Below are 111,421 nucleotides of genomic sequence, written 5' to 3' on the forward strand. Positions count from 1 at the left end.
GATGGCGACGCGCTGGCGCTGCCCGCCCGACAGCTCTTTGGGGTATCGTTCGGCGAAACGGGCGGGAAGGCCGACCATGTCCATGATCTGGGCCGTGCGGGCGCGGCGTTCGGCCTCGGTCCCGATGGCGTGGACGCGCAGCGGCATGGTCACGATGTCCGCGATGGTCTTGCGCGGGTTCAAGGACGAGAAGGGGTCCTGAAACACCGGCTGCACGCGGCGGGTGAACTCCAGCCGCCCGATGCTGCCGATGTCGCGCCCGTCCAGACGCACGCTGCCTTCGGACGGGGCCAGCAGGTTCAGCAGGATCTTGGCCAGCGTCGATTTTCCACAGCCGGATTCGCCGACGATGCCCAGCACCTCGCCCCGGTTCAGACGCAGATCCACGCCGTTCAGCGCGTGCAGCGTGGCCTTCGGCGCGAACATGCCCTGACTGACCTGAAAGCGGCGGGTCAGCCCTTGGGTTTCCAGAAGAACGCTCATGCCGCCACCTCGCGGATGCAGGCCCAGTGGTGGCTGCCATGGCCGCGCACCGGCACGGGCCGGGCGCAGACGGCTTCGGACAGCGCGCAGCGGTCGCGGAAGGCGCAGCCCTCCTGCCGCCCGATCAGGGACGGAACGACGCCGGGGATCGTGCCCAGATGCGCGCCGCGTTCGGTCTTGCCGGGCTGCGGGATGCAGTCGATCAGCGCGCAGGTATAGGGGTGGGCTGGCGCCTCGAAAATCTCGGCCGCGCTGCCTTCTTCGACCACGGCGCCGGCATACATGACCACCACCCGATCCGCGATGCGCGACACAAGGCCGAGGTCATGCGTGATGAAGATGATCGCAAGGCCCAGTTCGCGTTGCAGATCCTTCAGCAGCCGCAGGATCTGGGCCTGAATGGTCACGTCCAGCGCCGTCGTCGGCTCGTCCGCGATCAGCAGTTCCGGCTCTGTCATCAGCGCCATCGCGATCATCACCCGCTGGCGCAGGCCGCCCGAAAGCTGGTGCGGATATTGGCCAAGGCGCGATCTGGCGGACCCGATGCCGACCTTTTCCAGCATCTGCGCCGCACGGTCCACCGCCGCCGCACGGCTGCCGCCGACATGGAACAGATACGCCTCGACCATCTGGTCGCCGATGGTGAAGGCGGGGTTCAGCGCCGTCATCGGTTCCTGAAAGATCATCGCCATGCGCCGTCCGCGCAGTTTTTCGGCGACGCGCGGGCGCATCATGTCCTGCCCGTCGAAGGTCAGCCCGCTGGCCGACCGTTTCGCCACGCGCGGCAGCAAATCCATCAGCGCAAGCGAGGTCATCGACTTGCCGCAGCCGGACTCGCCCACGATGCACAGCGTCTCGCCGCGGGCGACGTCGAAGGATATGCCGCGCACGGCGTGCAGCGTGCCGATCCGGGTTTTCAAATCCACGCGAAGGTCGCGCACGGAAAGGAGGGGCGCAGTCATCAGCTTCTCTCCGGTGTGATCAGATCGCGCAGGCCGTCGCCTGCAAGGTTGATGGCGAAGACCAGCGTGGCCAGCGCCGTGCCGGGAATGGCGATCAGCCAGAAGCTGAAGAACATGTAGCTCTTGGCCTCGGAGATCATCAGCCCCCAGCTGGGCAGCGGCGGCTGCACGCCAAGGCCAAGGAAGGACAGCGCCGCCTCCATCAGAATGGCGGATGCCACCTCGATCGTGGCGATGACGATCAGCTGCGGGGCGATGTTGGGCAGCACCTCGCGCAGCAAGACCCAGGCGGTCGATGCCCCAGCCGTCCGGGCCGACGCGATATAGTCCAGCGCCCGGATCTGCTGCGTGGTGGACCGCACGACCACGGCGAAACGGTCCCATTTCAACAGGCCCAGCACCGCGATCACCACCCAGATCGAGCCGCCAAACAGCGCCACCACCGCCAGCGCCACAAGGATCACCGGCATGGCCAGCCGGACGGTGACGATGAAGGTCACGAACGTATCGACCCGCCCGCCGAAATATCCCGCCAGAAGCCCCAGCGTGGTGCCGATGACGCCCGAGATCGCAACGACCGAGAACCCGATCAGCAGCGACACCCGCGCGCCATAGATCAGCCGCGACAGGTAATCCCGCCCCAGCTGGTCGGTGCCGAGGATGTTGTCCCACGTCCCCTTCTCATACCAGACCGGGGGGACGGCGCGGCGCGTGATGTCCTGCATATAGGGGTCGTGCGGGGCCAGCAGCGGCGCGAAGATGGCGACGAACAGCATCGCCGCGATGATGGCAAGCCCGACCACCAGCGAAGGGTTACGCAGCAGCCGCGACGGTTTGGAAATGGCGATGGTCATCACGCAGCCCTCAGGCGCGGATCGAGCCACGCATTGATGATGTCCGACAGAAGCGTCAGCACGACATAGGCCAGCGAAAGCAGCAGCACGACGCCCTGAAGCACCGGGAAATCGCGATAGCTGATGCTTTGATAGGCAAGGTATCCCAGCCCATCCAGCGCGAAGATGCTTTCCACCACGACCGATCCGCCCATCAGCAGCCCAAGCTGAACGGCCACCAGACCGACCACCGGCACCAGCGCGTTGCGCAGCGCGTGCTTGAAGACGACGCGGCGGGCGGGCAGCCCCTTGGCGCGGGCGGTGCGGACGTAATCGGTGTTCAGCGCGTCGATCATCCCCGCGCGCACCAGCCGCATGAAGGGCGGCGTGATGTAGTATCCCAAGGTCAGCGCGGGCAGCACGAAGTTGCGCCAGCTGTCCGCCCCCGATGCCGGGAACATGCGAAGGTTGATCGCGAACACCATGATCAGCGCCAGCGCCAGAAAGAACGATGGCAGCGCCTGCCCCATCAGCGAGAACATCGTCACCGCGCGGTCGATGATCGACCCGGAATAGATCGCGGCCAGCACGCCCAGCGGGATCGACAGCGCCAGCGCGATGGCAAGCGACGCGGCCCCAAGGATCAGCGTGTTGCCGATCTTGCCGAAGATCAGTCCGGCCACGTCGGTGCGAAAGAAATAGGACTGGCCGAAATCGCCCCGCGCCACGTCCCACAGCCAGGACAGGTATTGCACCGGGATCGGACGATCGAGCCCATAGGTCTGCCGGATCACGGCGATGCTTTCTGGGGTCGCCCCCTCGCCCGCCAGCGCGGTCGCGATGTCGCCCGATGCGCGCAGCAGCGCGAAGGCGATGACCGAGACCGTCAGCGCGACGATCAGCGCCAGCCCCAGCCGTTTCAGGATATAGATGAGCATATTGCCTCCGTCTGCCTTGGCGGCACCGAAGGGCCACCGGGGTGCGGCATCAGTTCCAGGACATTTCCCAGAAGCGCAGGATCTCGTCGGGATGCGTCTCGAAACTCAGCCCCTCGGTCCCGGCGTAATAGATGGGCAGCGTGAACATCGGCACGGCATAGGCCTGATCGGCGATGCGGGCGAAGCCTTCCGCGTAAAGCTCCTTGCGCTTTTCGCCGTCCATGGTCACGCCCGCCTCGTCGAACAGGGCCTTCAGTTCGGGATCGCCGTTGTTGTCGTCGGGCATCCCGCCGAAATAGGTGGGCGCGGTGGCCGAGGCGTCGAACATGGAATAGGCGCCCCATGCGTTCTGCATCATGTCCACCTGATGCGCGCGCATTGCATCGCGCATCGCGGCGGGCTGCATGAATTGCAGGTTCACGCCGATCCCGACATCGGCCAGATAGTTGATGATCGCCTCGGAGATGTGCCGCTCGCGATAGGCGGCGAGCGAGACGGTCAGGCCGGACACGCCCGCCTCGGCCAGCAGCGCCTTCGCCTTTTCGGGGTCGAAGTCATAGCTGGTCACGTCCTGCGTGCAGCCGAACTGGCCGGCAAAGCAGATGGCGTCGATGACGGTGCTGCCGGTCCCCACCAGGTTTTCCGAAATCGCCTTGCGGTCGATGGCGTGGTTGATCGCCTGACGCACACGGACGTCCTTCAGCGCCTCGGGGCCGGTTTCGGTCGTGTTCATCTGCAGAAAGACGATGCGCATCGTCTCGCCGCTGACGACGCTGACGCCGGGCATCATGCCAAGCTGGTCGGCCATGTCGCGCGGCAGACCCATGACCAGATCGATCCCGCCGGACATCAGATCGGCAAGCTGCGTCTGTATGTCGGGCACGATGCGGATCGACACCGTGTCGATGCTGGCGCCCGCCTTGGGGCTGCCTTCGAAATAAGCCTCGTTGCGGGCAAGACGCAATTCGCCACCGGGGGCATAGCTGTCGATCCGGTATGGCCCGGTGCCGACCGGCAGCGCGGTCTGCGTCTGCCCCTGCGGCCCGGTGAAATAGCCCGCGGGAAAGATCGCAAGCTGCGTGGACAGGTATTCCATCGCCGCCGGGGTCGGTGCCTTCGCCTTGATGCGGACCGACAGCGGACCCGTCTTTTCGACCGAGGCGATCCAGCCCGCGATCTGCTGCGAGACGATGCCGTTGGCGGGGGTGGACACATAGGTCAGCGTTTCCACCACGTCATCGGCGTCGAGCGCGCTGCCATCGTGAAAGGTGACGCCTTCGCGCAGGGTCAGATCCAGCGTGGTGTCGTCGGCCCATGTCCATTCGGTGGCCAGCAGCGGCTGGAACGCTCCGTCCTCGCCACGCGCGACCAGCGTGTCCCAGACGTTCCGCCCGACGATCACGCCCAGACGCAGCGTGGTGAAATAAGGATTCGGGCTTTCCAGCGTCTGGTTATAGGCGAAGCGCAGCGTGTTGTCGGCTGCCTGCGCATGGGCCGCGCCGCTGCACAGCGCGGCGAATCCGGCGGATAGGAGAAGGGATCTGATCATCCGTGGCTCTCTCTGTTGTGTGTGAGCGCGCGGTTGTTCCGCGTCATTGCGATGTAATTTGATCAAAAACATCTTAATCGATTTGTGACAGCTTCACTGCCCGGATGGCAAGCGAAACTTTGAATGTCAGCCGGCGATCGGCCGGGGCTGGCCCGCATCGTCTATGCAGATCATCGTGATCGAGGCGGTGGCGATGATTTTTCGGGCATCGGTGCGATCCAGCGCCACCGCCTCCACCTCCAGCCGGAACGAGGTGCGGCCCGTCTTGCCGACGGTGGCGAAGATCGACAGGTCCTCGCCGGCGGCAAGGGGGGCATGGAAGGACAGCTCGTGGATCGCGCGGATCAGGCAGGGGCCGGCGAACAGCCGCCCCGCCCGCCCCGCCGCGTGGTCGATCTGCGTCATGATCCAGCCGCCAAGGACGAAGCCACCTGCCGCCGTGTCGCCCACGGTCGGCACCGCGATGATGTCGGGGGTCATGCCGCCTCCAGATACCGCTCCAGCCCGGCGCGGATGTCGTCCGGCCAGGGGCGCGATTTGTGATCGGTGGTCGAGGTCAGGACGATCCGCTGCCGGATGCTCCAGATCGGCTCTGCGCGCACGGTGACGACGGTTTCCAGATCAAGCGAGCTTTTGCCGATCTTGCGGACGTTGACGTTGAATTCCAGCACGTCGCCATAAACTGCGGGTTTGTAGAATTCGATGTTCATCGTGACCGTGGGCAGGCCCAGCTTCCGCTCGAACATGATCTCCTGCCACGTGATGCCGAAGGATGCGAACATCGCTTCGTTCACATCGACCAGCATCGACAGGTATGCAGGGTGATAGGCGATCCCGGTCAGGTCGCAATCGCCGAACCGCATCGGTTTGAGGATGGTGAAGGGCATTACGGCTCCTGTTTGATGATTCCGGTTTCCACCGCCACGCGGCGATATCCCGCCCCGGCGATGAACCCGCCGTCGATCAGGAAATCCTCGCCGGTGACGAATTTCGACGCGTCCGAGGCAAGATACAGCACCATCTGCGCCACCTCGTCCGGGGTGCCGCTGCGGCCCGCCGGGGTCATGCCGATCATGGGTGCCAGATGCGGCGAATCGGCGTTCAGCCCGGTCACGATCAGTCCGGGACAGATGGCGTTCACGCGGATGCCTGCGCCCGCATATTCCATCGCCGCGCTGCGCGTCAGGCCGCGAAGACCCCATTTGCTGGCGGTATAGGCCGGATCGTAATGCCCCGAAAACGCGCTGTTGGACGAGATGTTGATGATGCTGCCCCCGTTCGTCATCAGCGGCGCACAGGTGCGGATGCCAAGGAACGCGCCCGTCAGGTTCACGTCGATCACCCGCCGCCACGCATCGGGCGATGTGTCCGCGATCAGGCTGCGGTTGATGATTCCCGCGTTGTTGACCACAATGTCCAGACGACCCTCTACCCGCGCCGCAGCCTCGGCCCAGCCCGCCTCGGAGGTGACGTCCAGCTTCAGGAATTGCTGGCCAAGCTCCTCGGCCAGCGCCGCGCCTTCGTCCAGCACGTCGCAGATCAGCACGCGCGCCCCGCATTCGACCAGCAGCCGCACCTCGGCCTCGCCCTGCCCGCGCGCGCCGCCCGTGACGATGGCGGTGCGGCCCGACAGGTCGGTCATCGCCGCGCGAAGGGCCGCCGCGCTCATGCCTGCACCGTCAGCTGCGACTGTTCGCCCAACCCCGCGGCACCAAGCGTCATCCACTGCCCCGCGCGCAGAAAGACCGGCGGTTTCATCCCCAGCCCCACGCCCGGCGGCGTTCCGGTCGCGATCACGTCGCCCGGCTCCAACGTCATGAACTGCGACAGATAGCTGACGACATGCGCGACGCCGAAGATCATCGTGCGGGTGTTGCCCGTCTGGCGGCGCACGCCATCGACATCCAGCCACAAATCGATGTTCTGCGGATCGGGAATTTCGTCGCGCGTTACCAGCCAAGGGCCAAGGGGGCCGAAGGTGTCGTGGCTTTTCCCCTTGGTCCATTGCCCGCCGCGTTCCGATTGGAAGGCGCGTTCGGACACGTCGTTGGCAAGGCAGTAACCCGCGACATGGTCCAGCGCGTCGGCTTCGGACACGTATTTGGCGCGCTTGCCGATGACGATGGCCAGCTCCACCTCCCAATCGGCCTTTTCGGACCCGCGCGGGATTTCCACATCGTCGTTCGGCCCGCAGATGGCGGAAACGGCCTTGGCGAAGACGACGGGTTCGGGCGGCGGCTCTTTCCCGGTTTCCTTGGCGTGATCGGCATAGTTCAGGCCGATGCACAGGTATTTGCCCACCCGGCCGACGCAGGCGCCGATGCGTGCGCCCTCGTCCACCAGCGGCAGGGATGCGGGGTCGATCGCCGCCAGCTTCGCCAGCCCTTCGGCGGACAGGGCCGCGCCCGCGATGTCGTCCACATGCGCCGACAGATCGCGCAGGCGGCCATCGGCATCCACCACTGCGGGGCGCTCGGCCCCCTTCTCTCCGTAACGTGCAAGCTTCATGATCTTTTCCCCTTATGCGCGGCGATAGCCGATCAGCGAATCGTCCGGCACATCCTCGAAATTGACGACCAGGTTGTCCGGCGTGCGGCAGGTCAGCCAGACCAGTTCCTCGGTCGTGCTCATGTTCACCTCCACATGCGGCATCATGGGTGGCACGAACACGAAGTCGCCTTCGTAAAGATCGACGAATTCGCGATACCCCTCGCCGAAATAGATGCGCCCGTGACCCTTGAGCACATAGCCCCCCGTTTCGCATTCCGCGTGGTGGTGCGGGGGCGAACGGTGGCCGGGCTCGTTGGAAACCTTGCCGAACCAGATCTTCGTTGCGGGCGTGTTCTGCGGGCTGACGCCGCTGCGCCGCACGGCATCGCCCGACTGGGCCGTCTCGCCCCCAAGGGCGCTGCCACGGGTCACGACCGGAACTGCATGGGACATCTGATCTCTCCTCCTCATCGCCTGATGGAATAGTTCAAGCATATATGTTTTAAGCTTGCAATGATTTTGGCGATGCGCAAATCTGAAGCGGCAAATTCCCCAGATCGAGCCATGCCATGAAAATCGCAGTCTTGGGCGCCGGCCCAACGGGTCTTTATTTCGCGATCAGCATGATGCTGCGCGACAAGGCCCACGAGATCACCATCTATGAACGCAACGCGCCGGATGACACCTTCGGCTGGGGCGTCGTGCTGTCGGACGAAACGCTGGGCGCGCTGGCCACGAACGATCCGGCATCCGCCGCGACGATCCGCGAAAGCTTCGCCTATTGGGACGATATCCGCGTCGTCCGCGGGGCCGAGGAGATCACGACCTCGGGCCATGGGTTCTGCGGCATCGGGCGGATGCGCCTTCTGCTGCTGCTTCAGGCGCGCGCAAGGGAACTGGGCGTCACGATCCATTTCAAGCACAACGTGGACGACGCCGAATTCGACCGCATCCGCGCCGAGAACGATATCGTCGTCGCGGCCGACGGTCTGAACAGCCGCACCCGAACACGGTTCGAGGATGCCTTCCGCCCCGAGGTGGACATGCGCGCCAACAAGTTCGTCTGGCTGGGCACGAAACAGAAGTTCGACGACGCCTTCACCTTCATCTTCGAGCAGACCGAACACGGCTGGATCTGGGCGCATGCCTATCAGTTCGACGCGGATACGGCGACCTTCATCGCCGAATGCAGCCAGCAGACCTATGACGGCTTCGGCTTCGGCGCCATGTCGCAGCAGGAAAGCATCGCCGTGCTGGAACGGGTCTTCGCCGCGCATCTGGGCGGCCATGCGCTAATGACCAACGCGAACCACATCCGCGGTTCGGCATGGATCAACTTCCCCCGCGTCATCTGCGAGAAATGGCACCACGAGAATGTTGTCCTGCTGGGCGACGCCTCGGCCACCGCGCATTTTTCGATCGGGTCGGGCACCAAGCTGGGGCTGGAAAGCGCCATCGCGCTGGCCAACCACCTGCATGCGGGCGGCGATCTTGCGGCCTATCAGGAAGAGCGGAAGCTGGACGTGATCCGTCTGCAATCCGCCGCCCGCAATTCGACCGAATGGTTCGAGGATGTGGAGCGGTATCTTGGCCTGGACATGGTGCAGTTCAACTACTCCCTGCTGACCCGCAGCCAGCGCATCAGCCACGAGAACCTGCGCAAGCGCGACCCGAAATGGCTGGCCGAGGCCGAGGCGTGGTTCCAGCGCAGCGCCGGCGGCAACGGCGACCGCCGCCCGATGTTCGCCCCCTATGCCCTGCGCGACATGCGGCTGAAGAACCGCGTCGTCGTGTCCCCCATGGCGCAATACAAGGCGGTGGACGGCAATCCGACCGACTGGCATTTCGTCCATTACGCCGAACGCGCCAAGGGCGGCGCGGGTCTGGTCTTCACCGAAATGCTCTGCGTGTCCCCCGAGGGGCGGATCACCCCCGGCTGCCCCTGCATCGGTCCGGCGCAGGAACGCGCATGGGCGCGGCTGACCGCCTTCGTCCATACCGAGACGGACGCCAGGATCTGCGCTCAGATCGGCCATGCGGGGCGCAAGGGCGCGACGCGCGCGCCGTGGGACGGGATCGACCTGCCGATCGAGGATGGCTGGCCGCTGATCTCGGCCTCGGCGCTGCCCTATCTGCCGCAAAGCCAGACGCCACGGGCGATGGACCGCGCCGACATGGACTCGGTAAAGGCGCAGTTCGTCGCGGCAGTGCAATCGGCGGACCGCGCGGGCTTCGACATGATCGAAATGCACGCGGCGCACGGATATCTGCTCGCCTCGTTCCTGTCGCCCATCACCAACCGGCGCGATGACGCCTATGGCGGCAGTCTGGAAAACCGCCTGCGCTACCCGCTGGAGGTGTTCCACGCGATGCGCGACGCGTGGCCCGCAGGCAAGCCGATGACGGTCCGCATCTCGGCCCATGACTGGATCGAGGACGGGGTGACCCCCGAGGACGCCGTGCTGATCGCCCAAGCCTTCCACGCGGCGGGCGCGGATGCGATCAACGTGTCCTCCGGGCAGACGGACAAGGCGGAGCGCCCCGTCTATGGCCGCATGTTCCAGGCCCCGTTCAGCGATCGCATCCGCAACGGGCTAGGCGTGCCGACCATGGTGGCGGGCAATATCTATGAACCCGACCACGTGAATTCGATCCTGATGGCGGGGCGTGCGGATCTGGTGCTGCTGGCCCGCCCGCATCTGGCCGACCCCTACTGGACGCTGCACGCGGCGGTGGCCTTGGGCGATACCGAACAGGCATGGCCCGCCCCCTATGAAGGGGGCCGCCGTCAGGCGAACACGCTGGCCGAACGGGCGCGGGCATGAGGCGCGCGCTGGTCACGGGCGGCGGCAGCGGCGCGGGGGCGGTCATCGCCCGCGCGCTGGCCGATGGCGGCGTCGCGGTCACGGTCTGCGGGCGCAGGCCCATCGACGCACCGGGCATGACCTCGGCCATCTGCGACGTGACGGACGAGGCGCAGATCGCGGCGCTGTTCGCGGATCACGGGCCGTTCGACATCGTGATCGCCAATGCCGGCGCATCGGAATCCGCGCCCTTCGTCCGGACCGACAAAGCCGCGCTGGACCGGATGCTGGCCGTGAACGTGACCGGTACCTTCCTGACCTTCCGCGAGGCCGCCCGCACCATGGGCGAAGGCGGACGGATGATCGCCATCGCCTCGACCGCCGGGCTGAAGGGGTATGCCTATGTCGCGCCCTATGCGGCGGCGAAACATGCTGTCGTGGGCATGGTGAAATCCGTGGCGCTGGAGCTGGCGGGGCGCGGCATCACCGTGAACGCCGTCTGCCCCGGCTTCATGGAAACCGAGATGACCGCCGCATCCATCGCCCGCATCATGGAAAAGACCGGCCGGACCGAGGCAGAGGCCCGCGCCGCGCTGACGACCAACCCGATGGGAAAGCTGGTCGATCCGGACGATGTGGCGCAGGCGGTGCTCTGGCTCTGCGGGCCGGGATCGGGCATGGTGACGGGCCAGACCATCGCCATCTCCGGGGGGGAAACATGACCGACGCCTCGCGTCAAAGGCTGCGCCTTTGGCTGAACATGCTGAAGGCCACGCGGCATGTGGAGCTTGAGGTGCGCGAACGCCTGCGGGTCGATTTCGACACGACGCTGCCGCGCTTCGACGTGCTGGCCGTGCTGTCGCGCCACCCCGAGGGGCTGCGCCTGTCCGACCTGTCGAAAGAGCTGATGGTGTCCAACGGCAACGTGACCGTCGTGGTGGACCGGCTGGCCGAGGACGCTCTGGTCGAACGCCTGCCCGTCCCGGGCGACCGGCGCGCGTGGCAGGTGCGGCTGACCCCGGCGGGCGAGGGCGCGATCCGGGCCATGACCGACGCGCATCGCGACTGGATCGACCGGCTGTTCGGCGGGCTGGACGATGCGCAGATCGCCGCCGCCATCGACACGCTTTCGGCGATACGGAAACCCGCATGACCTTCCGCCAGACCCGCATCGTCGAATTCCAGCACTGCGACCCGGCCGGGATCGTCTTCTATCCCCGCTATTTCGAGATGGTGTCCTCGGTGATCGAGCGGTTCTTCACCGACGCGCTGGGCTTCGGGTTCGGCGCGAACATGAAGCGCGGCATCGGCGTGCCCACGGCGCGGATCGCGGTGGATTTCCACGCGCCGTCGCGGCTTGAAGACAGCCTCGACTTCGCGCTGGTGGTGACCCGCATCGGCAACAGTTCCGCCGATTACCGCCTGATCTGCACCTGCCACCAGCCACGGTTCACCGCCACGGGAACGCTGGTGCATTACGACTTCACCGCCGGGCGTTCCGCGCCCTGGCCCGACGATCTTCGCGCGGGTCTTGCCCGCCACCTTGCCACGGAGCCCGCATGACCCCCCACCAATTCCTGAACCCCGAAGGCTGGAAACCGGCCAAGGGATACGCCAACGGCATGCTTGCCGCCGAGGGCCGCGTCGTCGCGCTGGGCGGGCTGATCGGCTGGAACGAGCAGCAGGAGTTCGAACATGCCGACCTTGCGGGCCAGTTCGGGCAGACGCTGGAAAACATCGTGGCCGTGCTGGCCGAGGCGGGCGCGGGGCCGGAACATCTGGTGCGCCTGACATGGTATATCACCGACCGCGACGAATACCTGTCCAGCCTGAAGGAGATCGGCGCGCATTACCGCCGGGTCATCGGGCGTCATTTCCCCGCGATGGCGGTGGTGCAGGTCGTGTCCCTGATGGAGGCCGAAGCCAAGGTGGAGATCGAGGCGACGGCGGTTCTGCCCATGGCGAAATGAATCGCTTGATTGTTTGATCAAATGCAAGGATGCTGTTTCAATCGGCATCCGACGCGCCATCTGCCCGGCATTTGATCAAACCCCGGCACAAAGCGGCACATCGGTTGATCGGCCCTGAAATATGCGTTTGCATATTTTTAAACAAGAAACATCAACGGGAGAGATTCACGAATGCCAGCCACACTGACCCAGCTTGCCACCGCGCTTTCGTCCGGCCAGATCCGCGTCGTCGATTGCACCGCCACCTTGGGCCCGAAGACACCGCTGCTGAAGCTGCCCCCCGAAATCGCCGACGACACCCCCCCGATCGAGATCCACCAGATTTCGAAATACGGCGATCGCGGCCCGTTCTGGGCCTGGAACTGGCTGAAGCTGGGCGAACATTCCGGCACGCATTTCGACGCGCCGCACCATTGGATCACGGGCCGCGATTATCCCGACGGCGCGACCGACACGATCGACGCGCAGAACTTCGTCGCTCCCGCCAACGTCATCGACTGTTCCGCGCAGGCCGCCGAGAACCCCGATTTCCTGCTGACCGCCGAAGGCGTCAAGGCGTGGGAGGCCGAACATGGCGAGATCGGCGCGGGCGAATGGGTCTTGATGCGGACCGACTGGTGCAAACGCAACCATGACGAGGCGCTGTATCTGAACGCGGACGAGACCGGGCCGCACACCCCCGGCCCATCCGCCGACTGCGTCCGCTATCTGATGGAAAAGAAGGTGCTGGGCTGGGGCACCGAATGCATCGGCACCGATGCCGGCGCAGCCGGCGGGTTCGAGCCGCCCTTCCCCGCGCATAACCTGCTGCACGCGAACAACCGCTATGGCCTTGCCTCGCTGGTCAACCTGTCGGAACTGCCGCCCAAGGGTGCGATCCTGATCGCCGCGCCCCTGAAGATCGAAGCCGGCACCGGCAGCCCGATCCGCGCGCTGGCGCTGGTTCCCGCCTGATGCGCGACTTCGCCCCCTATCTGATGAACCGCATCATGGCCCGCTATAACGCGGGGGTCGCCGATGCCTTGGCGGCCGAGGGGGTGAGCGTGCCACAGATGCGGACCCTTGCCGTGCTGGTGCAGCAGGGTCCGCGCACGATCAACGAATTGTCGGTGCTGACAGTCATCAAGCAATCCACCCTGTCGCGCACCCTTGACGCGATGGAGGCGGCGGGCCTCGTGCGGCGCGAGCCGTGCGAGACCGACAGCCGCGTGCGCCACATCCACCTGACGGATGCCGGCCGCGCCGCCCACGACCGCGCCTGGCCCGCGATGCAGCGCGCCGAATCCGCGCTGTTCGCCGCCATCCCCGAAGATGAACGCGCGGCCTTCACCCGAACCCTGACGCGGATACTCGGCAGCATCCGCCACCACGATTTCTGACGCCAGAGGAGAGCCCCATGGCAGAACGGTCATTCAAGAAGGAAGTCGAGCAGCTGCGCATGGGCGCGGGCGGCACCTTCCGCGGCGAGGGTATCCTTGCCGTCACCAAGGCATTGCTGGAAAACGGCGTCGGCTATGTCGGCGGCTATCAGGGATCGCCGATCAGCCACCTGATGGACGTGTTCTCGGACGCGCAGGACCTGCTCGGCGAATACGGCGTCCATTTCGAAAACTCGGCATCCGAGGCGACGGCGGCGGCGATGCTGGCGGCGTCGGTGAACTATCCCATCCGCGGGGCGGTCGCGTTCAAATCGACCGTGGGCACGAACGTGGCGTCCGACGCTTTGGCGAACCTCGCCTCGGGCGGGGTGACGGGCGGCGCGCTGGTGATCCTGGGCGAGGATTACGGCGAGGGCTCGTCCATCATGCAGGAACGCAGCCATGCCTTCGCGATGAAAAGCCAGATGTGGCTCTTGGACCCGCGCCCGAACCTGACATCCATCGTTGCGGCGGTGGGGCATGGGTTCCGCCTGTCCGAGGCGTCGAACACCCCCGTGATGATGCAGATGCGGGTGAAATCCTGCCACGTCCACGGCCATTTCACCGCCGCCGACAACCAGCGCCCGCAGATGACCGTGTCCGAGGCGCTGGAGAACCCGAAACGCGATCTGGGCCGCATCGTCCTGCCCCCCGCCGTCTTCGTGCACGAGGCCGAGAAGGTCGAGAAACGCTGGCCCAATGCCGTGCGCTATGTGCTTGAAAACAACGTCAACGAATTCTTCGGCAACGACGCGTCGAAGATCGGCCTGATCGTGCAGGGCGGCACCTATAACGGCGTGATCCGCGCGCTGAACCGTCTGGGGCTGGCCGACATCTATGGCGACACGGACATCCATATCCTGTGCCTGAACGCGGTCTATCCGCTGTGCGACGGGCAGATCCTCGACTTCTGCGACGGCAAGGATGCGGTGCTGGTGGTCGAGGAAGGGCAGCCGAACTTCATCGAGCAAGCCATCGGCCACAGGCTGTATCAGGCAGGCCGCAAGACGGTGCTGATGGGCAAGGGGCCGCTGCCGATGGCGGGGGAATACACCGGCCAGAAGCTGGTGGACGGCATCGCGGCGTTTCTGCGCGACCACGCGCCGAACATGCTGCTGCCCGCCAAATCCAAGGCGAACGAGCCGGAACAGACCGAGATCCCGAACCTGGCCGAGGTTCTTCCGGGCCGCCCGCCGGGTTTCTGCACCGGCTGCCCCGAACGGCCCATCTTCGCCGCGACGAAACTGGTGCAGCAGGAGTTGGGCGAGCATCACATCGCCTCCGACATCGGCTGCCATCTGTTTTCGATCATGCCGCCCTTCGACATCGGATCGACCACGATGGGCTATGGCCTTGGCCCTGCATCCGCATCCGCGCTGCAAAACCGCGACAAGGACGGCAAGCGGTCGATCAGCTTTGTCGGCGATGGCGGGTTCTGGCATAACGGGCTGACGTCATCCATCGGCAACGCCTCGTTCAACAAGCATGACGGCGTGATCGTGATCGTGGACAACCACTATGCCGCCGCCACGGGGGGGCAGGATGTGTTGTCGTCCCGCGCCAAGAACAAGAGCCGCAAGACGAACAACCCGATCAGCGACGCCGTGCGCGGAATGGGCGTGAAATGGGTGCGCCAGATCGACCGCACCTATGACGTGACCAAAATGCGCGACACGCTGAAGGAAGCACTGACCAGCAAGGAAGAAGGGCCGAAGGTCATCGTCGCATCCTCGGAATGTATGCTGAACCGCCAGCGCCGCGAAAAGCCGCTGCTGGCCAAGGCGACCAAGGACGGCAAGCGCACCGTCAAACCCCGTTTCGGCGTGGACGAGGACATCTGCACCGGCGATCACGCCTGCATGCGGCTGTCGGGCTGCCCATCCCTGTCGGTCAAGGACACGGGCGATCCGCTGCGCGACGACCCGGTGGCGCATATCGACCAGACCTGCGTCGGCTGCGGCAACTGTGGCGAGGTGGCGGATGCCGCCGTCCTCTGCCCCAGCTTCTGGCAGGCCGAGGTCGTGTCGAACCCCACCCCCGCCGAGACGCGCCGCGCCTCTCGCGCCGCCCGGATCATGGGCTGGCTGCAAGCCCGCCGCGACGCCAAACGTCTTACATTCGCCTGAAGGCCCGCCATGAACATGCAAGCCCCCGTCATCGCCCGCCGTTCCCCCGGACCGCAGGGCGAACGCATCATCACGCTGGCCGCTCTGGCCGTCGGCGGTCAGGGCGGCGGCGTCCTGACCAACTGGATCATCGACGTGGCCGAGGCGAACGGCTATCACGCGCAGGCCACGTCCGTCGCGGGCGTCGCCCAGCGCACCGGCGCCACCGTCTATTATGTCGAGATGTGCCGCGACACGGGCCGCACCCCGGTCTTCGCGCTGTCCCCGTCCGAAGGCGATGTGGACATCATGATCGCGTCGGAACTGATGGAGGCGGGGCGCGCGGTGATGCGCGGGTTCGTGACCCCGGGCCGCACGACGCTGATCGCATCCACCCACCGCATCGCCGCCGTGTCGGAAAAGATCGCCCCCGGCGACGGGCGCGCCGATGGGGCCAAGGTGCTGGAGGCCATGGGCATCGCCGCCGATCACGTGGTCGCCTTCGACATGGAAACGCTGGCGACCAAGGCCGGGTCGGTCATCTCGGCCAGCCTGTTCGGTGCGCTGGCCGGGTCCGGCGCGCTGCCCTTCCCGCGCGACAGCTACGAGGACATCATCCGCAAATCCGGCAAGGGGGTCGAGGCGTCGCTGCGTGCCTTCGGTCTGGCCTTCGATGTGGCCAAGGGCGATGCCGAGGCGCCGAAGGTCGAAGCCGTGAAGCCCCCCGCCCGCACCCTGACCGTGCCCGATGCGCTGCGTGCGGATTGGGCGGCGCTGGAGGCCCGGCTGGCCGCCCTGCCCGAATCCGCGCGGGACATGGCGGGTCTGGGGCTGAAGAAGGTGGCCGATTATCAGGACCTTGCCTACGGCCGGCAATATCTGGACATGGTCGAACGGGCCGCGGCGCGCGATCCGGCGCTGGCGGAACCGGCGGCGAAATATGCCGCGAACGCGCTGTGCTATGACGATATCCTGCGCGTGGCCGACCTGAAGACCCGCGCCGCCCGCCTGTCCCGCGTCCGCGCCGAGGCGCGCGTGAAGGAGGGGCAGGTCCTGCACGTCACCGAATATTTCCACCCCCGGTTCGAGGAGTTCACGACCACCCTGCCCGCCCGCCTTGGCGCATGGCTTCAGCGCAGCAAACGCGCCGAGGCGTTCTATGCCCGCCATCTGGACAAGGGCCGCCGCATCCGCACCGACAGCATCGGCGGCTTCGGTCTGCTCTGGATCGTCGGTGCGCTGCGCCCGTGGCGGCGCAGCCTTCTGCGGCATCGGTCCGAGATGGCGCATGTGAACGCATGGTTCGACGCGGCGCTGGCACAGCCCGACCCCGCGCTGGCGGCCGAGGTTCTGGCGAACCGCCGGCTCATCAAGGGCTATTCCGACACCCATGCGCGGGGGCTGTCCAAGTTCGACCGGGTGATGTCGGCCCTGCCGATGCTGCAGGGGCGGCCCGACGCGGCGGACTGGATGCGCCGCCTGCGCACCGCCGCGCTGGCCGACGAAAAGGGCACGGCGCTGGACGGCGCGCTGAAGACGGTGGCCAGCTTCGCCTGAACCTTCGGGTTCAGGCCGAAGGTTCGCCCATGAACTGATGCAGCAGATCCTGCGTCGCGGTGATGTCCGCTTCGACCGCGCTGCGAAAGGCCGGGGCATCCCCCTTGCGCAGCGCGTCCAGCATCTCCTCGTGATGCAGGGTGAAGCCGCTGCGGTAATCGGTCTTCAGCAGGTCGCCCATCTGGTCCGACAGGAACCGAACATAGGGGCCGGACCGCAGCCACAGATTCTCGATCTGGCTCATCAGAACGGGGCTTTGCGCGGCGGCATAGATGTGGAAGTGGAACTGCCGGTTCGCTGCGGCCATCGCCACGGTGTCGCCGCTGATGCCGGTGTCGCGGTGCAGATCGATCAGTGATTGCAGCGTCGCAAGATCCGCCTTGGACAGGTTCGGCAGCGCCAGATCGGCCGTCGCGCATTCGATGATGACGCGGGCGCGGCTGATGTCGTCCAGCTCCTCCTGCGACAGATCGGGAACGAAGGCGGTGCCCGAGGCGGCGATCCGCAGCGCGTTTTCCGCCGCCAACCGCCGCAGCGCCTCGCGCACGGGCATGTGCGAGGTCTGGAACCGTTCGGACAGCGACGCGATGGTGAACGTCTCGCGCGCCTCGAACGCGCCGGACATCAGGGCATCGCGCAATTGTTCATAGACCTGATCCTGCACCGTCCGGCGCGAGGCGACGGGTTTCAGTTGTTTTTGCGGGGAAACGGCCATGACAGCTCCGATGGTTGCCCTCCGGCCTTAGCGCAGGGAGGCGGTTTGATCAAATACATAACTTCCGACCCTAGGGACGCAGCGCCTTGGCCGCGCCGGCAAGCGAGTGCCGCGCCTTGATCACCCGCGTCGCCACGACGGTTTCGGTCCGCGCCACGCCGGGCATCCGCGCGATCTGCTGGCGCAGCAGACGGTCCAGCGCGTTCACGTCGGCGGCAAGGATGTGCAGCAGGTAATCCCCGGTCCCCGTCGTCGCGTGGCAGCGCCAGATGGCGGCATGGGCGCGCACCGCCGCTTCGAACCGTTCCGAGGCATCGAAATGCAGCGTCACCTGCACGAAGGCCTCAATCCCGAAGCCCAGCGCGGCCGGGTCCAGCAGCGCGGCATATCCCGTCACCACGCCCGCCTCCTCCAGCGCCTTGATGCGTTTCCACACCGGCGTCTTCGACATGCCCTGCCCCTCGGCCAGATCGGCGAAGGATTGACGCGCATCCGCCTCCAGCGCCGAGAGCAGGTTCAGGTCCACATTATCCATCGTTCCCCCGAAATCCGGTATCTGTTCCATTCGTTTCCGAAAACACTGCCACCCGCAGGATGACAGAACAATGTTTTCCGCGATACGTGGAATGATCGGTCAACCAAGCACAGCGCAAGGATGACAGATGACCCGCGACGAATGGCACCGCCTGATCGAAACGCCGAAGATGCTGGACTATGGCGTCTATCTTGCCGCGGACCGCCTTCTGGACTGCCAGAAGCCGCTGGCGGACATGTGCAACGGCGACGAATTGCAGTTCCAGATCGTCCATCAGGTCGAGGAGCTTTGGATGAAGCTCATCGCCTATACGCTGGTGGATGTGCGGGATTTCATGGCCATCGGCGCGTCGCACCGCGTCGTGACGCTGATGGGCCGCGCCCACCGCCTGATGCGCCTGATGACCCAGCAGCTGGACGTGCTGGAGACGATGTCCCCCCGCGAATACCAGGAGGTGCGCAAGCAGCTTGGCAACGGGTCGGGGCAGGAATCGCCGGGGTTTCAGGTGCTGCTGCGGATGCCGCCCGACCTGTGGGAGACGTTCCGCGCCGTCTATCTGGACGGGCGCGGGCTGACGGTCGCGGACATCTATGACGCGCGTTACGATCACGGCGAAAGCTATGCCGTGGCCGAGGCGCTGATCGAATATGACGAGCTGTTCCAGAAGTTCCGCGCCATGCACGTCTATCTGATCCACCGTTCGATCGGGATGGGGTCGCGCTCGCTCAAGGGGCGGCCGGTGGCGATCCTCGAAGCCGGGGCACGCCATCGGTTCTTTCCCGAATTGTGGGATGTCCGCTGCGACATGACCGACGCGTGGGGCGCAAGCTATGGCGTGGTGCGCGCGGCCATCCACAAAGGGGCTCCCCAACCGTGAAGTTCGCCAGATCCAGCACCGAACCCGGGCGAATGCCACTTGAAATCTTTGCTTGTGTTTGATCAAACGATCAATATATTCGGAATCGTTTGCGGGCAAGAGGATATGAAATGGCCGCCCTGCCCAACAGCATCTGGACGCGCACCGCCCGCAACAGCTTCGTGGCGGGCCGGGTGCCGCCCGCGCGCGTGGATGTCGCGGTCGTGAGCGGCAGCTACATCCCCTTCCCCGAAACCGAGGAGGAGGCCGCCCTGACCGGCGATCCGCGCGTGCCGGTTCTGACCCGCTATGCCACGGCGGACGCCTATACCGCCGCCATCCGCACCGCGTCCGAGCAGCTGGTCCACGACCGCTTCCTGCTGCCCGAAGACGTCGGCGCCGCCATCGCCATGGCCGCCCGCTGGGGCCGCGTGAACCATTCCCATTCGCTTTGAACCTCAGGAACACTCCCATGAAACATCTGGCCAAACGGATCACCGGAACCTCGAAGAAATCCTTCGGTATGTATGGACGCGCCGCCGCGATGACGGGGCGCGACCTGATCCATATGGAACTGGGCCGCCCCCATGCCGACACCCCCGATCACATCAAGGAGGCGACCATCGCCGCCATCCGCGCTGGCAAGGTCCATTATTCCAACCTGCCGGGCGAATTGCATCTGCGGCAGGCGCTGAAGGAGAAGCTGGCCCGCCAGAACGCGATGGAGGTGACGACCGACCAGATCATCGTGACCAACGGGCTGACCCATGCCTCATACGCCGCGATCATGGCCTTCATCGACGATGGCGACGAGGCGATCCTGCTGGAGCCGTATTACCCCCAGCATATCGGCAAGATCGAACTGGCGGGCGGCAAGGTCGTCATGGCCCCCTTGGGCGAGGATTTCCGCATCGACCCCGCGCTGATCGCACCGAAGATCACCGCGCGCACCAAGATGATCGTGCTGATCAACCCCTGCAACCCGACGGGCCGCGTCTATAGCCGCGAGGAATTGCAGGGGCTGGCCGATCTGGCGATCAAGCACGACCTGCTGGTCATCGCGGACGAGGTGTATAAGGACATCCTGTTCGACGGCGCGAAACACATCTCCATCGCGACGCTGCCGGGGATGGCGGAACGCACGGTCAGCATGTTCGCCTTCACCAAAAGCTATGCGATGGATGGCTGGCGGATCGGATACATGACCGCGCCGGACTGGGCGATCCCGGCCCTGCTGAAGATCACCGCCAATGACGTCACGCACGTGAACACCTTCATCCAGGAAGGCGCGCTGGCGGCGATCACGGGCGATCCCGCCGTGCTGGCGGGCCTGATCGCCGAGGACCGCGAAAAGCGCGACATCGTGGTGACGCGGCTGAACCAGATGGCGGGCGTGACCTGTGCCTGGCCCGAGGGCACGATCTATGCCTTCCCGTCGATCAAGGGCACGGGGCTGGGATCGCAGATCGTGGCCGAACGGCTGCTGGATGAAACCGGCGTGGTGGTGGAGGCGGGCAGCTTCTATGGCGCGGCGGGCGAAGGGCATCTGCGCGTCTGCTTCGGATCGCTGTCCACCCCGCATATCACCGAGGCGATGGACCGGATGCAGCGTTTCTTCGGCGCGCTGTAGGCGCCGAAGACGCGACCGGACCTATCGCCGCCTGCGCGACAGGGCGGCCCCAAGGACAAGCGCCCCGGCCAGCAGCGGCAGGCTGGCCGGAAGCGGCACGGGCGCCAGTTCGATCACCCGCCCATCCGTGGGCGAGACGCCGTTCTCGGCAACGAACACATGCCCGTTCGCCCCGATGGCCAGCCCCGACGGGTTGATCAGCCCGCCATAGGCCAGCGTCCGGGTGCCATCCGCGCCGATCTGGAACAGCGATCCGGTGGCGTTCGGGCCAAGCAGGCTGTCGCTATCGAATTCCAGCGCGAACAGCGTGCCGTCATGCCAGGCGATGTCGATCAGGTTGGTGAACCCGCTGGCAAAGACATCGACCAGCCCCGCCTCGTCTATGGAAAAGACATTGGCACCGCCCACCGGGAAGGGAAACCCGGTCAACTGCCCGACCAGCAGGGTGCCGTCCGGCCCGGCGGCGGCCCCGGTCGGAACGGGCTGCCATTCGCCCTCGGGCAGCGCGGCCTTCACCGCAATGGCCCCTTCGGCGTCGATCGTCAGCACGTCGTTGCCGCCCGCATCGGTGGCGACCAGCCCGCCATCCACGGCGACAAGGCTGAACGGGTTGCTGTCGGGCTCGCCCACCGGGTTGTTCGCCAGTTCGAACCCGGCAAGGTCGGCGAAGGGCGTGGCGGTGCCGCCGGTCAGGGTCACGATCTGGCCCAGCAGCGCAGAACCCGGCGCAGCGGCCAGATCCTCGCGCAGCGCGGGGTCGGCCCCAAGGCCAATGGCGACGTGCATCGTACCGTCCACGAAGGCCACGTCATGCGCGCCGGTCGCGCCGAAGCCGCCCTCGGGGGCCAGCGAGGGAAGGTCCGCGACCTTCTCCTGCACGCCGTCCTTGTAACGGCTGACCCCGCCCGTCAGACCGAAGGACACGGTCTGCCCATCGCCCGACACGATGGAGGGGCCATCGCCGCCCGCCCCGGCTTCGGCCACGTAAAGCCAGCCATTGGGGCCGAAGGTCATGCCGCGGGGGTTTGCCAGCCCCTGCATCACCACCTTTTCGTGGTAAAGCGTCGCGGCCATCGGCGCGGTGGGAAGAAGCATGGAAAGGATCAGGGTGGGCGTCGACAGACGACGCCGGACAGCAGTCGAACTCATGAAGCACCTCACTTGTTACAGGACGGCGCGCGACAGGCGGGCCGAGCAGGAAGCTTTTGCCCGCCCCGCCATCCTGTCAAGCGGCCCGCGCGGCGAAACGGTCGAACAGGCGGTCATCCCCCATCTGCCCGCCCTTGAGCAGCACCGTCATCCGGTCGCGCGTGGGATCGTCGCTGCGCGTGGTGCAGACCGCAACGCCGTCGGCCATGCGCGAATGGAACGCCAGCCCCCAGATCCCCAGCCCCATGACCACCCGGCTGGACGTATCGCCCCCCGCCACCGCCAGACGCCCCACCGGGGCCGCGCGCAGGATGCGGTCCACCAGCGCCGCGCAATGGGCGGCGATGCCGGGCGCGGCGGCGATGGCCGCGCTGTTCAGCAGCACGTTGCCGCCCCCCCGCAGGATGTCCGCCGCGCGCCCCGCCACATCGGGCGCGTCCAGCGGGATATGGGTGTAAAGCTGCGCCGCCGCGACCTGTGCCCGCGTCTTCGCTGACAGGCTGCCCGCCAGCGCCAGCACCGGTCCGGCGATCCCTTCGGTCCGCGTGGCCTGCGGGGCGGCGGCAAAGAACGCCTCGGCCACGCTGCTTGCGCCGATGGCCAGCAAACGCCGCCCGCGCAGGAAGGCACCGATGCGGTCCAGATGATTCGGCGTCAGCACATCCACCAGCAGCGGTCCATTTGCGCGGTCCCAGTGGTCGGCGATCCGGTCGATTTCGGTCCAGGGGACCAGACCGACCCTTGCCCCCATGGCGGCGAAATGGCGCGTCAGGTCGGCTTCGGCCATCGGCGTCGCGGGGTGATGGGCCATGGTCGGGTGGCGGTCCAGCCGATGCACCTGCCCCTCGGCGGTGGCGAACAGGTTTCCGAAGGCGCAATACCGCCCCAAGGACGGCTGCCCACCGACGATCACCGCCCGCGGATCGCCCGAAAACCCCCGCAGCGCATCAAGCGCCACGGCAAGGTTGCCCATGCCCGCCCCGCTGTCGAAGGTGGAGCAGCATTTGTAATGCAGCAGCCGGGCACCCGCCTGCCGAAAGAAGGCGGCCACGGGGGCAAGCTCGGCCCGCATTGCATCGGGGGGCATGGTGCGCGCGGCCCCGGCGATGCCGATGGCCTCCAGATCCGGCACCGCGGCCAGATGCGCCGCGCCGGGCACGCCAAGGAACAGAAAGGCCCGCCGCCCGCGCTGGGCGATGCTGGCCAGCGTATCGGTCGCGCCGGTGAAATCGTCGCCATACCAGCCGTATTCCGCCGTCATCCGAAGAAATCCAGCGCCGCGGCCAAGGGGGCGCTTTTCGCCGCCTCCAGCGTCTGACCGTGCAGCACGGCGTCCCAAGCGTCGCGGATGCTGGCGACCCCTGCCGCCGGCCCGCCCGGATGCGCCATGATGCCGCCGCCGGCCATGAACAGCAGGTCGGCTCCGGCGGCGGCATGGGTTTGCGGCACCGTCCCCGCCCATTGCCCCGATGAAAACGCGGGCAGCACGCGGTCGTCGCCTTCCGCCAGCGGTGTCAGGCAGGCGCGGGCCGATGCGATGACCTCGGCATCCTCTTGCGCGAATTTGCCGCCAAGGCCGTGGACATGCATGTGATCCACCCCCGCCAGCCGCCAAAGCACCTGATACGCCCCAAACCCGATCCCAAGCGCCGGATGCCGCGAGAACGCGCCGTAGCCGTTGCGATGCCCGTGGATCGCCAGCCCCGTGTGACGGCGGAGCGTCTCCACCGCCGAAAACCCGCACCAGTTCAGGCTGACCATCGCGCAGGACCCGCCCTCGGCTTCGATCAGGTCGGCATGGCGGCGCATCGCGTCGGTCTCGTCGGTGATGTTGAAGGCGACCATCACCTGTTTGCCCGTCCGGTCGCGGTGGCGGCGCACGGCGGCCATCACGGCGCGGATGCGGGCACCGATGGGCGCGTGGTCGGGATTGGCCGCGATCTCGTCATCCTTGATGAAATCCAGCCCCGCCGCGCAAAGCCGCGCCGCCAGCGCCCCGATCTCCTCGGCGGGCAGCCCCACGTTGGGCTTGATGATCGACCCGATCAGCGGCCCCTGCCCCCCCGTCACCGCCCGCGTTCCCGCCACCCCGTGCGAGGGCAGCGGGAACCGCCGGCGGTATTCCTCGGTCACGCGGACATCCTCCAGCCGCAGGCCCGTCACCTCGCCCAGATCGAACAGGTTGCCCGCGACGGTGGCGGCCAGCGTGGCAAGATTCGCGCCGACATTCGCCTCGGGGAATCCGATCACCACCTCGGCCCGGTGCGAGGCGCCGCGATGCCCCTTGCGCGCCAGCCACGCGCTGTGCAGCGACGGCGGGCAGCCCCCCATGTCCCGCACCGACAGCACCTTTGCCCCCGCGCGTTCGCGCAGGGCGTCGGTTTCGCCCTCGACCCGGACAAAGGTGCCGCAGGACTGCTCGCCCGCCATGATCCCGGCGACCCGTTCGGGGTCCAGCGGGGTTTCGACGATGTATCGCGCCTCGATCATGGGTCAGATCCGCGACAGGTCGGGGAACGGGCGGACGGGGTCGCTGCCGTCCCATCCTTCGGAGGCTTCGCGGATCATGTCGAACATGCGCCCCTTCGGCCCCGCCACCTCGGACAGCTCGATCACCGTGCCGGGGTGGAATTCGGTGTCGAAATAGACGAAACGCCCGTTCGCCCCGACCTCGCCGCTCATGACCGATGCGAAGCCCTGCGCGGTCAGGCGGGCAAGGTCGGCGTCGTAATCCTCGGTCCAATAGGCGACGTGCTGAAGCCCGCGATGGCCCGCATCCCGGAAATCGCGATACATCGACGGCGCGTCGTTGCGGGTCTGGATCAGTTCGATCTGCAAAGGCCCGGAATTGGCCAGCGCCACCGAATTGTGGGGGCTGTGGCTTTCACCGCGATAGAGGTAATTCTCGATCGGGACGCGTTCCTTGTAGAAGAACGGCCCGACGCCCAGCACGCGGGTCCAGTGGTCCATCGCCGCTTCGATGTCGTCGACGACGTAACCCGCCTGCCGGATGGTTCCGAAGAAGGCGCTCATGTCAGCGAACCCACCACGCCTTCCAGCGCGCCCCAGGCTTCCTCGCCGAAGGTCTTCTGCCATTCGGCATAGAAGCCGACCTCGCGCAGCCGGGCGCGGAAGCTGTCGGTGTCGGTCTCGTTGAAGGCCAGCCCCGCGCCTTCCAGATTTGCCCGGACCGAGGCGTTCAGATCGCGGATGTCGGCCCGTTGCTGCAGCCCCGCCTCGTTGATGGCGCGGGATACGATCTCCTGCACATCCTCGGGCATGCCCGACCATTGGCGGCCATTGGCGACGAACCAGAACCCGTCCCAGATATGGTTGGTCAGCGCGCAGGAGGTCTGCACCTCGTTCAGCTTGGCGACCTGAATGATCGGCAGCGGGTTTTCCTGCGCGTCCACCACCTTGGTCTGCAGCGCGGTATAGACTTCGGAGAATTGCAGGCTGGCAGGCGACGCGCCCAGCCCCGAGAACATCGACACCGAAAGCGGGCTGACCGGCACGCGGATCTTCAGCCCCGCCATGGAGTCTGCGGTGGTGATGGGATCGCCGCTGGTGGTCATCTGGCGGAATCCGTTGTCCCAGATCGTCTCCAGCGTATGCAGGCGCGAATCGGCGATGGATTTGCGGACATAGGCGCCGACGGGGCCGTCCATCGCGGCCCAGACCTGATCGTAATCCTTGAACGCAAAGCCGACCGCGTTGATCGCCGCCGTCGGCACCAGCGTCGCGATGACCAAGGACGACGGCGTGAAGAAGGTCAGCGCGCCGTTCCTGACCTGCGAGAGCATGTCCGTGTCGCCGCCAAGCTGGTTGGCGGGAAAGATCAGCATCTCGGCCCGGCCATCGGTTTCGCGCGCGATGCGTTCGGCGGCTTCGGCGGCGCGGATGTTCAAAGGATGGCTCAGCGGCAGGTTGTTGCCATAGCGCAGCGTGATCTCTGCGGCATGGGCGAAACGCGGGATCGAAAAGACCAGCGGTGCGGCGGCAAGCCCGCCAAGCGCGGTGCGACGGCTCAGTTTCATCATTCCCTCCCTGAAAGAAACATCTTCCCCAATCACAAAATCCATCCTAGGCTTGATGTAGTCAAATCTTCTTTATGATGCGAAATGATGGAATCCGACACGCGCCGCCGCCCCACAGTATCCGACGTCGCCCGCGCGGCCGAAGTGTCCACGGCCACCGTGGACCGCGTGCTGAACGGGCGGGCGGGGGTGCGGTCGCTGACCACCTCGCGCGTGTTGAAGGCGGCGGCGGAGCTTGGGTATCTGGACCCGGCGGACGAGCGCACGCTGGAGGTGGGGGCCAAGGGGCAGATCTCGTTCATCCTGCCCGATGGCGGCAACCGCTATATCGCGCAGCTTGGCCGCCGGATCGTGGCGCTGACCCCGTGGTTCGAACGCCTGCGCCTGAAGCCGCGCGTGGAGTTCGTGCGCGCCTTCGACGCCGAGGCTTTGGCCAAGGCCATCACCCGCTGCGGCAGGAACGCGGATGGGATCGCCTTCATGGCCATCGAACACCCGCTGGTGCGCGAGGCCGTGGCCGACCTGACCCATCGCGGCATCCCGGTCGCGACGATGATCTCGGACGTCGCCAATGCGGGGCGGGCTGCGTATTTCGGGCTGGACAACCGGGCGGCAGGGCGGATGGCGGGCTATCTTCTGGCCCGCTTCATCCCGCAGCGCCCGGCCAAGGTGGCGATGATCGCGGGTAGCCTTGGATATCGCGCGCATGGCGAACGGGAGATGGGGTTTCTGGACATCCTGCGCGAATTGTATCCGCAGATCGAGGTCGTCGGCCTGCGCGAAGGCCATGACGACGAGGCGACGAACCAACGCCAGATGCGGGTGCTTCTGACCCAGCACCCCGATCTGGCCGGCATCTACAACATCGGCGGCGGCGCGACGGGGGTGGCGCGGGCGCTGAGGGACGCGCGGCGCGAACGCGATGTGGTCTTCGTCGGCCACGGGCTGACCGCCGACACGCGCAAGCTGCTGATGGACGGCACGATGGAGGCCGTCATCACCCAAAGCGCCGACGACACGGTGCGCCAATGCGGCACGCTGATGGCCGACCTGCTGGCGCGGCGCCCGGTGGCCGAACCGCCGCCGATGCGGATCGAGGTGGTGTTCAGGGAAAATCTGCCAGCCCCTGTGGGCTGAGCGGCGCGCGGCGGGGAGGCTGCGCGAAAGGGGGGGAGTGATGACGATGCTGAGCGAGGCGGAGGAGATACCGACGCCGGGATTGCAGGCGGGATCGGCGCTGATGCGGCCCGTGGAAGTGGCTGCGGCGGCGCTTCTGGTCACGATCATCGGGCTTTTGCTGGCGGGGGTGGTGTCGCGCTATGTGCTCGGCTCGCCCCTGATCTGGGTGGATGAGGCGTCGTCGATCTGCTTTTTGTGGCTGGCGATGCTGGGGGCCGCGATTGCGGTGGACCGGGCCGAACATCTGCGCCTGACGCTGTTCGTGAACCAGTTGCCGCCCGCGCTGGGCCGCCGCGCGCATCTGCTGGCGCTGGTGCTGGTGGGGGCGTTCCTGCTGGCGATGCTGCATCCCGCATGGGAATACATGGTCGAGGAATCCTACATCACCTCTGCCGCGCTGAACATTCCGCTCAGCTATCGCACCGCCGCCTTGCCGGTGGGCGTGGCGCTGATGCTGGTGCTGGTGGCGCGCGATGCGCTGCGATCCGCACCCTTGGCCGAAGTGGGCGCGGCGGTGGGCATCGTGGCGGCGGCGGCGCTGGCGCTGTGGCTGATCTCGCCCATGCTGCCGGGGCTTGGCTATGGCAACATCTTCATCTTCCTCGTCGTCTTCGTCGCGCTGTTTCTGGCGCTTGGCGTGCCCATCGCCTTCTGCTTCGGGCTTGGGGCGCTGACCTTCCTGACCTTCACCACATCCATGCCGACGATGGTTCTGGTCGGGCGCATGGACGAGGGGATGTCCTCGCTCGTGCTGCTGTCGGTGCCGATCTTCGTGATGCTGGGCTGCATTCTGGACGCGACGGGGATGGGACGCGCCATCGTGGAGCTGCTGGCCTCGATGCTGGGGCATGTGAAGGCGGGGATGTCCTATGTCCTGCTGGGGTCGCTGTTTCTGGTGTCGGGGATCTCGGGGTCCAAGGTGTCGGACATGGCCACCGTCGCCCCGGCCCTGTTCCCCGAGATGAAACGCCGCGGGCACAAGCCGAAGGAGATGATCGCCCTGCTGGCGACCGGGGCGGCGATGGCCGATACCGTGCCGCCGTCCATCGTGCTGATCGTGCTGGGATCGGTCGCGGGGGTGTCGATCGCGGGGCTGTTCACCTCGGGCTTCGTGATCGCGATGGTGCTTCTGCTGGTGCTGGCGGTGCTGGCCCGCTGGAAGGCGCGGCATGAGGTGATGGACGGTGTGCGCCGTGCGCCGTTGCGCGTCATCGGGCGGGCGGCGGTGATCGCGGCCCCGGCGCTGGTGCTGCCCTTTCTGATCCGGTCCGCCGTTGGGGGCGGCATCGCGACGGCGACCGAGGTGTCCACGCTGGCCGTCCTCTATGCGCTGGTGATCGGGATGGTGCTGTATGGCGGGATCAGACCCGCGCGGCTGTGGTCGATGCTGGTGGAAACGGCGGCGCTGTCGGGGGCGATCCTGATCATCCTTGGCGCCGCATCCGCGATGGCATGGGCGCTGACGCAGACCGGCTTTGCCTTCCACATGGCGCGGCTGGTGACGGATCTGCCGGGGGGCTGGGTCACCTATATGCTGGTGACGATCGCCGTCTTCGCGGTTCTGGGCTGCGTGCTGGAAGGGCTGCCCGCGATCGTGCTGATGGCACCGATCATGTTCCCCATCGCCGCCAATCTGGGCATCAACGACATCCATTATTCGATGGTGGTGGTGACCGCGATGAATGTCGGCCTGATGGCCCCGCCCATCGGCATCGGATTCTATATCGCCTGCAAGATCGGGAACGTCCCGCCGGACGAGGCGATGGGCGCGATCTGGCCCTATATCGCCGCGCTGATCGTCGGCCTTTTGCTGATCGCGTTCATCCCGGCGCTGTCCACCGCCTATCTTTGACGACCCGCCGCCCTTGGGAGGGGGCGCGGCAATGGCAACCGGAGGAGTAAGCCATGAATCCCAAAGTCTCACGTCGCAGTTTCATCGCCCTTACGGGGGCGGGGCTGGCCCTGCCGCGCATGTCATGGGCGCAAGGATCGCCGGTCGCGCTGAACGTCATCGACGCGGCGGGCAACCTTGCCCTGACACAGCCGATCTTCGACAACTTCGCCGCCGCGCATCCCGATGTCGTGTCGCGCTTCACCTTCAACAAGGCCCCTGCCCCGGAACTGCCCGGCAAGGTCCGCGCGCAGCAACGCGCGAACCGGGTGGATATCGATCTGGTCATCATCGGCCCGGACGCGCTTTCGGCGGGGCTGGCGGACGATATCTGGACCGACATCATGGCGCTGCCGGATTCGGGGCTGCCGGATCTGCAGGCGATCTATCAGGACCCGGCATGGCGGATGCAGGGGATGGGGCAAGGAAAGGGCGTGGTCGTGTCCTATTACCCCTCGGGCCCCTTGCTGGAATACATGCCGGACAAGGTGGCCAAGGTGCCGACCACGGCCGAGGAGCTTCTGGCCTATGCGCGCGAAAACCCCGGCAAGTTCATCTATGCGCGGCCCGCGAATTCGGGTCCGGGGCGCACGTTCCTGATGGGGCTGCCCTATCTTCTGGGCGATGCCGATCCCAAGGACCCGGCGAAGGGCTGGGACAAGACGTGGGCCTATTTGAAGGAGCTGCACCAGCATATCGAATACTATCCCGCGGGCACCGGCGCGCTGATGAAGGAGCTGGGCGAGGGCACGCGCGACATGACCGTGACCACCACCGGCTGGGACATCAACCCCCGCGCCCTTGGCGTCGTGCAAAAGGAAGCGATGGTGGCCAAGCTGGACGGCTTCCACTGGGTCTGCGACGCGCATTACTTCGCCATCCCCAAAGGCGTGTCCGAGGAAAAGATCGCCGCGCTGATGCAGTTCATCACTTTTGCGCTTCAGCCCGAACAGCAGGCCTATTCCTATGACGCGGGCTATTTCTATCCCGGTCCGGCGGTCAAGGACGTGCCCTTGTCGATGGCGCCGCAATCCAGCCAGGACATCATCGCCGAATTCGGACGCCCCGAATACGAGGACTGGATCGCGAACAACCCGATCGAGTTGCCGCTGGAACCTGCCGCGCTCGTGACCGCCTTCCGCCGCTGGGACGAGGAAGTGGCCGCCGGCTGACCCCCCTTATTGGAGCTGCGCATGTCCGCATCTTTTACCGAGCTTCGCCTCGACCGGATGAGCCGGTCGTTCGGGGCTTTCAACGCGCTGAACGAAATCGACCTCACGGTCGGGAAGGGCGAATTCATCGCCCTTCTCGGCCCGTCGGGCTGCGGCAAGTCCACCGCGCTCAACTGCATCGCGGGGCTTCTGGGCACCACGGGGGGCGGCATCTTCCTTGACGGGCGGCGGATCGACCAGCTCAAGCCCGAGGATCGGGGCTTCGGCATGGTGTTCCAGAACTATGCCCTGTTCCCGCATATGACGGTGCTGCAGAACGTGGGCTTCGGGCTGAAGATGCGCGGCCTGCCCAGCGCCGAAGTGACCCGCCGGGCCGAGGCCGCGCTGGCGCTGGTTCGGCTGCAAGGTCAGGGCGACAAGCTGCCCGGCCAGCTTTCGGGCGGCCAGCAGCAGCGCGTCGCCATCGCCCGCGCCATCGTGATCGAACCGCCACTGGTGCTGATGGACGAGCCGCTGTCGAACCTTGACGCCAAGCTGCGGCTGGAGATGCGGGCCGAGATCCGGCGCATCCACAACCAGTTGGGTGCGACGACGATCTATGTCACCCATGATCAGGACGAGGCGCTGTCGCTGGCCGACCGCATCGTCGTTCTGCGCGACGGGTCCATCCGGCAGGTCGGCCCGCCGCATGAATTATACGAAAGCCCGGCCTATCTGGACGTGGCCGAATTCATGGGGTTCCGCAACAAGGTCGCAGGCCGCGTCACGCGAATCGAAGGCGGCACCGCCTTCATCGCCGTGGGCGACGCGGAACTGTCCGGCCGCGCGATGGATGCGCTGGCGGTGGGCGACGCTGCGACACTGGCCGCGCGGGGCGACGATGTGGCGCTTGGCACCGATGGCCTGCCCGCGACGGTGGAGACCATTGAATATCGCGGCCGCGAGCATGTCGGCACCGCCCGGACGGACAGCGGGATGGAGATGATCTTTCACAGCCCGCGCCACCTTGCGCTTGGCAGCCGCATCGCGCTGGTGATCGACCCGGCGCGGGCGCTGGTCTTTGCCGGGGGCGCGCATGGATGACCTGACCCCCGGCCTGCGCCAGCGCCTTGCCAATCGCGGCATCGACGGCGTGACGCTGCTGATCCTGCCCGCGCTGATCTTCGTGGTGGCGGTGTTCATCTATCCGTTCCTGTATGGGCTGGTGCTGTCCTTCAACCCGCTGGAAGGCGGCGGCGCGCTGGCCAATTACGCGAAGTTCTTCTCGGACCCCTACCTTTACAAGACCATCGGCGCGACGCTGTGGCTCGCGATCCCGGTCACGCTGCTGAGCATCCTTCTGGCCGTTCCCATCGCGATGCGCGTGCGGCTGATGAAGCGGCAGCGGCTGCTGACCACGATATTGGTGCTGCCGGTGACGCTGGGCACGGTTCTGGTGGCCGAAGGGCTGCTGAACTACCTTGGCCCGCAGGGGTGGTTCAGCCGGACGCTGATGGCGGTCGGGTTCATCGACAACCCGCTGAAGCTGACCAACAACTACTGGGGCGTGCTGGTGTCGCTGGTCATCACCGTGTTCCCGTTCACGTTCCTTTTGACGCTGTCCTACATCACCGGGATCGACCCGGCGCTGGAACGGGCGGCGGCGACGCATGGCGCGAACAGCTGGCAGCGGTTCCGGTTCGTGATGCTGCCACTCTTGGTGCCGGGGCTGGTGGTGGCGGCCTGCCTGACCTTCGTGCAGGCCTTTGCGGTGTTTCCATCCGCCGTGCTGCTGGGCGCGCCATCGGGGCCGACGCGGGTGATCTCCATCGCCGCCGCGCAGGCCGCGTTCGAACAATATGACGACAGCATGGCCTCGGCCATCGCGATGATCATGGCGGCGGTGCAGCTTCTGGTGGTGGCCTCGCTGCTGGGCGTGCGGTCGCTGTTCTATCGCGGCTCGACCGCTGGCGGGAAAGGATGAGACGATGATCCGCGATACTTCTCTGCTCTCCAAGCTCTGGATCACGGCTGTCTGGGCGGTGACGGGGTTCTTCGTGCTGAACGTGCTGGCGGTGATCGCGGCGGTGGTGGTGTCGTCCTTCGGCACGCGCTGGCTTGGCACATGGCTGCCCGAGGCGCTGACGACGAAATGGTATCTGGCCGCATGGCGGGAGTTCCAGCTGGATCACGTGCTGCTGGTCACGTTCCAGATCGTCTTCACGGTGGTGCTTCTGTCGGGGCTGCTGGGCGTCACGGCGGCCTATGCCATGGCGCGGCGGGATTTTCCGGGCAAGCGGTTCGTGCTGCTGATCTTTCTGCTGCCGCTTCTGGTGCCGCCGATCACCTTCGGGATTCCGCTGGCGACGGTGCTTTACAAGGTCGGCGTGGGGGGGACCTTCTGGGGCGTGGTGCTGGCGAACCTTGTGCCGACGGTGCCCTTCGTGATCCTTGTGATGATCCCGTTCATCGAACAGATCGACCCCAAGGTCGAAGCCGCCGCGCGGGTGTTCGGCGCAGGCACGTTCAAGCTGTTCCGCTTTGTGCTGCTGCCGATGCTGATCCCCGGCATCCTTGCATCGATGCTGCTGGTGCTGGTCCGCACCGTGGCGATGTTCGAGCTGACCTTCCTGACCGCCGGCCCGACCAGCCAGACGCTGGTCGTCTCGCTGTATTATTCGGTGTTCGCGGCGGGGGTGCGGTCGGTGCAGTCGATCGACGCGATGGCGGTGATCTATATGGTCACGTCGCTGATCTGGCTCTTGATCGCGCTGCGGTTCGTGAACCCGACGCAGATCGTGGCGCGGGCGAAACACTGAAGCGCGCGGCCCCTACGCGAAAGCGTAGGAGCCGTCGGGCCGCGTCGGCACCCGCCGTTGCCAGTGGATGTAACCGTCTTCCTGCATCGCGGCCTCGTCCATCTCCACCCCCCAGCCGGGGCGGTCGGGGCGCAGCTCCAGATAGCCGTCCTTCGGCAGATAGGGATCGACGACATAGCGGGCCGAAGCCTCGGTTCGCTGCACATCCGTTCCGCCATAGCTGTAGACCTGCCCGATCGGCAGACGATATTCCAGAATGCGGAAGTTCTGCTGCGCGGCGGAGAAATGCACGTTCACCGCCGTCGCCAGAGGCCCCATCGGGTTGTGCGGCGCGATGCCGACGAAATGCGCCTCGGCCAAGGTCGCGATGCGGCGCATTTCCGAGATGCCGCCCACCACGCAGATGTCGGGCTGGATCAGGTCCGCCCCCTTGACCTGCAACAGCCGCAGGAATTCGTTGCGGTTGTAAAGCGACTCTCCGGTCGCCAGCGGACAGGCGAGGCCCTGCTTCAGATCGCCATAGATCTCGATATTCTCGGGGCGCAGCGGTTCTTCGAAGAACAGGGGATCATAGGGGGCCAGCGCGTTGCCAAGCGTGCGCGCGGCCTGCACGTCGAAGATCTGGGCATGGGCGTCGAAGGCGATCTCATAGCTGTTATCCACCGTCTCACGCAACTCGCGGAAATATTCGGCGGATGCGCGCACCACCTCGCCCCAGCGATGGGCGTGCAGGTTGACCCGCCACGGGCTGAGCTTGAAGGCCGAAAACCCCCAACCCTCGTGCAGCCGGTCCAGCTCCTCTTTCGCCGCCCCCACATCGGGCGCGGTATAGACGCCGGCATAGACCTTGATGCGGTCCCGGACCTCGCCCCCCAGCAGTTTATAGACGGGAACCCCCGCCGCCTTGGCCGCCAGATCCCACAGGCAATGATCCAGCCCCGAAATCGCCGCCAGCCCAAGCGCCCCCGGCGGAAAGCGGCATTGCTGGATCATGTAGTTCACGAGGTAATCCACCCGCGTCGGGTCCTTGCCCGCGATGAAGCCGTAAAGGTAATCCAGAAGTGGCGGCAGCGCCAAATCCGGCCCGTGGTTGTAGCATTCGCCCCAGCCCGTCAGCCCGTCATCGGTGTCCAGCGCCACGATCACGCGCGGGCGGTCCTTGTCGCGGGTCATGAACACCCGCATCCGGTCGATCTTCATAGTGCTTCCTTTTCGGTCGGACGGTATCCGAGGCTGCCCTCGCGCAGCATTCGGGTATAGGGATGGGACAGATCGCCCGAGATCATCGCCGCACGCGGCGCGACCTCGACGAAGGTGCCGTTCTGCATCACGGCGATCCGGTCGCTTAGATGCGCAACGACCGCCATGTCATGGCTGACCAGCACATAGGTCAGCCCCTGCTGCTGGCGCAGATCCTTCAGCAGGTTCAGGATTTCCGCCTGGATCGACACGTCCAGCGCCGAGGTCGGCTCGTCCAGCAGCAGCACCTTCGGCTCCAGGATCAGGGCGCGGGCGATGGCGACGCGCTGGCGCTGCCCGCCCGAAAGCTGGTGGGGATAGCGGAAGCGAAAGCGGCGCGGCAGGCCGACGCGGTCCAGCGCCTGTTCGATCCGCGCTTCGCGATCGCCGATGCCGTGGATCTCCAACGGTTCGGACAGCGCGCGCCCGATCGTGTGCCGGGGGTGGAGCGAGCCGAACGGGTCCTGAAACACCATCTGTTGCAGCCGAAGCTGCGCCAGCGTGCGCCGTTCGGGGCGCAGCGCCGACCCCGCCGCCGTGATGCTGCCCTGCCAGCGTTTTACCCGCCCCGCGATGGCCCCCAGAACGGTGGATTTCCCGCAGCCGGATTCGCCCACCAGCCCGAAACATTCGCCCGCCGCCACGGTCATATCGACGCCGCGCACGACATGGTTGGCGCCGAAGCTGACATGCAGGTCCTTGACTTCGATCATGCCCCCACCTCCCATGCCGGATCGCGCCGCAACACGGCCAGCCGGTCCTTGGGCTCGGTCAGGCTGGGCAGCGCCTCCAGCAGCCCGCGCGTATAGGGGTGCTGGGCGCGGTCCAGATCGGCGGCGGCGATCTCCTCCACCACGCGGCCCGCATACATGATCAGCACCCGGTCGCAGAAGCTGCGCACAAGGTTCAGATCGTGCGAGATGAACAGAAGGCCCATGTCGCTGTCCGTGACCAGTTCGTCCAGAATGGCCAGCACCTGCTGGCGCACCGACACGTCCAGCGCCGAGGTCGGCTCGTCCGCGATGATCAGCGCCGGTTTCGCGATCAGCATCATCGAGATCATCACCCGCTGGCCCATGCCGCCCGACACCTCGTGCGGGTAAAGGCGCATCACCCGTTCGGGATCGCGGATATGGACCTTTTCCAGCATTTCCATCGCGCGCAGGCGGGCGGCGCGGCGCGGCAGGCGTTCATGCAGGATCACGGTCTCGGCGATCTGCTCGCCCACCGTCATCACCGGGTTCAGCGAATATTTCGGGTCCTGCAGGATCATCGCGATCCGGTGGCCGCGGATGGCCCGCATCTGGCGTTCCGGCAGGGTCAAGAGGTCCTGCCCCATGAAGGCCATCCGATCCGCCGTGATGCGGGTGCGCCCCGGATGCAGGCGCATGATCGCCCGCCCGCAGGTGCTTTTGCCCGACCCGCTTTCGCCGATGATGCCGACCTTCTCGCGCCCCAGATCGAAGCTAACGCCGCTGACGGCGGGGCGGATGCGGTGCAGCGACGGAAATTCCACCGTCAGGTTCCGCACGGACAAAAGGGGTTCAGCCATGTTTCGGGTCCAGAATATCGCGCAGCCCATCGCCGAGCAGGTTGAAGGCAAGGCTGACGATCAGGATCGCGATGCCCGGCACCGCCGTCAGCCACCATGCGTCCAGCAGGTATTGCCGCCCCTGCGCCGCCATCGCGCCCCATTCCGGCATCGGCGGCTGCGCCCCAAGGCCAAGGAACCCAAGCCCCGCCGCCGTCAGGATGATCGACGCCATGTTCAGCGTCAGCCGGATGATGACCGACGGCGCGCAAAGCGGCACGATGTATCGAAACAGGATGCGCGGGGTGGAGGCGCCTTGCAGTTCCGCCGCGACCACGAAGTCGGAATGGCGGAAGGTCAGCGTTTCGGCCCGGACCAGCCGCGCCACCGGTGGCCAGATGGTCAGGGCGATGGCGATGACCGCATTCTCGATCCCCGGCCCGAGGGCGGCGGAAAAGGCCAGCGCAAGAACAAGGCTGGGAAAGGCGAGGAAGATGTCGGTGATCCGCATCAGCACCGTATCGACCCAGCCCCCCAGATACCCCGCCGTCGCCCCGATGACGAAGCCGATCGGCCCGACGATCACGGTCACGAGGATCGCGATGTAAAGCGTCGTCCGCGCCCCCCAGACAAGGCGGGAATAGACGTCGCGGCCAAGTTCATCCGTGCCGAACCAATGCGCGGCGGAAGGGGCCTGCAAGGCGCGGGAGAAATCCTGCGCGAACGGGTCATAGGTCGCGACCAAGGGCGCCAGCGCCGCGATCAGCGTCAGCAGCACGATCACCGCCAGCCCGCCGAAGGCCAGCGGGTTCGAACTGAACCGCAGCCACGACAGATAGGCCTGATGCGCGCGGGCATGGCGGGCCGAGGTGAAATCCTCGGTCAGCAGCCAGGCGCGGAGTTTCGGAACGGTGGTCATCAGCGGGTCCTCGGATCGACGAAGCGGTAAACGATGTCGGACAGCAGGTTGATCACGATGGAGATCAGCCCGATCAGCAGCACCGATCCCAGCACCGCGTTCATGTCGGCATAGAACAGCGCCGCCGTCAGGTATTGGCCAAGGCCCGGCCAGCCGAACACCGTCTCGATCAGCACGGCGCCGTCCAGAAGGCCGCAGAAGGCCAGCGTCACCACGGTCAGAAGCTGCACGCGGATGTTGCGGAAGGCGTGTTTCCAGACGATGGGGCGCTGCGCCAGCCCCTTGGCCCGCGCGGTCAGGATGTATTCCTGCCCCAGTTGCTCCAGCATGAAGCTGCGGCTCATCCGGCTCAGATACGCCATCGCGGCATATCCCAGTAGCAAAGCGGGGGCGAGGATGTGGTGGATGGCGGAAGCGAACACCTCCCATTCCCCCGCCAGCGCGGCGTCAAGGATCAGCATCCCGGTCGGCCCATCGACCAGCCCGTCGTTGTAAAGGTCGATCCGCCCGCCGCCGGGTATCCAGCCCAGCCCGGCATAGAAGATCAGGATCACCATGGTCCCAAGCCAGAAGATCGGCGTCGAATGGCCCAAAAGCCCGACGACGCGCCCTAGATGATCCACCCATGTTCCGCGCCGCACCGCCGACACGATGCCAAGCGGCACGCCCAGCACGGTGCCGATGAAGATGGCAAGGATCGCCAGTTCCAGCGTGGCCGGGAACACGCGCGCCAGATCGGACGCGACCATGTTCTTGGTCACGTTCGACTGGCCGAAATCCAGCTGCACGATGTTCTGGACGTATTGGAAGAACTGCACATACAGCGGCCGGTCCAGCCCCAGCGACTGATACACCCGGTCATAGGCCGCCTGATCGAACGTATCGCCAAGGATCGCCAGCACCGGATCGGCCGGAACCATCCGCCCGATGATGAAGGTCAGCGCCAGCAGCCCGAACAGCGTCGTCGCGATCACGCCGATCGAGGTCGCGAGCTTGCGCCCCGCCCCCGCCAGCGCCATTCCCCCCGCGCCCACCTTACGCGTCCTTGGTCACGTTGTCCCAGCGGGTCACCCATGTCGGATGGCCGACATATCCGCTGACCCGCGCGGCGACCGCCTTCACGTCGATCCGTTCGAACGAGGTGATCAGCGCGGGCGAGGCGTTCAGGTATTCCTCGTTCAGCGCGGCATAGATCTCGGATCGCGTGTCGGGATTGGTTTCCCGCGCCGCGGCCCGCACCTTTTCCTGCAAGGACTGCGGCACGTCCCAGGCCGACCGCCACGCCAAGAGCCCGCTGAGCGGTGCGCCGTCGCTGTTGTCGGAGTTGGAGGCATAGCTTTGCAGGATCGCATGCGGATCGGGCAGCCGTTCGCCGCTGCGGGCGAAATAGATGTCTGTGGTCCGTTCGCGGAACTTGCCAAGGTAATCGCCGACCAGCAGCTCCAGTTTGATCCCCGCCTGGGCGGCATTGGCCTGAAGCGACTGCGCGAATTCGAAATAGGGGGTGCCTGCGGGCAGATAGCAGTTCTTGCTGAACCCGTCCGGCAGCCCCGCCTCGGCCAGCAGCGATTTGGCCTTTTCGATGTCCAGCTTGTAGGGCGCCTGATCCAGCACCCCCGGCAGCCCGGTCGGGATGATCGTCTGCCGCATCACGCCGTAATACCGCATGATCGAATTGGCCAACCCGTCATAGTCGATCAGGTAACGGAACGCCTCGCGCACCTGCGGGCGGGACAGGATGTCATCCTTCTGGTTCAGCGCGATGTAATAGAACCCGAAGCCCGGCACCTTCTGGATGTCGATGCTGCCCGCCGCCTCGAACCCCGCAAGATCGGTCGAGGACAGGCGCGTCGCGACGTCCAGATCGCCCGCTTCCAGTTGCAGCCGCTGGACCGAGGATTCGGGCATGTGCCGCATGATGACCCGCCGCATCGCAGGCGCGCCGTTCCAGTAATCGGCATAGGCATCGGCCATCAGCACGTCGTTCGGGCGGAAATTGCGCAGCGAGAACGGCCCCGACCCCGCATCCGCCGCCTGCATGAAGGCGCGGCCCATGTCGCCGTCGCGCTCCTGCTCCAGCGCCAATGTGCGGTCCACGACCGAACAGCCCGAACTGGCCAGCGAGCCGAGGATCAGGCTTTCGTTCCAGACCTCGGGCGTTTCGATCACGACGGTCCGTTCGTCGGTGGCGCGGATCAGCGTTTCGACGTTTTCGTCGGTGAAGCCCCATTGGCGCAGGTCGATCGCGGGCGACAGGCCCAGCTTGACCAGCCGGTGCAGCGACCATGCCACGTCATCGGCCGTCAGCGGATTGCCGGAATGGAAGGAGACGCCCTCGCGGATGGTGAAGGTGAAGGTGCGGCCATCCTCGGACACGGTCCATTCGGTCGCCAGTTGCGGCTTGGGTTCGGTCAGGTTGTCGGGTTCGAAATAGACCAGCCGGTCATAGAGGTTGGCGAGGATCTCGATGGATTCGATCTGGTTCGCCTCGTGCGGATCGACGCCGCGCATCGTCGTCATGTTGGTCGCGATGACGAACTGGTCCTGCGGGGTCGCGCCCCATGCGAGTTTCGGCAAAACGGCAACCATCGGCCATGCGGCAGCGGTCGCCAGAAACTGACGTCGTAGCATCGTTGTCTCCTCCCCCAAGGACCCGGGATGCCGTTTTCCAATCGACAGCATCTGGTATGTGGTATATCAGATTTCACAACAACGCCCATCCGTCAACGAAAGATTTGTCATGGCAACCCTCGTTCCGCTTGACGCCATCGCGACGGCCAGCCTGCGCGAACATGTCCACCGGGCGCTGCGGCAGGCGATCCTTTCGGGCCAATACGCGCCGGGCACGCGGCTGAACGAACGCAGCCTTGCGCAGCAGCTTGGCGTCAGCACGACGCCCGTGAAGGAGGCGTTGCGGCAACTGGAAGCCGACGGGCTGGTGCTGACCAAACCACGCAGCGGTGTCATCGTGCGCTTCGATTACGCCTGGGCCGAGGAGATGATCCTGGCCCGCGCCGCCATCGAATCCACCATCGCCCGGCTGGCCGCCCAGCGGATCACCGATGCCGACATCCCCGCCTTGCAGCAGGTGCTGGACGAAATGCGCCGCGCGACGGCCGATGGCGGGGTCGAGGATCTGATCCGCCTGAACGAGGTGTTCCACGACCTTATCCGGTCCGTCGCGCGGGCCAATTACCTGCGCGTGCTGAACGACCGGCAGGACGTCTATGACAGCGGCGCGCGCCGGGTGATCCACATGGACCCGCGCGAGCGACAGCAGGCGTTCGACGAACATTCCGCCGTCGGCGCCGCCGTGATCGCGCGCGATCCGGCCGGGGCCGAGGCGGCGATGAAGGCCCACGTCCTGCGCGCGGGCGAAAGCTTCCTCACTCTCGTTTTTTCCAAGGAAAAGGACTGACCCGAATGGACACGATCAGGCAGGCGCTCAAAGGTATCTCCGGGGTTCCGGTCACGCCCTATGGCCCGGACGGGCAGATCGATGCGGGGCTGCTGACGCCGCTGATCCGGCGGCTGGCGGATGCGGGCATCCACAACCTGATGGCGGCGGGCAATACGGGCGAGTTCTTTTCGCTGTCGCTGGATGAAATCCGCCGCGTCCACGCCATCACCGCCGAAGCCGCCGAGGGCCGCACCCTGATCAGCGCCGCCGTGGGCCGGTCGCTGGTCGAGGCGAAGTCGCTGGCGCGCGACGCCATCGCCGCCGGATGCGGCGCGATCATGAGCCACCATCCGATGGACCCCTTCGCCAGCCCCGGCGCGCAGGTGGATTACTTTCTTGCGCTGGCCGATGCGGCGACCGTCCCGGTCATCGCCTATGTCCGCACCGACACCTTCTCGGTCGATGATTTCCGCCGTCTTGGCACGCATGAGAATGTCGCGGGGGTCAAATACGCCTCGACCAACCTGATGCTGCTGGCCGACGTGATCCGCCAGACCGAGGATCTGGACACGATCTGGGTCTGCGGTCTGGCCGAAGCCTGGGCGCCCGCCTTCTATGCCATCGGCGCGCAGGGGTTCACCTCGGGCTTCGTCAACGTCTTTCCCGAGGTTTCGCTTCAGGTGCATGCGGCGCTGGTCCGGGGCGATTACCCGGCGGCGCGCAAGCTGATCAACCGTTTCGCGGGGTTCGAGGAGCTGCGCACCCATTACCGCAACGGATCGAACGTGACCGTGGTGAAGGAGGCGCTGGCCATCCTTGGCACCGACATGGGCGCGGTGCGCCTGCCCGGCGTTCCGAAACTGTCGGATGCCGAGCGGGCGGAACTGGAATCGATCATCGCCGCGCAAAAGGCGGCGTGACGATCAGTCCTTCGTCTTCGGGGCGGATTCGGCGGCAAGGCGGGCGGCACGCAATCGCGCCGTCTTGCTGTCCCGCGCCTCGCGTTCGGCGTCCATGATCTCCTGCGCGGCGGCAGTCACTTCGTCGATGCGTTTGTGATATCCGGCCATGTGCCCTCCAGTATGTGCGGAAAGCCATACTTAGGGCGAAATCGTGGCAAGGCCCGCGATCATTCACCAGCGCGACAGAATGAAAAGCGCGACGCATATGCCGATACCGGCCAGTCCGAAGACGAAGCCGGTCGTTTCGATCAGGATCAAGAGTGGCGGAAACATGGGCCGATCCCCATAAGAACTGCCCGGTCCTGTGGGCATAGGAACAACCATACCCTGTAAAACGATTCTCGCAATCGCCGCGTTACGCTATTGCGTCGCGGCCAGCCCCGTCATGACGATCAACAGGACGCCTATGACGACCATGACCAGCAATGCCTTGTCCATGCAATCGTTTTCCAATGCTGTCCAAAGACACCAAAGCTGCAGGGCATTTTTTTGTTCCCGATTGTCTGGAGCGGCAGCGTTCGGCAGACAAGCGGCGACAGGGGGAAGCCTGCCGCCGCTGGTATCACCAAATTCGGCAATACTAGGAATGCACCGACTCGTAAATCGAAGTAACTTGTTAACAATCAACAGGTAAACAAAGAACTCGGAACGTCTTCGCGGGCAGGAAATGTCCCTTTCTCGCTTGAGGGACGGGGCAGGCAAGGCGCATCAGGCGCGAACATCTCTCATCCGCGTGAATTTCATCGCAGAGATTCGCGTGTCGGAGAAGTTGTCAAAGCGGACATGTCTTTTTGGACAGGTTCCGCCAGCCGCTGGCGCTTCGGACCCCGTGCAGGTTAAAGGCTCGAGCATGAACATCGAAATCAGACCGGCCCTGCCTTCGGACGTCACAGCGATCTTCCATGTCCGCACTGCGGTGACCGAGAATGCCCTGACGATGGCCGAATTGACCAAGATGGGGATCACCGCGCAATCGGTCACCGACATGATCGCAGCAGGGCCATGCGCCTGGGTCGCCGTGGGCGGCGACGGCGTGATCGGGTTCGCGATGATCGACGCCGTCGAAGGGGCGCTGTTCGCGGCTTTCGTGCTTCCGTCCCACGAAGGCAGGGGCATCGGCCGCCGCCTTGTTGAACTGGCCGAGCGCCAACTTTTCGAACGCCACCCGCTGTGCTGGCTGGAAACCGGCAAGGCGACGCGCGCCGCCGGTTTCTATCGCCGCCTGGGCTGGTCGAACGAGCAGGATCTGGGCAATGGTGACATCCGGCTGGAAAAGCGCCGCGCGCCCGGTCAGGGCTTGGGAAGATAGGGGATCGCACCCGCCAGATCCGTGTCGTCGATCACGCGGAAATGGCTGACCGAGCCGTCCTGCCGCGCCTTGGCGAAGGGGGCGTATTCCGGATCGTTGGCAAAGGCATGGGCGGCGGCGCGATCGGGAAACTGGATCAGCGCGATCAGCGTCTCGTCGGTGGGGGCGCCTTCCAACGTCTCGATACTGCCGCTGCGCGACAGATAGCGCCCGCCATGCCTGGCCGCGATGTCATGCACGCGGGCGGCATAGTCGGGAATCCAGGCGTCGTTCGTGACTTTCACCTCGGCGATCAGGAATGCGGTCATTCTTTCTCCCTCCCATTGAAGGCCGCCGCGGCCGCGGTCGGCCTTCACAGCTTGGCAAACGAAGGGGGCCGGTTCAATCGCCGCGTCGCCGGCGGTCAGATGAGGGTGTAGTCGTTGCGGTGCAGGAACTCCTGACACTTCACGGGGTCCTTTTGCATGAACCCGGCGATCGCCTCCAGAAAGGTCTGCCTGTCGTCCATGGTCTGTGCCAGCGTCGCGACGCGGCGCAGCAAGGGCAGCCGGTCCGGCGCAAGGATCATCGCGTGGCGCAGATGGCACAATGCCCCCGCCTTGTCCCCGATCCGAGAGAAGGTATTCGCGCGCCAGACATGCCAGTCGGGTTCGTGGAACAGGATGCCCTCGTGCGAGGTCAGCAGATCGTCCGCCCCCTCCGCCGTCTCGTTCGCCGCGCGGCACAGGTCCATGGCTTGGGTGTGGCCCGCCGCATCCAGCTTGGCCCGGATCAGCGATGCGATGACCCTGGCCTCGAATTCGCCCATGCTGACGCCCCGCAGCCCGTCCGACGGGATATCCGGCACGGCGGCGGTATCGGGGTGATCGTGGTCAAGAAAGACGTGCTGGTATCGGACACCCGCCGCCAGCGCCAGCGGGTTGAAATCGCCGAAACGGCCCAGCAGGGTCTGAAGGTTCGAAAGCTCCACCACCAGACAGTCCGCCGGGGCGAAAAGCATGTTGGCAAGCCCAGCGCCATGCAGGCTGACGATGCATTCGGCGCGCGACACCGCAAGCGCCTGCTCGCGCGCGCTTATGTCTTCGAAGAAGATCGTCCTGAACCCCAGATCGGCCAGAAGCGGCTCCAGCAACGCCTCGCCCACGATGCGGCGGACGCGCTTGGATCGGCGCTTGACGTAAAGCCGGGCGGGCGCGGGCGCTGCGTCGATGCGGCCAAGGACATGGCTGCGAAGATCGCCGACCGGGCCGTCGAAGCTGTTGCGCGGCACGGAATGGATGTCCGGCACCCTTGGCGATCCGCCACGCGGCGCAAGCGCCCGGAAATCCCGCCAGAAGTCGCGCGTGTTGAACGCGACCAGCGCCCGGTCCAGATCCAGCGGCCCCCGTGCGAAATCGACCCGATCCCGGATCTCGGGGAACCATGTGGCGATCATGTCGTGAACGAAATCGAAGATGGTGGCCGAGGGCGTGACGATCACGACCCGCCCCGACAGCCCGTGACCCCCGACCAGCGTCAGAAGCGGAAAGGTCTCCGTGACGAAATGGTAATAGTTGTGCAGGTTCCGCGCGTCGATGACGAGGGGCAGCGCGCGCCAGTCATCGCCTTCGGCCACCGGGAAATGCGCGGTCTTGTCGGCGGCGGCGGCGATACGATCGGACAGGGCGACGGCGGCCTCCTGCCCCGCCTGTTCGGGGCCGGATCTGGCATAGCGGGTGCGCACCCGCCGAGCGGCCCCGGCGCTGAGAAGATATTTCCCCATCACCGACAGGCAGTTGTCGTGAACGCCCACATCCTCTGCGACGGCCAGAACGGTGGGGAACATCGCGCCCCATGTCCAGATGCCTTGCCGGATGCCGTCGAGTTCGGCCAGAAGCCGCAACCGTTGTTCGATATCGCTGGCCAGCGCCATGCCGTGCAGCTTGATCGGGGGCGTCGATTGCGGATGCCTGTCCTGACCCGGCGCGATCGCCATCCCCCGGTCGATGCCCGGGATGAAGAAATCCTCCGCGAAAGCTTCCTTGAAGGGAGGGGGTTTCATAGACAGATCCGTGAGGCACCTCTTGCCCCACATTCCAAGAATATTAACGATCTGTATAGCCGGTTTCAGCCGGTGGCGGGCAGCGCCCCGACCGCATTCAGCACCAGGAACAGGATGGCCGAGGCGGTCGCCGTCATCGGCACGGTGATGATCCACGCCGCCACGATGGTCATGAAATGCGACCGGCGCACCAGCTTGCGGCGCGCGCGCTCCTCGGCCGCCATGAGGATGGGCTGGGCGGCGCCGTGCCGCATCCGGCGCGCCTCCACCGCCTCGCGGAAGAAGCCGACGCCGAAGACGCCGCCGATCGCGATATGGGTGGTGCTGACCGGCAGGCCCAGCCCGCTGGCGACGATCACCGTCACCGCCGTCGCCAGCACCACGCAATAGGCCCGCATCGCATTCAGCTTGGTGATCTGGCTGCCCACCGTGCGGATCAGGCGCGGGCCGAACAGCAGCAACCCGACCGAGATGCCCAGCGCGCCGATCACCATCACCCAAAGCGGCATGGCGGCGGCGATGGTGCCGCTTTCGGTGCCCGACATCGACACGATGGCCGCCAGCGGGCCGACGGCGTTCGACACGTCGTTGGCGCCATGCGCAAAGCTCATCAGCGCCGCAGACAGCACCAGTGGCAGCTGGAACAGCACCTTCAGCGATCGGTTGCGGTCCCGCAGCCCGACGGACCGGCGCGCGACAAAGGTGCGCGCCGCCGCCCATGACAGCAGGGCGCAGACCACCCCGATCAGCATCGCATTGCCCGTCGAGACGTCGAACAGATGCTTCAGGATCTTGTCCGCAAGATATGTCGTGAAGGCCCAGCACATCACCGCGATCATCACGGGCACCCAGATGCGGGCGGCGGCGATCTTGTCGTCGCGGTCGATGACCAGCCGATGCACGACCCAAAGCACCGACGCCGCCAGCGTGCCGCCCACCACGGGCGACACGATCCAGCTGAAGGCGATCAGCGACAGGCCCGCCCAGTTCACCGCGCCAAGGCCCGCAGCGGCGATGCCGGCGCCCGCCACGCCCCCCACGATGGTATGCGTGGTCGAAACCGGCGCCCCGATCCATGTGGCGAAGTTCAGCCACAGCGCCGAGGACAGCAGCGCCGCCATCATCGCGATCACGAAACTGCGCCCGTCCGCCAGGCTGCCGGGGTCCACGATGCCGGTGGCGATGGTATCGACGACGTCGCCCCCCGCGATCAGCGCGCCCGCCGCCTCGCAGATCGCGGCCAGCACCAGCGCGCCGGTCATCGTCAGCGCATTCGCCCCGACCGCCGGGCCCATGTTGTTGGACACGTCGTTCGCGCCGATATTCATGGCCAGATAGGCGGCAAGCCCCGAGGCGACGATGACGATCAGGCTGCCCGATCCGTCCGTCGCGACGGCGGCCCAGATCGCCGCAAGGGCCACGAAGACCATCGCCATCCCCACCGCGACCAGCGGTTGCGACAGGTGCGACGTCGCATATTCGACGCTCGAGATGCGGCCAAGATCGCGGTCGAGGATGTCCCACGCCGGCTCTTGCCGCCGCCTGTCGTTCGGTTCGGTCATGGTGTCGTCCGCAGAAGGAAAGGTCAGGAAGAAATGCCGATCAGGTCGGGGCCGCGCCGCAACAGGGATGCGAGTTCCGCCTCCTGCACCAGCCGCGCCGCATCGGCAAAGGAAAACCACTTGCGTTCGCGCTGGCCCGCTTCGGGAAACACGTCCTCCAGCCCCGGAACATGTATGGCATAGACATCGACCAATGTATGCACCGGCACGTCGCCCTCCAGCCGCTTGTGATAGCTGTAGCGCCCGACAAGCACGGGCTGCGAGCCGTCCCTGCGGATGCCGGCCTCCTCCCACGCCTCCTGCATCGCGGTGGCGCCGCCATCGCGGTCCGGCATCGGCCAGCCTTTCGGCAGCACCCACCGCTTGGTCTCGCGCGAGGTGATGAGCAGCACCTCGACCTCATCGCCCGCCTTGCGCCAGCACAGCGCGGCGACCTGATACTGCGACGGACGCCGCAGGATCGGTGCGATGAAATCGGTCCAAATGCGTCTCAACATATCCAATACCCTTCGATGCCGGGGAGGTAGCAGCGCAGGCCCGGATGATCGAGGGAAAATGTCATCTTGCTGTAACAAATGACCCGTGCGGCGATCACGAACCCGCGCGTTCGCCAAGGTCCGCCGCCAGCGCCCCGACCGATTGCGCGCGGATCTCCTCTCGGGTGCGGGGCAGCGCGCCGGGCAGTTCGGCCTGGATGAAGCCGATCAGCTTCTCGCGCATCTCGCAGCGCAGATCGAAGGCCCGCGGCGCGTTGCGGGCCGAGATCAGGACACGCACCTCCATCACCCTTTCGCGGAAATCGGTAACGGCAAGGTTGAAAACCTTGCGATCCCAAAGCGCCGAGGCATGCGCGATCCGCTCGGCTTCGGCGCGGATGCGGTCCACGGGGGCGGTGTGATCCAGATACAGCATCACCACGCCGATCAGCTCGGCATTCTCTCGCGTCCAGTTCTGGAACGGCTTTTCGATGAAATAGGACAGCGGGATGATCAGCCGCCGCCAGTCCCATACCCGGATCACGACATAGGTCGACGTGATCTCCTCGACATTGCCCCATTCGCCTTCGACGATCAGCGCGTCGTCGATGCGGATCGGCTGGGTGATGGCAAGCTGGATGCCGGCGAACAGGTTCTTCAGCACCGGCTGCAACGCGATGCCCGCGACGATGCCCGCCGCCCCCGCCGAAGCCAGCAGCGACACGCCGTATTGCCGCACTGCATCGAAGGTCATCAGCACCGATGCGATGGCAAGGATGACGATCAGGATCTTGGCCACGCGCATCAGGATGCGGGTCTGCGTGATGTGCTTGCGCGCCAGCAGGTTGTCTTCGGCATCCAGCTTGAAGCGCCGCATGTGGATCGTGGTCCAGATGTAAAGCGCGGTATAGGCGATCCACGCGATGCAGACGATCACCCCCACCGTCATCAACTGGCGCAGCACCGCCGCCTCGGCCGGCGTGATCGGAGAGATGGCGGAGCCGAAGCCAAGCGCGATGATGATCATCACCAGCCGCAGCGGCCTTGCGCCCCGATCCACGAGCGAGCGCCAGAACAGATCCCGCCCGGCCACCATGCGCGTCAGGATGCGGAACAGGAAACGATAGGCGATCGCCGCCACCAGCGCCGACAGCAGAAGGATGATCACCGTGGCAAGCCAGTCCGGCAGCCAGTCGGTCGCCCCAAGGGCGATGTTTCGCAATTCGGTCAGGGTCATGCCACCGATGATAGACCCGGCCCGCCCCGCGTCACCCCCGCCGCGCCCACATTCTTGCGACTGCGGCATTCGCGGGTTCTGACCCCTTTTGTCGCAACGCGGAACCCCCGGCGGCATCGCGGATTGACCTGCGAGCCCTTCGAAACCCACGGTGATCCTTGCAATACGCCCCCCTTCCCCGCTGCGAAGACGATGCGTTCGTCACCGCTTTCGACCATTACGACCCCGAAGACGAGCTTCGCCGCGAATCCCTGCTGTCGATCGGCAACGGGTTTGTGCACATGCGCGCCTCCGCCCCCGAGGAGCGGTCGGGCCCCTGCCACCGCCCCGGCCTTTACCGCGCCGGATGCTATGCCCGGCTGACCGGGCGCGTCGAAGGCCGGGACGTTGCCACGGATTCGCTGGCGAACCTGCCGAACTGGCTGGACCTGTCATTCCGTCTGGGCGAGGAGTGGCTGTCCTTCGACCGGGTGCAGATCCTGTCCTATCGTCAGGAACTGGACATGCGGGCGGCGGTCCTGACGCGGCGGGTCACCTTTCGCGACGGCTTGGGGCGGCAAAGCGAATTTCACGAGGAACGCTTCGTGTCGATGGCGACCGCGCGGCTTGGGGCGCTGCGCACCACCTTGCGCGCGATCGACTGGTCGGGGCGCGTCACGGTCCGGTCGGGCATCGATCCGGGCATCGGCAACGTGATCGCGGACGAAGGCGGCTATGATCCGCAGGCGCTGTGCAACGTGGCGGGGGGCCGCGCGCGCACGCTTGGAACCGATGTGGAAATCGCCGTCGCCGCCCGCACGACCATCACGCTGGACGGCGCGGCGGTCGAGGGAACGGAGGTCGATCTGCCGATGGGCGCGACCCTCTGCGTCGAAAAGATCGGTATCACCTGCACCTCGCGCGATCATGCCATCGGCGATCCCGGCCCGACCGCGGCAGAGGCGGCGCAGGATGCGCGCCCCTATGCCGTGCTGCGCGAGGATCACATCCGCGCCTGGGCGCAGCTTTGGGGCCGCTGCCGTCTGGAGGCCGAGGGCGCGGAACTGTCCCGCGCCCTTGCGCTGCACGGGTTCCACCTGCTGCAAACCGCGTCCCCCCATGCGGCGCTGTCAGATGCGGGCCTGCCCTCGCGCGGGTGGCAGGAGGCGTATCACGGCCACATCTTCTGGGACGACATGCTGTCGCTGTCGTTCCTGAGCCTGCACCTGCCCGACGTCGTGCGTTCGGCCCTTCTGTATCGCCATCGGCGGCTGGATGCGGCGCGGCGCCGGGCGCGGGATTTCGGGCTGGCGGGCGCGCTGTTCCCGTGGCGCAGCGGCACCGTGGGTTTCGAGGAAACGCCCGCGTTTCAGAAGAACCCGAAATCCGGCCGCTGGATGCGTGACGACACGCGGTATCAGTTCCACGTCGGATCGGCCATCGCGCATAACGTCTGGCGCTATTTCCTCGCCACCGGGGATTTCGACTTCATGGCCAGCTATGGCGCCGAGTTGATGGTCGAGATCGCGCGGATGTGGGCCTCGCTGGCGGCACCGCATCCCGAGGTCGAGGGGCGTTTCACCATCCGCGGCGTGGTCGGGCCGGATGAATTCCACACCCGCTATCCCGGCGCGGAAAAGCCGGGGCTGGATGACGAGACCTATACCAACGTCATGGCCGCCTGGGTGCTGATCCATGCCGCCAAGGCGCTGGACCGCCTGCCCGCCTGCCACCGCGATGCCGTCACCGCGCGTCTGGCCATCGGCGCGGACGAGGCGCAACGCTGGGCGCAGGTCGCCGCGCATCTGCATCTGGTCCGCGACGGCGAAGGGCGGTTCCTGCCCTTCGACCGATACGGCACCCTGCGCCCCTTCGACATGGCGGCGCATGAGCGCGACAACCCCGGCGAAAGGCTGGACTGGTTCATCGAGGCGCAGGGCGGCGACATCAACGCCCTTCAGGCGCAAAAGCAGGCGACCTTCGCCATGCTGGGCCACCTGTTCACCCCGGACGAGTTGTCGGACCTTCTGGCCGCAATGGGCCACCCTGCCCCGCCCGACATCCTGCGCCGCACGATCGAGGCCGACCTTGACCGCACCTCCCACGATTCCAGCCTGTCGGACCTGATCTATGCCGGGGCGCTGGCGCGGCTGGCGCCGGACCACGCGTGGCGCATCTTTCGCGGCGCGCTTCACCCCGACGATGCCGAAACCGGCCATTCCGGCACCGAAAAGGGCATCCACCTTGGCGCGATGGCGGCCAGCATCGACATCGTGCAGCGCATCTTCCTTGGCCTGCGTCCGGGCGAGCAGGCGCTGATCGTCGATCCCGCGCCGCAATCGCACCTTTCGCGCATCTCCGCGCATGTGCTCTTTCGTTCGAACGCGGTCGCAGTCACATTGGACCATGGGCGGATCACCATCCACGCCGATGACGGCAATCACGGCCCGGTGCCGCTGCTGGTCCGGGGCGTCGCCCATGATCTTGAACCGGGCGCGACATATGAAGGGACATGCGAATGAAGGCGCTGCTTTTCGATCTGGACGGAACGCTGACCCATACCGACCCGATCCACCTGCGCGCGCTGCAACACCTGCTGGGCGAACATGGCCGGGACATGGACGAGGCGCTGTATCGCAGCCAGATCTCGGGCCGGTCCAATGCCGAGGTGGGGCGCCATCTGTTCCCGGACCGCGACGACCATGCCGAACTTCTGTCCCGCAAGGAGGCGCTGTTCCGCGATTACGCGGTCGAGCTGGTCCCGCTGGCCGGGGTGGCGGACCTGATCGCCGCCGCCCGGCGCGCCGGGATCGGGCTGGCGTTGGTCACCAACGCGCCGCGCGCCAATGTCGATCACATGCTGGCCGCCATCGGCCTTCACGGCGCCTTCGACACCATCGTCCATGGCGACGAGATGGACCGCCCCAAGCCCGACCCCCTGCCCTATCTGACCGCGCTGGACCGCCTTGGCGCCTCCGCGTCCGAGGCGCTGGCCTTCGAGGATTCCACCCCCGGCATCCGCGCCGCCACCGCCGCCGGCATCCGCACCATCGGCATCGCAACCACGCTGAGCGATGATGAATTGCGGCAAGCGGGCGCCGAGTTTTCGATCGCCGATTTCACGGACCCGCGGCTTCCGCAGATCTGAGGGAACACCTGCCCCCCGGATCGGTTCAGCCCCCGCACCCGAAGAAGGAGAGCGGAATGGATGACGAACGGATTTGGAGCTTCGAGGAAAGCCTTTGGAAGACCTCGGAAGATCGGTATCACGAAAAGGTCGATCCCGAATGCGTCATGGCACTGAGCCATGCGCCGAACCTCGTGCGGGGGGATGACGCGGTGCGCGCCGTCAGCGGCACGCCCGATTGGGACGATGTGGAGTTTTCGGACCGCGTCGTGTCGCGCCCGCAGGAAGGCCTGATCGTCGTCGGATACCATGTGAGGGCCCGCAAGGACGACACGCGCTTTTCGGCGGCCTGCACCTCGGTCTATCGCCGCAAGGGGCACGAGGACTGGACGGTCGTGCAGCACGCGCAGGTCGCGACCTAGCCCCGCGCCACTTCGCGCGCCAGCGCAACGAAGGCCGCCATCCCCGCAGAGGGGTTGCGGCGGCCCGCGTAATACAGGCTGAATCCGGGGCGCGGCGGCGTCCAATCCTCCAGCACCCGGATCAGGCGACCGGCGGCGATGTCTGCAAGGACGCTGCCCTCGACGAAAAACCCGATCATGCCGCCCGCCAGCACCGCCAGCCGCGCCACGTCGGCCTCGTCCAGCACCAGCCTGCCCCGCACGTCAAGGTGCAGCACCTCCCCTGCCCTCTCGAACTGCCAGCGGAAGGGGGTGCCGTTGGGCAGGCGCACGCGGATACATTCATGGGCCAGCAGATCGGCCGGAACCCGCGGCATCGGGTGCGCGCGAAGATAATCCGGCGAGGCGACGACGGCATAGCGTTGCGGGCGGCCAAGGGACAGCGCGATCATGTCGCTGGGCACCAGATGCGCCGGACGGATGCCCAGATCGAACCCTTCGGCCACGATGTCGACCAACCGCTCCTCCGTCACCAGATCGACCTGCATCTCGGGGTAGCGGCGCAGGAATTCCAGCACCAGCGGGCCGATCACCTCGCACCCCGCCACGCGCGAGGCGTTGATCCGCAGCATCCCCGCGGGCGTGTCCCGCTGCGCGCGCACCACCTCCATCGCATCGTCGATATCGGCGACCGCCGGGGCGATCTGCGCCACGAAGCTGTCCCCTGCCCCGGTCAGCGAAACGCTGCGCGTCGTGCGGTGGAACAGGCGCACGCCCAGCCCCGCCTCCAGCCGCGCGATGCTGTGCGACAGCGCGGTGGTCGACATGTCCAGATCCGCCGCCGCCGCCCGGAACGAACGCCGCCGCGCAACGGCCAGCACGGCCTTCAAGTCCCTGATCGCCGCATCCCGCACTATCCCGTTCCCGTCATCATCGCATGCCGCATTGTCCCGATTATCGCGACGATAGGTTCAGACTACATTCCAAGGCATACGTCAAGGAGAGCAATCATGACCCTACCCGAACCGATCGACCGTTTCTTCCGCGCGGATTTTACCGCCTTCGATGCGGATGCCATCCTGCAGGACGAAGGCGCGACACATCGCGGCCCGTCCGAAATCCTGGCCTGGTGGCGGGAGGCCGAGGCCAGCTACCAGCACACCGTCACGCCCGAGTCGCTGGACGGCACGACCGTGACCGCCAAGGTCAGCGGCAATTTCCCCGGAAGCCCTGCCCGTATCCGTTTTGCCTTCACGTTGAAGAACGACCGCATCGCTGCGCTGGAGATCGGATGATGGGCAGCTTCATCGACCTGACAGGCAAGCGCGCGCTCGTCACCGGGGGCACGCAGGGTACTGGCGCGGCGACGGTCGCCCTGCTGCGCGATCTGGGCGCACGGGTGGTGACTGCGGCCCGCACGGCACAGACCCACCCGGATTTCGTCGCCGCCGACCTGACCACGTCCGAGGGCTGCGCGCATGTGGCAGATGCGGTGCGCGACCGGCTGGGAGGTCTGGACATCCTCGTCCACATGCTGGGCGGCTCGTCCGCGCCGGCTGGCGGGTTTGCCGCGCTGTCGGATGCGGATTGGGAACGGGAATTGAACCTGAACCTGTTCCCGGCGCTGCGTTTGGATCGGGCCTTGGTGCCGTTGATGACGGAGGGCGGCGCGGTGATCCATGTCACCTCGATCCAGCGTCTGACGCCCTTGCCCGAAGCGACGACCGCCTATGCCGCTGCCAAGGCCGCGCTGTCGGTCTACAGCAAGAGCCTGTCGAAAGAGCTTTCCCCCAAAGGCATCCGGGTCAACCGCATCGCCCCCGGCTGGATCGAAACCGAGGCGTCGATCCGCTTCGCCCATCGCATCGCCGCCGAGGCGGGCACCGATTATGAGGGCGGCAAGGCGATCATCATGCGATCGCTTGGCGGCATTCCGTTGGGGCGACCGGCGAAACCGGAGGAAATCGCGGATCTGGTCGCGTTTCTGGCATCCGACCGCGCAAGCAGCATCACCGGCGCGGAATATGTGATTGATGGCGGAACGGTTCCCACGGCATGACCGCTAATGCGCCGAGTTGACAGCTGTCAACTTGCCCAGCGCAGAAAGCATCGGGATCGCGCTGAAGCGATCCTTCTTCGCCAAGGCGCGCAGATAGGCGCCGGGGCGGGAAATCTGGTCGAACCGCTCCAGAATGCAGATCACCGTGGCGGCTGCATTCATTGCGCCCATTCTTTGCGAGGCGTGGCGCCAGGTTTCCTGCGTGATCCCCATCATTGGGCAGATCAACGCCGCCACGGCGACAAGCTGCTGCCAGGTCGTGATCGCATCGGTGCTGTAGTCGCGAACGGATGGGCATGTGGTCAGGACGGTTTGCACAGCAATCGTCTCGGCGCTTTTTTCAGAGTCAGAGAGTGGTTTGTTTGAATCCTGTATGTGCCGCTCATTCTGGTTGTCAAAGCCGCTCGAAATCTCTGTGGGCGGGGGCACGAGCGTCTGCGCCTGCGCCGACATATCCACCGTCTGGCGGTGCAATTCGCGCAGTTGGATCAGCGGAAGCTTGCGCCGCAACTGACGTTGAATCGCAAGGCAGCGTTCGGCCTCGTCCGGCAGCAGGCGGATCGCGTCGCGCAGGTGCAGGGCGATCTCCTCGCGCAGACAGCGGATCGTTTCGGCCTCTGCACGCGCTTGGGTGGCGGCGGCAGCGATTTCCGCGCGGCGCACCAGCAGGGGTCGCAGGTCGAAACCGAAGGCGCGCGCGATCTGCCCGGACGCATCCCGGCGGGCATATCGTTTGCCGTTCGGGCTGTCATGGCGCAGCAGCAGCCCCGCGGCGACCAGCGCGGCGATGTGGCGGCGCAGCGTGCTTTCCGGCATCCCATGCACACGGTCCGCGAGCGTGGTGTTCGATGGGAAGACGATGGTCGGCCCATCCGCCGACAGATAGGGCGAGGGCAGGAAGGACAGTAGCGCCTGCAGCACCATCAAATCGCGATCGCTAACATCGAAGGCGCGCCGCGCGGTGCCAAGGTCGCGCAAGATCGCCCATTTGTCCGCCGCTGCGGCAGGGCAGGGTGCTTCGGCCAGCGATTGCCGTTCCAGATGGCCAGCCGCCACCGGATGCCGCCCGAAGGGCGTCATGGAAATATGCTTCATCCGCTTTCACGAGGGTGCAAAAAATCGTGCCGTCGGACAGACGGGTGTTGACAGCTGTCAACTTAAGGCGTTACGTGCGAGTGCTTAGATCGACGAAACGGCCTCTCGGGATGTCATGTCCTGGGGGGCTTTTTCTTTTGCGGGTCCTGTCCGTGCCTCCGTTGTTGTTGTTCTTGTGTCATCCCTCGCGACTGGCCAGCCAGTTGCGGTGAATCTCGTCCATATTCGCGATCAGCCAGTCGTCGAACCCGGCAGCCTTGTCGCGTGAAAACGTCAATGTGGTGGCCCGCGCGCTGCGGCTGACATCACCCAGCGGGTGGCCATCGGCCCCGGTCAGCGACGGCTTCGGCGTGGATTTGGGCTTGGCGGTCACATGCGCCAGCACGGCGTCGAAACGGGCGTCGGAATTGGCCCCCGTCGCTGCGGCGACCAGTGACTGCACATCCATATCCTTGACGCGCGTTGCCAGCGTCAGCCAGCGGTCGCGCCCGATGCCCGGTGCCGCGCCGATGGCATCCAGCAGGGCGGGGGGGATGCCATCGGCAATGGAAAGCATACGCGAAATCAATGTCTTATCGATGTGAAGCGCGTCGCAGATCACCTTGCGTTCGAACCCGCCGTCGCGCATCTTGCGGGCGAAATTCGCTTTTTCGATGAAGGACAGATCCTTGCGGGCGGCGTTTTCCTGACCTTGGGCGATCACCAGGTCGCGGTCGTTCAGCTGCCGGACCATCGCCTTGACCGGCTGGCCCAGCAGCTTCATCGCGGCGACGCGGCGGCGGCCATAGACGATCTCGTAGCGGCCTTCGACATTCGGGGAATGGCGCAGCATCACCGGCACCTGCTGGCCGTATTCGCGCATGGAGTCCGCCAGCGCGGCGATGCCGTCCGGGTCCTCGTCCATCCGGTCGCGCAGGCCGGCGTGGTCGATCATGTCGGGCGGGACCTCGATCACCGAACGATTGCGCAGGTCGGCGATGGATTGGCTGACCGCCCCGATCGCGCCTTTCGTCGGACGCGGCGGGGCCGACGGGGCAGGGGAGGGGGGCTGTGCGCCAAGCAGGTTCTTCAGCAGGTCCTTGCGTGCCATCAGACCGCCCCTTTCCGGCCCCAGGCCGTCTGGATCAGCGCCTCGATCTCGCCATTGACGGCGTTGAGGCTTTCCATCGCGCGCTCATAGGTGGACCGGGTGAACTGCGTGCGTTCCACCTCGTAAAGCGTCTGTTTGGTGATGCCGGCGTCCGAAATCGCGGTGGATTTCAGCACCGGGTGGTTCAGCACATGTTCGCCGAACATCGACCGCATGAAGCTGACCATCTGGTTCTGCGGCCCATCGCCCGGTTCATAGCGGGTCACGACGTATCGCAGCCAGTCATAGCTCATGTTGCCGCCCGCCTCGGCCACGACACCCAGAAGGTTCGAGGTCATGAGCAGGAACTGGCACATCGACATCACGTCCAGCATCTGCGGATGCACGGTCACAAGGACGGCGGTGGCGGCGGACAGGGCGGACATGGTCAGGAATCCCAGCTGAGGCGGGCAGTCGATCACGACCACGTCGTAATCGTCCTGCACCTCGGCCAGCTTGTCGCCGACGCGGGTAAAGAAGAACTGAGCCGACCGTTCGGCCAGCGCGCGGGGGGTCTCGTGCTCGAACTCCATAAGGTCGAGGTTGCCGGGAATGATGTCCAGCCCCGGGAAATAGCTTTTGCGGATCACATCGGCCAGCGGCACCGGATCGTCATAGCGGATCGCGTCGTAAAGCGTGCCGCCGTCGATCAGGTCGAATTCGGGCTGGAACCCGTGCAGCGCCGAAAAGCTGGCCTGCGGATCGAGGTCGATCGCCAGCACGCGGTATCCGTCCAGCGCCAGCTTCTGCGCCAGATGCGCGGCGGTCGTGGTCTTGCCCGAACCGCCCTTGAAGTTGATGACGGTGATGACCTGAAGATGATCGCCCGTGCGCCGCCCCGGAATATAGGTGCCGGGCGTCTTGGTGCCCTTTTCCAGCAATTCGCGCAGCGCCTGCACATCGGCCAGGCTGTAATAGCGACGCCCCCCGGCCCGTGTTTCGGGCGAGGGGCCGCGACCATCCAGATGCAGCTTGCGCAGATAGGCATCCTTGACGCCCAGCAGGTCGGCGACCTCTCCGGACGTGAATTTCCGCAATTCCTTGCTGGCATTCGGGGGGAAAAGCTGTTCACGATGCTGTTGCAGCCGTTCGGACAGCCGCGCCGCATGCTCGCCCACCAGAACGTCGATCCGTTCCTGCCGCCTCATCTCTGCCCTCATGTCCGTGCCGTGTGTTACGCTTTGGCACGTGTTATTTGCTTATTGCCGTAAGTCTGTGGATGGTTTTCCGGATTCGGGCAAGCGGTTTTTGGGCGATGAGGGTGGTTTTGGCGGCCGGAACGGCCATTTTCGGCCTTTTGGGCGGCGAAGGGAAGGGCAGGGGGGCCTGCCCGGTCCCTCATTCGTCCTTGGGGACGCGGTTCGCGGCGTGGTCCTGGCGCTGCTGCGTCATGTTGGCCTTGCCGTCCTGCCCGCGCGCCTTGCCATCCTGAGACTTGTCGCGATTGGACAGCACGGCGCCATCCTCGACATCCTCGGGTTCGATGATGGCCATCGCCCCGCTGCCGTCGCCTTTGCCCTGATGGGTCGCGCCGAATTTCTTGTGGTTTGCATCTGCCATTTCGGGACCTCCTTCGTCCGATGAACCGAAAGCGGCCGGGCATGTTCCTGAATCGGCTCGGGCACCGGAAGGATCGGGAACAGCACAGGCGCGGCAAGGTTCAACCTGGACCTGTATCGACATGAGCGGAATTGATGGGCGCGGGGTCTGGGCTATTTCATAGTCCAGCCTCCCCGGCAGTTTGTGTAGGACGAGTGCGATGCATCGAACATGGGCAGAGGATATCATCTTTACGCATCCCGAAACCGGGCGGACGGTCGTGCTTCAGGATACCGGCGCGGCCATCGTGTTTCTTGCCGAGGACTGGGCCTGGGGATACACCCCCGAATACCGCGCCGCGACCAGCGCCTGCTATGAGGTGATGGAGCACGAGGCGGATCACGAGACGGCGCGCACGGCGGTCGCCGCCGCGCTGACCAGTGCCGGGGTCCCGGTGCGCCGTCCTCCGGGCGGGGGCGGGGCGGGGGTGGCCCACCGGGTCTGATCCGGCGCGCGCTGGTGTTGATCGACAGGCCTGCGATGCTGCAGGATGGCGCCCTGCGGAAGTTTCGGAGGAAAGACGCCATGACCACCCCCAAGGATTGGAAGACCGAAGGCATCCGCGTCGTCGCCCCGCGCGAACGCTCTGCCGCCACGCCCGAGACGCGGGGCATGAACCGTCAGGTCGCCATATCGGGGGGGCGCACCGGATCGTCGGCGCTTTGGGCCGGCACCAACCACATCCGCCCGGGCGAGGTGACGGGCGCGCATCATCACGGGCCGCTGGAAAGCGTGATCTACGTCATCTCGGGCACGGCGCTGATGCGGTGGGGCGAACGGCTGGAATTCATCACCAAGGCCGGGGCAGGGTCTTTCCTGCTGGTTCCGCCCTATATGCCGCATCAGGAGTTGAACGCGTCCGAGACCGAGGATCTGCACTGCGCGCTGGTCCGCAGCGGGACCGAGGAGGTGGTCGTGAACCTGCCCGATCTGGACGTGGCGGAAGACCCGGAATGGATCGAGTTCTGAGCGTCAGCCCCGCGCGAAGGGGTTTTCGATCTTCAGCCGCCCCTCGATCAGCAGCCCGTCCTGCATATCTTCGGACAGCAGCCGGTCGCACCCGTTGACCAGCGCCGAGGCGACGATCATCGCGTCATAGACCGAAAGCTGATAGCGTTCGGCCAGCGCCCTTCCGACGTCATGCACCGCTTCGGTCAGGTCCACGACCGTCATCCGTTCGCGCACCAGCCCCAGAAGATCGCGCAATTCGTCCCAGCCCATGCCGATCTTGCGGCGGCAGACGGTGGTGATCTCGTTCAGGACCTGCACGCTGATGATCCCGCCTTCCGCAAGGATCGCGCGGGCGGTCGCAGCCTTCGGGCCATCGTCCAGAAGATAAAGCAGGACGTTGGTATCTATCGCCGTTCTCACCTTTCGTTCGCCGCATCCCGGTCGAAACGAAAGTCCGCAGGCAGACGCCCGCGGAAGCGGTCAAGGTCGGTCAGGATCTCGTCCGTGGAGCGGGGCCGCGCGAGGGTCAGCCGCCCGCGCGCGACCTCGACCTCGATCTCGTCCCCCGCCTGAAGGCCCAGTTCGGCGACCAGCTTCGCGGGCAGCCTGACGGCCAGCGAATTTCCCCATTTGGCGACCTGCATGACTGATCCCTTTGTGATATACCCGGTGAGTAATGTATATCCAAACCCCGCCAAGGTAAAGGCTTCCGTCGGTGGCCATCGTCGGTCATGTTGATACACGGGCAAAGGCACCAGACCGCGAAGGGGCAAGACCACATGCCGGGACCGTTTCGGACCGCCGCCCTTGCGGCTGCGCTTTGCGCCGCGCCCGCCGCATCCATGGCACTGCCCCCCGAGGGCGGCGTCGATTACCAGCTTGGCGGCGGCTATCCCCCCGATCCGCGCGTGGCGATCGTGGTGCGCGACAGCACCGACGCGCCCAGTCCGGGGCATTACAACATCTGCTATGTGAACGGGTTCCAGACCCAGCCGGGCGCGCTTGACTGGTGGCTGACGCATCACCCGCAATCCGTGCTGCGCGCGGATGGAAAGCCGGTGGCGGACCCCGGCTGGCCGGATGAATACGCGCTTGATACCACGACAGCCGCTGCGCGTGCCGGGATCGTCGAGGCGGTGGGCATGGCGATCCGGCGCTGCGCCGAGGCGGGGTTCGATGCGGTGGAATTCGACAATCTGGACAGCTGGACCCGGTTCAATGGGCTGAGCCTCGATGGCAATCTTGCCCTTGCGTCGCAGCTTGTCGCGGTGGCGCATGATCTCAAACTGGCGGCGGGGCAGAAGAACGCGCCCGATCTTGCGGCGCATGGCCCCGCTGCGGGCTTCGATTTCGTCATCAGCGAGGAATGTGCCGTCTGGGATGGATGCGGCAGCTATCGCGCGCATTACGGCGATCGGCACATCGATGTCGAATATGACGACGCGCCCAAGGACGGGCTGCCCTTCGATCAGCTTTGCGCGCTGCCCGACCAGCCCCGGCGCACCGTCCTGCGCGACCGTCTGCTGCTGCGGCGCGGAGAGCCGGGATATGTGTTCAATCTGTGCCCGCCGCGCTGATGCCGCGGCGGGCGCGGCGCGGTCAGGAAATCCGCGCGATGGGGGCGCCATAGGCCAGCGTGGTGCCGGTGTCGGCAAGGCGGCTCAGACGGCCCGCCTTGGGGGCTTCGATGCGCGTTTCCATCTTCATCGCCTCCATCACCGCGATGACGTCGCCTTCGGCCACATCCGCGCCATCCTCGACCTGCCACAGCGTCAGGGTTCCGGCCACGGGGGCGGTGACGGCATCGGCATCCGCCGCGACCGGGGTAGGGGCGGCGGATTGCGGCGCGGCGGTCAGGAACCCTTGCGGCAGGCCCAGCTCGTGACGTTTGCCGTCGATCTCGATCGCCATGCGCAGCAGGGGCGCGGGGTCGGCGGCGGCGACGCGCGGGTGGGCGGCCAGTTCGGCGGACAGGGTTTCGGCGAAATCCGTCTCGATCCAGCGGGTGTGGACGCGGAAGGTGTTGATGAAATCGGCCTGTTTCAGCACCGCGCGGTGGAACGGGATGACCGAGGCGACGCCCTCGATGCGAAATTCGGCCAAGGCGCGTTTGGCGCGGGCAAGGGCTTCGGTCCGGGTCGCGCCGGTGACGATCAGCTTGGCCATCATGGAATCGAAGCTGGCCGCGACCGTGCCGCCGGTGGCAATGCCGCTGTCCATCCGCACGCCAGGGCCGGAGGGCGCATCGAACAGCGTGACCGCGCCGGGGGTGGGCAGGAAGCCGCGGGCGGGATCTTCGGCGTTGATGCGGAATTCGATCGAATGGCCGCGCGGGGCGGGGGTGCTATCGTCGGCAAGTTTTGCGCCCGCCGCCACGCGGATCATCGCGCGGACAAGGTCGATGCCGGTGGTTTCCTCGGTCACCGGATGTTCGACCTGAAGCCGGGTGTTCACCTCAAGGAACGATAGCGTGCCGTTTTCCGACAGCAGGAATTCCACCGTGCCCGCGCCGCTGTAACCGGCCTTGGCGCAGATGTCCCGTGCCGAATCCAGAATGCGCTGCGTCTGTTCGGGTTCAAGGAAGGGGGCGGGGGCTTCCTCGACCAGCTTCTGGTTGCGGCGTTGGAGCGAGCAGTCGCGGGTGCCCAGAACCTTGACCGTGCCGTGGCGGTCGGCCAGCACCTGCGCCTCGATATGGCGGGGGCGGTTCAGGAACTGTTCGACGAAACATTCGCCGCGGCCAAAGGCGGTGACAGCCTCGCGCGTGGCGGAATGGAACAGCTCCTCCACCTCCTCCAGCTTCCATGCGACCTTCATGCCGCGGCCGCCGCCGCCATGGGCGGCCTTGATGGCGATGGGCAGGCCGTGTTCGCGCGCGAAGGCCAGCGCCTGTGCGGCATCGACCGGGCCGGGCGATCCAGCAACAAGCGGCGCGCCGACGGATTCCGCGATGCGGCGGGCCTCGATCTTGTCGCCCAGCGCCTCGATCACCTGCGGGTCGGGGCCGATCCAGGCCAGCCCCGCATCCATCACTCCTTGGGCAAATTCGGCGCGTTCGGACAGGAAGCCATAGCCGGGGTGGACCGCATCCGCGCCCGCACGCGCGGCGATGGCGAGGATCTTTTCGGCGTTCAGATAGGTGTCGGCGGGCTTGTCGCCCTCCAGCGCGAAGGCCTGATCGGCGGCGCGGGCGAACAGCGCGTCACGGTCGGCATCGGCATAGATGGCGACGGATTCTATCCCCTCGTCGCGGCAGGCGCGGATGATGCGCAGCGCGATCTCGCCACGGTTGGCAATCAGGATGCGGCGGATGGGGCGCGGGTCGGGGGCGGTGGTGAACAGGGTCATTTGGCTTCCGGCGTGATGGGGGCGAAGGGCGCGGCGGCTGTGAACCGGATACGCGCGCCGGGGGGGATCTGGGCGGCGAGGTCAAGCGCCTCGGGCCGCACGGTTGCGATGACGGGATAGCCGCCGGTCAGCGGATGGTCGGCAAGAAAGAACACCGGCTGGCCGGAATGGGGGATCTGGATCGCGCCCGTCTCGGTCCCTTCGGAGGGCAGCTCGCGCGCGTCGCGGGTCAGCGCCTCGCCCTCCAGCCGCATCCCGACGCGCGACGACAGGGGCGATACGGCCCAGTCCTGCCCCAGAAACCGTTCCACCTGATCCGGCGCAAACCAGTCGGTGCGGGGGCCGAGGGTGACGGGGATTTCCACAACCTCGCCCGTCGCGGGCAGGGCAGGGGGGGCGGAGGGCGCGGGATCGACCGCATCCGCCGCCGCGCGGGCCAAGGGCAGGACCGCGCCTGCGACCAGCGGCTCCGGCCCGATATGGGCCAGCGTATCGCGCGAGGCGCTTTGCATCACCGGGGCGATGTCGAACCCGCCGCGCACGGCCAGATAGCTGCGCATCCCGCGCGCGGGCGGCGGCAGGGTCAGCACCTCGCCCGCGTCCAGCGCGAACAGGTGCGGTGTCACGGGTGTGCCGTCGATGCTGGCCTCGGTTGCGGCGCCTTCGATGGCGATGGTCACGGGTTCGTCCACCGTCAGCCGCACGGGGCCAAGCGTGATCTCCAGCACCGCCGCGCCGGGCGGGTTGCCAAGGCGGCGGTTCGCGGCGCGAAGGCTACCAAGATCCAGCGCCCCGGCGGCGGAAACGCCCTGACCGCCCTGACCAGGCCGCCCTTCGTCCTGCACGGTGATCGGAAAGGCGGTGGACAGGATTTTCAGCCCCGCGGTCGCGGGTGCCACCACTGGCGTCGCGATCCGGTCCGGCGCGGCGCGTTCGACAAAGCGCACCCGTTGCCCCGGCGCCAGAAGCGCGGGCGGGCTGCGGTTCAGATCGAACATCGGCACCTCGGTCCGCCCGATCAGCTGCCAGCCGCCCGGCGATTCCAGCGGATAGATGCCCGAGAACTTGCCCGCCAGCGCCACCGACCCCGCCGGAATGCGCGTGCGCGGCGACGACCGGCGCGGGATGTCGAAGCGCGGATCGTCGCAGGTCATATAGGCGAAACCGGGCGCGAAACCGACGAAGGCCACCTGCCACGTCGCGGCCTTGTGGGCGGCGATCACCTCGGGCGGTGACAGGCGCATCAGACTCGCCACCTCGGCCAGATCCTCGCCGTCATAGGTGACGGGAAGCTCGATCGGGGGGGCGGTGTTTTCGGAGGGCGCGGTGCCGGGCGGGGGGCGACGGTTCAGGATCGCACGGGCCAGCGCGCCATCCGCCGCCATGCCCGCATCGGTGCGGACCATCAGCGTGCGGGCGGCGGGCACGATCTCGGCCACGCCGTCGATCGGGTGGGCAAGCAGCGCGTCGAACAGCACCAGCGTTTCGGTCAGGTCCGGCAGTTCGACCAGCAGCGTGCGCGGGCCGACGGGCAGGAAGGTCAGGCTCATACGTGCCACCTGTGATCGGGGATGTCGGTTATGAACATATGCCCCGGCGCATGGGTGATCGCGAACGGCACGTTCGAGGCCATGACCGCGGCCTGAGGGGTGACGCCGCAGGCCCAGAAGACCGGAACCTCGCCCGCGCGGATTTCGACCGGATCGCCGAAGTCGGGGCGTTGCAGGTCCTTGATGCCAAGGCCGGCGGGATCGCCGATATGGACGGGCGCGCCATGAACGCCGGGATAGCGGGCGGTGATGGTCGCAGCCTCGGCCACGCGGTCCGCCGGGATCGGGCGCATCGACACGACCATCGGCCCTTGCAGGCGGCCTGCGGGGCGGCAGGGGCGGTTCGTCGCATACATCGGCACGTTCGACCCCGCCGCGATGTGCCGCACCTCGATCCCCGCTTGCTGAAGCGGCGTTTCGAAGGTGAAGGAGCAGCCGATCAGGAACGTCACCAGATCGTCCTGCCAATGGGCGGCAGCATCCGCGACCTCCTCCACCAGCTTGCCGTCACGCCAGATGCGATACAGCGGCAGGTCGGTGCGCAGGTCCGCGCCTTCCGCCAGCGCGGTGTCGAAGCGGCCCGCCTCGGTCACGTCCAGCACGGGGCAGGGTTTGGGGTTGCGCTGGGCATAGAGCAGGAAATCCCACGCCCAATCGCGGGGCAGAGAAATCATGTTGCATTGCGTGAACCCCGGCGCCACCCCGGCAGAGGGCGCGGCAAGGCCGGAGCGATAGGCGGCGCGGGCCTTGGCCGGGGTCATGCGAACCCCCGGATTTCCACCCCGCCGGCCACCAGCACCTCGCGCACGCGCTGCGCCATGGCCACCGCGCCGGGGCTGTCGCCGTGGATGCAGATGCTTTGCGCAGGCAGGCGCAGGGTCGATCCGTCGATCGCCTCGATCACCCCATCGGTGGCAAGGCGCAGCATCCGCGCGGCGACTAGCTCGGGATCGTGCAGCACCGCGCCCGGCTCCCGCCGCGAGACAAGCGTGCCTTGGGGGGTATAGGCGCGGTCGGCGAAGGCTTCCTCGACCACCGGCAGCCCTGCGGCGCGGCAGCGGTCCACGATGGGCGCCCCGGCCAGCGCCAGCATCGCCAGCGACGGGTCCACCGCCAGCATCGCCGCGATCACCGCATCGGCCTGACGCGCATCCCCGGCGATGGTGTTGTAAAGCGCGCCATGCGGTTTGACATAGGCGACGCGGGTGCCCGCCGCCTTCGCCAGCCCTTGCAGCGCGCCGATCTGATAGATGACATCGGCGGTCAGTTCCGCCGAGGTCACGTCCATGTTGCGCCGCCCGAAACCGACCTTGTCGGGATAGGAGACATGCGCACCGACCACGACACCCCGCGCCGCCGCCTGTTCCAGCGTGGCGCGGATGCCCGACGGATCGCCCGCATGAAACCCGCAGGCGACGTTGGCGCTGGAGACGATGCCAAGCATCGTCTCGTCATCGCCCATCCGCCATGCGCCGAAGCTTTCACCCAGATCGCTGTTCAGGTCGATGCGCATGATGTCCTCCTTACAAACCGATGAAGGCGAAGATGTTGCCGATGGATTTGTAGCCCATCCACCATGTCAGCGCACAGACGATGGCGCTGAGGATCAGCAGCGGACGGTTGTAGCGGTGCCCGCCCATCAGGTCCGAGCGCGCAAAGCCGATATAGGTGAAGATCGACAGGCCGATGGGCAGGATCAGCCCGTTGAAACCGCCGACGAAGACGAGGATCGCGGCCGGGGGCGTCGTCATCGCCAGATAGACGGCCAGCGACACGGCGATGAAGATGACCGTCGCGATGTCGCGCTGGCGGTCGGTCATGGGCGCGAAGACCGGCATGAAGCTGACCGAGGTATAGGCCGCCCCGATGACCGAGGTGATCGCCGCCGCCCAGAACACAAGACCAAAGATGCGGATGCCGAACTCGCCGGCCGCATGGCCGAAGGCCTGCCCGGCCGGGTTCGCGGTCTGGCTGGCAAGATCCAGCGTCACACCAGAGGCGACGACGCCAAGGATCGCAAGGAACAGAACGAAGCGCATCAGGCCTGTCACCGCGATGCCCGTCAGCGCAGCGCGAGTTACGGCGGCAAGGTGCTCCGGCCCGGTCAGGCCTTTGTCGATCAGGCGGTGCGCGCCGGAATAGGTGATGTAGCCGCCCACGGTGCCGCCGACGATGGTGGTGATGGTGGCGAAATCGATCACGTCGGGCAGGATCGTCTGGCGCAGCGCCTCGCCCACCGGCGGGTTCGACACGACGGCGACATAGATCGTCAGCGCGATCATCCCGATGCCGAGGAAGATGATGATGCGGTCCAGCAGCAGCCCCGCGCGCTTCGACAGGAAGATCCCGATCGCCATCAGCGCGGAAATCGCGCCCCCGACCTTGGGGTCGAGGCCGATCATCGCGTTGAAGCCAAGGCCCGCACCGGCGATGTTGCCGACGTTGAAGGCCAGACCACCGATGATGACAAGGACGGCCAGCAGATAGCCCGCGCCGGGGATCGCCTCGTTCGCGGTGTCGGAGGCGCGTTTGCGGGTCAGCGCGGTGATACGCCAGATGTTCAGTTGCACCACGAAATCGATCAGGATCGAGGCGAGGATGGCGAAGGCGAAGGCCGCGCCCAACTTGGCGGTGAAGGTCGCGGTCTGGGTGATGAAGCCCGGACCGATGGCCGAGGTTGCCATCAGGAAGATCGCGGCAAGGAAGGAGCCGCGCACCGAAGCGGCGGCGGCAGAGGGTATATTGCTCATCGGAACTCTCCCATCGAAGGCAATGATCGCGCCCCAATGGAACCTCCCCCGATGGCGGCGCAAGAAATGAACCTACATAAGTTTGATCATTGTTCAACAATTTTGTGCATGATGTTCAATTTCGCGCCGCGCTGCCCGATTGTCGGGCATGACTGAAACGCCCGCCCGCGCTTGCGCCCCGCCACTCGGCCGGGTTAAAGCTGTCCGCGCCGCCAGCCGTTCGATGCCAGCAGATCGTCATCACCGGCCACGGAGCATCCCCAAAGTGAAGATCCCGAACACATATCGCACCCTTGCGATCTGCGCGTTGCTTGCCCTCGCCCTTCCCGCCCATGCAGAGGAGCCAGCGCCGATGACCGCCGCCCAGATCGCGCCCGCCCTGACCCGTCAGGACATCGTCGCCGGGGCCTACGAGGTCGTCCACGCCCCGGAACTGGGGCAGATCTTCGTCGCGGCGACGCCCAGTTTCGAGCCGGGCACGCCGGGTTACATTCACGTGCTGGACGACGGCGATCTGCATCAGGTCCGCCAGATCCAGCTTCCGCGCCGCGCCTTCGGCCTTGCGCTGGATCGCACGGCGGGGCGGCTTTACGTCGGCCACACGCTGGACGGCACGCTGGGCATCATGGACGCCCGGGGCGGGCTGCCCATCGGCGCGGTCCAGCTTGGCCGCGAGGAGGCCGAGGGCGGGTTCGAGCATACCCGCATGATCGCGCTGGACGAGGAACGCGGGCGCGCCTTCGTGACCAGCCCGTCCCAGACCGGGGTGATCTGGGTCGTGGACACCAAGGCGGACACGCTGCTGCATCGCATCGACGATGCCGGTCTGTGGACCGCGGGCGCCGCCTATGACGCGAAGGCGGGGCTGTTCTATGCCAGCGGCGGCGGCGTGGACGAAATCTCGGTCATCGATGCGGAAACCGGCCGCTCGGTCCGCAGGATCGCGACGGGGGACACGACCGAAGCGGGAGGCGACAATTCGCAGCACTTCTTCGTCAACCTCGACATCGACGTCGAAGGGCAGCGCCTGTTCGCGGCGGATGCGAACAAGCAGATGCTCTATGTCTTCGACATCGAAAGCGGCAAGGTTCTGGCGCAGACGCCGACAGGGATTGGCACGCTGGACGTGGTGTTCAACGGCGCGCGGCAGGAGGTCTATGTCTCGTATCGCGGGGCGGACCGGGAAAACCCGGACGGCACGGGCGGCATCGTCGTGATCGACGCCGCCGATTACGCGGTCAAGGCACGGCTGCCGTTGCCTGCCCATCCCAACAGCCTTGCGCTTGGGCAGGATGGTCAGGTGCTTTACGCGACGGTCAAGGCCCCGCACGAGGAGACGCATCCGGAGCATGTCGCGGGCGCGCTGGACTCGGTGGTCCGCATCGATCTGGAACGCCTGCCATTGTGACATTTCTGTTGCATCCGCCCCGCTTTCGGCCGGGGCGGATGCGCCGCGCTTGAAGTGGACGCCCCGCGGGGGGTAGCACCCTCCGTGCCAGCCGACGCCAGCCCCTTCGAAATTGTGAGGCTGGCAAATGAAGAGTATCCCCCTGAGAACATATCTGCGGCGCAGCACCGCCATGGCGCTTCTGGCGATCTGCCCGGCGGGCATGGCGCTGGCGCAGGACGATACCACGGCGCTGGACCAGATCATCGTGACCGCCGCACCCGGCACCGCGACCGAAGGCACCGGAAGCTGGACGACCGAATGGATGCGGTCCGCCACGGGCCTCGTGCTGTCGCAGAAGGAAACGCCGCAATCCACCTCGGTCATCACCGATGCCCAGATGGAGGATCGCAACATCACCACCATTTCGGGCGTGATGAACGCAGCGACCGGCATCACGGTGCAGGCGTATGAATCCGACCGCATCAACTATTATTCGCGCGGGTTCCAGATCGACGCCTATCAATATGACGGCGTGCCGATCCCGCGCGACGGGGTCTGGCAATTCGGCGACAACAACCCCGACATGGCGCTGTATGACCATGTGGAGATCGTGCGCGGCGCGACCGGCCTGATGCAGGGCGCGGGCGAGCCGGGGGCGTCGATCAACTTCATCCGCAAGCGCCCGCTGGATTTCGCGCAGAACGAACTGGCGGTGTCGCTGGCGTCGCCCAAGGGCGGGCGGATCGAGCTGGACCTGTCGCGCCCGCTGAACGAGGCGGGAACCGTGCGCGGGCGGCTGATCGGCGTGCTGGACGGGCGCGACGGCACGCTGGACGGATACCACAAGGACAAGAAGATCCTGTCCGGCGCGCTGGATGTGGACCTGTCGGACAGCACGACGCTCAGCTTCGGGGTCACGCATCAGAAGACCAAGGGCGACGGCGCGACATGGGGCGGCCTGCCGCCCTTCTATGCCGATGGCGGATTGATCGACTGGGACTGGGGCGCGACCCTTGGCACCGACTGGACCAAGGTCGATACCGAACGGACCGAAGCCTATGCGTCACTGGAGCATGTGTTCCAGAACGGCTGGACCGGGCGTCTGGTCTTCACCCATGTGAAGAACGACATGGACGCGACGCTGGCGTGGATTTCCGGCGTGCCGGACCGCGCGACGGGCAACGGGATGACCGGATACGGCACCCGCTATGACGGCGGTTACAAGCAGAACAACCTGAACGCCATCCTGAACGGCGATTTCGACGCCTTCGGTCGCACGCACCAGTTCGTCTTCGGCGCGATGGCGTCGCGGGGCGAAGGAAGGTATGACGGGTACGGCAAGAACCCGCCCGATATCTTTGATGTGAATATCGGCAATTTGGATGGAAATTATCCTGCACCGGAGCTGTCCGATACGCCGACCTATGTCGACGCGAACAAACACCGTCAGTATGCGATCTATGGCACGGGTCAGTTCAACGTGACGGACAGTCTGGCCCTGCTGGCCGGGGCGCGCGTCAACTGGTGGGACGGCGAGACGAGCGCGGGCGGCCCGGCGACGGCCTCCTACAAATTCTCGGCCGAGGTGACGCCCTATGTCGGCTTCACCTATGATCTGAACCCGGTCTATACCGCCTATGGCAGCATCAGCAGCATCTACAAGCCGACGCTGTCGCAGGACATCGACCGCAACTACCTCGACCCCACCTATGGCTACAACTACGAACTGGGCGTGAAGGGCGATCCCTTCGGCGGCAACCTGTTCGTGTCGGCGGCGATCTTCCAGACCGAACAGAAGGACGTCGCCAATTACGTCGAATATATCGCCGAGGAGAACCGCTCGGTCTATGAAAGCATCGACGGCACCACCACCCGCGGGTTCGAACTGGAGGCGGCTGGCGCGATCACCGACCGCTGGGACATCTCGGCCGGATATACCTGGCGTCTGTCCAAGGATAACGCGGACAAGGAGCTTTACACCGACCAGCCGCGCCATTCGCTGAAACTGGCCACCGAATACGACCTTACCGACCGTCTGTCGCTGGGCGGCGCGATGCGCTGGCAAAGCGGCACGGACAGCATCGAGGAAAGCTTCACCGATGTGGACACGCCCAACGTCCATCAGGGCAGCCACGCGGTGTTCGATCTGTCGGCATCCTATGACGTGAACGACGACACGTCGCTGACCTTGTCGGTCAACAACCTGACCCGCAAGAAATACTATGCCACCACCGGCTTCTACGACACCGTGGTCTATGGCGAGGACCGCACGGCGGAGCTGACCCTACGCGCGAAGTTCTGACCGATCGAACGCCGGGTTCCGCGTCCGGCGTTCGCCCCCGATGTGCGATCGTCACACATGCCATGGAATCGCGGCGGTTTCCCGGCTATCAGCAGGGACGCGCAGCAGGGATGACCATGGCCACGAACGATAACTCCTCCGGTCTTGTCGAACAGATGGCGGGTGCATTGCGTCTGCGCATCATCGGCGGCGCGCTGCTGCCCGGCCAGCGGCTGCCCGAAGCCCGGCTGTCCGAGGAGCTGGGCATTTCCCGCAACACCCTGCGCGAGGTTTTCCGGCTGCTGGGCCGCGACGGACTGCTGCGCCACGAACCCAATCGGGGCGCGTTCGTGGCGACGCCCACGATGGCGACGATCCACGACATCTATCGCGTGCGGCGCATGGTCGAGATTCCGGCGCTGAAACAGGGCTGGCCGCGCCATCAGGCCGTGGCGCGGATGCGCGCCGCCGTCGAAGCCGCCGAGTTGGCGCGCGCGGATGCCGACTGGCGGACCGTCGGAAGCGCCAACATGGAGTTCCACACCGCCATCGTCGCGCTGGCCGACAGCCCGCGCCTGACCGATTTCTTCGACCGCATCGTGGCCGAGATGCGGCTGGCCTTCGGCCTTCTGGGCAGCCCCGAGGATCTGCACGAGCCCTACATCGCGCTCAACCTCGCGATATTGCAGCGGCTGGAGGAGGGCGCCCCGGCAGAGGCGGCGGATCTTCTGGACAGCTATCTGTCCACCTCCGAACGCAAGCTGATGACGGCTTTCGCGAACCTGCCCTGAGCGCCACTGGACAAGCGCCGATCGGGATCGTATAGCCGCCGTATTAGTGTTTCGCGCCCTGGCGCATTTTTATCAGGTGTTTCATGTTCCGAGCAGCTTTCGTCGCTCTTGCGGTTTTCGCTGGCGCATCCGCCGCTTCCGCCGCAACCATCCAGAATTTCGAACTTCGCCAGAACCAGTGGGCCGTGCTTGATCTGGGGCAGACCGGATCGGCCGATCTGGTGATCGATCCGATCAGCGAGGACGGCTCGTTCTCGTTCACCTATGCCTTTTCGGACAGCGGCTGCGGGGCGGGGGCGAACCAATACAACACGTGGTCCTGCATGCCCAAGGACCTTGCGACCAACACGGTGATGTCCTCGTTCAACCACAACTTCGGCGAAGGGTGGTTCGACAAGGTCAACCGCTCGTCCGTCACGGCGCCGGTCGCCATCGCCTATCTGAAGGAAGGGGCGGAGCGTCTGTTCATGTATTTCCGCGTCACCTCCGGGTCGGGCACGATCAGCCAGACCATCGCCGAACCGACGCCCCCCGCGCCGGTTCCGCTGCCTGCGGGCGCCGCGCTTCTGCCGATGGGGCTGGCGGCTCTGGCGCTGTTGAAACGCCGTCGTCGTCAGGTCTGACGCCGATCGCGGCCCGACCATCGCCCGGCGCATGGGCGATGGCGGTCTGGCCAAAGCGGGCGGGTTCGGCGATAGGGTGATCCGATCTCGTGTAAGGGGCTGCCCTTGGCCAAAGCGTTGAACAAGAAGAACCTGCTGGCGCTTGGCCCCGACCGGCTGGCCGAATTGCTGCTGGAGGTGACGAAGGGCCGCGCCGATGCGCAGCGACGTCTGCGGCTGGAGTTGAGCGCGCATAGCGGGGCGGAGGACGTCGCACGCGACATCCGCAAACGCTATGCGTCGATCCGGCTGGCCAAGGGGTATCTGTCGCGCAAGACACACCGGACCTTTGCCAAGGAAATCCGCAGCCTGATCGCACTGATCGAACAGGGGGTGGCGCCGGGCGATCCGGGCCTTGGGTTCGATCTGCTGTGGGAATTGCTGCATCTTGCGCCGGGCGTGCTCCGCCGCACCAAGGACAGCGGCGACATTCTGGCCGAGGCTTTTGCCGATGTCATGGCCGCGGTGGAGCGCATCGGGGTAAATGTGACGGTCGCGCCCGTCGCGCTTGCGGAAACCGTGTTCGAAGCCGTGCGCGAGGATGGAGGCGATACCTTTGCGGGCGCGGTGCGGGCGCTTGCCGCGCCGCTTGGGGCGGAGGGTCTTGCCCATCTGCGAAGTCTGGCGGTGGCCACGCTTGGGGCGCGGCGGGGCAAGGCGGCGCGCAGTTTTGCGGATCGGCGGGTCGCGGGGCTGCTTCGCGACATCGCCGATGTGCAGGGCGATGTCGATGGCTATGCCGCCGGTTTCACGCCCGCGCAGATGACGCAGCCCGCGATTGCCGCCGATGTCGGTGCCCGCCTGCTTGCGGCGGGCCGCGCCGAGGAGGCGCTGGCCCTGGCCGAAGCCGCGATGGATGAGGCCGATACGCCCGAGGTGGCGGGCGTCCTGATCCGCTCGCTTGAGGCGCTTGGGCGCAAGGACGCGCTGCGTGCGTTTCTGTGGGCCTGTTTCCAGCGGCGGCCCGACGCGGATCGTTTGCGCCGCTATCTCCGCCTGTTGCCGGATTTCGACGATATCGAGGCAGAGGACGAGGCACGGATTCTTGCCCAGACCCATCCCGACACCGAGGCCGCATTGCGCTTTTTCGTCCAATGGCCCGACCTTGCCGCCGCCGCGGCGTTGGTGCGCGCAAGGGCGGATCGGCTGGCCGGGACCGAGCCCGATCTGATCGCCCATGCCGAAGCGATCGAGGGCAGGGATGCGCTTGCCGGCATCCTGATCCGGCGGGCGGTCATCCTTGCGCTTTTGCGCAGCGGATCGGTCGCCGCCGACCGCAGGGCCGCCGATCATCTGGCGGCCTGCGCGGTGGCGGATGCGGCAGTTGCCGATTACGGCGATTTCCCGGATCACCTGTCCTTCATCACCGCGTTGCGGCGTCTGTTCGGGCGCCGGAAGGCGTTTTGGGACCGGGTGGCATAAGGCATGCGTTTACAATAACTTCACGGGCCTGTCGCTCGTAATGGTTAATCGAAGCTTACGTGCGGGTGATGACATGACACCCCGCACAGGATCTTCGATGAAACGCTTCGTCCTTACCGCCGCCGTGCTGGCCACGGCGATCGCCACGCCCCTTGCGGCGCAGAACCGGGTCGATGGGCAATCGCCCGATGCCCCGGCGCTGGCGGCCTATGGCGCCCACGCCGTCGGCGTCCGGCAGTTCGAATTCGTGAACAAGGACCAGATCGACGTCGCGTCCATCACGGCCCCCGGCGAACTGCCCCGCTATGACCGCCCCCTGACGGTCGAGATGTGGTATCCGGCGGTCCAAGGCGCGGTGGGCGACACCTCGTTCAAGACGCTGCTGCGCGACGGCAAGACCGAGGCGACGCTGCATGGCCGCGCCGTTCGCGATGCCGCCGCCGCTGACGTCAACTCGCCGCTGGTCGTGCTTAGCCACGGTTATCCGGGCAACCGTTTCCTGATGGCGCATCTGGCCGAAAACCTTGCGTCCAAGGGATATGTCGTCGCGGCCATCGACCATACCGATTCCACCTATGGCAAACAGACGGGGCTTGCCTCGACGCTGGTGAACCGCTCGTTCGACCAGCTTTTCGTGGTGGACGAGCTGGCGCGGCTGAACGGCGATGCGGCTTCGGGCCTGGCCGGGCGGATCGACACCGACAATACCGGCGTGATCGGGTTTTCGATGGGCGGCTACGGTGCGGTCGTGACCGCAGGCGGCGGCGTCAGCGAAGCTGCGACCGCTTTTGCTCCCCCGGTCGCCGTCCACCAGCAGGGCAGCCCCACGCATGAGGCGCTGCCCGATCCGCGCGTCAAGACAGCGGTGGCCATCGGCCCCTGGGGCATGAAAAACGGGCTTTGGGACGCCGAAGGGCTGGCCGGGATCGAGATTCCGATGCTGTTCATCGCCGGGTCCGCCGACACGACCTCGGGATACGAGAATGGCGTGCGCGCGATCTGGGAGGGCGCAACCTCGGTCGATCGTTCGCTGCTGACCTTCGACGGTGGCGGTCACAACACCGTCGCGACGATCCCCGCGCCGATCGAAAGCTATGCGGCGGGCGTGTCGGGCCATTACACGGACGCGGTCTGGGACACCGTGTTCATGAACAATGTCGGGCAGCACTTCATCACCGCATGGCTGGACATCGAATTGAAGGGCGATGCCGCGATGAAGAAATATCTGGAACTGACGCCCATCGGAAGCGAAGGGCCGTGGGCCGGCTTCGCGGATGGCACGGCGGACGGCCTGCGGTTCGAGACGATCGAGGCCCCCGCGCCGGTCCCGCTGCCCGCGTCGATCTGGCTTCTTGGTGCGGCACTGGCGGGGATGGGCGCGATCCGCCGCATCCGCGCCTGACCGCGGTTCAGCGGCACTGCGCCAGATAGCTTTGCTGCGCGGTGTTCATCAGACCGTCCAGAAGCGTCATGCCGAAAGGGCTGCCCGAAACATCGGGCACCTGCCCAAGCGGGCCGCGTTCGCGCAGCACCTTGACCAGCAGATCGGGGTGGTAATACCGAAGCATCGACCCGAACACCAAGGAAAAGCTCATCCCGTCCTGCTGGCCAAGCGCGCCGATGGTGGACACGGTCGGCACCGACAGGCCCGAGATCCGCGCCACCTCTGCCGGGTCGGCGTTCTGGTTGGCCTCCATCGCGGCGCCGATCCGTTCAATATCCCCCGCGGATCGGGTCGCCACGGCATTCTCGATCTCTTGCAGGGCGCTGCATTGCGCGGGTGAAAAGCCCATGGGCGTGCCTGCGGGCGGCAGCGTGGCGAATTGCGCCAGCGCGGGAAGGCCGAACGAACAGACGGCAAGGGAAAGAAGGCAAAGGCGCATCGGCACTCCTTGGCAGGGCTGATCGACAGATGGCATGGAAGCGCGGCGGAAGAAATCACATCCGCGTGCCCGCGTCAGTTCAGCGAACGGCCCGCCAGAATCCGGCGCGCCGTGGCGTCGGAAGTGGTCGCGATCTCCAGCAGGTCGCGCAGGGTGTCCACCCGTTCCTCGGCCAGATCGTCGTCTTCGGCCTCGGCCAGAAGGTCGGCGACGAGGCCGAGCGTCTGGGCCGCGATGTCGGCGATGCGCGCGGCGTTTTCGGCCGACAGGCTCGCATCCGCATCGGCGGTGCGGACAAGCGTGGCGATCTGCGTCACCGACGCCTCGATGTCTTCAAGGTCTTCGCGTTCTTCTGGGGTCATGTCGCTCGATGGGGTTTGGGTCTGCGGTCGGGCCAGTCTGGACATATCGGCGCGAAGTGTCACGAGCGGAACTTGCACCGCGCGCCACGGGCCGGGATCGGCGGGGCCGCGCGCATTCGGCATTGCGGCGGCCGATTCGCGATGCCGTGACAGCAGGGAAAAGCGGCCGAGGGCGCTGCCCTTCGCGGGAATGAATTTTTGCGCCGGGGCCGCAATCTGGAAGAACATTCCCTTTTGTGGTTGCATACGGCGGTATGCGGGGTCTAAGAGCGCAGAAGACGTCGGCGGGAAACCGCCAGCCTCGCCCAGCCACTGAGACCGGGATCATGCCCGGTAGGGAGCAAGATATGACCGATCTTCCCGGCTTTCCCAGCCGCCGCAGCTTTTTGAAAGCTTCCGCCGCGGGGGTCGCCATAAGCGGGTTCGCCCTTGCCGCGACCGCACAGCCGGCCCCGCCGATCCAGCTTGACCAATACCAGCCGGTCTATTTCTCGGACGTCGAATGGGCGTTCGTGCTGGCGGCGACGGCGCGGCTGATCCCGTCGGATGGCGAAGGCCCCGGCGCGATCGAAGCCGCTGTCCCGGTGTTCATCGACCGGGAATTGACCGGCGATTTCGGCACCGCTGTGGACTGGTATATGCAGGGGCCGCACAACGCCGCCGCCGACCCGCTTCTGGGCTGGCAGACGCCGCTGACCCCCGCGCAGATCTACCGCGAGGCGATCCCGGTCGTGAACGCATGGTGCGAAGAAGTCCACGGCGCGATCTTCGCCGATCTTGCGCCGGACCAGCAGGACGCCGTCCTGACCGCGATGCAGGAAGGCGAGGTCGAACTTGCCCCCGAGATCCGCGATTTCTTCAAGATCCTGCTGCAGAACACCAAGGAAGGCTATTTCGCCGACCCGATCTATGGCGGCAACGCAGGCATGGCCGCTTGGGCCTATATCGGCTTTCCCGGCGCGCGGGCGGCCTACAAGGAATGGGTCGGACGGCACAACATCGCCTATCCGCTCGGCCCCGTATCGATCAGCGGAGACCGCGCATAATGGCACGTCAGGAAGCAAAGAAGGACGTGGTCATCGTCGGCCTGGGTTGGACCGGCGCGATCATGGGAATCGAACTGGCGCAGGAAGGGCTGGAGATCGTTGCGCTGGAACGCGGGCACGATCAGGACACCGTGCCGAATTTCCAGTATCCGCAGATGATCGACGAGCTGAAATTCGGCGTCCGTCTGAAGATGATGCAGAAGCCCAGCCAGCAGACGCTGACCGTGCGCCGGAATGAATCCGAGACCGCGCTGCCCTATCGCAGCCTCGGCTCGTTCCTGCCGGGCAATGGCGTCGGCGGGGCGGGCACGCATTGGAACGGCCTCAACTGGCGTCCGCAGGCCGAGGAGATGCGCCTGCGCTCCTATGTCACGGAAAACTGGGGCGAGGGGATCATCCCCGCCGACATGACCATCGGCGATTACCCCGTCACCTATGACGAGCTGGAGCCGTTCTTTGCCCGTTTCGAACGTGTGGCCGGGATTTCCGGCACCGCGGGCAACATCAAGGGCGAACTGCGCGAGGGCGGCAACCCGTTCGAAGGCTGGCGGTCCGAGGAATATCCGATGCCCGCCATGCCCTCCACCTGGGACGGCGCGAAATTCGCCGAAGCCGCGAAGGCTGCGGGATACCATCCGTTCCCCAGCCCCGGCGGCATCGCCTCGCGCGCCTATGTCAACGAATACGGAATGCAAATGGGGCCGTGCAACCACTGCGGCTTCTGCGAACGCTACGGCTGCTTCCAGTATTCCAAATCCTCGCCGCAGACGGCGATTCTGGACCGGCTGAAGCAATATCCGAACTTCACCTATCGCACTGAATCCGAGGTGCTGCGGGTGGAGATGGCCGCGGATGGCAAGACCGCCACGGGCGTCACCTATTTCGACGAAAAGGCCGGCGAGGAAGTGTTCCAGCCCGCCGACATCGTGATCCTTGCGACCTATCAGCTGAACAACGTCCATCTGATGCTGCTGTCGGGCATCGGCCAGCCCTATGACGCGCGCACGGGCGAGGGTGTGACCGGCAAGAACTACGGCTACCAGATGAACGGTGGCGTCACGATGTTCTTCAAGGACGAACATTTCAACCCGTTCATCGGCACCGGGGCCAACGGCTTCTGCATCGACGATTTCGGGATGAACAACATCGACTATGGCGCCGAAGGCTTCATCGGCGGCGCCTATTGGCGGTCGGGCCAGACCAACGGCCAGCCGATCCGGTCGATGCCGCTGCCGTCCGGCACGCCGACATGGGGCGCTGGCTGGAAGCAGGCGGTGGGCGAATGGTATGGCCATGCCATGTCCATCGGCGCGCACGGCTCGTGCATGTCCTATGCCACGAACCACCTCGACCTCGATCCGACCTATACCGACCGGCACGGGCGGCCGCTGATGCGGATGACGTTCAACTGGAACGCCAACGACATCCGCCAGACGCAGTTCATGAAGTCGAAGATGGAGCCGCTGGCCCAGTCGATGAACCCCGACCTGATGCAGTCGTCGTTCAAGAAGGAAGGCGCGCAATACGACGTCCGCCCCTATCAGACGACGCACAACACCGGCGGGCACATCATGTCCGACACCCCGACCACGGGCGTGGTGAACCGCTATTCGCAGGCATGGGATAAGCACAACGTCTTTGCGCTGGGCGCGGGCAACTTCGTGCAGAACACGCAATACAACCCGACGGGGCTGGTCGGCGGGCTTGCCTATTGGACCGCCCATGCGATCCGCACGCAATACCTGTCCAACCCCCGCCCGCTGGTCTGAGGAGAGCGAGATGAAAACCATTCTCCGCGTGATCGGCGGCGCTGCCGTTCTTGGCGCTGCGGGCCTTGCCGCCTTCGTCTTCGTTCCCGTGCAGCGCACCGCCGCCGTGACGGACCTGCCCGCCGACTGGACCGCGCCCGAAGGGGCGGGCGAATATGTCATGTATGCGGGCGACTGCATGGCCTGCCACACCGCCGAAGGGGGGCAGCCCTTTGCCGGGGGCCGCGCGATCCATTCGCCGATGGGCACGATCTGGTCCACCAACATCACGCCCGACCCCGAAACCGGGATCGGCGGCTATTCTCTGGACGAGTTCCGGGCGGCGATGATCGACGGCATCCGGGCCGACCGCGCGCATCTCTATCCGGCGATGCCCTATGAAAACTACCGCCTGATGACCGAGGAGGACATCCGCGCGCTGTATCAGTATTTCATGGAAGACGTGCAGCCGGTGAACAACGCGGTCGAAGCGACGGCGCTGTCCTTCCCCTTCAACATGCGTTTCGGCATCCGCGCGTGGAACTGGCTGGCCCTGTCGCATGACGCGGGCCCCGCCGTTTCCGGCGACACGCCCGAGGATCGCGGCGCCTATCTGGTGGACGGCGCGGGTCACTGCGCGGCCTGCCACAGCCCGCGCACCGCGTTCATGTCGCAGGACGGCATCACCAAGGCCGACGCGAACTATCTGACCGGCGGCGAGGTGGACGGCTGGCACGCCCCCGCCCTGCGCGGACCCGGCAGCGCGCCAAAGGTCTGGGCGGTCGAAGAAATGGCGGCCTATCTTTCGACCGGCCGCAACGCCCATTCGGCGGCGAATGGCGAGATGGGGCTGGTCGTGCGCGATTCGCTCCAGCACCTGACGGACGAGGACAATCTGGCCATCGCGACCTATCTGCGCACGATGGACGGCGCGCCGGAAACCGCCAGCGTGGCCGAGGCCGCAACCACGACCGAAACGATGCTGACCGAGGCGACCGATCTGGACCTTGGCGCGCGGCTGTATCTGGACAACTGTTCGGCTTGCCACTTCGTTGACGGCAAGGGCGCGGCGGAAATCTTTCCGGAGCTGGCGAACAACTCCATCGTCACCGCACCGCAGATCGGCGGGCTTGCCAACGTGATCCTGCACGGGGCCGAACTGCCCAGCACCGAACACCGCCCGATGAAGCTGAAGATGCAGGGCTATGCCGACCGTCTGTCGGACGAGGAAGTCGCGGCGCTGGCAACCTTCCTGCGTCAGGCCTGGGGCAATGACGCGCCCCCCGTCGCGGCTGCGGACATCGCACCGTTCCGCGCACAGGCGGCGCACTAGCCACCTTTGGTCATGGGCGCAGACACAGCGCCCATGACCGCGATCCGCGTTCAGCCGCGCATGCTGGACCGCCAGACCGGAAGCGCCTCGAGGAAGCTGTCGCGTTCGGACGATGCCCCGGAGATCAGTTCGACCACCCGCGCCGCGATTTCGGGCAGTGGTTGGCGGAAGGTCGTCAGATCGTAACCGCCCCATGCCGCCTCGGCGATATCGTCGAAGCCGAGCACGCAAAGATCGCGCGGGATCTGCAGGCCGAAGTCGCGGCGCGCGGCATCCATGAAGCCGCAGGCGATCAGATCGGTGACGCAGAACACACCGTCGGGCCGCCCCTGACCGCCAAGCGTCATGCGCGCGGCGTCGCCCCCCGTGGCATAGGCGGTCGGTCCTGCCTTCACGATCCGTGCCTCCATCCCCTGTGCCTGCGCGGCTTCGACGAAGCCACGTTCGCGCGCCAGAAGGCTGGGCGTGCCGGCGGTCGATCCGATCACCGCGACTTTGCCGCAGCCGGCGCGGGCGAACATGGCGGCGGCCTCGGTCATGGCATGGCGGTAATCGATGGTCACATGCGACGGCGATGCGGCCCCGCCCGTGCCCTTGCGATTGATCAGGATGACCTGCTGGCCACTGGCGATGCAGGACCCGACCAGCGCCTCGGGCGGGCTGCCGGACATCACGACGATGCTGCTGGCGCGGTATTGCAGCGCCTGCGTCAAGGCGGCCTCGGCGCTTGCCGCCTCGGCCGAGGTGTTGATGACCAGCGTGGCGCGCCCGGCCGTCTGGATCTGGGCGGTCAATTCCGCCAGCAGCGCCGATTGGAACGGCGCGTGCAGGTCCGATCCGATCAGGCAGACGGGGCGCGATGCGGTCTGCGACAGCCCCCGCGCCAGATGGTTGACGTGATAGTTCAGCGCGCGCGCCGCCTCCATCACCTTGCGCCGCGTTTCGGCCGAGACGCTGGCACCTTCGGTGAAGGTGCGCGAGACGGCGGACCGCGATACCCCGGCCAGTTGGGCAACCTCGTCGGCGCTGGCGAATTTCCGGCTCATCGCAACCTTTCGACCTGGCGCACCGCATGGCGGGCGGCTTCCATCAGCATGGGCTTGGGCGTCTCGTGCCATTCCTCGGGGCGCAGTTCGCGCCGGTCGCGGATATGGTCGATGGCGGCCTCCAGCGTGGGATAGTCCTGCGGCATTTCCAGATGAAGGAAAAGGGCGACCAGCGTGACCGACCGCGATCGTCCGCCGCGGCAGTTCACCATGACGTTGCCGCGCGCCTTGTTGGGATAGGTCGGGCGGTCCGGCATCACCTGATCCAGCGCCGCGCGCAGGATGAAATAGGCGCCGATCATCTGGTCCAGCGGATTGCCGTTCCCGTCGATCAGCCCGATCTTGTAATAGCGGAAGGGCGCGTGGTCCGCCCCTTCGGGCACGATGTTGACGTCAAGGTTGACCGCGCAGTTCACGACCGTCGTGACGCCATGATCTGCAAGGATCGCGGGCGAGGCGAGCGCGCGGCTGTCCCCGACATAGATGTCCACGCCCCATGCTGGCAGGCGTTCGACAAGGCTGATCGGCGGGCGGGGGAAATCGAACATCAGGCGATCCTTTCCATGATCGGGGCAAGAAGCGGGTTGGAGGCGAAGACGGGACCGCCATGCCAGAGTTGCGGCGCCCGGTCCGCGCCGGTGCAGATCGTGCCGCCCGCTTCGGCAACCAGCAGCAGGCCGGCCAGCGCATCCCATGCGTTCATGTGCAGTTCGGCATAGCCATCGGTGCGCCCTTCGGCCACCCAGGCCAGCGCGAGGGCACCCGACCCGTGCCGGCGCACATTGGTGCCGGCATCCAGAAACGCGGTCTGCGCCGCCAGATAGGCTTCGCGCGGCACGCGGGTGGACCAGCCCAGTTCGACCGCCGCCTGTGCGGGCGGGTTTGGCGAAACCGAAATCGGAGCGCCATTCTTGGTCGCGCCCCGGCCCGCCCCGGCCTCGTAAAGCTCGCCGGTGGCGGGGTTCAGGATCACACCCAGCCGTGTCCTGCCCCCCGCGACGAAGGCGATCGAAACGCAGAAATGCGCGATACCCCGCGCGAAGTTGTCGGTGCCGTCGATCGGGTCCACGACCCAGAGGTTCTCGCCCTCGGTCCGCCCGGTCTCCTCGCCCAGAAACCCGTCCTGGGGCCAGTCGCGGGCGATCCGCGCGCGGATGAAGCGTTCGACTTCGGTATCGGCCTCGGTCACCGGGTCCTGCGGCCCCTTCAGCGCAAAGCCCGCCGGGCGGGTGCGGAAATGGCGCAGGGCGATCTCGCCCGCTTGCCCGACCATTTCGCGCAGAAAGGCGGCGCGGGCGGTCATCTCATCTGTCATTCTTGTTCTTGCCGGAAAGAGGAGGGGCGGGCCGCGATGGCCCACCGGATTTTCAGCGCGACAGGCTCATGGCCCAAAGGTCCTGCCAGTCCTGACGCGCGTCCCAATCGTCCATCGCCGTCGCAGCGTCATAGCCGAAGATGCGGTCCTGCACCGCGCCGACGCCCGACGGCTCGTCCGCGGGCAGGGCGTTGGCGGCGTTGGTCGAGATTTTGCCGTCCTGTGCCTGCGGGGCGATGCCTTCCCCGGTCATGATGTAATGCAGGAACAGCTTGGCCGCGTTCGGGCTGTCGGTGCCCGCCGCGATCACCGCGATGGACGGATAACCCCAGCCGACCCACGGGCCGACGGTGTCGCACAGGCCCAGCTTCATCCCGTCCGCATTGTCGCGGAACTTGGCGGTCGAGATCAGGCCGATGAACGCATCCTTCTGGTCGGGCGCGCCCACGGCATCGGCGGCGGCGGAATCGCTGTCGGTCAGCAGCGGCGCGTTGGCGGCCAGCGCCTTGACCCAGGCTTCGGTCGCGCGCTCGATCGGCTGGCCGAACTGCGCCTGATACGCGGCGGCCATCGCATCGTCGCCATGCGTCGCCATCTGGTTGAACCAGTCGGTATAGGACGGCTTGCCCAGCGGGTCCTGCATCGCGACGCGCCCCCGCCATTCCGGCAGGGTCAGCTGCCAGATGTTGGTGATCGGGCAGGTGTCGAACAGATCGGTGTTATACGCCCAGACGTTCGGCGCCATCACCACCGTCAGCGGATCTCGATAGATTTCGGGGATCTCCATGTCCGGCGCATAGGAGGTGGCATGGCCGGGCTGGATCAGTTCGGCCATGACGGCGGGGGCATCGGCGATGATCGCGACGTCGGTCTGCACGTTCCCCGCCTGCGCCTCGCGCGCGACGATTTCCAGCGTCTGGACCGCGTTCGCCTTGGTGCCGGTGGCCTTCAGCCCGTATTTCGCGGCAAAGGCTTCGGCCATGCCGACGATCTTGCCGGTGCTGTCATAGACGGTCAGCGGCGGCTCGGTGCGGGCAGCCTCGATCAGCGCGTCCTGCGCCGCGACGGGCGAGGCCAGAAGCGTCGTCAGAAGAAGGTATTTCATATCAATGTCCTGCGATGTTGATTTGCCAAAGGTCCTGCCAGTCCTGACGGCGTTCCAGATCGCTGGCGGCGCTTGCGGTGTTCCACACCATCATCTGGGGCAGGCGGTCGGTCAGGCCCGAAGGCTCGTCCGCTGGCAGGCCGATCGCGGGATCGGCGGGGATCTTGCCGTCCTTGGCCTGCAGGGCGATGCCTTCCTCGGTCAGCAGATAGTGGATGAACAGCTTGGCCGTGTTTGGGCTGGGCGTCCCCGAGGCGATCACCCCCAGCCCGGGATAGAGCCAGCCGGCGAAAGGCGCGATGCCGTCGCAGATCGCAAAGTCCAGCCCCGCGTCGCGGAATTTCGCAACCGACACCATGCCGAAGAAGGGGGCGTCCTGCGCCGCCCCGACCGCTTCGGCGACGCCGGTGGAATCGGCGACCAGCGGGGCGTTCGCGGCGAATGCCTCGACCCAGGCGGCGGTGGCGCTTTCCCCGTCGAAGGCCGTGCCGAACTGCGCGCGATAGGCGTCCGCCATCGCGGCGTCGTGGCTGGTTTCAAGCTGGTTGAACCAATCGGCATAGTTGGGCTTGTCCAGCGGGTCCATGATGGCGACGCGCCTTTGCCATTCGGGCGTCGTCAGTTCCCATACATTCGCCACGGGGCAGGCGTCATAGGCGGCCGAGTTATAGGCCCAGACATGCGGATCGGTGACGACGACAAGCGGATCGCGGGCGGCGTCCGGCAGGTCGATATCCTCGGGGGCCCAGCTTTGCACGATGCCCCTGTCCAGCAGGTCCGCGCCGATCACCGCCGCATCGGCGGCAAGCGAGACCGAGGTCTGGATGTTGCCCGCCTCATGCTCGCGGATCAGCAGGTCGGCCTGCGCCGCCTCGTTCACCTTGCGGCCCGTGACGTTCAGCCCGTATTTGGCGCTGAACGCCTCGGCCTGATCGACGATCTTGCCGGTGACGGCCAGGACGGTGGTCGGCGGCTCGCCCTTGGCGCCGTCGATCAGCGTTTGCAGGTCCTGTGCCTGCGCGGTCCCGGTCAGGGCAAGCGCGCAGACGGTGATGCCAAATCGTTTCATGTATCCCTCATGCATGGCAAAGCTGGGGCGTCCGTTGGAGACGGCTGCCGTTGATGTCGAAGTGGTGAAGGTGGTCCGGTGCGATCGACCACAGCACAGGCTGGCCCGCGCGCAGGTCGGGGCGGGTTTGGGTCGAATGCAGCAGCCGTTCGACCCCGACCGCCAGTTCCACCATCCAGCTGCCGCCCGTGGGCATGACCGACCGAACGGTGGCGGGCTGGCCGTGGCCAAGGCGGATATCCTCGGGGCGCAGGCCGATCAGGGGGGCGCCGCCAAGGCTGCGGCCCAGATCGCCCGCGCCGTCTATCATGTTGATCGGCGGGTTGCCGATGAACCGCGCAACGAAGCTGTTCGCGGGGCGGGCATAGATGTCGTCGGGGGTGCCGACCTGTTGCAGCAGCCCGTCCTTCATAACTGCGATGCGGGTGGCAAGGGTCATCGCCTCCCACTGGTCATGGGTGACGAAGACGATGGTGGTGCGGAACTCCTCGTGGATGCGGCGCAGCTCGGCCCGCATTTCAAGGCGCAGCGCGGCGTCGAGGTTCGACAGCGGCTCGTCCAGCAGCAGAACATCGGGGCGCACCGCCAGCATCCGCGCCAAGGCCACACGCTGCTGCTGCCCGCCCGAAAGCTGGCTGGGATAGCGGTCCGCGTATTTGGCGATGGACAGCTTTTCCATCACCTCGGCCACCTCGGCCCGCATCTGCGCGGCGGGGATCTTGCGCAGGCGCAGCCCGAACTCGATGTTCCGCGCCACGGTCATATGCGGCCAGAGGGCATAGCTTTGGAACACCAGCCCCAGCTTGCGCTTCTCCGGGCCGACGAACACACCCGTCGCGGGGCAATCGACCACGCGGTTCCCGATGGCGATGCGGCCCGCCGTTGCCGTCTCCAGCCCCGCCAGCATCCGCAGCATCGTCGTCTTGCCGCAGCCGGACGGGCCCAGCAGGCACATGAAATCGCCATCCTCGACCCGCAGGGTCACGCCGCCGACCGCCGCAGGGCCGCCATAGGATTTGGTGATGTCGGTCAGTTCGATTGCGGGCATGTCAGCCTCCGATCCCGTCGCCAAGGCCGGTGCGCGTCAGACGCTGCACAGCCCATGTGCCGCCCCAAGCGATCAGGGCGATGATCAGGACGACCGCATTGGCCGCCTGCGTGTAGTTGTAATCGACCAGCCGCAGCGAATAGGTCGCCAGCACGTCCGTCGCGGGCACCGCCAATATCACGAACAGGCTGACGCTCTTGATGCCCGCGACGAACGGCATCAGCACCCCGGCGACCAGCGCGCCCTTCTGGATCGGTGCCACGATGGACACCATGCGCCGCCACCAGCCCGCACCGGCGATGCGCGCGGCCTCCTCGGGCTCGCGGCCAAGCTGGGTCATCGCCGCGATGCCGGATCGCGAGGCGAAGGGCATCTGATCCGCGATCAGCGCCAGCATCAGAATCCACGGCGTGCCATACAGCGCCGGGATCGGCCCACGCTGCACCGCAAACAGCGACAGATAGGCGGCGGCAAAGGCGATCCCCGGCACCAGATAGGGCATGAACGCGATCTGCCGCAGGAACACCGACAGCGCCCGCCATTCGGTGCGCGTGACGACATAGCCGACCAGCAGCCCCAGCACTCCCGAGGCCAAAGCCGCCAGCCCCACGATCCGCAGACTGTTCCACGCCGCCGCCCAAAGGTCCGCCGACAGCAGCACCCCGTCGCGGAGCGCGATCGTGCCCAGATCGCGCCCGATCCAGTAATCCAGCGTGAAATTGCCCCAGTCCAGCCGCCCCGGCATATGCGTGATCGTGGACAGGGCCAGCACGCCCAGCGGAACCACGACGCCGACGGCAAAGAACCCGCCCGCGACGCCCGTCGCCAGATACCGCCCGCGCCCAAGGGCTCGCACCCGGTCCATCGCGCCCTTGCCGCCGATGGTCACGAAGCGGCGCGCCTCGCGCATCAGGTAAAGGTCGATGCAGATGGACATGACGCCGATCAGCATGATCGCCCCCGCCAGCACCGACGCCGCCCCGGTCTGCCGCGACGAGATCGCGCGGTAGAGAGAGGTCGAAAGCACATCGTATTGAACCGGCAGCCCAAGCACATAGGGCACCGCGAATTCGCCGATCGCATCGGCAAAGATCAGCACCGAGGCAGAGATCAGCGCAGGCCGGATCAGCGGCAGCACCACCTGCCACGCCACCGTCCCAGCCCCCGCGCCAAGGATGCGGGCGCAATCCTCAAGCTGGGCGTCCAGACGGCGCAGCGCATTCCCGACCAGCAGGATGACCATGGGGATATAGGTGATCGTCAGGATCAGAATGATCGGCACGCGACCGTAGGACAGCCAGTCGGGGGGCGAGAACCCAGCAGCCTCGGCCCAGCCGGGCTGGCCGCCGATGGTGCGGTTCTTGAACAGGGTCGTCCATGCCAGCGCAAAGGTCCAGCTTGGCAGCATGAACGGCACGATCAGCGCGGTCGAGAACCAGCGCCGCCCCCACATGTCCGTGCGGAACAGCAGCCACGCAAGAACCGAGCCGATCGTCAGCGATGCCGCCATGGCGCATACCGCCGTCACCAGCGTATTGGCCAGCGGTTGCCAGAACAGCAGTCGCGACATCGGCGACAGCAGAACCCGGTCGAGGTAGTAGAACGTCAGACCCCCGACCTCGGCCCCCGCGCGGCGTGCGTCGCCGACCTGCACGACGAACAGGTTCGCAAGGATCGACACGACGGGCGCAAGGATCAGACAGGCAAAGACGATCGCAAGACACAGCCCGATCGCATTGGTCGGATCTTGCGACAGGGTCGTCCATGCCCGGCGCAGAGGCGCCATCCGAAGGGGGGAGGAATAAGGTGTCTGCATGGCCGTCCCGTTGTGGTCCGGCGCTTGCTACGTGCGGTCTGTGACAGTCGCGCGACACTTTGCACGCATGTGCAACAAATATCGCGCGCCATTATAGGCAATCTTGCACGGCAGTGCATTCAGATGAGCGCGCGCCTCACCTTCCCCGATACCCATTCGCTGGCAATCACCGTGCCAAGGATGACAATGCAGATCATCAGCACCTGCGGCCATGCCAGCACGTTCAGGCTGGCCTGAAGCTGCATCCCGAGGCCGCCCGCGCCCACCAGCCCAAGGATCGCGCTTTCGCGGATGTTGATGTCCCAGCGGAACACGCTGATGCCAAGGAATGTCGGCAGCACCTGCGGCACGATGGCGTAGTGCAGCACCTGCGCGGGGCCGGCGCCGGTGGCGGTCACGGCCTCGATCTGCCGGACGTCGGTCTCCTCGATCGCCTCATACAGCAGTTTGCCGACGAAGCCGACCGACCGGAAGGCGATGGCGATGATCCCCGCCAGCAGCCCCGGCCCAAGGATCGACACCAGCAGCAGCGCCCAGATCAACGAGTTGATCGACCGCGACGCCACGATCAGCAAAAGCGCGGCCGGGCGCAGCACCAGCCGCGACGGCGTGGTGTTCGACGCGGCCAGAAACGCCAGCGGCACGGCCATGACGACACCCAGCAAGGTGCCAAGCGTCGCGATGTTCAGCGTGTCCCAAAGCGGCTGCCAAAGCTGCTCCATATAGCTCCACCGTGGGGGCCATGCGCGGCTGCCGATGTCGGCGGCGGCGCGGGGGGCGTCTTGGACGAACACCCACATCGTGCGTTCCGTCATCAGGCCCCAGCACCAGACGAACAGCGCGACCGTCGCGAACCAGAACCCCCACAGCGCAAGGCGGGCGCGGGGGGTGCGATGCTGCCAGTTCATTTCAGCCATCCCCGCATTCGGCTGGACGCATATTCCGATGCCATGACGATGGCGATGATGATCAGCAGGATCGCGCCCGCACTGCCATATTCATAACGCGACAACGAGGTGTCCAGCGTGCCGCCGATCCCCCCCGCGCCCACGATTCCGATCACCGCGCTTTCGCGAAAGTTGATGTCCAGCCGATACAGCGACAGCCCGATCAGGCGCGGCATCACCTGCGGCTGGACGCCATAGTTGATCAGTTGCCACCATGATGCACCCGTCGCGCGGATCGCCTCGGCCTGTTTGGCGTCGATCTCCTCGATATCGTCGGCAAGCAGCTTGCCGATGAAGCCGATGGTGGCGAAGGTCAGGGTCAGGAACCCCGCGAAGGCACCGAATCCGAACAGCGCGACGAAGAAGATCGCGACGATGATCTCCTGCAAGGATCGGCTGACGGCGATGATGCTGCGGCAGATCGCGTGCAGCCACCGCGGGGCGATGTTGCGCGCGGCCCCGATGCCGACCGGGATCGAAAGGGCGATCCCGGCAACTGTGGAGGTCAGCGTCATCGTCAGGCTTTCGACCAGCCCTTGACTGATGTCGCGCCAGCGGGTGGTGAAATCGGGCGTCAGGAATCCGGCGATGAACCGCTGGCCGCGCTCCATCCCCTCGGCCACGCGGGTCCAGTTCACATCGACGCTTTGCAGCGCCAGCGTCAGATAGACGAGCGCGCCAAGCGACAGGGCGATGCGCCAGAAGCGGGATTTGACGATCTGCGGCGGGCGGCGCCACGTGGTTGGATGGCTCATGCGGCGGCCTTGTGCATCGCCTTCCAATCCTCGGCCCCATAGATGCGGGTCAGCACATCGTCGGTCAGCGCGGAGGGCGCGCCGTCGAACACGACCCGCCCCGATTGCAGCCCGATGATGCGGTCGGTGAATTGCTGCGCCAGCACGACGTCATGGATGTTGATGATCGCGGGCAGACCGGATTCGCGGCAGATCTCGGTGATAAGCCGCATGATCTGGCGCGAGGTGCGCGGGTCGAGGCTGGCCGTCGGCTCGTCGATCAGCAGCAGCTCCGGCTCCTGCTCCAACGCGCGGGCGATGCCGACACGCTGGCGCTGGCCGCCCGACAGGGCGTCGGCGCGCTTGTCGGCATGGGCCGACAGCCCCACACGGTCCAGCAGCGCGAAGGCCCGCTGAATGTCCTGCGGCGGAAAACGACGCGTGAAACTGCGCCAGAACGGCACATAGCCAAGCCGCCCAGACAGCACGTTTTCCATCACCGTCAGCCGTTCGACCAGCGCATATTCCTGAAAGATCATGCCGATGCGGCGGCGGGCGCGGCGCAGATCGCGCGCGCCCAGACGCGTCACGTCCACATCGTTCAGCCGGACAGACCCCGATGACGGCTCCACCAGCCGGTTGACGCAGCGGATCAGCGTGGATTTGCCCGCGCCCGAAGGCCCGATCAGGCCGACGACCTGCCCCGCAGGCACGGTGAAACTTACATCCGACAGGGCCTTGTCGCCGGTCCGATAGGTCTTGGTGAGGTTCTCGACGCTCAGCATGGGTCTGTCGGGGGCGGCGCACCGCCCCCGCCTTTCGGATCAGGAACAGGTGTATTCGACGCCAAGCGCGGCATCGATCTCGCGGATGACCTTCCAGTCGTCCTTGAAGGTGATCGGCACGAAACGATCCTCGCCCTGCGCGGCGAATTCTTCTTTCAGCGCCGAGCCTTCCCAGTCGAAGCTGAAGAAGGCTTCCTTGATCTTGTCCTGCAATTCCGGCGTCAGGTTATGCGCCATGCCATAGCCGGTCGTCGGGAAGGTGTCGGATTTGAAGATCGTGACCAGCGCATCGCCGTCCACCGCATCCCGCGCGACCATCCGCTTCAGCACCGAGTTCGCAACCGCCGCCGCGTCGTAATCGGCATTCGCGACGCCAAGGATCGAATTGTCATGCGCGCCCGAGAAAGCCGGCGTGTAGTCGCGTTCCGCCGCCAGATCGAATTGCGACGTCAGCAGCGCCTGCGGTGCCTTGAACCCCGAGTTCGAGGTTTCCGACGTGAAGGCCAGCGTGCGGCCCTTGAGGTCCGCAACCTCGGCGATGCCGCTGTCCGGGTGGGTGATGATCTCCATCTCATACCCGAAGGTGCCGTCCTCGCGCGCCATCATGGCAAAGGGACGGAAGCCCGAGCAGGCGACGGCGATCGGGTTGCCGCCGGTGTTCACGCCCGCGATGTGCAGACGGCCCGCGCGCAGCGCCTCGTATTGCGCGGCGTTCGACTGGACCGGGAAGAATTCGACGTCCTTGCCCGTCACCTCGGCCAGATGGTCGAGGAACCCCTGCCAGACATCGACATAGACGGCCGGATCTTCGACCGGGGTATAGGCGAAGACCAGCGTTTCGGGATCGACCAGCTGCGCCGCATCGCTCGGGATGTCGGCGACCATGTCCCCATCGGCGTCGGTATAGCGCGCGTCGAGCGGGAAATCCTGGGCGAGGGCGGGCAGGGCGCAAAGCGCGGCAATGGAAACGGTGGCAAGAAAACGCATCGGCGGCTCCGGGATACGAGAACAGATGCGACCGCGTTAGGGGTGCCGTGTAACAATCGGATTACGGTTCCGCCCTCTGCGGCGCGCGCTGTTGTCGCATGCGGGGCGCTATTTCGGCCCCGCTGTTCTTTGCATCACGATCACCGCGGCGGCCCCAAGGGCCAGCAGGGCCAGCGCCACGCCCAGCACCGCCATGAAAGAGCTGTCGAAGGCCGCGCCCGCCGCCCCCATCAGCTGGCGGGCCGCGGTCGGCGCTGCGCTCGCGGCATGGTGCAGCGCCTCGTCTATGCCCTGCGCCGAGGGGCCGACGTCACCCGCCACCGGCGCAACATAGGACCGGGTATAGACGGCGGCGAGAATGCTGCCGAAGATCGTGACGCCCATCGTGCCGCCCAGCTCGTAGGACACCTCCTCGATCGAGGCGGCGGTGCCCGCGCTTTCCTTCGGGGCGTTGTGCAGGATCGCCGCCGAGGCCGTCGTCATCGTGATGCCCACGCCCGCCCCCACAAGCGCAAGCGCCGCGATCTGCACCGGAAGCGAATGGACGGCCATCATGTAGATGCCGACGCCCAGCGCAATGGCGATCATCCCGCCCGGCAGAAGCCGCCCGCTGCCGACCCGGCCGATGAAGCGGCCCGTGATCGGACCGGCGACGAAGGACGCAAGCGGAAGCGGCAAAAGCTGCAGCCCGGCCTCCAGCGGCGACATGCCCAGCACCAGCTGGAACCGCTGCGTCATGGCCAGCGACAGTCCCATCAACGCCGCCGCTGCGATCAGCGCGGCGATGACGGCACTGCTGAAGGCGGGGTTGGCGAAAACCTTCAGGTCCAGCATCGGATGGGCCGACCGCCGCTGCCCGCGGATGAACAGCGCGATGAAGCCCGCCCCGACCGCGGCCGCCGCAATCGCCATGGGAAGCGACGGCTCGGGCTTGGCGAACTCCTTCATCGCCAGCGTCGTCGCGACCAGACCGATCATGATCTGGACCGATCCGATCAGGCTGAACGGATGGTTGCCCTCCCCCTCGTGCCGCCCGACAACGAGGAAACCCGCAACGAAGGCCGCAAGAACGATCGGCACGTTTATCAGGAAGACCGATCCCCACCAGAAGAATTCCAAAAGGAAACCGCCAAGGATCGGGCCGAAGGCCGCACCGCCCGAGGCGACCGCCGCCCATACGCCGATGGCGAAGCTGCGTTCGTCGTCATCCTCGAACGTGTGGCGGATGATGGCAAGCGTCGCCGGCATCATCATCGCCGCCCCGATCGCCAACGCGACGCGCCCGGCGATCAGCACCTGCGGCACCGGCGCGAAAGCGGCAAGAAGCGAGGCGAGCCCGAAAACGATCAGCCCTGACAGGAACATCCGGCGCGATCCGAAACGGTCGCCCAGCGCACCCGAAGCGGGCAGAAGCCCGGCGACGGTCAGCGAATATGCGTTGACGATCCACAGCTTCTGGGACTGCGACGCCCCAAGCCCGGCGGTCAGCCGGGGCAGGGCGGTATACAGCACCGTCATGTCGATCACGATAAGAAGCAACGCGCTGGAGACCACTGCCAGCACCAGCCAACGCCTGTTCATGTCACGCCCCATTTTGCTGATTGCATTCATCACCGCTGCGATATAATTCCATACGTATGGAATGAAAAGGACGAAGATGGGGCGGCAGAAATCCATTGATCGCGATCACCTGCTGGATCTGGCCGAGGGGATCGTGCGCGAACATGGCGCATCCGCGCTGACCATCGACGCATTGGCCAAGGCGGCGGGCGTCACCAAGGGCGGTGTCCAATATACGTTCGCCAGCAAGGCCGCGCTGATCGACGCGATCTGCACGCGGTGGATGGCAAGCTATCAGGCGCTGTTCGACAAGCTGGTCGTGCCGGACCCGACGCCCGTCGATGTGATCCGCGCCCATGTCGGCGCCACGTTCCAAGATGCGCAGCCGGCCGAGACGAAGGCCGCATCGCTGATGACCGGATTGCTGCAATCGCCCGAGTTCATGGCGGCCACGCGAGAATGGTATGAGGGCCGCGCCAGCGATCTTGACCTGACCACCCCCGAAGGCCGCCGCGCCCGCCTTGCGTTCCTCGCGACGGAAGGGGCGTTCGCGCTTCGGTATCTCGGCCTGAAAGAGATCGCGCCGGATGACTGGTCGGGAATCTTCGACGACATCAAGACCTTCCTGCTTCCCAAGGAAGGGTCCTGACGTTACCGCGCGCCACGACGCTGTTCGCCGAAAGTCCTCGGCGCCCTTGGAAATGAGCGGCAACCACCGATCGCACGCCGCGGGGGCCGAGGTGCGGTCTTCAGGGCGAGACCAGCCTCAACTCCTCCATCAACGCGGGATCGAGGATGTTGATCTCCTCGGGCGGGGTGCGAAGCGCATGGGACATCAGACGCAGATCGACGCCCATCTCGGTCAGGTAGTCCATCACGCTGGCTTGCCCGCGCTGCACATCCTTCACCGCCATGAACGCCGGCAGGATCGTATTCTCGCCGAAGTAATGCTGGTGGACGCCGACGACGCCGCCCGCTGCGACGCTGCGCTCCGACCCGCCCGCCAGTATGTAGGGGCAGGCCGACAGGCAGACCGCGCCGTCCGCGACCTCGGTCGAAAAGCCCGCCGCCCGGATCGTGCGCCCGATGGCAAGTGCGTCCGACACCGACCCGCCGGAGCTGTCCAGTGTGACCAGCGTCTCTGGCGGTCGCTGCTGATCCAGCCATCCGGCAAAACGATCCGCATCGCCGGGGGCGATCTGGCCGGTGATGCGGATGGCCCCGTCCGCCGATGCGAATTCCAGCTTTTCCGGCATGGGCCGCATGGCGGGCGCACCCGGTGCTGCGGGGCGCAAGTCGGGGCGATAGGGCCGAACGCTCGGCCCCTGCGCGGGCGGGGCGAACAATCCCGGTGCGGCGTTCCCGGGTGATCCGCGCAGGTCCAGCGCGATGATCGCCGCGCTCAGCACCATCTGCGAGATGAACACGGCCCGGATCGCCCCCTGTGGGCTGGAAAGCCACGCCATCCTATTCCCCCGGACGGATCAAGGCGCGGGGGGGATCTGCGGGCGGATCGGGCTGGCGCAGCAGTTCCGCCGCCGCCAGTGCCGCGCGCAATTCGCCCACGGTCATGCGGTCGTCGGAATGCGTCTCGCCCCGTCCTGACCGGATCGCGGCCTGCACGACCATGATGATGAAGACCAGAACGGCGGGCAAAAGGTCGATGGCGATGGCCCCGGCCCAGGCGGGCACGAAATTCCCGGCATAGGCGATGACCGCATCCGCCGCCGACATCGGCTTGTAGATCGCCTCGGACGGCTGCGGTAGGGCCAGCACCTCGTTGGCCGCCGTGGTCAGGGTTTGCGCCCGCTGTTCGACCAGCGACAGCACCGAGGTGATGGTGCTGTTCTGCCCCGCCCGCATTTCGGCGGTGGACCCGTCCAGTTCCGGCAGCACGACGGCCTCGGCCAGATCCTGCGCCGCGCGGGCGACCAGCGGCGCGGGGTTCAACTGGCGAAGCTGGGTGATCAGGCCGGAAAGCTGCACCGCATCTTCGGAAAAACGCACCGTGCGATCCTCGATCCCGCCGGGCTGGACCGACAGGCTGCGCATCCGGGCAAGGATGGTGTTGCCTTGGGCGAAGGCCTGCTCGATCGGTTCGGCCACGCCCGTCATCTGGTCCTCCAGCGCCTGAAGCTCGGACCCTTTCTGCGTCAGCACGCGGAAGACCGCCCCCCGGCCGGAAAAGCCCGACAGCGTGCCGCCCGCCTCTTGCTCGGACAGATCCTCGAAGCTTTGCCGGACGCGGGCGACGTCGCGCGACAGCGATTGGCCCGCAACGGAATTGGCATGCGCCCGTTCAAGCGCGGCCTGATATTGCTGCACCGTGGTCGCCATATGCGTCTCGACCGCCGCGCCGCCCGCCAGTGCCGCCGCGTTCAGCCATGACGACATCGCCACGATGGCCACGCAGCCCAGCGCCATCGTCAGCAGAAGGCCCATGCGCGATGCTGCCGTCCGGACGGCGGGCAGCAGCCGCAGCATGTAGGACCAGAACACGAAGATCCCGACCGACACCGCGATCGAATAGGACAGCGCTGCAAAGGTCGTCCAGATCCCCGGATCATCCAGCAGAGTGCGCACGCCAAGATAGGTATAGATCCCGGACGCGGCCGCCAGCACGCCCAGCGCGCTGCTTGTGAAAGTGTCCAGCCAGTCCAGATGCCGTTCCAATTCGCGGGCGTAACGGTCGCCCGAACGATCCGCCGCCGGTAGGGTGTCGTTCATGGGCACTCCACGCAGGAAAAGGGGTAAGGTCCAGATATGGGGTTGAAACGCGCGCCGTCATCCCCCCGAACGCTCACAGTCCAGCGATGCCGAACGGCAAGACGAACCTTGACCGAAAGGGCGAGGGTGCTAGCCTTTCTGCATCCCAGCTTACGAGGCCAGGCATGACCCAGTTCATCGTCAATGGTCAGGACGTCACGCTCGATATCGACCCGGACATTCCTTTGCTTTGGGCATTGCGCGACGACCTGCATCTTACCGGAACCAAGTTCGGCTGCGGGGTCGCGCAATGCGGCGCCTGCACCGTCATGTTGAACGGGATGCCGCGAAGGTCCTGCGTAACACCCCTGTCGATGGTCGAAGGCAGCGAGGTCACGACAATCGAAGGCATGACCGGACCCGAGATCGAAGCCGTGAAGGCCGCATGGGTCGCGATCGACGTGCCGCAATGCGGCTGGTGCCAGTCGGGCCAGATCATGTCCGCCACCGCGCTTTTGCAGCAATCGGCCAGCGCGCCCACCGATGCCGAGATCGATGCGGCGATGGCCGGCAACGTCTGCCGCTGCGCCACCTATGTCCGTGTCCGCGCCGCCATCCACGACGCCGCCCGCACGCTGGAGCTTTGAGCCATGAGCAGCATGTTCGTCAAAGCCCTGCAACCTGCGCCGCTGCTTCTGCCTTCGCGGCGCATGGTGCTTGCGGGGGCGGCAGGGTTGACGCTGGCCTTCTTCATCGCGCCGCGCGGGCTGCGGGCGCAGGCACCGGCCCCCGTGATCGCGCCGAATGCGTTTCTACGGATCGGCGAGGACGATACCGTGACCGTGCTGTCGAAACATCTGGAGATGGGGCAGGGCCCGTATACCGGCCTTGCCACGCTGGTCGCCGAGGAGTTGGACGCGAGCTGGGACCAGATGCGGGCCGAAGGGGCGCCCGCGGATGACAGCCTCTATGCCAACCTCGCCTTCGGGGCGCAGGGGACGGGCGGTTCGACCGCGATGGCGAACAGCTGGACCCAGATGCGGATGGTCGGCGCAACCGCGCGGGCGATGCTGGTCGCCGCCGCCGCCGCCGAATGGGGCGTGCCGGAGGGTGAGATCGCGGTGGCCGAGGGCGTCATCTCGCACGGGGATCGCCGTTCGGGGTTCGGGGCGCTGGCGGATCGTGCCGCCACGATGCCGATGCCCGAAGCGCCGCGTTTGAAGGACCCATCCGCCTTCCGCCTGATCGGCACCGACCGGCCCAAGCTGGACACGGTGGCCAAGACCGACGGCACCGCGCAGTTCACCATGGACATCCACCGCGAGGGGATGCTGACCGTTCTGGTCGCCCGCCCGCCCGCCTTCGGCGCGACGCTGGTGTCGTTCGACGACGCGGCGGCGCTGGCCGTGCCCGGGGTGGAGATGGTGCGCCGGATCGGGGCAGGGGTCGCCGTCTATGCGCGGGGGACCTATGCCGCGCTCAAGGGCCGCCGCGCGCTGGACGTGACGTGGGATACGGCGGAGGCCGAACGTCGAAGCACGGCAGAGATCTTCGCCGACTTCAGCGCCGCTGCCCAGTCGGGCGGGCAGACGGTCGAGGAGGAAGGCGACATCGACGCAGGCTTCGCCGCCGCCACGCAGATCATCGAGGACGAGATACGCTTCCCCTATCTTGCCCATGCCCCGATGGAGCCGCTGGATGCCGTGATCGAGGTGAAGGACGGCAAGGCCGAGCTTTGGTACGGCTGCCAGTTCCCGACCTTCGACCGCCCCACCGCCGCCAAGGCGCTTGGTCTGCCCCCCGAGGATGTCCGCATCAACGTCATCCTTGCGGGCGGATCGTTCGGACGGCGCGCGCAGGGATCGGCCCATATCGCGCAGGAGATCGGCGAGATCGCGAAGGCCGCAGGCCGCGACGGTGCCTTCAAGATGCTGATGACGCGCGAAGATGACATCCACGGCGGATACTATCGCCCGCTGACCGTGCACCGTCTGCGGGCGGGCATCGACGATGCGGGCAACATCACCGCATGGACCAATTCCATCGCCAACCAGTCGATCATGACCGGCACCCCGATGGAGGCGATGATGCAGGGCGGCGTCGATCCCACGTCGTTCGAGGGGTCGAACGCGCTGCCCTATACCTTCGGATCGCGCAGGATCGGCTGGGCACAGATGCAAAGCCCGGTGCCGGTGCTGTGGTGGCGGTCGGTCGGGCATACCCACACGGCCTTTGCGGTCGAAAGCTTCCTTGATCGCGTGCTGGAGGCGGCGGGCAAGGACCCGCTGCAAGGGCGGCTCGACTTGCTGAAACCCGAAGCCACCCGCGAACGCGCCGTGCTGGAGACGGTGGGCCGAATGGCGGATTGGCAGGGGCCGCTGCGGGACGGGCGTGCCTATGGCGTCGCATGGGCCAAAAGCTTCGGCAGCTATGTCGCCCAGATCGTCGAGGTGGAGGAGCGGGACGGCCGCCCCCGCGCGACCCGCGTCTGGTGCGCCGTCGATTGCGGCATCGCGATCAACCCCAACATCATCCGCGCGCAGATGGAAGGCGGGATCGGCTATGCCCTCTCGACCGCGCTGTATTCCAAGGTTTCGCTGGGCACGGGCGGCGCGGTCGAGCAAAGCAACTTCCACGATTACCCCATGCTGCGCATCCACGAGATGCCAGCCGTCGAGGTCGAGATCATCCGATCTTCCGTCGATCCGACCGGGGTCGGAGAGCCGGGCGTGCCGCCTCTCGGCCCCGCGCTGGCGAACGCATGGCGCGCATTGACCGGGCAGGTGACGTCGGAACTGCCCTTCCCCATGCAAAGCAATGTCTGAGGGCGCGGCGATGAGGGTGATGATCCAAACGGCGGCACTGATGCTGGCGCTGCCCCTTGGCGCAGAGGAGCTTCGCGGGCCGGAGTTTTTCGAAAGCATCGCGGACCAGAACGAACGATCCGCCGCATTGTTCACCGAGATGGGCGCGGTCCTGACCCATCCGCGTTGCCTGAATTGCCACCCGGTCACCGGCGGCCCGACCCAAGGCGACGACATGCGTCCCCACTCGCCCCCGGTCATCCGTGGCGAGGCCGATTTCGGCGCGGCGGCGATGAACTGCAACACCTGCCATTCCGCCGATAACGTCGAGTTCGCCTCGGCCCCCGGCTCGATCCCCGGGCACGAGCCGTGGATGCTGGCCCCCGCGTCGATGGGCTGGCAGGGTCTGACGCTGGGCGAGATATGCGAGCAGATCAAGGACCCCGAACGCAACGGCGGCAAGACGCTGGAGGCGCTTTGGGAACATAACGCCCATGACGGTCTGGTCGGATGGGGCTGGCATCCCGGCGAAGGGCGCGAACCCGCGCCCGGCAGTCAGGAGTTGTTCGGCCAGTTGACGCGCGCCTGGATCGACACGGGAGCGATCTGCCCGGAGTGACCACATCCGTCAGACCACTGCTTGAGCGAGCGATGGTTTTATATGCACCGAATGGCGCAACCCCGCCCTTCGGTGCTGATCTTTGACGCTGGCGATTGCCAACCTGCCTAAATTTCATGCGATCACGGCCATCCTCGCATCCAATGCAGGCAAAGCGCGTCGGGTGGGGGGCGGTGGTGCGATGCGCCGTTCTCCCCGTTCTGGCTCGGACGTATCACGGCAAAGAAGCGGCACGATGGCCGCGATGCAGGGATGGGGTCATGACGATGTTCAGGAAAGTGGTGATCGGCGCGGGACTTGCGCTGTCGATGGGCGCGGCGCAGGCGCAGACCGCCCCAGAGGGGGAGCCGATCAAGATCGGCGTCCTGCATTCGCTGTCGGGCACGATGGCGATTTCGGAGACGACGCTGAAGGACACGGTCCTGATGCTGGTCGACCGGCAGAACAAGGCAGGCGGCGTTCTTGGCCGCCCGCTGGAGGCGGTGGTCGTCGATCCGGCCTCCGACTGGCCGCTGTTCGCCGAAAAAGCGCGCGAGTTGCTGACCGTGTCGGATGTGGACGTGATCTTCGGCGCGTGGACCAGCGTCAGCCGCAAATCCGTCCTGCCGGTGCTGGAGGAACTGAACGGGCTGATGTTCTATCCCGTGCAATACGAGGGCGAGGAATCGTCCAAGAACGTCTTCTATACCGGCGCGGCCCCGAACCAGCAGGCGATCCCGGCGGTGGATTACATGATGGAGGAACTGGGGGTCGAGAAATTCGCGCTTCTGGGCACCGACTACGTCTATCCGCGCACGACGAACAACATCCTTGCGTCTTACCTTGGCGACAAGGGCGTGGCGGAGGGCGACATCTTCGTCAACTACACCCCCTTCGGCCAGTCGGACTGGTCCAAGATCGTCGCCGACGTGGTGGCGCTTGGGGCTGACGGGAAACAGGTCGGCGTCATCTCCACCATCAACGGGGATGCCAATATCGGCTTCTACAAGGAACTGGCGGCGGCGGGCGTGTCGGCCGAGGATCTGCCGGTCATCGCGTTTTCCGTGGGCGAGGAGGAGTTGTCCGGCCTCGATACCGCGCACCTTGTCGGGCATCTGGCGGCGTGGAACTACTTCGAATCCGCCGACACCCCCGAAAACACCGCCTTCATCGAGGAATGGCATGCCTTCACCGGCGACGCGAACCGCGTGACGAACGACCCGATGGAAGCGACGATGATCGGCTTCACCATGTGGACGCAGGCGGTCGAAAAGGCCGGCACCACCGACGTCGATGCCGTGCGCGAGGCGATGTATGGCCAGGAAGTGCCGAACCTGACCGGCGGCACCGCGACCATGCTGCCCAACCACCACCTGACGAAGCCGGTGCTGATCGGAGAGATCAGGGCCGACGGCCAGTTCGACATCATCAGCCAGACCGAACCTGTGCCGGGCGACGCATGGACCGACTTCCTGCCGGACTCGGCGGTGCTGGAATCGGATTGGGCAGAGCTGGACTGCGGGATGTATAACATCCAGACCAAGACCTGCATCCAGCAGAAGTCGAACTACTGACGGCGGATGCGGGGAATGATGCGCTTCCTTCTGCTGGCGCTGGTGCTGGCACTGCCCGCCCACGCGCAGGATGCGGCCGCGGTGCTGGACACCTACCGCGATCAGGTGGAGCGCCCCTCGCGCACCACCATCGCGCCGGTGATCGAGGCGCTGGCGACCAGCGGCGATCCGGCGGCGGCGACCGTTCTGGCCGCATGGGCCGACCGTCGGCTGGCCGTGATGGACGATGGCACCTTCGTCATCATGGACGGCGATGCCCTGTCGGACCTTGCCGGACAGCCGGTGGAGGGGGAGGCGCAGCCGCTGCGACCGAATGCGGGGGTGCGGGGGCTGATCGCCTCGGCCCTCGTGCCGTTCCAGCTGACCGATCCCGACCCCGCAGCAAGGGGCGCGGCCCGCGACGCGATAGCCCGCAATCCCGCGCCCGAACATCTGCCCGCCATCCGCGGGGCGCTTGCCCGCGCCGCCGATCCTTCGCTTTCGCGGCTTGAACGGCTGCTGACGCTGCGCTTCGATCCCGATCCCGCCGCGCGTGTCGCCGCGATCGAGAGCTTTGGCGCGGACCAGTCCATGGACCTGCGTGCCGCGCTGAACCCGCTGCTGGCGACGACACGCGTTGCCACCCTCGGCCCGCCCGAGGGGAACGTCGCCCGCGAAATCCCCGTATCCGAACTGGGGCGCGAGGGGGCGTATGATCTGCTGGTCTCTGCGGGCCTTGCCCCCGCAAGGCTGACGCGCGACGCGGCGCAGGCGGCGCTGGTCGCCAATATCGCGGACGGGCAGGTCGCAGGCATCGCCGTTGCCAGCCTGAATACCCAAGCCGCCCGCGACGACGCCTATTCCGCGCTGGAGGCGGCAGGCACCGTTCCCCCCGCCGCAACCGAGGACGAGGTGGACGCGGCCCTCGATTCCGCCACCTTCGCCGATGTCTATGCCGAGCCGAACGCCGATGTCACCGACGCCGCCCGTGCGGCGCTGAACGGCATTGCGACGCGGGTGGGCGCGATGCAGGCGGCGGATCTGGCGCTGGATGCGCTGTCGCTGGCGTCGATCTATTTCCTTGCCGCCATCGGCCTTGCGATCACCTTCGGCGTGATGCGGGTCATCAACATGGCGCATGGCGAATTCATCATGATGGGCGCCTATACCGGTTATGCCGTGCAGCAGGTCGTGCCCGATTATACCCTGTCGCTGGTGGTCGCGCTGCCGCTGGCCTTCCTCGTGACTTTCGCCGCAGGCGTCGCGCTGGAGCGGCTGGTGATCCGGCACCTGTATAAACGCCCGCTGGAGACGCTGCTGGCGACCTTCGGCGTGTCGATCATGCTGCAACAACTGGCCAAGAACATCTTCGGCACGCAGGCCCGCCCGCTGACCGCGCCCGATTGGCTGTCGGGATCGCTGGTCATCAATGATCTCGTGCAGGTCAGCATGATCCGTGTCGCGATCTTCGTGCTCGCGCTGCTGTTCCTCGGGCTTTACCTGTTCATCATGCGCCGCACCCGGCTGGGGCTGGAGGTGCGGGCCGTGCAGCAGAATCCCACCATGGCGGCATCGATGGGCATCTCGCCCGGACGGATCAACATGCTGGCCTTCGGCCTCGGCTCCGGCATCGCCGGGATCGCGGGTGTCGCCATCGGCCTGTTCGCGCAGGTCACCTCGGAACTGGGGCAGCAATACATCGTGCAAAGCTTCATGACCGTGGTCGTGGGCGGCGTCGGGTCGATCTTCGGCACGCTGGCCGGGGCCGCGCTGATCGGGTTCCTGCAAAAGGGGATCGAGTGGTTGAACCCGTCCAACACGCTGGCGGCGCAGACCTACATGATCCTGTTCATCATCATTTTCATCCAGTTCCGGCCAAGGGGCATCATCGCCCTGAAGGGCCGCGCGGCGGGGGACTGACATGCGCCGTTCGACTGTGATCTTCATCGCCGCGCTCGCCGTCTTTGTCGCCGTGATCACGGTGATGGCGGGGGCGGGGATGATCTCCACCTCTTTCGTCAAGACGCTTGGGATGACCTTGTGCCTGTGCCTTGCCGCCGTGGCGATGGATCTGGTCTGGGGCTATGCCGGCATCCTGTCCCTTGGGCACATGGCGTTCTTTGCGCTTGGCGGTTACATGATCGGGATGTGGCTGATGTATGCCCGGACCGAGGCGATCGTGATCGAGGCGCTGTCCGGCCAGCCCCTTCCTGCCACGCCCGAGGAGATACGGCAGGGCATCGGCAACCAGATCTTCGGCGTCATCGGCACTTCGGACATTCCGTGGGTCTGGGGGTTCGCACACAGCCTGCCGCTGCAACTGCTGCTGGTGGTGCTGGTGCCGGGCGTGCTGGCAGGGCTGTTTGCGTGGCTGGCGTTCCGCAGCCGGGTGACGGGCGTGTATCTGTCGATCCTGACGCAGGCCGGAACGCTGGCACTGGCGCTGCATCTGTTCCAGAACGACAGCGGGCTGCGCGGCAATAACGGGCTGTCGGGGCTGCAGAACCTGCCGGGGGTGTCTGCCTCGCAGGATGCGACGTCGTTGTGGCTGTTCTGGGCCTCGGCGCTGGCGCTGGCCGCGGGGTATCTGCTGGCGGCCTGGGTGGTGGGCGGCAAGTTCGGGTCGGTCATCCGCGCGATCCGCGACGATGAACAGCGGGTGCGCTTCCTCGGCTATCCGGTGGAGGGGTTCAAGCTGTTCGTCTTCACCCTGACCGCCGTGATCGCCGCCATCGCGGGGGCGCTGTATTACCCGCAGGCCGGGATCATCAACCCGGCGGAAATGATGCCCATCGCCTCGATCTATCTTGCCGTCTGGGTCGCGATCGGGGGCAGGGGGCGGCTGTATGGCGCGGTGATCGGGGCGGCGGTCGTCTCGCTCCTGTCGTCGTGGTTCACCGGGGGGCGGGCGCCGTCCATCCCGCTGGGCTTCTATACCATCGACTGGGTGGATTGGTGGCAGGTGCTTCTGGGCCTTGTGTTCGTGCTGGTCACGCTGCTGGCACCCCGCGGCATCGGGGGGCTGTTCAAATGAGCGCATTGCTGGAGGTGCGCGGCATTTCCGTCAGCTTCGACGGGTTCCGCGCGATCAACAACCTGTCCTTCGCCATCGGGGCGGCGGAACTGCGGGCGGTGATCGGCCCGAACGGCGCAGGCAAGACGACGTTCATGGACATCGTGACCGGCAAGACCCGGCCCGACAGCGGCGATGTGATCTTCGGCGACCCGCCCCGGTCCCTTCTGCGGATGACCGAGGCGCAGATCGCCCGCGCAGGCGTCGGGCGCAAGTTCCAGCGCCCCACGGTGTTCGAAGATCAGACCGTCGGCGCCAACCTGATGATGGCCCTGCGCGCGCCCCGCAACCCCTTTGCCGTGCTGCGGTTTCGCGCGACGGACGGCCACCACGCCCGCGTCGTGGAACTGGCGGCCGAGGTCGGCCTTGCCGACCATCTGCACCGCATCGCGGGAGAGCTGTCGCACGGCCAGAAGCAGTGGCTGGAGATCGGGATGCTGCTGGCGCAGGAACCGCGCCTTCTGCTGGTGGACGAACCGGCGGCGGGCATGACGCTGGCGGAACGCGAACATACCACGACCCTGCTGACCCGTCTGGCGCAGACCCGCGCCGTGGTGGTGGTCGAACACGATATGGAATTCGTGCGCCGGCTGGATTGCCGCGTGACCGTCTTGCACGAAGGGGCGGTGCTGGCCGAAGGCTCGCTTGATCACGTCACCGCCGACCGGCAGGTGATCGACGTCTATCTGGGGCGCGGATGATGCTGAAAGTCGAAAACCTGACCCTGCATTACGGCGGCAGCCAGATCCTGCACGGCATCGACATGGAGGCGCGGGTGGGCGAGGTCACCTGCGTCATGGGCAATAACGGCATGGGCAAGACATCCTTGCTGAAGGCCATCGCGGGGACGCATCCGCGTTCGGGTGGCAAGGTGACGCTGGACGGCGAGGATCTGGGCGTGCTGCGCCCCGAGGCGCTGGCCCGCAAGGGCGTCGCCGTCGTTCCGCAGGGGCGGATGATCTTTCCCCTGCTGACCGTGACGGAAAACCTGCAAACGGCCTTCGCCACCCGCCCCAAACCCCATGTCATCCCCGAGGAGGTGTATGAGCTGTTCCCCGTCCTGCGCGACATGGCGAATCGGCGCGGCGGCGATCTGTCCGGCGGGCAGCAGCAGCAGCTTGCCATCGCGCGGGCGATGATCATGCGGCCGAAACTCTTGCTGCTGGACGAACCGACCGAGGGGATTCAGCCCAACATCATCCAGCAGATCGGCCGGGTCATCCGGCTGCTGCGCGACCGGGGCGACCTCGCCATCGTGCTGGTGGAACAGTATTTCGACTTCGCCTACGACCTTGCCGACCGGGTGTATATCCTCAAACGCGGCGCGGTGGATGTGGCGGGGATGCGCGACGATCTGGGGCGCGAGCGCATGAAGGCCGCGGTGTCCGTGTGACGATGCTGCTGGAACGAAGCTGCGGTGCCGCCCATGCGGCGCTTGCGTCAAAAGGCGGGCGGATGCGGCTGACGGACCTGCGCCAGCAGGGATCGGCCAAGGCGATCCTGCCGCGCGTGGACGGCGCGCCGGAGGTGGTGTTCCTGAACACCTCGGGCGGGCTGACGGGCGGCGACCGGCTGGACCTTTCGCTGGACGTCCGGGGCCGCGCGGTTGGAACGACCCAGACGGCGGAGCGGGCCTATGATGCGGGCGGCGGCATCGCGACGGTGCGGGTGACGCACCGGGTGGACGGCTGGCTGGACTGGCTGCCGCAGGAAACGATCCTTTACGACCGGGCGCGGGTGGACCGGGTCACGCGGATCGACCTTGCCCCCGGCGCGGGATGCCTGATGCTGGAGATGCTGGTCCTTGGCCGCGCCGCGATGGGAGAGCAGGTGCGCTCGCTGCACCTGTCCGACCGGCGCGAGGTGTGGCGGGACGGGCGACCCGCGCTGCTGGAATGGCTGCGGCTGGACGAGGCGGCGCTGGACGCGGGGCCTGCGGGGCTGGCGGGATCGCGGGCGATCGCGACGCTTGCAATGGTCGGACCGGGCGCCGAAGATACGCTGGCGCGGGCGCGCGCCGCGCTTGGGGATGACGGGGTGGAGGCTGCGGCCTCGGCCTTCGACGGCAAGATGGTGGTGCGGATGCGGGCCGGGGACGGCTGGCCGCTGCGACGGCAGGTGGCGCGGCTGCTGCGGGCCTTGCGCGACGCGGCCCTGCCAAGGGTCTGGCAGATATGAAGGAAGCGAGATGAACCTGAGCCCGAGGGAACGCGACAAGCTGATGGTCAGCCTTGCCGCCATGGTGGCACGCGGGCGGCTGGAACGCGGGGTGCGCCTGAACCACCCCGAGGCGATGGCCCTGATCACCGATTTCGTCGTCGAGGGCGCGCGCGACGGGCGCTCCGTCGCCGATCTGATGGAGGCGGGCGCGCATGTGATCACCGCCGACCAGTGCATGCCCGGCATCCCCGAGATGATCCACGCCATTCAGGTCGAGGCGACCTTCCCCGACGGCACCAAGCTTGTCACCGTCCACCACCCCATCCGCTGAGGCTTTCCGATGAAATACCCGACCGCCGTTCTGATCCCGCCGCCGGCGGTGTTCGCATGATCCCCGGAGAGGTCTTTCCCGCCCCCGGCACCATCGCGCTGAACGAAGGTGCCCCCGCAATCACGATCATGGTCGCGAATACCGGCGACCGCCCGGTTCAGGTCGGCTCGCATTACCATTTCGCGGAAACCAATCCTGGGCTGGAGTTCGACCGCGCCGCCGCCCGCGGCCACCGGCTGGACATCGCCGCCGGAACCGCCGTGCGGTTCGAGCCGGGGCAGCGGCGCGAGGTGCAGCTGGTCCCGCTGCTGGGCGATCGGCAGGTCTGGGGCTTCAACGGTCAGGTGATGGGGGCGCTCGATGCCGGTTGAGATTTCGCGCAGCACCTATGCCGCCATGTTCGGCCCGACCACGGGCGACCGCGTCCGACTTGGCGATACCGACCTGATCATCGAGGTTGAACGCGACCTGACCACCTATGGCGAGGAGGTCAAGTTCGGCGGCGGCAAGGTAATCCGCGACGGGATGGGCCAAAGCCAGATCACGCGCGCGGGCGGCGCGGTGGACACCGTCATCACCAATGCGCTGATCGTGGACCATTCGGGCATCTACAAGGCCGATGTCGGTCTGCGGGACGGGCTGATCCACAAGATCGGCAAGGCCGGGAACCCCGACACCCAGCCGGGCGTCGATGTCGTCATCGGCCCGGGGACCGAGGTGATCGCGGGCGAGGGCAAGATCCTGACGGCAGGCGGGATGGACAGCCACATCCACTATATCTGCCCCGAGCAGATCGACCACGCGCTGCATTCCGGCATGACGACGATGCTGGGCGGCGGGACGGGGCCGGCGCATGGCACGCTGGCGACCACGGTGACGCCGGGGCCGTGGCACATCGCGCGGATGCTGATGGCGGCGGATGCGTTCCCGATGAACCTCGCCTTCACCGGCAAAGGCAATGCCAGCCGCCCCGAGGGATTGGAGGAGCAGATCCGCGCCGGGGTCGTGGGCCTGAAGCTGCACGAGGATTGGGGCACCACCCCCGCCGCCATCGACTGCTGCCTGACCGTGGCGGACGCGATGGATGTGCAAGTGATGATCCACACCGACACGCTGAACGAATCCGGCTTTGTCGAAAACACGCTGGCCGCCATCAAGGGCCGCACGATCCACGCCTTCCACACCGAAGGGGCGGGGGGCGGCCATGCGCCCGACATCCTGAAGGTGGTGGGGTCTGCCAATATCATCCCCAGTTCCACCAACCCCACCATGCCCTACACCCGCAACACGGTGGAGGAGCATCTGGACATGCTGATGGTGTGCCATCACCTCGACCGATCCATCCCCGAGGATGTGGCCTTCGCCGAAAGCCGCATCCGGCGCGAGACGATCGCGGCGGAAGACATCCTGCACGACATGGGCGCGCTGTCGATCCTGTCATCCGACAGTCAGGCGATGGGCCGGGTGGGCGAGGTCATCACCCGCACATGGCAGACCGCGCACAAGATGAAGCTGCAACGCGGCGCCGAGGGGCCGAACGACAACGCCCGCGTGCGCCGCTTCATCGCGAAATACACGATCAACCCTGCGATCTGCCACGGGATCTCGCAGCACATCGGCAGCATCGAGGAAGGCAAACGCGCCGATCTGGTGCTGTGGTCGCCGGCCTTCTTCGGCACCAAGCCGGAAATGGTGCTGCTGGGCGGGATGATCGCGGTGGCGCAGATGGGCGATCCGAACGGGTCGATCCCGGCGATGCCCTTCTATTCGCGCCCGATGTTCGGGGCCTATGGCGGGGCGCGGACGGCGTCTTCGGTCACGTTCGTATCGGGGGCGGCGATGGAGGATGACGTGCGCGGCAAGCTGGGGCTGCAGAAGCAGACGGTTCCGGTCATCGGCACGCGCGGCATCGGCAAGGCCGACATGATCCTGAACAATGCCCGCCCCGAGATTTCGGTGAACCCCGAAACCTATGAGGTGCGTGCGGATGGCGAAATCCTGACCTGCGAGCCGCTGGCCGAGCTTCCTTTGGCGCAGCGGTATTTCCTCTACTGAAGGGTCAGCCCACCCTCGCGGCAGAGGAAGTCGATGATGGCGTCCATCCCCTCGGCCTGACGCAGCTTTGCCATGACATAGGGCCGCGCCCCGCGTGCGGTCCGGGTGTCCTGCTCCAGCAGCGCCAGATCGACGCCGACATGGGGGGCAAGGTCGGTCTTGTTCACCACCAGCAGATCGGACCGCGTGACCCCCGGACCCCGTTTGCGCGGAATGTCCTGCCCCGCCGCCGTGTCGATGACATAGATCGTCAGATCCGCCAGCTCCGGCGAAAAGGTCGCCGCGAGGTTGTCGCCCCCGGATTCGATCAGCACCAGATCCAGATCGGGGAAGCTGCGGCGCAGGTCCGCGATGGCGGCAAGGTTGATCGAGGCATCCTCGCGGATCGCGGTATGGGGGCAGCCGCCGGTTTCCACGCCGCGAATGCGTTCGGACGGCAGGACCTGCGCGCGCATCAGATAATCCGCATCCTCGCGCGTATAGATGTCGTTGGTGACGACGGCCATGGAACAGCGATCCGCCAGCGCGGCGCACAGCTTTTCGGTCAGCGTCGTCTTGCCGACGCCGACAGGGCCGCCGATGCCGATGCGAAGGGGTCCGTTGCTCATGTCTTGAATATCCTGACGTCGAGTGTTTCGTGGCGCATGGCCGCAAGGTCGCCCGCGACGGCGGCGGATGCAATGGCGTCCAGCGGGGCGATGGCCGCCCGCGCCGCCAGATCGGCGATCAGCGGGTGCAGCGCGTCCAGCACCCGTTGCCCCTGCGTCTGGCCCAGCGGCACGAAGCGCGTGGCGCAGGCGGTCAGGTTCGCGGCGAAGGCATGCAGGAACAGCGCCACCAACTGTTCGGTTTGCAGATCCAGCCCCCGCGACGCCGTGCCGACCGCCAGCGGCAACGGGCCTGCGTCCACCGGCACCCCAAGCGCGGTGACGGTGGCGGCAAAGGCCGCGCCCTGTTCCTCTGTCTCGCGCAGACGCTCGGCCGAGGGGGCGAGGGCGCGGGCGACATCGCACAGGTCCGCGCCGCCCCGCGCATGGGCCAGCAGCACCGCGTCGGACCAGCCCGCCCCGAGGCGCAGCACGTCCGCGATCCACGCCTGAGTGGTGGCCGCGTCATGCACCGCGCCGTCGGCGATCGCCTGTTCCAACCCGTGCGAATAGGCATAGCCCCCGGTCGGAAAGGCCGGGGACAGCCATTGCACCAGTTTCAGAAGGTCAGTGGGCATGGCCCATCGTCCGCCCGTGACCATAGGCCCCGCCTTCGGGCGTGAACCGTTCCATCGCCGGACGGACCGTGCCGCCAAGGCCGGTGAGCATCCCTTCCAGCACATGATCGCGGCGGATCAGCAGGCGGTCCGCTTCGATCTGGCAAGGGGTGTGGCGGTTGCCGATATGCCATGCCAGCCGCACCAGATCGCCGGTGACGACCAGCACCGGCTCCAGCGCCGCCGCCACCTCGATCACCGTGTCGCCCGCGACCAGCGCATCGCCGTGATCAAGGCTGACGGTCGCCGCCAGATCCACCAGCACCCCACGCCCCGAGGCGCAGACCAGCCGTTTGCGCCGCAGGAACCGCGCGTCATAATCCAGCACCACCTTGTCGGCTGCATCGGTCCATTCGCCCTTGCGGCGCAGTTCGGTGGCGGGAGGATAGTCGATCATCGGTCTGTTCCTGATTGGTGGCGGCAGGACAAGGGGGGTGAGTGATCTCGATAGCAGATCATCCGGGGCATCGCATGTGGCAAATGCGCGTCCATGTTCAACCGCCTTGTCGAAGCGCGTCGGCCTCCGTTTGTTCGATCCGGTCCACGATCATCCGCGCGATGGGCATGGCCGATGTCGCAGCGGGCGAGGGGGCGTTGCACACATGCAGCTGGCGCGGGCTGTCCAGAAACAGGAAATCATGCACCAGCGTTCCGTCGGCCAGCACGGCCTGCGCGCGGATGCCTGCGCCCGGCGCGCCCAGATCATCCACCGTCAGCGAGGGGCAGTACTTCCGGCACTGTTCCAGATAGCCCTTGCGGGAAAGCGAATTGCGGAACTCGGTAACGCCCGAACGCAGGTTCCTGCGCGCCATCTTCCAAAAGCCGCCGAAGGCCAGCATGGCGGCCAGATCAACAGGTGCGACGCTGCCCTTGGCATAACCCTCGCGGTGGAAACCCAGCACCGCGTTCGGCCCCACCGTCACGCGCCCGTCGATCATCCGCGTCAGGTGGATGCCAAGAAAGGGCAGGTCCGGGTCGGGGATCGGATAGATCAGATGCGTCACGATCCCCGATTTCGACGCGGGCAGCGTGTAGTATTCGCCCCGGAACGGCACGATCTGGTGCGTCGCCGCCAGCCCCGCCATGCGGGCCACGCGGTCCGATTGCAGACCCGCACAGGCGATGACGCGGTCGGCGCGGATGGTTTCTCCGAAATCGACGGTGACGCCGGTGGCATCCTCGTCGATGCGTTGCACGCGCGCCCCGCGCCGCAGGGTCGCGCCCGCTTCGGTCAAACGCTGCGCAAGCGCCGCGCATACCCGGCCATAATCGATGATCCCGGTCGATGGCACGAGGATCGCGCCCAGCCCTGCGATGTTCGGCTCGATCTGGCGCAGGCGGGTTTCCGAGACCTCCTCCATGGCGATGTCGTTCTGGACGGCGCGGGACTTCAACGCCTCCATCCGCTCCATCTCTGGCAGGGTGGTCGCGACCAGAAGCTTGCCGCAGGTCTCGAACGGGATGCCGTTCTCGCGGGCGAAACGCTTGGTCTCCTCGGCCCCTGCACGGCACAGTTTCGCCTTCAGCGATCCGGGGGCGTAGTAGATGCCCGCATGGATCACCCCGCTGTTGTGGCCGGTCTGGTGCGCGGCGAAGCGGTCCTCCTTTTCCAGCAGCAGGATGCGGGCCGCTGGGTCGCGCCGTGCAAGTTCCGCCGCCGTCGCAAGGCCGACGATGCCGCCGCCGATGATGCAGTATTGGTAATGTTCCATCAAACCCCCCTCAACGGCAGCAGGATGACCACCACCGCCGCGATGGACAAGACAGGTCCTAGCGTGCGGTCGTCGGGATGATCACGACCTCTCCGTTCTGGATCTTGCGCTGCGCGACCAGATGGTCGGCGAAATGCCGAACCTCGCCGACGCTGCCCTTCAGGATCGACACTTCCAGACAGGTATCGTGGTCGAGATGCACGTGCAGCGATGACACCGCCAGAGCGTGGTGTTCGTGATGCGCCGCCGTCAGCTTGCGCGACACCTCGCGCGAGTTGTGGTCATAGGTATAGACCATCGCGGCGACGCAGGGCGCTTCGGGTGCCGCCTCGATCCGCGCGCGCGTGAGGCCAGCGCGCGCAAGGTCGCGGATCGCCTCGGACCGGGTGGTATAGCCACGCTCGGCCATGACCCGGTCAAGATCGGCCATCAGCTCGTCATCAAGCGTCACGGTCACGCGCTGCATCTTCGGCTCCTGCCTGTCTGGTCAAAATTTGGGCAGCCCTGGTGGCAAACCCGGAATTTATGCGCTGAAACTGCCTGTTATACGTTCGGGGATCAAGGCACGGGTTGCGCGCCGACCGATCCCCTGAATATGCCGAATTGTGAATTTCCGCATACCAATCCCGAGGCTGCCATGAAAACCCTCCGCCGCTCGTTCGCGCTGCTGCTTCTGGCCACCGGGATCGCGCAGGCCGATGTTCCAAAGCTGGTGCTGGCCATCGGCGGAGAGCCGGAGACGGGGTTCGATCCGCTTCTGGGCTGGGGCGGGTATGGCAATCCCCTGTTTCAGTCCACCCTGCTGAAACGCGATGTGAAGCTTGCGACGCAGGCGGATCTGGCGACCGATTGGCAGCTGTCCGAAGATCGCAGGGTCTGGACGATCACCCTGCGCGACGGCGTGAGCTTTTCGGATGGAACGCCGCTTACGGCGCATGACGTCGCCTTCACCTTTGCCAAGGCGCGCGAAAGCGCGGGGGCGGTCGATCTGCAAGTCATGAGCGCGGTCGAGGCGGTGGATGACCGCACCGTCAGGATCACGCTCGACCGGCCATGGATCACCTTCGTCGAGGCTTTCTTCACGCTGGGCATCGTTCCTGCCCAAGGCTACGGCCCCGATTATGGTCGCAAGCCGATCGGGTCCGGGCCGTTCAAGCTGGTGTCATGGGCCGAGGGCGAACAGCTGATCGTCGCCCCGAACGAGCATTATTACGGCACGCCCTCGCCCTTCGGGCAGATCACTTTCCTTTTCACCGGCGAGGATGCCGGGCTGGCGGCGGCGCAGGCCGGTGCCGTGCAGATGGTGTCGGTTCCCGCGCAGATGGCCGATGCGGTCCCCGCCGGGTTCAGGGCGGTGCCGGTGAAGACGGTGGACAACCGCGGCCTCAGCCTGCCGTTTCAGCCCCCGCACGAGGTCGGCGGGCGCGTAATCGGCAATGCCGTGACGGCCGATCCGGCGATCCGTCAGGCGATAAACCTCGGGCTTGATCGCGATCTGGTGGTGGATGTTGCGCTGCATGGCCACGGAACCCCGGCCTATGGTCCGGCGGACGGGCTGCCGTGGTCGGGACGCGACGATACGGTCGCCTATGATCTGGAGGCTGCACAGACAGTGCTCGATCAGGCCGGATGGGCCGCCGGTTCGGACGGTATCCGCGCAAAGGATGGGCTGCGCGCGGCGTTTCCGATCCACTACCCGGCCTCGGATGCGACCCGGATGGCGCTGGCCGAAACCGCTGCCGAACTGCTGCGCCCGCTTGGGATCGACGCCACGCCCGTCGGCGGCAGTTGGGACGCGATCGGCCGGGTGATGCATTCGGAGCCGGTGGTCTTCGGCTTTGGCAGCCACTCGCCCTATCAGCTCTACAGCCTGTTCGCCGGACGGCTGGGCGGCGCCGAATATGCCAATCCCAGCCACTATGCGAACCACAAGGTCGATGCGCTTTTCGAACAGGCGCAGGGCGCCGAAAGTCTGGAGGCGTCGTTTCCCTTCTGGTCCGAAGCTGCCGCGACCTATGGGCTGAAAGGCGACAATGCCTGGGCCTGGCTCGTCAACCTCGACCATGTGTATTTCGTGAGCGACTGCCTCGACCTTGGCCA

114 protein-coding genes (1 of these 114 cut by a window edge) are annotated in these 111,421 nt (G+C 66.4%); 52 read left to right on the forward strand and 62 right to left on the reverse strand.

Translation table 11 applies throughout. The features are described from left to right. From E2K76_RS10085 to E2K76_RS10130, 10 genes are all read right to left on the reverse strand, one after another. The coding region (locus E2K76_RS10085; RefSeq protein ID WP_136684182.1) for an ATP-binding cassette domain-containing protein at positions 1–483 on the reverse strand (483 nt) is incomplete at its 3' end. Next, positions 480–1,445: an ABC transporter ATP-binding protein gene (locus E2K76_RS10090; RefSeq protein WP_136684183.1), complete on the reverse strand. Its 966-nt coding sequence runs from the start codon at positions 1,443–1,445 to the stop codon at positions 480–482. The genes E2K76_RS10090 and E2K76_RS10085, both read right to left, overlap by 4 nt. Then, positions 1,445–2,299, reverse strand: a complete 855-nt coding sequence (locus tag E2K76_RS10095; RefSeq protein WP_136684184.1) for an ABC transporter permease — start codon at positions 2,297–2,299, stop codon at positions 1,445–1,447. Before E2K76_RS10095 ends, E2K76_RS10090 begins: the two co-directional genes overlap by 1 nt. Continuing rightward, positions 2,299–3,216 (reverse strand): ABC transporter permease, encoded by a 918-nt coding sequence (locus E2K76_RS10100; RefSeq protein ID WP_136684185.1) that lies wholly within the window; start codon positions 3,214–3,216, stop codon positions 2,299–2,301. Before E2K76_RS10100 ends, E2K76_RS10095 begins: the two co-directional genes overlap by 1 nt. A 49-nt stretch (positions 3,217–3,265) precedes the next feature. After that, on the reverse strand, positions 3,266–4,765 hold the full coding sequence (locus tag E2K76_RS10105; protein WP_169053263.1) for an ABC transporter substrate-binding protein: 1,500 nt from the start codon (positions 4,763–4,765) through the stop codon (positions 3,266–3,268). Positions 4,766–4,891: 126 nt separating this feature from the next. Then, complete coding sequence (locus E2K76_RS10110) at positions 4,892–5,245, reverse strand: acyl-CoA thioesterase (protein WP_136684187.1); 354 nt, start codon at positions 5,243–5,245, stop codon at positions 4,892–4,894. Further along, positions 5,242–5,652 (reverse strand): acyl-CoA thioesterase, encoded by a 411-nt coding sequence (locus tag E2K76_RS10115; RefSeq protein WP_136684188.1) that lies wholly within the window; start codon positions 5,650–5,652, stop codon positions 5,242–5,244. The genes E2K76_RS10110 and E2K76_RS10115 overlap by 4 nt, the downstream gene beginning before the upstream one ends. Next, a complete protein-coding gene (locus E2K76_RS10120) occupies positions 5,652–6,434 on the reverse strand; it encodes an SDR family NAD(P)-dependent oxidoreductase (protein ID WP_136684189.1) in 783 nt (260 codons plus the stop codon). Before E2K76_RS10120 ends, E2K76_RS10115 begins: the two co-directional genes overlap by 1 nt. Beyond that, positions 6,431–7,273 (reverse strand): fumarylacetoacetate hydrolase family protein, encoded by an 843-nt coding sequence (locus E2K76_RS10125; protein WP_136684190.1) that lies wholly within the window; start codon positions 7,271–7,273, stop codon positions 6,431–6,433. The genes E2K76_RS10120 and E2K76_RS10125 overlap by 4 nt, the downstream gene beginning before the upstream one ends. Positions 7,274–7,285: 12 nt before the next feature. Beyond that, positions 7,286–7,708, reverse strand: a complete 423-nt coding sequence (locus E2K76_RS10130) for a cupin domain-containing protein (protein ID WP_181952897.1) — start codon at positions 7,706–7,708, stop codon at positions 7,286–7,288. A gap of 116 nt (positions 7,709–7,824) precedes the next feature. On the opposite strand from E2K76_RS10130, the gene E2K76_RS10135 reads away from it, so the two are divergent. From E2K76_RS10135 to E2K76_RS10175, 9 genes are all read left to right on the forward strand, one after another. After that, positions 7,825–10,080 carry a bifunctional salicylyl-CoA 5-hydroxylase/oxidoreductase gene (locus E2K76_RS10135; protein WP_136684192.1) on the forward strand — a complete coding sequence of 752 codons (2,256 nt, stop codon included), beginning with the start codon at positions 7,825–7,827 and terminating at the stop codon, positions 10,078–10,080. Continuing rightward, positions 10,077–10,781, forward strand: coding sequence for an SDR family NAD(P)-dependent oxidoreductase (locus E2K76_RS10140; protein WP_136684193.1), 705 nt, complete (start codon positions 10,077–10,079; stop codon positions 10,779–10,781). The genes E2K76_RS10135 and E2K76_RS10140 overlap by 4 nt, the downstream gene beginning before the upstream one ends. Beyond that, positions 10,778–11,212, forward strand: a complete 435-nt coding sequence (locus E2K76_RS10145; RefSeq protein WP_136684194.1) for a MarR family winged helix-turn-helix transcriptional regulator — start codon at positions 10,778–10,780, stop codon at positions 11,210–11,212. Before E2K76_RS10140 ends, E2K76_RS10145 begins: the two co-directional genes overlap by 4 nt. Next, positions 11,209–11,622 carry an acyl-CoA thioesterase gene (locus E2K76_RS10150; RefSeq protein WP_136684195.1) on the forward strand — a complete coding sequence of 138 codons (414 nt, stop codon included), beginning with the start codon at positions 11,209–11,211 and terminating at the stop codon, positions 11,620–11,622. The genes E2K76_RS10145 and E2K76_RS10150 overlap by 4 nt, the downstream gene beginning before the upstream one ends. After that, positions 11,619–12,029, forward strand: a complete 411-nt coding sequence (locus E2K76_RS10155) for a RidA family protein (RefSeq protein WP_136684196.1) — start codon at positions 11,619–11,621, stop codon at positions 12,027–12,029. Before E2K76_RS10150 ends, E2K76_RS10155 begins: the two co-directional genes overlap by 4 nt. A 171-nt stretch (positions 12,030–12,200) precedes the next feature. After that, entirely contained in the window at positions 12,201–12,983 is a 783-nt protein-coding gene (locus E2K76_RS10160) for a cyclase family protein (RefSeq protein WP_136684197.1), read from the forward strand. Next, positions 12,983–13,408: a MarR family winged helix-turn-helix transcriptional regulator gene (locus E2K76_RS10165; RefSeq protein ID WP_136684198.1), complete on the forward strand. Its 426-nt coding sequence runs from the start codon at positions 12,983–12,985 to the stop codon at positions 13,406–13,408. The genes E2K76_RS10160 and E2K76_RS10165 overlap by 1 nt, the downstream gene beginning before the upstream one ends. Positions 13,409–13,425: 17 nt before the next feature. Beyond that, positions 13,426–15,573 carry a thiamine pyrophosphate-dependent enzyme gene (locus E2K76_RS10170; RefSeq protein WP_136684199.1) on the forward strand — a complete coding sequence of 716 codons (2,148 nt, stop codon included), beginning with the start codon at positions 13,426–13,428 and terminating at the stop codon, positions 15,571–15,573. Positions 15,574–15,582: 9 nt separating this feature from the next. Next, entirely contained in the window at positions 15,583–17,109 is a 1,527-nt protein-coding gene (locus E2K76_RS10175; RefSeq protein WP_136684200.1) for an indolepyruvate oxidoreductase subunit beta family protein, read from the forward strand. A 10-nt stretch (positions 17,110–17,119) separates the two neighbouring features. Here the strand turns inward: E2K76_RS10175 and E2K76_RS10180 are convergent, their stop codons facing one another. Together E2K76_RS10180 and E2K76_RS10185 are read right to left on the reverse strand one after the other, a co-directional pair. Continuing rightward, a complete protein-coding gene (locus tag E2K76_RS10180; RefSeq protein ID WP_136684201.1) occupies positions 17,120–17,824 on the reverse strand; it encodes a GntR family transcriptional regulator in 705 nt (234 codons plus the stop codon). Between the two features lie 70 nt (positions 17,825–17,894). After that, entirely contained in the window at positions 17,895–18,359 is a 465-nt protein-coding gene (locus E2K76_RS10185) for an Lrp/AsnC family transcriptional regulator (RefSeq protein WP_169053264.1), read from the reverse strand. A gap of 127 nt (positions 18,360–18,486) precedes the next feature. Between E2K76_RS10185 and E2K76_RS10190 the strand changes: the two genes are divergently transcribed. The 3 genes from E2K76_RS10190 to E2K76_RS10200 all read left to right on the forward strand — a co-directional run bounded on the left by E2K76_RS10190 (position 18,487) and on the right by E2K76_RS10200 (position 20,845). Further along, entirely contained in the window at positions 18,487–19,236 is a 750-nt protein-coding gene (locus E2K76_RS10190; RefSeq protein ID WP_136684203.1) for a tryptophan 2,3-dioxygenase family protein, read from the forward strand. 110 nt (positions 19,237–19,346) lie between these two features. Continuing rightward, positions 19,347–19,670 carry an alpha/beta hydrolase domain-containing protein gene (locus E2K76_RS10195; RefSeq protein WP_136684204.1) on the forward strand — a complete coding sequence of 108 codons (324 nt, stop codon included), beginning with the start codon at positions 19,347–19,349 and terminating at the stop codon, positions 19,668–19,670. Positions 19,671–19,687: 17 nt separating this feature from the next. After that, a complete protein-coding gene (locus tag E2K76_RS10200) occupies positions 19,688–20,845 on the forward strand; it encodes a pyridoxal phosphate-dependent aminotransferase (RefSeq protein ID WP_136684205.1) in 1,158 nt (385 codons plus the stop codon). Positions 20,846–20,866: 21 nt separating this feature from the next. Here E2K76_RS10200 and E2K76_RS10205 read toward each other — a convergent pair whose 3' ends face one another. From E2K76_RS10205 to E2K76_RS10225, 5 genes are all read right to left on the reverse strand, one after another. Then, positions 20,867–21,994, reverse strand: a complete 1,128-nt coding sequence (locus E2K76_RS10205) for a ScyD/ScyE family protein (RefSeq protein WP_136684206.1) — start codon at positions 21,992–21,994, stop codon at positions 20,867–20,869. 76 nt (positions 21,995–22,070) lie between these two features. Continuing rightward, entirely contained in the window at positions 22,071–23,255 is a 1,185-nt protein-coding gene (locus tag E2K76_RS10210) for a four-carbon acid sugar kinase family protein (RefSeq protein WP_136684207.1), read from the reverse strand. Further along, a complete protein-coding gene (locus E2K76_RS10215) occupies positions 23,252–24,484 on the reverse strand; it encodes a RuBisCO large subunit C-terminal-like domain-containing protein (protein ID WP_136684208.1) in 1,233 nt (410 codons plus the stop codon). Before E2K76_RS10215 ends, E2K76_RS10210 begins: the two co-directional genes overlap by 4 nt. Before the next feature lie 3 nt (positions 24,485–24,487). Further along, the gene (locus tag E2K76_RS10220) at positions 24,488–25,027 is read right to left on the reverse strand and encodes a VOC family protein (RefSeq protein ID WP_136684209.1); all 540 of its coding nucleotides are present in this window, start codon (positions 25,025–25,027) and stop codon (positions 24,488–24,490) included. Next, positions 25,024–26,031 (reverse strand): TRAP transporter substrate-binding protein, encoded by a 1,008-nt coding sequence (locus E2K76_RS10225; RefSeq protein ID WP_220432204.1) that lies wholly within the window; start codon positions 26,029–26,031, stop codon positions 25,024–25,026. Before E2K76_RS10225 ends, E2K76_RS10220 begins: the two co-directional genes overlap by 4 nt. A gap of 84 nt (positions 26,032–26,115) precedes the next feature. Between E2K76_RS10225 and E2K76_RS10230 the strand changes: the two genes are divergently transcribed. Genes E2K76_RS10230 through E2K76_RS10255 form a run of 6 tightly spaced genes read left to right on the forward strand, consistent with a single transcriptional unit; the run spans position 26,116 to position 33,071 of the window. Then, positions 26,116–27,168, forward strand: a complete 1,053-nt coding sequence (locus E2K76_RS10230; RefSeq protein ID WP_136684211.1) for a LacI family DNA-binding transcriptional regulator — start codon at positions 26,116–26,118, stop codon at positions 27,166–27,168. A gap of 40 nt (positions 27,169–27,208) precedes the next feature. Next, a complete protein-coding gene (locus E2K76_RS10235; RefSeq protein ID WP_136684212.1) occupies positions 27,209–29,062 on the forward strand; it encodes a TRAP transporter large permease in 1,854 nt (617 codons plus the stop codon). A gap of 53 nt (positions 29,063–29,115) precedes the next feature. After that, positions 29,116–30,273, forward strand: a complete 1,158-nt coding sequence (locus tag E2K76_RS10240) for an extracellular solute-binding protein (RefSeq protein WP_136684213.1) — start codon at positions 29,116–29,118, stop codon at positions 30,271–30,273. 21 nt (positions 30,274–30,294) lie between these two features. Then, positions 30,295–31,356 (forward strand): ABC transporter ATP-binding protein, encoded by a 1,062-nt coding sequence (locus E2K76_RS10245; protein ID WP_136684214.1) that lies wholly within the window; start codon positions 30,295–30,297, stop codon positions 31,354–31,356. Next, complete coding sequence (locus E2K76_RS10250) at positions 31,349–32,236, forward strand: ABC transporter permease (protein ID WP_136684215.1); 888 nt, start codon at positions 31,349–31,351, stop codon at positions 32,234–32,236. The genes E2K76_RS10245 and E2K76_RS10250 overlap by 8 nt, the downstream gene beginning before the upstream one ends. A 4-nt stretch (positions 32,237–32,240) precedes the next feature. Further along, entirely contained in the window at positions 32,241–33,071 is an 831-nt protein-coding gene (locus E2K76_RS10255; RefSeq protein WP_136684216.1) for an ABC transporter permease, read from the forward strand. A gap of 12 nt (positions 33,072–33,083) precedes the next feature. On the opposite strand, the gene E2K76_RS10260 is transcribed toward E2K76_RS10255, so the two are convergent. The 6 genes from E2K76_RS10260 to E2K76_RS10285 are packed head-to-tail and all read right to left on the reverse strand — an operon-like array spanning position 33,084 to position 39,391. Next, positions 33,084–34,271 (reverse strand): galactarate dehydratase, encoded by a 1,188-nt coding sequence (locus E2K76_RS10260; protein WP_136684217.1) that lies wholly within the window; start codon positions 34,269–34,271, stop codon positions 33,084–33,086. Then, positions 34,268–35,023, reverse strand: coding sequence for an ABC transporter ATP-binding protein (locus E2K76_RS10265; RefSeq protein ID WP_136684218.1), 756 nt, complete (start codon positions 35,021–35,023; stop codon positions 34,268–34,270). Before E2K76_RS10265 ends, E2K76_RS10260 begins: the two co-directional genes overlap by 4 nt. Then, on the reverse strand, positions 35,020–35,862 hold the full coding sequence (locus tag E2K76_RS10270) for an ABC transporter ATP-binding protein (protein ID WP_136684219.1): 843 nt from the start codon (positions 35,860–35,862) through the stop codon (positions 35,020–35,022). The genes E2K76_RS10265 and E2K76_RS10270 overlap by 4 nt, the downstream gene beginning before the upstream one ends. After that, entirely contained in the window at positions 35,855–36,760 is a 906-nt protein-coding gene (gene nikC / locus E2K76_RS10275; protein WP_136684220.1) for a nickel transporter permease, read from the reverse strand. The genes E2K76_RS10270 and nikC overlap by 8 nt, the downstream gene beginning before the upstream one ends. Then, the gene (locus tag E2K76_RS10280) at positions 36,760–37,779 is read right to left on the reverse strand and encodes an ABC transporter permease (protein ID WP_136684363.1); all 1,020 of its coding nucleotides are present in this window, start codon (positions 37,777–37,779) and stop codon (positions 36,760–36,762) included. Before E2K76_RS10280 ends, nikC begins: the two co-directional genes overlap by 1 nt. A 16-nt stretch (positions 37,780–37,795) precedes the next feature. Beyond that, positions 37,796–39,391, reverse strand: coding sequence for an ABC transporter substrate-binding protein (locus E2K76_RS10285; protein WP_136684221.1), 1,596 nt, complete (start codon positions 39,389–39,391; stop codon positions 37,796–37,798). A 109-nt stretch (positions 39,392–39,500) separates the two neighbouring features. Here E2K76_RS10285 and E2K76_RS10290 point away from each other — a divergent pair, with 109 nt between their 5' ends. Further along, complete coding sequence (locus E2K76_RS10290) at positions 39,501–40,178, forward strand: GntR family transcriptional regulator (RefSeq protein ID WP_136684222.1); 678 nt, start codon at positions 39,501–39,503, stop codon at positions 40,176–40,178. A gap of 5 nt (positions 40,179–40,183) precedes the next feature. Further along, on the forward strand, positions 40,184–41,080 hold the full coding sequence (locus tag E2K76_RS10295; protein ID WP_136684223.1) for a dihydrodipicolinate synthase family protein: 897 nt from the start codon (positions 40,184–40,186) through the stop codon (positions 41,078–41,080). Positions 41,081–41,083: 3 nt separating this feature from the next. Here E2K76_RS10295 and E2K76_RS20325 read toward each other — a convergent pair whose 3' ends face one another. After that, positions 41,084–41,230 carry a hypothetical protein gene (locus tag E2K76_RS20325; RefSeq protein WP_169053265.1) on the reverse strand — a complete coding sequence of 49 codons (147 nt, stop codon included), beginning with the start codon at positions 41,228–41,230 and terminating at the stop codon, positions 41,084–41,086. Between the two features lie 742 nt (positions 41,231–41,972). Here E2K76_RS20325 and E2K76_RS10300 point away from each other — a divergent pair. Continuing rightward, positions 41,973–42,431: a GNAT family N-acetyltransferase gene (locus E2K76_RS10300; RefSeq protein ID WP_136684224.1), complete on the forward strand. Its 459-nt coding sequence runs from the start codon at positions 41,973–41,975 to the stop codon at positions 42,429–42,431. On the opposite strand, the gene E2K76_RS10305 is transcribed toward E2K76_RS10300, so the two are convergent. The 5 genes from E2K76_RS10305 to E2K76_RS10325 form a co-directional block, all read right to left on the reverse strand. Continuing rightward, entirely contained in the window at positions 42,413–42,739 is a 327-nt protein-coding gene (locus tag E2K76_RS10305) for a DUF1330 domain-containing protein (protein ID WP_136684225.1), read from the reverse strand. The genes E2K76_RS10300 and E2K76_RS10305 overlap by 19 nt on opposite strands. A gap of 95 nt (positions 42,740–42,834) precedes the next feature. Beyond that, complete coding sequence (locus E2K76_RS10310; protein ID WP_169053266.1) at positions 42,835–44,472, reverse strand: glycosyltransferase 61 family protein; 1,638 nt, start codon at positions 44,470–44,472, stop codon at positions 42,835–42,837. A gap of 65 nt (positions 44,473–44,537) precedes the next feature. Further along, positions 44,538–46,034: an inorganic phosphate transporter gene (locus E2K76_RS10315; RefSeq protein ID WP_136684227.1), complete on the reverse strand. Its 1,497-nt coding sequence runs from the start codon at positions 46,032–46,034 to the stop codon at positions 44,538–44,540. 23 nt (positions 46,035–46,057) lie between these two features. Continuing rightward, on the reverse strand, positions 46,058–46,531 hold the full coding sequence (locus E2K76_RS10320; protein WP_136684228.1) for an NUDIX hydrolase: 474 nt from the start codon (positions 46,529–46,531) through the stop codon (positions 46,058–46,060). Positions 46,532–46,625: 94 nt separating this feature from the next. Continuing rightward, the gene (locus E2K76_RS10325) at positions 46,626–47,816 is read right to left on the reverse strand and encodes a mechanosensitive ion channel family protein (protein ID WP_246032937.1); all 1,191 of its coding nucleotides are present in this window, start codon (positions 47,814–47,816) and stop codon (positions 46,626–46,628) included. Between the two features lie 89 nt (positions 47,817–47,905). Between E2K76_RS10325 and E2K76_RS10330 the strand changes: the two genes are divergently transcribed. From E2K76_RS10330 to E2K76_RS10340, 3 genes are read left to right on the forward strand one after another with little or no spacing between them, the layout of a single operon-like run. Continuing rightward, a complete protein-coding gene (locus E2K76_RS10330; RefSeq protein ID WP_136684229.1) occupies positions 47,906–50,248 on the forward strand; it encodes a glycosyl hydrolase family 65 protein in 2,343 nt (780 codons plus the stop codon). After that, positions 50,245–50,874, forward strand: a complete 630-nt coding sequence (locus E2K76_RS10335) for an HAD family hydrolase (protein WP_136684230.1) — start codon at positions 50,245–50,247, stop codon at positions 50,872–50,874. The genes E2K76_RS10330 and E2K76_RS10335 overlap by 4 nt, the downstream gene beginning before the upstream one ends. A gap of 56 nt (positions 50,875–50,930) precedes the next feature. Next, complete coding sequence (locus E2K76_RS10340) at positions 50,931–51,275, forward strand: DUF4440 domain-containing protein (protein ID WP_136684231.1); 345 nt, start codon at positions 50,931–50,933, stop codon at positions 51,273–51,275. Here E2K76_RS10340 and E2K76_RS10345 read toward each other — a convergent pair. Then, a complete protein-coding gene (locus tag E2K76_RS10345) occupies positions 51,272–52,144 on the reverse strand; it encodes a LysR family transcriptional regulator (RefSeq protein WP_394343934.1) in 873 nt (290 codons plus the stop codon). The genes E2K76_RS10340 and E2K76_RS10345 overlap by 4 nt on opposite strands. 120 nt (positions 52,145–52,264) lie before the next feature. Here E2K76_RS10345 and E2K76_RS10350 point away from each other — a divergent pair, with 120 nt between their 5' ends. Both E2K76_RS10350 and E2K76_RS10355 read left to right on the forward strand, forming a co-directional pair. Further along, entirely contained in the window at positions 52,265–52,549 is a 285-nt protein-coding gene (locus tag E2K76_RS10350) for a nuclear transport factor 2 family protein (protein WP_136684233.1), read from the forward strand. Further along, on the forward strand, positions 52,546–53,313 hold the full coding sequence (locus tag E2K76_RS10355) for an SDR family oxidoreductase (protein ID WP_246032938.1): 768 nt from the start codon (positions 52,546–52,548) through the stop codon (positions 53,311–53,313). Before E2K76_RS10350 ends, E2K76_RS10355 begins: the two co-directional genes overlap by 4 nt. A 3-nt stretch (positions 53,314–53,316) precedes the next feature. On the opposite strand, the gene repC is transcribed toward E2K76_RS10355, so the two are convergent. From repC to E2K76_RS10375, 4 genes are all read right to left on the reverse strand, one after another. Next, entirely contained in the window at positions 53,317–54,408 is a 1,092-nt protein-coding gene (repC, locus tag E2K76_RS10360; RefSeq protein ID WP_136684234.1) for a plasmid replication protein RepC, read from the reverse strand. Between the two features lie 178 nt (positions 54,409–54,586). Beyond that, on the reverse strand, positions 54,587–55,498 hold the full coding sequence (repB, locus tag E2K76_RS10365) for a plasmid partitioning protein RepB (protein WP_136684235.1): 912 nt from the start codon (positions 55,496–55,498) through the stop codon (positions 54,587–54,589). After that, positions 55,498–56,685 (reverse strand): plasmid partitioning protein RepA, encoded by a 1,188-nt coding sequence (gene repA, locus E2K76_RS10370; protein ID WP_136684236.1) that lies wholly within the window; start codon positions 56,683–56,685, stop codon positions 55,498–55,500. The genes repB and repA overlap by 1 nt, the downstream gene beginning before the upstream one ends. A 190-nt stretch (positions 56,686–56,875) precedes the next feature. After that, a complete protein-coding gene (locus E2K76_RS10375; RefSeq protein ID WP_136684237.1) occupies positions 56,876–57,097 on the reverse strand; it encodes a hypothetical protein in 222 nt (73 codons plus the stop codon). Between the two features lie 199 nt (positions 57,098–57,296). On the opposite strand from E2K76_RS10375, the gene E2K76_RS10380 reads away from it, so the two are divergent. After that, the gene (locus tag E2K76_RS10380) at positions 57,297–57,581 is read left to right on the forward strand and encodes a DUF982 domain-containing protein (RefSeq protein ID WP_136684238.1); all 285 of its coding nucleotides are present in this window, start codon (positions 57,297–57,299) and stop codon (positions 57,579–57,581) included. Positions 57,582–57,661: 80 nt separating this feature from the next. Continuing rightward, complete coding sequence (locus E2K76_RS10385) at positions 57,662–58,105, forward strand: cupin domain-containing protein (RefSeq protein WP_220432206.1); 444 nt, start codon at positions 57,662–57,664, stop codon at positions 58,103–58,105. 3 nt (positions 58,106–58,108) lie between these two features. On the opposite strand, the gene E2K76_RS10390 is transcribed toward E2K76_RS10385, so the two are convergent. Then, positions 58,109–58,507, reverse strand: coding sequence for a PIN domain-containing protein (locus E2K76_RS10390; protein ID WP_136684239.1), 399 nt, complete (start codon positions 58,505–58,507; stop codon positions 58,109–58,111). After that, entirely contained in the window at positions 58,504–58,731 is a 228-nt protein-coding gene (locus tag E2K76_RS10395) for an AbrB/MazE/SpoVT family DNA-binding domain-containing protein (protein ID WP_136684240.1), read from the reverse strand. Before E2K76_RS10395 ends, E2K76_RS10390 begins: the two co-directional genes overlap by 4 nt. Before the next feature lie 135 nt (positions 58,732–58,866). Here E2K76_RS10395 and E2K76_RS10400 point away from each other — a divergent pair, with 135 nt between their 5' ends. Further along, entirely contained in the window at positions 58,867–59,664 is a 798-nt protein-coding gene (locus E2K76_RS10400) for an endo alpha-1,4 polygalactosaminidase (protein WP_136684241.1), read from the forward strand. A gap of 22 nt (positions 59,665–59,686) precedes the next feature. Here E2K76_RS10400 and E2K76_RS10405 read toward each other — a convergent pair whose 3' ends face one another. The 5 genes from E2K76_RS10405 to E2K76_RS10425 are packed head-to-tail and all read right to left on the reverse strand — an operon-like array spanning position 59,687 to position 65,735. Continuing rightward, the gene (locus E2K76_RS10405) at positions 59,687–61,435 is read right to left on the reverse strand and encodes an acetyl/propionyl/methylcrotonyl-CoA carboxylase subunit alpha (protein ID WP_220432207.1); all 1,749 of its coding nucleotides are present in this window, start codon (positions 61,433–61,435) and stop codon (positions 59,687–59,689) included. After that, positions 61,432–62,985, reverse strand: coding sequence for a 5-oxoprolinase subunit B/C family protein (locus E2K76_RS10410; RefSeq protein WP_136684242.1), 1,554 nt, complete (start codon positions 62,983–62,985; stop codon positions 61,432–61,434). The genes E2K76_RS10405 and E2K76_RS10410 overlap by 4 nt, the downstream gene beginning before the upstream one ends. Beyond that, complete coding sequence (locus tag E2K76_RS10415; protein WP_136684243.1) at positions 62,982–63,746, reverse strand: putative hydro-lyase; 765 nt, start codon at positions 63,744–63,746, stop codon at positions 62,982–62,984. The genes E2K76_RS10410 and E2K76_RS10415 overlap by 4 nt, the downstream gene beginning before the upstream one ends. Further along, a complete protein-coding gene (locus tag E2K76_RS10420; protein WP_136684244.1) occupies positions 63,743–64,498 on the reverse strand; it encodes a LamB/YcsF family protein in 756 nt (251 codons plus the stop codon). The genes E2K76_RS10415 and E2K76_RS10420 overlap by 4 nt, the downstream gene beginning before the upstream one ends. A gap of 10 nt (positions 64,499–64,508) precedes the next feature. Further along, the gene (locus E2K76_RS10425; protein ID WP_136684245.1) at positions 64,509–65,735 is read right to left on the reverse strand and encodes an NRAMP family divalent metal transporter; all 1,227 of its coding nucleotides are present in this window, start codon (positions 65,733–65,735) and stop codon (positions 64,509–64,511) included. Positions 65,736–66,000: 265 nt separating this feature from the next. Here E2K76_RS10425 and E2K76_RS10430 point away from each other — a divergent pair, with 265 nt between their 5' ends. The 6 genes from E2K76_RS10430 (at position 66,001) to E2K76_RS10455 (ending at position 73,683) form a co-directional block, all read left to right on the forward strand. Further along, positions 66,001–67,143 (forward strand): YncE family protein, encoded by a 1,143-nt coding sequence (locus tag E2K76_RS10430; RefSeq protein ID WP_136684246.1) that lies wholly within the window; start codon positions 66,001–66,003, stop codon positions 67,141–67,143. 127 nt (positions 67,144–67,270) lie between these two features. After that, positions 67,271–69,427, forward strand: a complete 2,157-nt coding sequence (locus E2K76_RS10435) for a TonB-dependent siderophore receptor (protein ID WP_136684247.1) — start codon at positions 67,271–67,273, stop codon at positions 69,425–69,427. 116 nt (positions 69,428–69,543) lie between these two features. Beyond that, positions 69,544–70,197, forward strand: a complete 654-nt coding sequence (locus tag E2K76_RS10440) for a GntR family transcriptional regulator (protein WP_136684248.1) — start codon at positions 69,544–69,546, stop codon at positions 70,195–70,197. Positions 70,198–70,280: 83 nt separating this feature from the next. Further along, a complete protein-coding gene (locus E2K76_RS10445; RefSeq protein WP_136684249.1) occupies positions 70,281–70,820 on the forward strand; it encodes a hypothetical protein in 540 nt (179 codons plus the stop codon). Positions 70,821–70,925: 105 nt separating this feature from the next. Next, positions 70,926–72,281, forward strand: a complete 1,356-nt coding sequence (locus E2K76_RS10450; protein ID WP_136684250.1) for a DUF6880 family protein — start codon at positions 70,926–70,928, stop codon at positions 72,279–72,281. Between the two features lie 97 nt (positions 72,282–72,378). Then, on the forward strand, positions 72,379–73,683 hold the full coding sequence (locus E2K76_RS10455) for a poly(ethylene terephthalate) hydrolase family protein (RefSeq protein ID WP_136684251.1): 1,305 nt from the start codon (positions 72,379–72,381) through the stop codon (positions 73,681–73,683). Between the two features lie 7 nt (positions 73,684–73,690). Here E2K76_RS10455 and E2K76_RS10460 read toward each other — a convergent pair whose 3' ends face one another. Further along, positions 73,691–74,164 (reverse strand): hypothetical protein, encoded by a 474-nt coding sequence (locus tag E2K76_RS10460; RefSeq protein ID WP_136684252.1) that lies wholly within the window; start codon positions 74,162–74,164, stop codon positions 73,691–73,693. 74 nt (positions 74,165–74,238) lie between these two features. Next, positions 74,239–74,754, reverse strand: coding sequence for a hypothetical protein (locus E2K76_RS20605; RefSeq protein ID WP_220432208.1), 516 nt, complete (start codon positions 74,752–74,754; stop codon positions 74,239–74,241). A gap of 119 nt (positions 74,755–74,873) precedes the next feature. On the opposite strand from E2K76_RS20605, the gene E2K76_RS10470 reads away from it, so the two are divergent. The 3 genes from E2K76_RS10470 to E2K76_RS10480 are packed head-to-tail and all read left to right on the forward strand — an operon-like array spanning position 74,874 to position 78,653. After that, complete coding sequence (locus E2K76_RS10470) at positions 74,874–75,572, forward strand: gluconate 2-dehydrogenase subunit 3 family protein (protein WP_136684254.1); 699 nt, start codon at positions 74,874–74,876, stop codon at positions 75,570–75,572. After that, positions 75,572–77,341: a GMC family oxidoreductase gene (locus E2K76_RS10475; protein ID WP_136684255.1), complete on the forward strand. Its 1,770-nt coding sequence runs from the start codon at positions 75,572–75,574 to the stop codon at positions 77,339–77,341. Before E2K76_RS10470 ends, E2K76_RS10475 begins: the two co-directional genes overlap by 1 nt. Before the next feature lie 10 nt (positions 77,342–77,351). Then, complete coding sequence (locus tag E2K76_RS10480; protein WP_136684256.1) at positions 77,352–78,653, forward strand: cytochrome c; 1,302 nt, start codon at positions 77,352–77,354, stop codon at positions 78,651–78,653. 50 nt (positions 78,654–78,703) lie between these two features. Here the strand turns inward: E2K76_RS10480 and E2K76_RS10485 are convergent, their stop codons facing one another. The 12 genes from E2K76_RS10485 to E2K76_RS10540 form a co-directional block, all read right to left on the reverse strand. Continuing rightward, positions 78,704–79,699: a LacI family DNA-binding transcriptional regulator gene (locus E2K76_RS10485; protein ID WP_136684257.1), complete on the reverse strand. Its 996-nt coding sequence runs from the start codon at positions 79,697–79,699 to the stop codon at positions 78,704–78,706. Next, a complete protein-coding gene (locus E2K76_RS10490; RefSeq protein WP_136684258.1) occupies positions 79,696–80,247 on the reverse strand; it encodes a dual specificity protein phosphatase family protein in 552 nt (183 codons plus the stop codon). The genes E2K76_RS10485 and E2K76_RS10490 overlap by 4 nt, the downstream gene beginning before the upstream one ends. After that, on the reverse strand, positions 80,247–81,014 hold the full coding sequence (locus tag E2K76_RS10495) for an inositol monophosphatase family protein (RefSeq protein ID WP_136684259.1): 768 nt from the start codon (positions 81,012–81,014) through the stop codon (positions 80,247–80,249). Before E2K76_RS10495 ends, E2K76_RS10490 begins: the two co-directional genes overlap by 1 nt. Before the next feature lie 52 nt (positions 81,015–81,066). Next, positions 81,067–82,119, reverse strand: a complete 1,053-nt coding sequence (locus tag E2K76_RS10500) for an ABC transporter substrate-binding protein (protein ID WP_136684260.1) — start codon at positions 82,117–82,119, stop codon at positions 81,067–81,069. Position 82,120: 1 nt separating this feature from the next. Further along, positions 82,121–83,188: an ABC transporter substrate-binding protein gene (locus E2K76_RS10505; RefSeq protein WP_136684261.1), complete on the reverse strand. Its 1,068-nt coding sequence runs from the start codon at positions 83,186–83,188 to the stop codon at positions 82,121–82,123. Between the two features lie 7 nt (positions 83,189–83,195). Next, on the reverse strand, positions 83,196–84,236 hold the full coding sequence (locus E2K76_RS10510; protein WP_136684262.1) for an ABC transporter ATP-binding protein: 1,041 nt from the start codon (positions 84,234–84,236) through the stop codon (positions 83,196–83,198). A 1-nt stretch (position 84,237) separates the two neighbouring features. Next, complete coding sequence (locus E2K76_RS10515) at positions 84,238–86,052, reverse strand: ABC transporter permease (protein WP_136684263.1); 1,815 nt, start codon at positions 86,050–86,052, stop codon at positions 84,238–84,240. A gap of 119 nt (positions 86,053–86,171) precedes the next feature. After that, complete coding sequence (gene phnE, locus E2K76_RS10520; RefSeq protein WP_169053267.1) at positions 86,172–86,960, reverse strand: phosphonate ABC transporter, permease protein PhnE; 789 nt, start codon at positions 86,958–86,960, stop codon at positions 86,172–86,174. Continuing rightward, the gene (gene phnE / locus E2K76_RS10525) at positions 86,957–87,754 is read right to left on the reverse strand and encodes a phosphonate ABC transporter, permease protein PhnE (protein WP_136684265.1); all 798 of its coding nucleotides are present in this window, start codon (positions 87,752–87,754) and stop codon (positions 86,957–86,959) included. The genes phnE (E2K76_RS10520) and phnE (E2K76_RS10525) overlap by 4 nt, the downstream gene beginning before the upstream one ends. Continuing rightward, positions 87,751–88,518 carry a phosphonate ABC transporter ATP-binding protein gene (gene phnC / locus E2K76_RS10530; protein WP_136684266.1) on the reverse strand — a complete coding sequence of 256 codons (768 nt, stop codon included), beginning with the start codon at positions 88,516–88,518 and terminating at the stop codon, positions 87,751–87,753. The genes phnE (E2K76_RS10525) and phnC overlap by 4 nt, the downstream gene beginning before the upstream one ends. Before the next feature lie 39 nt (positions 88,519–88,557). Beyond that, positions 88,558–89,505, reverse strand: a complete 948-nt coding sequence (gene phnD, locus E2K76_RS10535; RefSeq protein ID WP_136684267.1) for a phosphate/phosphite/phosphonate ABC transporter substrate-binding protein — start codon at positions 89,503–89,505, stop codon at positions 88,558–88,560. Positions 89,506–89,613: 108 nt separating this feature from the next. After that, positions 89,614–91,086 carry an MFS transporter gene (locus E2K76_RS10540; RefSeq protein WP_136684268.1) on the reverse strand — a complete coding sequence of 491 codons (1,473 nt, stop codon included), beginning with the start codon at positions 91,084–91,086 and terminating at the stop codon, positions 89,614–89,616. 61 nt (positions 91,087–91,147) lie between these two features. Here E2K76_RS10540 and E2K76_RS10545 point away from each other — a divergent pair, with 61 nt between their 5' ends. Further along, a complete protein-coding gene (locus E2K76_RS10545) occupies positions 91,148–91,714 on the forward strand; it encodes a TetR/AcrR family transcriptional regulator (protein WP_220432209.1) in 567 nt (188 codons plus the stop codon). 100 nt (positions 91,715–91,814) lie between these two features. Here the strand turns inward: E2K76_RS10545 and E2K76_RS10550 are convergent, their stop codons facing one another. Both E2K76_RS10550 and E2K76_RS10555 read right to left on the reverse strand, forming a co-directional pair. Beyond that, positions 91,815–92,531 carry a COG3904 family protein gene (locus tag E2K76_RS10550; RefSeq protein WP_136684269.1) on the reverse strand — a complete coding sequence of 239 codons (717 nt, stop codon included), beginning with the start codon at positions 92,529–92,531 and terminating at the stop codon, positions 91,815–91,817. A gap of 1 nt (position 92,532) precedes the next feature. Beyond that, positions 92,533–93,792, reverse strand: coding sequence for a hypothetical protein (locus E2K76_RS10555; protein WP_136684270.1), 1,260 nt, complete (start codon positions 93,790–93,792; stop codon positions 92,533–92,535). A gap of 164 nt (positions 93,793–93,956) precedes the next feature. On the opposite strand from E2K76_RS10555, the gene E2K76_RS10560 reads away from it, so the two are divergent. From E2K76_RS10560 to ureC, 12 genes are all read left to right on the forward strand, one after another. Beyond that, complete coding sequence (locus E2K76_RS10560) at positions 93,957–94,418, forward strand: (2Fe-2S)-binding protein (RefSeq protein WP_136684271.1); 462 nt, start codon at positions 93,957–93,959, stop codon at positions 94,416–94,418. Positions 94,419–94,421: 3 nt separating this feature from the next. Continuing rightward, positions 94,422–96,596, forward strand: a complete 2,175-nt coding sequence (locus tag E2K76_RS10565; RefSeq protein WP_246032939.1) for a xanthine dehydrogenase family protein molybdopterin-binding subunit — start codon at positions 94,422–94,424, stop codon at positions 96,594–96,596. Positions 96,597–96,606: 10 nt separating this feature from the next. Beyond that, the gene (locus E2K76_RS10570; protein ID WP_136684272.1) at positions 96,607–97,194 is read left to right on the forward strand and encodes an Isoquinoline 1-oxidoreductase subunit; all 588 of its coding nucleotides are present in this window, start codon (positions 96,607–96,609) and stop codon (positions 97,192–97,194) included. A 260-nt stretch (positions 97,195–97,454) separates the two neighbouring features. Further along, positions 97,455–98,747, forward strand: coding sequence for an urea ABC transporter substrate-binding protein (gene urtA, locus E2K76_RS10575; protein ID WP_136684273.1), 1,293 nt, complete (start codon positions 97,455–97,457; stop codon positions 98,745–98,747). An 18-nt stretch (positions 98,748–98,765) separates the two neighbouring features. Further along, on the forward strand, positions 98,766–100,646 hold the full coding sequence (gene urtB / locus E2K76_RS10580) for an urea ABC transporter permease subunit UrtB (protein WP_136684370.1): 1,881 nt from the start codon (positions 98,766–98,768) through the stop codon (positions 100,644–100,646). A gap of 1 nt (position 100,647) precedes the next feature. Then, on the forward strand, positions 100,648–101,760 hold the full coding sequence (urtC, locus tag E2K76_RS10585) for an urea ABC transporter permease subunit UrtC (protein WP_136684274.1): 1,113 nt from the start codon (positions 100,648–100,650) through the stop codon (positions 101,758–101,760). Continuing rightward, positions 101,757–102,500, forward strand: coding sequence for an urea ABC transporter ATP-binding protein UrtD (urtD, locus tag E2K76_RS10590; protein WP_136684275.1), 744 nt, complete (start codon positions 101,757–101,759; stop codon positions 102,498–102,500). The genes urtC and urtD overlap by 4 nt, the downstream gene beginning before the upstream one ends. Beyond that, positions 102,497–103,192 (forward strand): urea ABC transporter ATP-binding subunit UrtE, encoded by a 696-nt coding sequence (urtE, locus tag E2K76_RS10595; RefSeq protein WP_136684276.1) that lies wholly within the window; start codon positions 102,497–102,499, stop codon positions 103,190–103,192. The genes urtD and urtE overlap by 4 nt, the downstream gene beginning before the upstream one ends. A 2-nt stretch (positions 103,193–103,194) precedes the next feature. After that, positions 103,195–103,977: an urease accessory protein UreD gene (locus tag E2K76_RS10600; RefSeq protein ID WP_136684371.1), complete on the forward strand. Its 783-nt coding sequence runs from the start codon at positions 103,195–103,197 to the stop codon at positions 103,975–103,977. 10 nt (positions 103,978–103,987) lie between these two features. Continuing rightward, a complete protein-coding gene (locus E2K76_RS10605) occupies positions 103,988–104,290 on the forward strand; it encodes an urease subunit gamma (protein WP_136684277.1) in 303 nt (100 codons plus the stop codon). A gap of 56 nt (positions 104,291–104,346) precedes the next feature. Further along, entirely contained in the window at positions 104,347–104,661 is a 315-nt protein-coding gene (locus E2K76_RS10610) for an urease subunit beta (protein ID WP_136684278.1), read from the forward strand. Then, positions 104,651–106,345, forward strand: coding sequence for an urease subunit alpha (gene ureC / locus E2K76_RS10615; RefSeq protein WP_136684279.1), 1,695 nt, complete (start codon positions 104,651–104,653; stop codon positions 106,343–106,345). Before E2K76_RS10610 ends, ureC begins: the two co-directional genes overlap by 11 nt. On the opposite strand, the gene ureG is transcribed toward ureC, so the two are convergent. The 5 genes from ureG to nikR all read right to left on the reverse strand — a co-directional run bounded on the left by ureG (position 106,339) and on the right by nikR (position 109,787). After that, positions 106,339–106,953, reverse strand: coding sequence for an urease accessory protein UreG (gene ureG, locus E2K76_RS10620; RefSeq protein ID WP_136684280.1), 615 nt, complete (start codon positions 106,951–106,953; stop codon positions 106,339–106,341). The genes ureC and ureG overlap by 7 nt on opposite strands. Then, a complete protein-coding gene (locus E2K76_RS10625) occupies positions 106,950–107,570 on the reverse strand; it encodes an urease accessory protein UreF (protein WP_136684281.1) in 621 nt (206 codons plus the stop codon). The genes ureG and E2K76_RS10625 overlap by 4 nt, the downstream gene beginning before the upstream one ends. Then, complete coding sequence (locus E2K76_RS10630; RefSeq protein WP_136684282.1) at positions 107,560–108,006, reverse strand: urease accessory protein UreE; 447 nt, start codon at positions 108,004–108,006, stop codon at positions 107,560–107,562. The genes E2K76_RS10625 and E2K76_RS10630 overlap by 11 nt, the downstream gene beginning before the upstream one ends. 97 nt (positions 108,007–108,103) lie before the next feature. Further along, complete coding sequence (gene lhgO / locus E2K76_RS10635; protein ID WP_136684283.1) at positions 108,104–109,321, reverse strand: L-2-hydroxyglutarate oxidase; 1,218 nt, start codon at positions 109,319–109,321, stop codon at positions 108,104–108,106. A 58-nt stretch (positions 109,322–109,379) separates the two neighbouring features. Beyond that, entirely contained in the window at positions 109,380–109,787 is a 408-nt protein-coding gene (gene nikR / locus E2K76_RS10640; protein WP_136684284.1) for a nickel-responsive transcriptional regulator NikR, read from the reverse strand. Positions 109,788–109,958: 171 nt separating this feature from the next. Here nikR and E2K76_RS10645 point away from each other — a divergent pair, with 171 nt between their 5' ends. Then, a protein-coding gene (locus tag E2K76_RS10645) for an ABC transporter substrate-binding protein (RefSeq protein WP_136684285.1) crosses the window boundary here: on the forward strand, positions 109,959–111,421 show its 5' portion. The gene runs 76 nt beyond the window's last position; the window shows 1,463 of its 1,539 coding nt (coding positions 1–1,463); it begins with the start codon at positions 109,959–109,961; its stop codon lies beyond the right edge, outside the window.

The organism is Falsirhodobacter xinxiangensis, assembly GCF_004959935.1.
Lineage (GTDB): Bacteria > Pseudomonadota > Alphaproteobacteria > Rhodobacterales > Rhodobacteraceae > Falsirhodobacter > Falsirhodobacter xinxiangensis.

Bases quoted from the DNA above. Each gene is read 5' to 3' on its own strand.
- E2K76_RS10090 (WP_136684183.1), bottom strand. From the start codon at position 1,445: ATGACTGCGCCCCTCCTTTCCGTGCGCGACCTTCGCGTGGATTTGAAA.
- E2K76_RS10095 (WP_136684184.1), bottom strand. From the start codon at position 2,299: ATGACCATCGCCATTTCCAAACCGTCGCGGCTGCTGCGTAACCCTTCG.
- E2K76_RS10100 (WP_136684185.1), bottom strand. From the start codon at position 3,216: ATGCTCATCTATATCCTGAAACGGCTGGGGCTGGCGCTGATCGTCGCG.
- E2K76_RS10105 (WP_169053263.1), bottom strand. From the start codon at position 4,765: ATGATCAGATCCCTTCTCCTATCCGCCGGATTCGCCGCGCTGTGCAGC.
- E2K76_RS10110 (WP_136684187.1), bottom strand. From the start codon at position 5,245: ATGACCCCCGACATCATCGCGGTGCCGACCGTGGGCGACACGGCGGCA.
- E2K76_RS10115 (WP_136684188.1), bottom strand. From the start codon at position 5,652: ATGCCCTTCACCATCCTCAAACCGATGCGGTTCGGCGATTGCGACCTG.
- E2K76_RS10120 (WP_136684189.1), bottom strand. From the start codon at position 6,434: ATGAGCGCGGCGGCCCTTCGCGCGGCGATGACCGACCTGTCGGGCCGC.
- E2K76_RS10125 (WP_136684190.1), bottom strand. From the start codon at position 7,273: ATGAAGCTTGCACGTTACGGAGAGAAGGGGGCCGAGCGCCCCGCAGTG.
- E2K76_RS10130 (WP_181952897.1), bottom strand. From the start codon at position 7,708: ATGTCCCATGCAGTTCCGGTCGTGACCCGTGGCAGCGCCCTTGGGGGC.
- E2K76_RS10135 (WP_136684192.1), top strand. From the start codon at position 7,825: ATGAAAATCGCAGTCTTGGGCGCCGGCCCAACGGGTCTTTATTTCGCG.
- E2K76_RS10140 (WP_136684193.1), top strand. From the start codon at position 10,077: ATGAGGCGCGCGCTGGTCACGGGCGGCGGCAGCGGCGCGGGGGCGGTC.
- E2K76_RS10145 (WP_136684194.1), top strand. From the start codon at position 10,778: ATGACCGACGCCTCGCGTCAAAGGCTGCGCCTTTGGCTGAACATGCTG.
- E2K76_RS10150 (WP_136684195.1), top strand. From the start codon at position 11,209: ATGACCTTCCGCCAGACCCGCATCGTCGAATTCCAGCACTGCGACCCG.
- E2K76_RS10155 (WP_136684196.1), top strand. From the start codon at position 11,619: ATGACCCCCCACCAATTCCTGAACCCCGAAGGCTGGAAACCGGCCAAG.
- E2K76_RS10160 (WP_136684197.1), top strand. From the start codon at position 12,201: ATGCCAGCCACACTGACCCAGCTTGCCACCGCGCTTTCGTCCGGCCAG.
- E2K76_RS10165 (WP_136684198.1), top strand. From the start codon at position 12,983: ATGCGCGACTTCGCCCCCTATCTGATGAACCGCATCATGGCCCGCTAT.
- E2K76_RS10170 (WP_136684199.1), top strand. From the start codon at position 13,426: ATGGCAGAACGGTCATTCAAGAAGGAAGTCGAGCAGCTGCGCATGGGC.
- E2K76_RS10175 (WP_136684200.1), top strand. From the start codon at position 15,583: ATGAACATGCAAGCCCCCGTCATCGCCCGCCGTTCCCCCGGACCGCAG.
- E2K76_RS10180 (WP_136684201.1), bottom strand. From the start codon at position 17,824: ATGGCCGTTTCCCCGCAAAAACAACTGAAACCCGTCGCCTCGCGCCGG.
- E2K76_RS10185 (WP_169053264.1), bottom strand. From the start codon at position 18,359: ATGGATAATGTGGACCTGAACCTGCTCTCGGCGCTGGAGGCGGATGCG.
- E2K76_RS10190 (WP_136684203.1), top strand. From the start codon at position 18,487: ATGACCCGCGACGAATGGCACCGCCTGATCGAAACGCCGAAGATGCTG.
- E2K76_RS10195 (WP_136684204.1), top strand. From the start codon at position 19,347: ATGGCCGCCCTGCCCAACAGCATCTGGACGCGCACCGCCCGCAACAGC.
- E2K76_RS10200 (WP_136684205.1), top strand. From the start codon at position 19,688: ATGAAACATCTGGCCAAACGGATCACCGGAACCTCGAAGAAATCCTTC.
- E2K76_RS10205 (WP_136684206.1), bottom strand. From the start codon at position 21,994: ATGAGTTCGACTGCTGTCCGGCGTCGTCTGTCGACGCCCACCCTGATC.
- E2K76_RS10210 (WP_136684207.1), bottom strand. From the start codon at position 23,255: ATGACGGCGGAATACGGCTGGTATGGCGACGATTTCACCGGCGCGACC.
- E2K76_RS10215 (WP_136684208.1), bottom strand. From the start codon at position 24,484: ATGATCGAGGCGCGATACATCGTCGAAACCCCGCTGGACCCCGAACGG.
- E2K76_RS10220 (WP_136684209.1), bottom strand. From the start codon at position 25,027: ATGAGCGCCTTCTTCGGAACCATCCGGCAGGCGGGTTACGTCGTCGAC.
- E2K76_RS10225 (WP_220432204.1), bottom strand. From the start codon at position 26,031: ATGAAACTGAGCCGTCGCACCGCGCTTGGCGGGCTTGCCGCCGCACCG.
- E2K76_RS10230 (WP_136684211.1), top strand. From the start codon at position 26,116: ATGATGGAATCCGACACGCGCCGCCGCCCCACAGTATCCGACGTCGCC.
- E2K76_RS10235 (WP_136684212.1), top strand. From the start codon at position 27,209: ATGACGATGCTGAGCGAGGCGGAGGAGATACCGACGCCGGGATTGCAG.
- E2K76_RS10240 (WP_136684213.1), top strand. From the start codon at position 29,116: ATGAATCCCAAAGTCTCACGTCGCAGTTTCATCGCCCTTACGGGGGCG.
- E2K76_RS10245 (WP_136684214.1), top strand. From the start codon at position 30,295: ATGTCCGCATCTTTTACCGAGCTTCGCCTCGACCGGATGAGCCGGTCG.
- E2K76_RS10250 (WP_136684215.1), top strand. From the start codon at position 31,349: ATGGATGACCTGACCCCCGGCCTGCGCCAGCGCCTTGCCAATCGCGGC.
- E2K76_RS10255 (WP_136684216.1), top strand. From the start codon at position 32,241: ATGATCCGCGATACTTCTCTGCTCTCCAAGCTCTGGATCACGGCTGTC.
- E2K76_RS10260 (WP_136684217.1), bottom strand. From the start codon at position 34,271: ATGAAGATCGACCGGATGCGGGTGTTCATGACCCGCGACAAGGACCGC.
- E2K76_RS10265 (WP_136684218.1), bottom strand. From the start codon at position 35,023: ATGATCGAAGTCAAGGACCTGCATGTCAGCTTCGGCGCCAACCATGTC.
- E2K76_RS10270 (WP_136684219.1), bottom strand. From the start codon at position 35,862: ATGGCTGAACCCCTTTTGTCCGTGCGGAACCTGACGGTGGAATTTCCG.
- nikC (WP_136684220.1), bottom strand. From the start codon at position 36,760: ATGACCACCGTTCCGAAACTCCGCGCCTGGCTGCTGACCGAGGATTTC.
- E2K76_RS10280 (WP_136684363.1), bottom strand. From the start codon at position 37,779: ATGGCGCTGGCGGGGGCGGGGCGCAAGCTCGCGACCTCGATCGGCGTG.
- E2K76_RS10285 (WP_136684221.1), bottom strand. From the start codon at position 39,391: ATGCTACGACGTCAGTTTCTGGCGACCGCTGCCGCATGGCCGATGGTT.
- E2K76_RS10290 (WP_136684222.1), top strand. From the start codon at position 39,501: ATGGCAACCCTCGTTCCGCTTGACGCCATCGCGACGGCCAGCCTGCGC.
- E2K76_RS10295 (WP_136684223.1), top strand. From the start codon at position 40,184: ATGGACACGATCAGGCAGGCGCTCAAAGGTATCTCCGGGGTTCCGGTC.
- E2K76_RS20325 (WP_169053265.1), bottom strand. From the start codon at position 41,230: ATGGCCGGATATCACAAACGCATCGACGAAGTGACTGCCGCCGCGCAG.
- E2K76_RS10300 (WP_136684224.1), top strand. From the start codon at position 41,973: ATGAACATCGAAATCAGACCGGCCCTGCCTTCGGACGTCACAGCGATC.
- E2K76_RS10305 (WP_136684225.1), bottom strand. From the start codon at position 42,739: ATGACCGCATTCCTGATCGCCGAGGTGAAAGTCACGAACGACGCCTGG.
- E2K76_RS10310 (WP_169053266.1), bottom strand. From the start codon at position 44,472: ATGAAACCCCCTCCCTTCAAGGAAGCTTTCGCGGAGGATTTCTTCATC.
- E2K76_RS10315 (WP_136684227.1), bottom strand. From the start codon at position 46,034: ATGACCGAACCGAACGACAGGCGGCGGCAAGAGCCGGCGTGGGACATC.
- E2K76_RS10320 (WP_136684228.1), bottom strand. From the start codon at position 46,531: ATGTTGAGACGCATTTGGACCGATTTCATCGCACCGATCCTGCGGCGT.
- E2K76_RS10325 (WP_246032937.1), bottom strand. From the start codon at position 47,816: ATGCCGCAGTCGCAAGAATGTGGGCGCGGCGGGGGTGACGCGGGGCGG.
- E2K76_RS10335 (WP_136684230.1), top strand. From the start codon at position 50,245: ATGAAGGCGCTGCTTTTCGATCTGGACGGAACGCTGACCCATACCGAC.
- E2K76_RS10340 (WP_136684231.1), top strand. From the start codon at position 50,931: ATGGATGACGAACGGATTTGGAGCTTCGAGGAAAGCCTTTGGAAGACC.
- E2K76_RS10350 (WP_136684233.1), top strand. From the start codon at position 52,265: ATGACCCTACCCGAACCGATCGACCGTTTCTTCCGCGCGGATTTTACC.
- E2K76_RS10355 (WP_246032938.1), top strand. From the start codon at position 52,546: ATGATGGGCAGCTTCATCGACCTGACAGGCAAGCGCGCGCTCGTCACC.
- repC (WP_136684234.1), bottom strand. From the start codon at position 54,408: ATGAAGCATATTTCCATGACGCCCTTCGGGCGGCATCCGGTGGCGGCT.
- repB (WP_136684235.1), bottom strand. From the start codon at position 55,498: ATGGCACGCAAGGACCTGCTGAAGAACCTGCTTGGCGCACAGCCCCCC.
- repA (WP_136684236.1), bottom strand. From the start codon at position 56,685: ATGAGGCGGCAGGAACGGATCGACGTTCTGGTGGGCGAGCATGCGGCG.
- E2K76_RS10375 (WP_136684237.1), bottom strand. From the start codon at position 57,097: ATGGCAGATGCAAACCACAAGAAATTCGGCGCGACCCATCAGGGCAAA.
- E2K76_RS10380 (WP_136684238.1), top strand. From the start codon at position 57,297: ATGCATCGAACATGGGCAGAGGATATCATCTTTACGCATCCCGAAACC.
- E2K76_RS10385 (WP_220432206.1), top strand. From the start codon at position 57,662: ATGACCACCCCCAAGGATTGGAAGACCGAAGGCATCCGCGTCGTCGCC.
- E2K76_RS10395 (WP_136684240.1), bottom strand. From the start codon at position 58,731: ATGCAGGTCGCCAAATGGGGAAATTCGCTGGCCGTCAGGCTGCCCGCG.
- E2K76_RS10400 (WP_136684241.1), top strand. From the start codon at position 58,867: ATGCCGGGACCGTTTCGGACCGCCGCCCTTGCGGCTGCGCTTTGCGCC.
- E2K76_RS10405 (WP_220432207.1), bottom strand. From the start codon at position 61,435: ATGACCCTGTTCACCACCGCCCCCGACCCGCGCCCCATCCGCCGCATC.
- E2K76_RS10410 (WP_136684242.1), bottom strand. From the start codon at position 62,985: ATGAGCCTGACCTTCCTGCCCGTCGGCCCGCGCACGCTGCTGGTCGAA.
- E2K76_RS10415 (WP_136684243.1), bottom strand. From the start codon at position 63,746: ATGACCCCGGCCAAGGCCCGCGCCGCCTATCGCTCCGGCCTTGCCGCG.
- E2K76_RS10420 (WP_136684244.1), bottom strand. From the start codon at position 64,498: ATGCGCATCGACCTGAACAGCGATCTGGGTGAAAGCTTCGGCGCATGG.
- E2K76_RS10425 (WP_136684245.1), bottom strand. From the start codon at position 65,735: ATGAGCAATATACCCTCTGCCGCCGCCGCTTCGGTGCGCGGCTCCTTC.
- E2K76_RS10435 (WP_136684247.1), top strand. From the start codon at position 67,271: ATGAAGAGTATCCCCCTGAGAACATATCTGCGGCGCAGCACCGCCATG.
- E2K76_RS10440 (WP_136684248.1), top strand. From the start codon at position 69,544: ATGGCCACGAACGATAACTCCTCCGGTCTTGTCGAACAGATGGCGGGT.
- E2K76_RS10445 (WP_136684249.1), top strand. From the start codon at position 70,281: ATGTTCCGAGCAGCTTTCGTCGCTCTTGCGGTTTTCGCTGGCGCATCC.
- E2K76_RS10455 (WP_136684251.1), top strand. From the start codon at position 72,379: ATGAAACGCTTCGTCCTTACCGCCGCCGTGCTGGCCACGGCGATCGCC.
- E2K76_RS10460 (WP_136684252.1), bottom strand. From the start codon at position 74,164: ATGCGCCTTTGCCTTCTTTCCCTTGCCGTCTGTTCGTTCGGCCTTCCC.
- E2K76_RS20605 (WP_220432208.1), bottom strand. From the start codon at position 74,754: ATGTTCTTCCAGATTGCGGCCCCGGCGCAAAAATTCATTCCCGCGAAG.
- E2K76_RS10470 (WP_136684254.1), top strand. From the start codon at position 74,874: ATGACCGATCTTCCCGGCTTTCCCAGCCGCCGCAGCTTTTTGAAAGCT.
- E2K76_RS10475 (WP_136684255.1), top strand. From the start codon at position 75,572: ATGGCACGTCAGGAAGCAAAGAAGGACGTGGTCATCGTCGGCCTGGGT.
- E2K76_RS10480 (WP_136684256.1), top strand. From the start codon at position 77,352: ATGAAAACCATTCTCCGCGTGATCGGCGGCGCTGCCGTTCTTGGCGCT.
- E2K76_RS10485 (WP_136684257.1), bottom strand. From the start codon at position 79,699: ATGAGCCGGAAATTCGCCAGCGCCGACGAGGTTGCCCAACTGGCCGGG.
- E2K76_RS10490 (WP_136684258.1), bottom strand. From the start codon at position 80,247: ATGTTCGATTTCCCCCGCCCGCCGATCAGCCTTGTCGAACGCCTGCCA.
- E2K76_RS10495 (WP_136684259.1), bottom strand. From the start codon at position 81,014: ATGACAGATGAGATGACCGCCCGCGCCGCCTTTCTGCGCGAAATGGTC.
- E2K76_RS10500 (WP_136684260.1), bottom strand. From the start codon at position 82,119: ATGAAATACCTTCTTCTGACGACGCTTCTGGCCTCGCCCGTCGCGGCG.
- E2K76_RS10505 (WP_136684261.1), bottom strand. From the start codon at position 83,188: ATGAAACGATTTGGCATCACCGTCTGCGCGCTTGCCCTGACCGGGACC.
- E2K76_RS10510 (WP_136684262.1), bottom strand. From the start codon at position 84,236: ATGCCCGCAATCGAACTGACCGACATCACCAAATCCTATGGCGGCCCT.
- E2K76_RS10515 (WP_136684263.1), bottom strand. From the start codon at position 86,052: ATGCAGACACCTTATTCCTCCCCCCTTCGGATGGCGCCTCTGCGCCGG.
- phnE (WP_169053267.1), bottom strand. From the start codon at position 86,960: ATGAACTGGCAGCATCGCACCCCCCGCGCCCGCCTTGCGCTGTGGGGG.
- phnE (WP_136684265.1), bottom strand. From the start codon at position 87,754: ATGAGCCATCCAACCACGTGGCGCCGCCCGCCGCAGATCGTCAAATCC.
- phnC (WP_136684266.1), bottom strand. From the start codon at position 88,518: ATGCTGAGCGTCGAGAACCTCACCAAGACCTATCGGACCGGCGACAAG.
- phnD (WP_136684267.1), bottom strand. From the start codon at position 89,505: ATGCGTTTTCTTGCCACCGTTTCCATTGCCGCGCTTTGCGCCCTGCCC.
- E2K76_RS10540 (WP_136684268.1), bottom strand. From the start codon at position 91,086: ATGAACAGGCGTTGGCTGGTGCTGGCAGTGGTCTCCAGCGCGTTGCTT.
- E2K76_RS10545 (WP_220432209.1), top strand. From the start codon at position 91,148: ATGAAAAGGACGAAGATGGGGCGGCAGAAATCCATTGATCGCGATCAC.
- E2K76_RS10550 (WP_136684269.1), bottom strand. From the start codon at position 92,531: ATGGCGTGGCTTTCCAGCCCACAGGGGGCGATCCGGGCCGTGTTCATC.
- E2K76_RS10555 (WP_136684270.1), bottom strand. From the start codon at position 93,792: ATGAACGACACCCTACCGGCGGCGGATCGTTCGGGCGACCGTTACGCC.
- E2K76_RS10560 (WP_136684271.1), top strand. From the start codon at position 93,957: ATGACCCAGTTCATCGTCAATGGTCAGGACGTCACGCTCGATATCGAC.
- E2K76_RS10565 (WP_246032939.1), top strand. From the start codon at position 94,422: ATGAGCAGCATGTTCGTCAAAGCCCTGCAACCTGCGCCGCTGCTTCTG.
- E2K76_RS10570 (WP_136684272.1), top strand. From the start codon at position 96,607: ATGAGGGTGATGATCCAAACGGCGGCACTGATGCTGGCGCTGCCCCTT.
- urtA (WP_136684273.1), top strand. From the start codon at position 97,455: ATGACGATGTTCAGGAAAGTGGTGATCGGCGCGGGACTTGCGCTGTCG.
- urtB (WP_136684370.1), top strand. From the start codon at position 98,766: ATGCGCTTCCTTCTGCTGGCGCTGGTGCTGGCACTGCCCGCCCACGCG.
- urtC (WP_136684274.1), top strand. From the start codon at position 100,648: ATGCGCCGTTCGACTGTGATCTTCATCGCCGCGCTCGCCGTCTTTGTC.
- urtD (WP_136684275.1), top strand. From the start codon at position 101,757: ATGAGCGCATTGCTGGAGGTGCGCGGCATTTCCGTCAGCTTCGACGGG.
- urtE (WP_136684276.1), top strand. From the start codon at position 102,497: ATGATGCTGAAAGTCGAAAACCTGACCCTGCATTACGGCGGCAGCCAG.
- E2K76_RS10600 (WP_136684371.1), top strand. From the start codon at position 103,195: ATGCTGCTGGAACGAAGCTGCGGTGCCGCCCATGCGGCGCTTGCGTCA.
- E2K76_RS10605 (WP_136684277.1), top strand. From the start codon at position 103,988: ATGAACCTGAGCCCGAGGGAACGCGACAAGCTGATGGTCAGCCTTGCC.
- E2K76_RS10610 (WP_136684278.1), top strand. From the start codon at position 104,347: ATGATCCCCGGAGAGGTCTTTCCCGCCCCCGGCACCATCGCGCTGAAC.
- ureC (WP_136684279.1), top strand. From the start codon at position 104,651: ATGCCGGTTGAGATTTCGCGCAGCACCTATGCCGCCATGTTCGGCCCG.
- ureG (WP_136684280.1), bottom strand. From the start codon at position 106,953: ATGAGCAACGGACCCCTTCGCATCGGCATCGGCGGCCCTGTCGGCGTC.
- E2K76_RS10625 (WP_136684281.1), bottom strand. From the start codon at position 107,570: ATGCCCACTGACCTTCTGAAACTGGTGCAATGGCTGTCCCCGGCCTTT.
- E2K76_RS10630 (WP_136684282.1), bottom strand. From the start codon at position 108,006: ATGATCGACTATCCTCCCGCCACCGAACTGCGCCGCAAGGGCGAATGG.
- lhgO (WP_136684283.1), bottom strand. From the start codon at position 109,321: ATGGAACATTACCAATACTGCATCATCGGCGGCGGCATCGTCGGCCTT.
- nikR (WP_136684284.1), bottom strand. From the start codon at position 109,787: ATGCAGCGCGTGACCGTGACGCTTGATGACGAGCTGATGGCCGATCTT.